This window comes from Flavobacterium sp. MFBS3-15, from assembly GCF_026107645.2.
Lineage (GTDB): Bacteria > Bacteroidota > Bacteroidia > Flavobacteriales > Flavobacteriaceae > Flavobacterium.
Window position 1 is genome coordinate 1 of the sequence record NZ_JAPCHV010000009.1, and the last position, 115,343, is coordinate 115,343.

120 protein-coding genes (1 of these 120 running past the window's edge) are annotated in these 115,343 nt (G+C 45.1%); 62 read left to right on the top strand and 58 right to left on the bottom strand.

What is annotated here, in order from left to right; translation table 11 throughout:
* Positions 1-235 precede the first annotated feature (235 nt).
* Positions 236-709, bottom strand: coding sequence for a hypothetical protein (locus tag OGH69_RS09160; protein WP_265174160.1), 474 nt, complete (start codon positions 707-709; stop codon positions 236-238).
* A gap of 139 nt (positions 710-848) precedes the next feature.
* Positions 849-1,037 (bottom strand): twin-arginine translocase TatA/TatE family subunit, encoded by a 189-nt coding sequence (gene tatA / locus OGH69_RS09165; protein WP_265174161.1) that lies wholly within the window; start codon positions 1,035-1,037, stop codon positions 849-851.
* Between the two features lie 187 nt (positions 1,038-1,224).
* On the opposite strand from tatA, the gene OGH69_RS09170 reads away from it, so the two are divergent.
* The 29 genes from OGH69_RS09170 to purD all read left to right on the top strand — a co-directional run bounded on the left by OGH69_RS09170 (position 1,225) and on the right by purD (position 33,017).
* On the top strand, positions 1,225-2,094 hold the full coding sequence (locus OGH69_RS09170) for a M23 family metallopeptidase (protein WP_265174162.1): 870 nt from the start codon (positions 1,225-1,227) through the stop codon (positions 2,092-2,094).
* A gap of 2 nt (positions 2,095-2,096) precedes the next feature.
* Complete coding sequence (locus tag OGH69_RS09175; RefSeq protein WP_265174163.1) at positions 2,097-2,453, top strand: SdpI family protein; 357 nt, start codon at positions 2,097-2,099, stop codon at positions 2,451-2,453.
* 52 nt (positions 2,454-2,505) lie between these two features.
* Entirely contained in the window at positions 2,506-3,990 is a 1,485-nt protein-coding gene (locus tag OGH69_RS09180; protein ID WP_265174164.1) for a GH3 family acyl-acid amido synthetase, read from the top strand.
* Between the two features lie 37 nt (positions 3,991-4,027).
* Complete coding sequence (locus tag OGH69_RS09185; RefSeq protein WP_265174165.1) at positions 4,028-5,224, top strand: DNA adenine methylase; 1,197 nt, start codon at positions 4,028-4,030, stop codon at positions 5,222-5,224.
* Positions 5,224-6,006 carry an HNH endonuclease gene (locus tag OGH69_RS09190; RefSeq protein ID WP_265174166.1) on the top strand — a complete coding sequence of 261 codons (783 nt, stop codon included), beginning with the start codon at positions 5,224-5,226 and terminating at the stop codon, positions 6,004-6,006. Before OGH69_RS09185 ends, OGH69_RS09190 begins: the two co-directional genes overlap by 1 nt.
* 26 nt (positions 6,007-6,032) lie before the next feature.
* Positions 6,033-7,721: a DUF6909 family protein gene (locus OGH69_RS09195; protein ID WP_265174167.1), complete on the top strand. Its 1,689-nt coding sequence runs from the start codon at positions 6,033-6,035 to the stop codon at positions 7,719-7,721.
* Between the two features lie 3 nt (positions 7,722-7,724).
* Positions 7,725-8,732 (top strand): hypothetical protein, encoded by a 1,008-nt coding sequence (locus OGH69_RS09200; protein WP_265174168.1) that lies wholly within the window; start codon positions 7,725-7,727, stop codon positions 8,730-8,732.
* A complete protein-coding gene (gene rfbB, locus OGH69_RS09205; RefSeq protein ID WP_265174169.1) occupies positions 8,729-9,742 on the top strand; it encodes a dTDP-glucose 4,6-dehydratase in 1,014 nt (337 codons plus the stop codon). The genes OGH69_RS09200 and rfbB overlap by 4 nt, the downstream gene beginning before the upstream one ends.
* 6 nt (positions 9,743-9,748) lie before the next feature.
* Entirely contained in the window at positions 9,749-10,609 is an 861-nt protein-coding gene (rfbA, locus tag OGH69_RS09210; RefSeq protein ID WP_265174170.1) for a glucose-1-phosphate thymidylyltransferase RfbA, read from the top strand.
* Between the two features lies 1 nt (position 10,610).
* On the top strand, positions 10,611-11,162 hold the full coding sequence (gene rfbC / locus OGH69_RS09215; protein WP_265174171.1) for a dTDP-4-dehydrorhamnose 3,5-epimerase: 552 nt from the start codon (positions 10,611-10,613) through the stop codon (positions 11,160-11,162).
* On the top strand, positions 11,156-12,007 hold the full coding sequence (gene rfbD, locus OGH69_RS09220) for a dTDP-4-dehydrorhamnose reductase (protein ID WP_265174172.1): 852 nt from the start codon (positions 11,156-11,158) through the stop codon (positions 12,005-12,007). Before rfbC ends, rfbD begins: the two co-directional genes overlap by 7 nt.
* Positions 12,004-13,065 carry an NAD-dependent epimerase/dehydratase family protein gene (locus OGH69_RS09225; RefSeq protein WP_265174173.1) on the top strand — a complete coding sequence of 354 codons (1,062 nt, stop codon included), beginning with the start codon at positions 12,004-12,006 and terminating at the stop codon, positions 13,063-13,065. The genes rfbD and OGH69_RS09225 overlap by 4 nt, the downstream gene beginning before the upstream one ends.
* Positions 13,066-13,071: 6 nt before the next feature.
* On the top strand, positions 13,072-15,000 hold the full coding sequence (locus OGH69_RS09230) for a hypothetical protein (protein WP_265174174.1): 1,929 nt from the start codon (positions 13,072-13,074) through the stop codon (positions 14,998-15,000).
* 10 nt (positions 15,001-15,010) lie between these two features.
* Positions 15,011-16,069: an NAD-dependent epimerase/dehydratase family protein gene (locus tag OGH69_RS09235; RefSeq protein WP_265174175.1), complete on the top strand. Its 1,059-nt coding sequence runs from the start codon at positions 15,011-15,013 to the stop codon at positions 16,067-16,069.
* Between the two features lie 25 nt (positions 16,070-16,094).
* Positions 16,095-16,829, top strand: coding sequence for a glycosyltransferase family 2 protein (locus OGH69_RS09240; protein WP_265174176.1), 735 nt, complete (start codon positions 16,095-16,097; stop codon positions 16,827-16,829).
* Between the two features lie 93 nt (positions 16,830-16,922).
* Entirely contained in the window at positions 16,923-17,684 is a 762-nt protein-coding gene (locus tag OGH69_RS09245; RefSeq protein WP_265174177.1) for a class I SAM-dependent methyltransferase, read from the top strand.
* The gene (locus OGH69_RS09250; protein ID WP_265174178.1) at positions 17,672-18,394 is read left to right on the top strand and encodes a glycosyltransferase; all 723 of its coding nucleotides are present in this window, start codon (positions 17,672-17,674) and stop codon (positions 18,392-18,394) included. Before OGH69_RS09245 ends, OGH69_RS09250 begins: the two co-directional genes overlap by 13 nt.
* Positions 18,381-20,861, top strand: a complete 2,481-nt coding sequence (locus OGH69_RS09255) for a DUF6311 domain-containing protein (protein ID WP_265174179.1) — start codon at positions 18,381-18,383, stop codon at positions 20,859-20,861. Before OGH69_RS09250 ends, OGH69_RS09255 begins: the two co-directional genes overlap by 14 nt.
* 68 nt (positions 20,862-20,929) lie before the next feature.
* Positions 20,930-21,463, top strand: a complete 534-nt coding sequence (locus tag OGH69_RS09260; RefSeq protein ID WP_265174180.1) for a hypothetical protein — start codon at positions 20,930-20,932, stop codon at positions 21,461-21,463.
* Positions 21,464-21,631: 168 nt separating this feature from the next.
* Positions 21,632-22,294, top strand: coding sequence for a class I SAM-dependent methyltransferase (locus OGH69_RS09265; protein ID WP_265174181.1), 663 nt, complete (start codon positions 21,632-21,634; stop codon positions 22,292-22,294).
* 22 nt (positions 22,295-22,316) lie between these two features.
* On the top strand, positions 22,317-23,582 hold the full coding sequence (locus OGH69_RS09270; protein WP_265174182.1) for a flippase: 1,266 nt from the start codon (positions 22,317-22,319) through the stop codon (positions 23,580-23,582).
* Positions 23,583-23,606: 24 nt separating this feature from the next.
* Entirely contained in the window at positions 23,607-24,410 is an 804-nt protein-coding gene (locus OGH69_RS09275; RefSeq protein ID WP_265174183.1) for a glycosyltransferase family 2 protein, read from the top strand.
* A gap of 3 nt (positions 24,411-24,413) precedes the next feature.
* Positions 24,414-25,664 carry an O-antigen ligase family protein gene (locus OGH69_RS09280; RefSeq protein ID WP_265174184.1) on the top strand — a complete coding sequence of 417 codons (1,251 nt, stop codon included), beginning with the start codon at positions 24,414-24,416 and terminating at the stop codon, positions 25,662-25,664.
* The gene (locus tag OGH69_RS09285) at positions 25,661-26,800 is read left to right on the top strand and encodes a glycosyltransferase family 4 protein (RefSeq protein ID WP_265174185.1); all 1,140 of its coding nucleotides are present in this window, start codon (positions 25,661-25,663) and stop codon (positions 26,798-26,800) included. The genes OGH69_RS09280 and OGH69_RS09285 overlap by 4 nt, the downstream gene beginning before the upstream one ends.
* Positions 26,801-26,904: 104 nt before the next feature.
* Positions 26,905-28,017: a DUF1972 domain-containing protein gene (locus tag OGH69_RS09290; protein ID WP_265174186.1), complete on the top strand. Its 1,113-nt coding sequence runs from the start codon at positions 26,905-26,907 to the stop codon at positions 28,015-28,017.
* Entirely contained in the window at positions 27,953-29,317 is a 1,365-nt protein-coding gene (locus OGH69_RS09295; protein ID WP_265174187.1) for an O-antigen ligase family protein, read from the top strand. The genes OGH69_RS09290 and OGH69_RS09295 overlap by 65 nt, the downstream gene beginning before the upstream one ends.
* The gene (locus tag OGH69_RS09300) at positions 29,262-30,245 is read left to right on the top strand and encodes a UDP-glucuronic acid decarboxylase family protein (protein ID WP_265174188.1); all 984 of its coding nucleotides are present in this window, start codon (positions 29,262-29,264) and stop codon (positions 30,243-30,245) included. The genes OGH69_RS09295 and OGH69_RS09300 overlap by 56 nt, the downstream gene beginning before the upstream one ends.
* Before the next feature lie 3 nt (positions 30,246-30,248).
* The gene (locus tag OGH69_RS09305; RefSeq protein ID WP_265174189.1) at positions 30,249-31,616 is read left to right on the top strand and encodes an undecaprenyl-phosphate glucose phosphotransferase; all 1,368 of its coding nucleotides are present in this window, start codon (positions 30,249-30,251) and stop codon (positions 31,614-31,616) included.
* Positions 31,617-31,745: 129 nt separating this feature from the next.
* Positions 31,746-33,017: a phosphoribosylamine--glycine ligase gene (gene purD, locus OGH69_RS09310; protein WP_265174190.1), complete on the top strand. Its 1,272-nt coding sequence runs from the start codon at positions 31,746-31,748 to the stop codon at positions 33,015-33,017.
* On the opposite strand, the gene OGH69_RS09315 is transcribed toward purD, so the two are convergent.
* The gene (locus tag OGH69_RS09315) at positions 33,012-33,242 is read right to left on the bottom strand and encodes a DUF6341 family protein (RefSeq protein WP_265174191.1); all 231 of its coding nucleotides are present in this window, start codon (positions 33,240-33,242) and stop codon (positions 33,012-33,014) included. The two genes, purD and OGH69_RS09315, sit on opposite strands and share 6 nt — an antisense overlap.
* Before the next feature lie 49 nt (positions 33,243-33,291).
* Between OGH69_RS09315 and OGH69_RS09320 the strand changes: the two genes are divergently transcribed.
* Positions 33,292-34,221 (top strand): DUF6427 family protein, encoded by a 930-nt coding sequence (locus OGH69_RS09320; protein ID WP_265174192.1) that lies wholly within the window; start codon positions 33,292-33,294, stop codon positions 34,219-34,221.
* 5 nt (positions 34,222-34,226) lie between these two features.
* On the opposite strand, the gene upp is transcribed toward OGH69_RS09320, so the two are convergent.
* Positions 34,227-34,880: a uracil phosphoribosyltransferase gene (gene upp, locus OGH69_RS09325; RefSeq protein WP_265174193.1), complete on the bottom strand. Its 654-nt coding sequence runs from the start codon at positions 34,878-34,880 to the stop codon at positions 34,227-34,229.
* Positions 34,881-34,945: 65 nt separating this feature from the next.
* Here upp and OGH69_RS09330 point away from each other — a divergent pair, with 65 nt between their 5' ends.
* On the top strand, positions 34,946-35,551 hold the full coding sequence (locus OGH69_RS09330; RefSeq protein WP_265174194.1) for a DUF4254 domain-containing protein: 606 nt from the start codon (positions 34,946-34,948) through the stop codon (positions 35,549-35,551).
* 5 nt (positions 35,552-35,556) lie between these two features.
* A complete protein-coding gene (locus tag OGH69_RS09335) occupies positions 35,557-36,600 on the top strand; it encodes a glycosyltransferase family 9 protein (protein WP_265174195.1) in 1,044 nt (347 codons plus the stop codon).
* A 109-nt stretch (positions 36,601-36,709) separates the two neighbouring features.
* Here the strand turns inward: OGH69_RS09335 and OGH69_RS09340 are convergent, their stop codons facing one another.
* The 18 genes from OGH69_RS09340 to OGH69_RS09425 all read right to left on the bottom strand — a co-directional run bounded on the left by OGH69_RS09340 (position 36,710) and on the right by OGH69_RS09425 (position 54,527).
* Positions 36,710-37,369 carry a 3-oxoacid CoA-transferase subunit B gene (locus tag OGH69_RS09340; protein ID WP_265174196.1) on the bottom strand — a complete coding sequence of 220 codons (660 nt, stop codon included), beginning with the start codon at positions 37,367-37,369 and terminating at the stop codon, positions 36,710-36,712.
* A gap of 103 nt (positions 37,370-37,472) precedes the next feature.
* Positions 37,473-37,820: a four helix bundle protein gene (locus OGH69_RS09345; protein WP_306354381.1), complete on the bottom strand. Its 348-nt coding sequence runs from the start codon at positions 37,818-37,820 to the stop codon at positions 37,473-37,475.
* Positions 37,821-37,864: 44 nt separating this feature from the next.
* Positions 37,865-38,563 carry a CoA transferase subunit A gene (locus tag OGH69_RS09350; protein WP_265174197.1) on the bottom strand — a complete coding sequence of 233 codons (699 nt, stop codon included), beginning with the start codon at positions 38,561-38,563 and terminating at the stop codon, positions 37,865-37,867.
* Positions 38,564-38,626: 63 nt separating this feature from the next.
* Positions 38,627-40,933 (bottom strand): penicillin-binding protein 1A, encoded by a 2,307-nt coding sequence (locus OGH69_RS09355; RefSeq protein ID WP_265174198.1) that lies wholly within the window; start codon positions 40,931-40,933, stop codon positions 38,627-38,629.
* 9 nt (positions 40,934-40,942) lie between these two features.
* Positions 40,943-41,443, bottom strand: coding sequence for a gliding motility lipoprotein GldH (locus tag OGH69_RS09360; protein WP_265174199.1), 501 nt, complete (start codon positions 41,441-41,443; stop codon positions 40,943-40,945).
* Entirely contained in the window at positions 41,415-42,839 is a 1,425-nt protein-coding gene (locus OGH69_RS09365; RefSeq protein ID WP_265174200.1) for a PSP1 domain-containing protein, read from the bottom strand. Before OGH69_RS09365 ends, OGH69_RS09360 begins: the two co-directional genes overlap by 29 nt.
* 205 nt (positions 42,840-43,044) lie before the next feature.
* A complete protein-coding gene (locus tag OGH69_RS09370) occupies positions 43,045-44,079 on the bottom strand; it encodes a radical SAM protein (protein ID WP_265174201.1) in 1,035 nt (344 codons plus the stop codon).
* Positions 44,080-44,087: 8 nt separating this feature from the next.
* A complete protein-coding gene (locus tag OGH69_RS09375) occupies positions 44,088-45,434 on the bottom strand; it encodes an oxygen-dependent tRNA uridine(34) hydroxylase TrhO (RefSeq protein ID WP_265174202.1) in 1,347 nt (448 codons plus the stop codon).
* Positions 45,435-45,596: 162 nt separating this feature from the next.
* Complete coding sequence (locus OGH69_RS09380; RefSeq protein WP_265174203.1) at positions 45,597-45,998, bottom strand: type II toxin-antitoxin system VapC family toxin; 402 nt, start codon at positions 45,996-45,998, stop codon at positions 45,597-45,599.
* Positions 45,995-46,237: a hypothetical protein gene (locus tag OGH69_RS09385; protein ID WP_265174204.1), complete on the bottom strand. Its 243-nt coding sequence runs from the start codon at positions 46,235-46,237 to the stop codon at positions 45,995-45,997. The genes OGH69_RS09380 and OGH69_RS09385 overlap by 4 nt, the downstream gene beginning before the upstream one ends.
* Before the next feature lie 131 nt (positions 46,238-46,368).
* Positions 46,369-46,779 carry a BrxA/BrxB family bacilliredoxin gene (locus OGH69_RS09390; protein ID WP_265174205.1) on the bottom strand — a complete coding sequence of 137 codons (411 nt, stop codon included), beginning with the start codon at positions 46,777-46,779 and terminating at the stop codon, positions 46,369-46,371.
* A 169-nt stretch (positions 46,780-46,948) separates the two neighbouring features.
* Positions 46,949-48,097, bottom strand: a complete 1,149-nt coding sequence (locus OGH69_RS09395; protein WP_265174206.1) for a lycopene cyclase family protein — start codon at positions 48,095-48,097, stop codon at positions 46,949-46,951.
* Positions 48,098-48,137: 40 nt separating this feature from the next.
* Positions 48,138-49,388 carry a murein hydrolase activator EnvC family protein gene (locus OGH69_RS09400; protein ID WP_265174207.1) on the bottom strand — a complete coding sequence of 417 codons (1,251 nt, stop codon included), beginning with the start codon at positions 49,386-49,388 and terminating at the stop codon, positions 48,138-48,140.
* Between the two features lie 10 nt (positions 49,389-49,398).
* Entirely contained in the window at positions 49,399-50,178 is a 780-nt protein-coding gene (locus OGH69_RS09405; RefSeq protein WP_265174208.1) for a lipoprotein insertase outer membrane protein LolB1, read from the bottom strand.
* Between the two features lie 3 nt (positions 50,179-50,181).
* Positions 50,182-51,480 (bottom strand): tetratricopeptide repeat protein, encoded by a 1,299-nt coding sequence (locus OGH69_RS09410; RefSeq protein WP_265174209.1) that lies wholly within the window; start codon positions 51,478-51,480, stop codon positions 50,182-50,184.
* Positions 51,481-51,573: 93 nt separating this feature from the next.
* Positions 51,574-52,584, bottom strand: coding sequence for a sugar phosphate nucleotidyltransferase (locus tag OGH69_RS09415; protein ID WP_265174210.1), 1,011 nt, complete (start codon positions 52,582-52,584; stop codon positions 51,574-51,576).
* 43 nt (positions 52,585-52,627) lie between these two features.
* Positions 52,628-53,068: a dUTP diphosphatase gene (gene dut, locus OGH69_RS09420; protein ID WP_265174211.1), complete on the bottom strand. Its 441-nt coding sequence runs from the start codon at positions 53,066-53,068 to the stop codon at positions 52,628-52,630.
* A gap of 1 nt (position 53,069) precedes the next feature.
* Positions 53,070-54,527: a lipopolysaccharide biosynthesis protein gene (locus OGH69_RS09425; protein ID WP_265174212.1), complete on the bottom strand. Its 1,458-nt coding sequence runs from the start codon at positions 54,525-54,527 to the stop codon at positions 53,070-53,072.
* Between the two features lie 595 nt (positions 54,528-55,122).
* Between OGH69_RS09425 and OGH69_RS09430 the strand changes: the two genes are divergently transcribed.
* Both OGH69_RS09430 and OGH69_RS09435 read left to right on the top strand, forming a co-directional pair.
* Positions 55,123-55,548 (top strand): endonuclease domain-containing protein, encoded by a 426-nt coding sequence (locus OGH69_RS09430; protein WP_265174213.1) that lies wholly within the window; start codon positions 55,123-55,125, stop codon positions 55,546-55,548.
* Positions 55,549-55,912: 364 nt separating this feature from the next.
* On the top strand, positions 55,913-58,006 hold the full coding sequence (locus OGH69_RS09435; RefSeq protein WP_265174214.1) for a prolyl oligopeptidase family serine peptidase: 2,094 nt from the start codon (positions 55,913-55,915) through the stop codon (positions 58,004-58,006).
* Positions 58,007-58,008: 2 nt separating this feature from the next.
* Here OGH69_RS09435 and OGH69_RS09440 read toward each other — a convergent pair whose 3' ends face one another.
* The 16 genes from OGH69_RS09440 to OGH69_RS09515 all read right to left on the bottom strand — a co-directional run bounded on the left by OGH69_RS09440 (position 58,009) and on the right by OGH69_RS09515 (position 71,607).
* Positions 58,009-58,449 carry a DUF6438 domain-containing protein gene (locus tag OGH69_RS09440; RefSeq protein ID WP_265174215.1) on the bottom strand — a complete coding sequence of 147 codons (441 nt, stop codon included), beginning with the start codon at positions 58,447-58,449 and terminating at the stop codon, positions 58,009-58,011.
* A 354-nt stretch (positions 58,450-58,803) separates the two neighbouring features.
* On the bottom strand, positions 58,804-59,667 hold the full coding sequence (atpG, locus tag OGH69_RS09445; RefSeq protein WP_265174216.1) for an ATP synthase F1 subunit gamma: 864 nt from the start codon (positions 59,665-59,667) through the stop codon (positions 58,804-58,806).
* Between the two features lie 138 nt (positions 59,668-59,805).
* The gene (gene atpA / locus OGH69_RS09450; protein ID WP_265174217.1) at positions 59,806-61,380 is read right to left on the bottom strand and encodes a F0F1 ATP synthase subunit alpha; all 1,575 of its coding nucleotides are present in this window, start codon (positions 61,378-61,380) and stop codon (positions 59,806-59,808) included.
* 35 nt (positions 61,381-61,415) lie between these two features.
* Entirely contained in the window at positions 61,416-61,838 is a 423-nt protein-coding gene (locus tag OGH69_RS09455; RefSeq protein WP_265174218.1) for a hypothetical protein, read from the bottom strand.
* Between the two features lie 4 nt (positions 61,839-61,842).
* Positions 61,843-62,376, bottom strand: coding sequence for an ATP synthase F1 subunit delta (atpH, locus tag OGH69_RS09460; protein WP_265174219.1), 534 nt, complete (start codon positions 62,374-62,376; stop codon positions 61,843-61,845).
* 9 nt (positions 62,377-62,385) lie between these two features.
* On the bottom strand, positions 62,386-62,877 hold the full coding sequence (locus OGH69_RS09465; RefSeq protein WP_265174220.1) for a F0F1 ATP synthase subunit B: 492 nt from the start codon (positions 62,875-62,877) through the stop codon (positions 62,386-62,388).
* Between the two features lie 73 nt (positions 62,878-62,950).
* Positions 62,951-63,151, bottom strand: coding sequence for an ATP synthase F0 subunit C (gene atpE, locus OGH69_RS09470; RefSeq protein ID WP_159801307.1), 201 nt, complete (start codon positions 63,149-63,151; stop codon positions 62,951-62,953).
* A gap of 41 nt (positions 63,152-63,192) precedes the next feature.
* Complete coding sequence (atpB, locus tag OGH69_RS09475; RefSeq protein ID WP_265174332.1) at positions 63,193-64,245, bottom strand: F0F1 ATP synthase subunit A; 1,053 nt, start codon at positions 64,243-64,245, stop codon at positions 63,193-63,195.
* Positions 64,246-64,476: 231 nt separating this feature from the next.
* Positions 64,477-64,848, bottom strand: coding sequence for a hypothetical protein (locus OGH69_RS09480; protein WP_265174221.1), 372 nt, complete (start codon positions 64,846-64,848; stop codon positions 64,477-64,479).
* 4 nt (positions 64,849-64,852) lie between these two features.
* The gene (locus OGH69_RS09485) at positions 64,853-65,080 is read right to left on the bottom strand and encodes an AtpZ/AtpI family protein (protein WP_265174222.1); all 228 of its coding nucleotides are present in this window, start codon (positions 65,078-65,080) and stop codon (positions 64,853-64,855) included.
* Positions 65,058-65,456: a bactofilin family protein gene (locus OGH69_RS09490; protein WP_265174223.1), complete on the bottom strand. Its 399-nt coding sequence runs from the start codon at positions 65,454-65,456 to the stop codon at positions 65,058-65,060. The genes OGH69_RS09485 and OGH69_RS09490 overlap by 23 nt, the downstream gene beginning before the upstream one ends.
* A 6-nt stretch (positions 65,457-65,462) precedes the next feature.
* Positions 65,463-68,177: a type IX secretion system periplasmic lipoprotein PorW/SprE gene (locus OGH69_RS09495; protein ID WP_265174224.1), complete on the bottom strand. Its 2,715-nt coding sequence runs from the start codon at positions 68,175-68,177 to the stop codon at positions 65,463-65,465.
* A gap of 131 nt (positions 68,178-68,308) precedes the next feature.
* Complete coding sequence (locus OGH69_RS09500; protein WP_265174225.1) at positions 68,309-69,004, bottom strand: ABC transporter ATP-binding protein; 696 nt, start codon at positions 69,002-69,004, stop codon at positions 68,309-68,311.
* A 12-nt stretch (positions 69,005-69,016) separates the two neighbouring features.
* Positions 69,017-70,486 (bottom strand): DUF5687 family protein, encoded by a 1,470-nt coding sequence (locus OGH69_RS09505; RefSeq protein ID WP_265174226.1) that lies wholly within the window; start codon positions 70,484-70,486, stop codon positions 69,017-69,019.
* Between the two features lie 60 nt (positions 70,487-70,546).
* Positions 70,547-71,263: a hypothetical protein gene (locus tag OGH69_RS09510; RefSeq protein ID WP_265174227.1), complete on the bottom strand. Its 717-nt coding sequence runs from the start codon at positions 71,261-71,263 to the stop codon at positions 70,547-70,549.
* Entirely contained in the window at positions 71,263-71,607 is a 345-nt protein-coding gene (locus OGH69_RS09515) for a PadR family transcriptional regulator (protein WP_265174228.1), read from the bottom strand. Before OGH69_RS09515 ends, OGH69_RS09510 begins: the two co-directional genes overlap by 1 nt.
* 122 nt (positions 71,608-71,729) lie before the next feature.
* On the opposite strand from OGH69_RS09515, the gene OGH69_RS09520 reads away from it, so the two are divergent.
* Entirely contained in the window at positions 71,730-72,782 is a 1,053-nt protein-coding gene (locus tag OGH69_RS09520) for a ferredoxin--NADP reductase (RefSeq protein ID WP_265174229.1), read from the top strand.
* A 145-nt stretch (positions 72,783-72,927) separates the two neighbouring features.
* Here the strand turns inward: OGH69_RS09520 and OGH69_RS09525 are convergent, their stop codons facing one another.
* The 4 genes from OGH69_RS09525 to recA all read right to left on the bottom strand — a co-directional run bounded on the left by OGH69_RS09525 (position 72,928) and on the right by recA (position 76,669).
* A complete protein-coding gene (locus OGH69_RS09525) occupies positions 72,928-74,586 on the bottom strand; it encodes a hypothetical protein (protein ID WP_265174230.1) in 1,659 nt (552 codons plus the stop codon).
* A complete protein-coding gene (locus tag OGH69_RS09530) occupies positions 74,583-75,125 on the bottom strand; it encodes an RNA polymerase sigma factor (RefSeq protein WP_265174231.1) in 543 nt (180 codons plus the stop codon). Before OGH69_RS09530 ends, OGH69_RS09525 begins: the two co-directional genes overlap by 4 nt.
* A 17-nt stretch (positions 75,126-75,142) precedes the next feature.
* Positions 75,143-75,511 (bottom strand): hypothetical protein, encoded by a 369-nt coding sequence (locus OGH69_RS09535; RefSeq protein WP_265174232.1) that lies wholly within the window; start codon positions 75,509-75,511, stop codon positions 75,143-75,145.
* Between the two features lie 156 nt (positions 75,512-75,667).
* Positions 75,668-76,669, bottom strand: coding sequence for a recombinase RecA (gene recA / locus OGH69_RS09540; RefSeq protein WP_265174233.1), 1,002 nt, complete (start codon positions 76,667-76,669; stop codon positions 75,668-75,670).
* A gap of 237 nt (positions 76,670-76,906) precedes the next feature.
* Here recA and OGH69_RS09545 point away from each other — a divergent pair, with 237 nt between their 5' ends.
* From OGH69_RS09545 to OGH69_RS09560, 4 genes are read left to right on the top strand one after another with little or no spacing between them, the layout of a single operon-like run.
* Entirely contained in the window at positions 76,907-77,641 is a 735-nt protein-coding gene (locus OGH69_RS09545) for a lysophospholipid acyltransferase family protein (RefSeq protein WP_265174234.1), read from the top strand.
* Positions 77,642-77,647: 6 nt separating this feature from the next.
* Positions 77,648-78,643, top strand: coding sequence for an acyl-ACP desaturase (locus OGH69_RS09550; protein WP_265174235.1), 996 nt, complete (start codon positions 77,648-77,650; stop codon positions 78,641-78,643).
* Positions 78,644-78,684: 41 nt separating this feature from the next.
* Complete coding sequence (locus OGH69_RS09555) at positions 78,685-79,125, top strand: hypothetical protein (RefSeq protein WP_265174236.1); 441 nt, start codon at positions 78,685-78,687, stop codon at positions 79,123-79,125.
* Positions 79,126-79,128: 3 nt separating this feature from the next.
* Complete coding sequence (locus OGH69_RS09560) at positions 79,129-79,776, top strand: HD domain-containing protein (protein WP_265174237.1); 648 nt, start codon at positions 79,129-79,131, stop codon at positions 79,774-79,776.
* 101 nt (positions 79,777-79,877) lie between these two features.
* Here the strand turns inward: OGH69_RS09560 and OGH69_RS09565 are convergent, their stop codons facing one another.
* The gene (locus OGH69_RS09565; RefSeq protein WP_265174238.1) at positions 79,878-81,365 is read right to left on the bottom strand and encodes a hypothetical protein; all 1,488 of its coding nucleotides are present in this window, start codon (positions 81,363-81,365) and stop codon (positions 79,878-79,880) included.
* Positions 81,366-81,536: 171 nt separating this feature from the next.
* Here OGH69_RS09565 and yiaA point away from each other — a divergent pair, with 171 nt between their 5' ends.
* Positions 81,537-81,974 (top strand): inner membrane protein YiaA, encoded by a 438-nt coding sequence (gene yiaA, locus OGH69_RS09570; protein WP_265174333.1) that lies wholly within the window; start codon positions 81,537-81,539, stop codon positions 81,972-81,974.
* A 129-nt stretch (positions 81,975-82,103) separates the two neighbouring features.
* Here yiaA and OGH69_RS09575 read toward each other — a convergent pair whose 3' ends face one another.
* The 6 genes from OGH69_RS09575 to OGH69_RS09600 all read right to left on the bottom strand — a co-directional run bounded on the left by OGH69_RS09575 (position 82,104) and on the right by OGH69_RS09600 (position 88,430).
* Positions 82,104-82,886, bottom strand: a complete 783-nt coding sequence (locus tag OGH69_RS09575) for an enoyl-CoA hydratase/isomerase family protein (RefSeq protein ID WP_265174239.1) — start codon at positions 82,884-82,886, stop codon at positions 82,104-82,106.
* A gap of 2 nt (positions 82,887-82,888) precedes the next feature.
* Positions 82,889-84,397: a sensor histidine kinase gene (locus OGH69_RS09580; RefSeq protein ID WP_265174240.1), complete on the bottom strand. Its 1,509-nt coding sequence runs from the start codon at positions 84,395-84,397 to the stop codon at positions 82,889-82,891.
* A complete protein-coding gene (locus OGH69_RS09585) occupies positions 84,397-84,942 on the bottom strand; it encodes a CopD family protein (RefSeq protein WP_265174241.1) in 546 nt (181 codons plus the stop codon). Before OGH69_RS09585 ends, OGH69_RS09580 begins: the two co-directional genes overlap by 1 nt.
* Complete coding sequence (locus OGH69_RS09590; protein WP_265174242.1) at positions 84,943-86,283, bottom strand: MATE family efflux transporter; 1,341 nt, start codon at positions 86,281-86,283, stop codon at positions 84,943-84,945.
* A complete protein-coding gene (hemH, locus tag OGH69_RS09595; protein ID WP_265174243.1) occupies positions 86,284-87,315 on the bottom strand; it encodes a ferrochelatase in 1,032 nt (343 codons plus the stop codon). It lies immediately after the preceding gene.
* 242 nt (positions 87,316-87,557) lie between these two features.
* Positions 87,558-88,430 carry a helix-turn-helix transcriptional regulator gene (locus OGH69_RS09600; RefSeq protein ID WP_265174244.1) on the bottom strand — a complete coding sequence of 291 codons (873 nt, stop codon included), beginning with the start codon at positions 88,428-88,430 and terminating at the stop codon, positions 87,558-87,560.
* Positions 88,431-88,665: 235 nt separating this feature from the next.
* Between OGH69_RS09600 and hemA the strand changes: the two genes are divergently transcribed.
* The 9 genes from hemA to OGH69_RS09645 all read left to right on the top strand — a co-directional run bounded on the left by hemA (position 88,666) and on the right by OGH69_RS09645 (position 96,199).
* A complete protein-coding gene (gene hemA / locus OGH69_RS09605; RefSeq protein ID WP_265174334.1) occupies positions 88,666-89,922 on the top strand; it encodes a glutamyl-tRNA reductase in 1,257 nt (418 codons plus the stop codon).
* On the top strand, positions 89,919-90,839 hold the full coding sequence (gene hemC / locus OGH69_RS09610; protein WP_265174245.1) for a hydroxymethylbilane synthase: 921 nt from the start codon (positions 89,919-89,921) through the stop codon (positions 90,837-90,839). Before hemA ends, hemC begins: the two co-directional genes overlap by 4 nt.
* Positions 90,839-91,507 carry a uroporphyrinogen-III synthase gene (locus OGH69_RS09615; protein WP_265174246.1) on the top strand — a complete coding sequence of 223 codons (669 nt, stop codon included), beginning with the start codon at positions 90,839-90,841 and terminating at the stop codon, positions 91,505-91,507. Before hemC ends, OGH69_RS09615 begins: the two co-directional genes overlap by 1 nt.
* Entirely contained in the window at positions 91,504-92,217 is a 714-nt protein-coding gene (locus OGH69_RS09620) for an SH3 domain-containing protein (RefSeq protein WP_265174247.1), read from the top strand. The genes OGH69_RS09615 and OGH69_RS09620 overlap by 4 nt, the downstream gene beginning before the upstream one ends.
* A gap of 15 nt (positions 92,218-92,232) precedes the next feature.
* The gene (gene hemE, locus OGH69_RS09625) at positions 92,233-93,258 is read left to right on the top strand and encodes a uroporphyrinogen decarboxylase (RefSeq protein WP_265174248.1); all 1,026 of its coding nucleotides are present in this window, start codon (positions 92,233-92,235) and stop codon (positions 93,256-93,258) included.
* 84 nt (positions 93,259-93,342) lie between these two features.
* On the top strand, positions 93,343-93,744 hold the full coding sequence (locus OGH69_RS09630; RefSeq protein WP_265174249.1) for a DUF1801 domain-containing protein: 402 nt from the start codon (positions 93,343-93,345) through the stop codon (positions 93,742-93,744).
* Between the two features lie 5 nt (positions 93,745-93,749).
* On the top strand, positions 93,750-94,673 hold the full coding sequence (gene hemF / locus OGH69_RS09635; RefSeq protein WP_265174250.1) for an oxygen-dependent coproporphyrinogen oxidase: 924 nt from the start codon (positions 93,750-93,752) through the stop codon (positions 94,671-94,673).
* 50 nt (positions 94,674-94,723) lie between these two features.
* Entirely contained in the window at positions 94,724-95,719 is a 996-nt protein-coding gene (hemB, locus tag OGH69_RS09640) for a porphobilinogen synthase (RefSeq protein WP_265174251.1), read from the top strand.
* Positions 95,720-95,734: 15 nt separating this feature from the next.
* Positions 95,735-96,199, top strand: a complete 465-nt coding sequence (locus tag OGH69_RS09645; protein WP_265174252.1) for a c-type cytochrome — start codon at positions 95,735-95,737, stop codon at positions 96,197-96,199.
* A 21-nt stretch (positions 96,200-96,220) separates the two neighbouring features.
* Here the strand turns inward: OGH69_RS09645 and OGH69_RS09650 are convergent, their stop codons facing one another.
* The 3 genes from OGH69_RS09650 to OGH69_RS09660 are packed head-to-tail and all read right to left on the bottom strand — an operon-like array spanning position 96,221 to position 98,998.
* On the bottom strand, positions 96,221-97,024 hold the full coding sequence (locus OGH69_RS09650; protein ID WP_265174253.1) for a M23 family metallopeptidase: 804 nt from the start codon (positions 97,022-97,024) through the stop codon (positions 96,221-96,223).
* A gap of 19 nt (positions 97,025-97,043) precedes the next feature.
* The gene (locus tag OGH69_RS09655; protein WP_265174254.1) at positions 97,044-97,724 is read right to left on the bottom strand and encodes a response regulator transcription factor; all 681 of its coding nucleotides are present in this window, start codon (positions 97,722-97,724) and stop codon (positions 97,044-97,046) included.
* Positions 97,721-98,998, bottom strand: a complete 1,278-nt coding sequence (locus OGH69_RS09660; RefSeq protein WP_265174255.1) for a sensor histidine kinase — start codon at positions 98,996-98,998, stop codon at positions 97,721-97,723. The genes OGH69_RS09655 and OGH69_RS09660 overlap by 4 nt, the downstream gene beginning before the upstream one ends.
* A gap of 190 nt (positions 98,999-99,188) precedes the next feature.
* Between OGH69_RS09660 and OGH69_RS09665 the strand changes: the two genes are divergently transcribed.
* The 7 genes from OGH69_RS09665 (at position 99,189) to OGH69_RS09695 (ending at position 104,835) form a co-directional block, all read left to right on the top strand.
* A complete protein-coding gene (locus OGH69_RS09665) occupies positions 99,189-99,716 on the top strand; it encodes a DUF1573 domain-containing protein (RefSeq protein WP_265174256.1) in 528 nt (175 codons plus the stop codon).
* Positions 99,717-99,843: 127 nt separating this feature from the next.
* Positions 99,844-100,320 (top strand): hypothetical protein, encoded by a 477-nt coding sequence (locus tag OGH69_RS09670; RefSeq protein ID WP_265174257.1) that lies wholly within the window; start codon positions 99,844-99,846, stop codon positions 100,318-100,320.
* Positions 100,310-100,510, top strand: a complete 201-nt coding sequence (locus OGH69_RS09675; RefSeq protein ID WP_265174258.1) for a helix-turn-helix transcriptional regulator — start codon at positions 100,310-100,312, stop codon at positions 100,508-100,510. The genes OGH69_RS09670 and OGH69_RS09675 overlap by 11 nt, the downstream gene beginning before the upstream one ends.
* Before the next feature lie 34 nt (positions 100,511-100,544).
* Entirely contained in the window at positions 100,545-101,018 is a 474-nt protein-coding gene (locus OGH69_RS09680) for a methylated-DNA--[protein]-cysteine S-methyltransferase (protein ID WP_265174259.1), read from the top strand.
* A gap of 102 nt (positions 101,019-101,120) precedes the next feature.
* A complete protein-coding gene (locus OGH69_RS09685; protein WP_265174260.1) occupies positions 101,121-102,341 on the top strand; it encodes a serine hydrolase domain-containing protein in 1,221 nt (406 codons plus the stop codon).
* A 19-nt stretch (positions 102,342-102,360) separates the two neighbouring features.
* Positions 102,361-103,074: a 3'-5' exonuclease gene (locus tag OGH69_RS09690; protein ID WP_265174261.1), complete on the top strand. Its 714-nt coding sequence runs from the start codon at positions 102,361-102,363 to the stop codon at positions 103,072-103,074.
* A 75-nt stretch (positions 103,075-103,149) separates the two neighbouring features.
* The gene (locus OGH69_RS09695) at positions 103,150-104,835 is read left to right on the top strand and encodes an ABC transporter ATP-binding protein (protein ID WP_265174262.1); all 1,686 of its coding nucleotides are present in this window, start codon (positions 103,150-103,152) and stop codon (positions 104,833-104,835) included.
* Between the two features lie 4 nt (positions 104,836-104,839).
* Here OGH69_RS09695 and OGH69_RS09700 read toward each other — a convergent pair whose 3' ends face one another.
* A complete protein-coding gene (locus OGH69_RS09700) occupies positions 104,840-105,580 on the bottom strand; it encodes a lysophospholipid acyltransferase family protein (RefSeq protein ID WP_265174263.1) in 741 nt (246 codons plus the stop codon).
* A 76-nt stretch (positions 105,581-105,656) separates the two neighbouring features.
* Between OGH69_RS09700 and trpS the strand changes: the two genes are divergently transcribed.
* Entirely contained in the window at positions 105,657-106,637 is a 981-nt protein-coding gene (gene trpS, locus OGH69_RS09705; RefSeq protein WP_265174264.1) for a tryptophan--tRNA ligase, read from the top strand.
* A 116-nt stretch (positions 106,638-106,753) separates the two neighbouring features.
* Here the strand turns inward: trpS and dprA are convergent, their stop codons facing one another.
* Positions 106,754-107,857, bottom strand: coding sequence for a DNA-processing protein DprA (dprA, locus tag OGH69_RS09710; protein WP_265174265.1), 1,104 nt, complete (start codon positions 107,855-107,857; stop codon positions 106,754-106,756).
* Positions 107,858-107,957: 100 nt separating this feature from the next.
* Here dprA and OGH69_RS09715 point away from each other — a divergent pair, with 100 nt between their 5' ends.
* From OGH69_RS09715 to OGH69_RS09730, 4 genes are all read left to right on the top strand, one after another.
* Positions 107,958-108,899: an HU domain-containing protein gene (locus OGH69_RS09715; protein ID WP_265174266.1), complete on the top strand. Its 942-nt coding sequence runs from the start codon at positions 107,958-107,960 to the stop codon at positions 108,897-108,899.
* Between the two features lie 108 nt (positions 108,900-109,007).
* Positions 109,008-109,520, top strand: coding sequence for an acyl-CoA thioesterase (locus tag OGH69_RS09720; protein ID WP_265174267.1), 513 nt, complete (start codon positions 109,008-109,010; stop codon positions 109,518-109,520).
* 88 nt (positions 109,521-109,608) lie between these two features.
* Positions 109,609-110,262, top strand: a complete 654-nt coding sequence (locus tag OGH69_RS09725) for a metal-dependent transcriptional regulator (protein WP_265174268.1) — start codon at positions 109,609-109,611, stop codon at positions 110,260-110,262.
* A gap of 3 nt (positions 110,263-110,265) precedes the next feature.
* Positions 110,266-111,096: a ZIP family metal transporter gene (locus OGH69_RS09730; RefSeq protein ID WP_265174269.1), complete on the top strand. Its 831-nt coding sequence runs from the start codon at positions 110,266-110,268 to the stop codon at positions 111,094-111,096.
* Positions 111,097-111,124: 28 nt separating this feature from the next.
* Here OGH69_RS09730 and OGH69_RS09735 read toward each other — a convergent pair whose 3' ends face one another.
* The 4 genes from OGH69_RS09735 to OGH69_RS09750 form a co-directional block, all read right to left on the bottom strand.
* On the bottom strand, positions 111,125-111,244 hold the full coding sequence (locus OGH69_RS09735; protein ID WP_265174270.1) for a FeoB-associated Cys-rich membrane protein: 120 nt from the start codon (positions 111,242-111,244) through the stop codon (positions 111,125-111,127).
* Entirely contained in the window at positions 111,244-113,349 is a 2,106-nt protein-coding gene (feoB, locus tag OGH69_RS09740) for a ferrous iron transport protein B (protein ID WP_265174271.1), read from the bottom strand. The genes OGH69_RS09735 and feoB overlap by 1 nt, the downstream gene beginning before the upstream one ends.
* Positions 113,350-113,592 carry a FeoA family protein gene (locus tag OGH69_RS09745; protein WP_265174272.1) on the bottom strand — a complete coding sequence of 81 codons (243 nt, stop codon included), beginning with the start codon at positions 113,590-113,592 and terminating at the stop codon, positions 113,350-113,352.
* 117 nt (positions 113,593-113,709) lie between these two features.
* Positions 113,710-114,402, bottom strand: coding sequence for an SCO family protein (locus tag OGH69_RS09750; protein ID WP_265174273.1), 693 nt, complete (start codon positions 114,400-114,402; stop codon positions 113,710-113,712).
* A 169-nt stretch (positions 114,403-114,571) separates the two neighbouring features.
* Between OGH69_RS09750 and OGH69_RS09755 the strand changes: the two genes are divergently transcribed.
* Positions 114,572-115,343, top strand: the 5' end (the start) of a protein-coding gene (locus tag OGH69_RS09755) for a M13 family metallopeptidase (RefSeq protein ID WP_265174274.1). 1,289 nt of this gene lie beyond the right edge of the window; the window shows 772 of its 2,061 coding nt (coding positions 1-772); its start codon is at positions 114,572-114,574; its stop codon lies off the right edge, out of view.

A 115,343-nucleotide genomic window follows, 5' to 3' on the forward strand; every position in this document is an offset into this window, starting at 1 on the left:
GACAACAGCTCGTTTAAAGGCTTCACTGTACCTAATACTCGGGGATAAACCTGTCCCCTTAGAATCCTGCTTTTTCATAATATTGACATTTATTAGTCAACTTTTTTCAGGACGAGACACATACATAAAAAATCCCTCTATGAATTGGACATAGAGGGATTTTGTTTATAAAAACCTTTCGGTAATTACAGTTTATTTTCTTCCTGCGTTGCAGATGCTTTTTGATCCGGTGTCGCTATTTTACCTTCATCGTTACTTCGTTAGACCAAATGATATTCTTTTTGGAACGGAACATTTCACGGTTAAACTTTTCTTTTGCAGAATAGGGTACAATATTTAATCCTGTCCTGAATTTGATTCTCCCTGTCAAAACGGGTTTTTCCAATCGTAGTATCACAGTAGTGCTTTTTCCGGGCGCTACTTTTTCCGGAACATAGATATTGCTTTCACAGGGAACCTGCTCTATTTTCAGGAGTTCATTATCTATAACATAAAAGTCCTGCCATGAGCAGGACATTGTATAATAAGCCAGGGTATCTTTAGAAGTATTAGTAAGGGTAACGGGAATCGCTAAAAATTTTTTCCCGTCTTCTTCAATTTCTTTGCCTTTTTTAGATGTAAGTATGTAATTTTCGTTAGATGCCGGCCTGTATACAGGTGTAATATAGAAAATTGCAGAAATCATCAAAAACAGTATCTTCTGATTCATTATTAAAGATATAAAGCTTGGTATATAGCATTACGCAGAAAAATCCGGATTATTGTTTTGAGGGGATATAATTTACGGATAACAAAAAACCCCTTCGAAGATCTTTCAGAGGGGTTCTTTTATAAAAACCTTTCGGTAATTACAGTTTATTTTCTTCCTGCGTAGGCTTTTTAGATGCCGCAGGCTGGTCTCCGTCTTTAGCAGCGTTCTTGAATTCTTTGATACCGGTACCCAATCCTTTCATAAGCTCAGGGATCTTTTTACCCCCAAACAGCAACACCACGATTACCAATATGACAAGAATCTCTGTTAAACCAAATTTTCCCATGACAACAAGTTTTAATTATCCTGCAAAGTTATGTATAAATGCATTACAAAAACTATTTACGTCAAATTTTTGATAATGGTTTGCACTAAATAAAATATTTTTAGCCGTCATATCAAAAAGGCAATTGTTAGCCTTATAAAAGGCATTATGCCGCAGGATTAGTATATTTGTCAATTAAACGGTTGTTATGTCGGCAAAAAGGCTTAAAAGGCAATTGATCAAAAAAAAGCTGTTCACCAAGAACCGCCTCGTGATACTTAATGAAGACTCGTTTGAAGAGCTGTTTTCATTGAGGCTCAACCTTATGAATGTATTCGTGGCCATCACTTCCATAAGCATTGTTATGATTGCCCTTACGACTTATATCATAGCCTTCACTCCACTTCGCGAATATATTCCCGGTTATGCGTCAACCAAATTGAAACGCGAAGCTACAGCGAATGCACTGCGATCCGACTCCCTGCAAAAAGTCATTAATGAAAACAGCGCCTACCTCGCCTCGATAAAACGAGTGCTCACAGGCGACCTCGACCATACTAAACTAAGCCGCGACTCTATAGTTCCGGGCGATCAGCCGGCCCTTACCGATGAGGAGATGCAACCCTCCAAAGCCGACCTGAAATTGCGTGAACAAGTAGCAAAGGAAGACAAGTATAATTTGTTTGAAACCGCTAAGCCAAAAGTGAGCCTGGTGCTTTTTGCACCGGTAAAAGGCCATATTACCGAAAATTATAATGCTAAGGCAAAACACTATGCGGTAGATATTGCCCTGGCAAAAGACACGCCAATAAAATCCATTGCCGCAGGAACAGTGATCCTGGCCGACTGGACACCAACCAACGGAAACGTGATCGTGCTGAGGCACAATGACGGCATAATTTCGGTATATAAGCATGCGGCATCGCTTACTAAGGAGCAGGGCGATATCGTAAAGTCAGGCGAAGTAATTGCGTTGGCAGGATCTACAGGCTCCCAGTCTACCGGGGTACACCTGCACTTCGAACTTTGGAAGGACGGCTACCCTATAAACCCAACACAATTCATTGATTTTGAATAGTTATGGAGGAATTTGTAGATAATATATTTTTTGTTTCGCTGATGTGCGGGGTTGTATTCCTTGTAGCATCTGCGATTATGCATTTCTTTCCTCCCAAAGAGATAAATTACCTGTACGGCTATCGTACGCCGGCATCGATGAAAACGCAGGAGCGATGGGATTTTGCACAGCACTATTCTACAAAGCAAATGTTCAAAGCAGCCATGGGCCTGATAGCGCTTTCGTTTACAGGCTATTTTTTTGACCTGCCCACCACAGTAAACGTTAGTATAGGCTTGGCGCTGATAGTGCTGTCGGCGTTTTATATGTTCATCACAACCGAAAAAGCCATCAAAAGCAAATTCAACGAAATGCCTTAGCGAACAGGAGTAAAGCAACCCGAAACCCTGAACCCAAAACCCGAAACCAACCATGTCCATTAAATCCTTAGCAGCAAAGATCTTCGCAGGCATCATCCACAATAAGACCCAAAAATGGGCCGCTAATCCTGTGGAGGCTCAGCAGAAGGTTTTCCGTGAGCTTATCGGAAAGGCATCGAATACTGCTTTTGGTAAAGACCATGATTTTGGCAACATCAATTCTTTCACAGATTTTGCGGCTAAAGTCCCCGTACGCGATTATGAGGCCCTGAAAAACTATGTGGATCGTGTTGTGAAAGGGGGGGAGGGGATTCTGTGGCCCGGTAAGCCATTATATTTTGCGAAGACATCGGGCACTACATCGGGGGCGAAATATATTCCGCTGACGAAAGAGTCGATGCCATTCCACATCCGGGCAGCACGCAATGCTATACTCGCTTATATCCATGAAACAGGGAAGTCCGATTTTGTAGACGGTAAAATGATTTTCCTGCAAGGCAGCCCTGAATTGGACGAGAAAAACGGCATTAAGCTGGGCCGTCTTTCGGGTATTGTGGCGCACTATGTTCCGGCCTATCTGCAAAAGAACCGCATGCCAGGCTGGGAGACCAATACCATCGAAAATTGGGAAACAAAGGTGGATGCCATTGTAGAGGAAACCTATAATGAAGACATGCAGGTAATATCGGGCATACCGTCCTGGGTGCAAATGTACTTTGAAAAACTACAGCAGAAGGAAGGAAAAAAGGTGGGTGATATCTTTAAGAACTTCAACCTTTTTATATATGGAGGCGTGAACTATGAACCCTACCGGGCGAAATTTGAGAACCTCATAGGCCGCAAGGTGGACAGCATTGAGCTGTTTCCGGCTTCTGAAGGTTTTTTTGCCTATCAGGATTCGCAAAAGGAAAAGGGTATGCTGTTGCTGCTTAACGCAGGGATATTCTATGAGTTCATAAAAGCCGATGAGTTCTATACCGGAAACCCGAAGCGTTACACCATAGGCGAAGTGGAACTGGACATAAATTATGTTTTGATCATTTCTACTAATGCAGGCTTGTGGGCCTACAATATTGGCGATACCGTTGCGTTCACTTCACTGGGCCCGTACCGCGTAATTGTTACCGGCAGGATAAAGCATTACATCTCGGCGTTTGGCGAGCACGTGATAGGCAAAGAGGTGGAAAGCGCCCTGAACGAAGCCATGGAAGGGACCGATGTGAGTGTGAACGAGTTTACCGTTGCCCCGCAGATAACGCCTTCGGAAGGATTGCCCTACCACGAATGGTTCATAGAGTTTGAAAAAGCTCCAACAGACATAGATGCCTTTGCCCTGAAGATAGACGCGGCCATGCGGAAGCAGAATGTATACTACGACGACCTGATAGTAGGGAAGGTGCTGCGTACGCTTGTCATTACCCCGGTAGGGAAGGACGGTTTTAAGGAGTACATGAAATCCATAGGTAAACTGGGCGGGCAAAATAAGCTCCCAAGGCTGAGCAATGACAGGAAGATTGCGGATGCGTTAAATAAATAACAAGAAAAGCCTATTTTAGCATATAATTTATTTCTCAATGAAAAATACTCTTCAGGAACCGGTTGCAACATATTCACAACTTGGCCTAGGGATAAATAATTATACCCAAGCAAGAAAGCTTTACCCTATACTTAAATGGGCAGGCGGTAAGGAGCAGGAACTTAAATATATAATTCCTAATTTACCCGAAAAGTTTGAGAATTACTATGAACCTTTTGTCGGTGGCGGAGCTGTTTACACTTCGTTAGAGGCAAATACTTATTATATAAATGATAAATCTGAAGAACTAATATCTTTATATAAAAGCTTGACAAACAATAATAGAAAAACATTTTTTCATATTACCAATGAAATTATCCATAATTGGGATTTACTTACTATTGTAACTCAAAATAACAGGGATTTTTTCATAACAACTTATAAGAGGTTTTCTGAAAATGAAATATCAGAAACTAAATTAAAAGATATATTATTTGAATTCATACTAAGAAATGCGGAACAATTTAATGGAATGTTCTCTACTATTTTCAATTTTAATATTGAAAATTTTATAAAGGAAATAAAGGTAAATCTTATCCGAAAGATAAAGAGAATGAAAGAATTAGAGCAATTAAAATCGAAATTGCCAAACAATGACATTCTTGATAATATTGAAACGGCGTTAAAAAGTGCGTTTTACATGCACTTTAGGCATATTTATAATAATACAACGAAGTATAATATCCAACCTGCATTCCAGTCAGCAATTTTCTTGTTTATAAGGAATTTTGCTTATAGTGGAATGTTTAGATATAATTCCAAGGGCGAATTTAATGTCCCGTATGGGGGCATTGCTTATAACCGAAAAAATTATAGTAAGAAGATTGAGTATTTACAGTCCGAAGAATTGAAGTCTTTGTTAGACAATACTACTATTGAAAATTTAGACTTTGAAGATTTCTTTAATCTACATCAACCTACGGAAAATGATTTTATCTTTTTAGACCCACCATACGATAGCGAGTTTAGTACATATGCTCAAAATGAGTTTACCCGAACAGATCAGGAAAGATTGGCAAACTGCCTCTATAATAGTCCTGCAAAATGGATGATGATAATTAAAAATACTGACTTTATACTTAGCCTATATTCCAATAGAAATTTAAATATTCAATCATTTGATAAAAAATACTTAGTCAGTTTTATGAACAGAAATGACAAAGATGTTGAACACCTATTAATAAAAAATTACTAATGAACGAAAGAATATTTGAAGAAGATTTAAGGCTTCCAGCATTATACCTTATTAGTATGAATAATGGTAAACTCAATACAACACAGTTATCCAATTTACTACGAACAATTCTCAAGCCATCGGGGGAAGACTTGGAGTTATTAGCCAATAGAAATGACGATTACTTCTCACAAATAGTAAGAAATTTAACGGCTAAAACTAGATCATTTGTAAAAAATGGATTTATTCAACGAGAATCCAAATCTGGCAGTCCTTTTTTTATTACTGATAAAGGCAAAATATATCTGGAACAAAATAAGCCCGGATTAAAATATTTATTATCGAACGATTTCGACTATGTTGATATAAAAGAAAATTTAAAGTCAATTGAAAAAGGTAAAAAAATTGAAACTTTTGATGAAAATATAATTATCTCGGAAGGGCTAAAAATTTATACTGAAAGGTCGGTATATGAGCGATCAAAAAAGCTACGTGGCTATGCGATTGACTATTTTTCTCAGGATGGACGTATAAGTTGTAATTGTTGTTCCTTTAATTTTGAAGATTTTTACGGCATTGACTGTGGTAAAGGATTTATAGAGATTCATCATACTAAACCAATTTTTAAATACGAAGAGCAAGATATCAATACTACAATCGAACAAGCAATGAAAAATTTAATTCCAGTTTGTTCAAATTGTCATAGAATGATACATCGAAATTGGGCTAAGCCAATAGAAATCCAAGTTTTGATTAATACTATTCAGCAAAATGGAATTATAAATGGGCATAAAATAATATAACTTACATTTGCCACAAAACAAACAAAATGCAATCGATTAAAAACATAACACGCTCCAGGGCACAGGAATCTTCCGCGGCCATTGAGCGCCTGTACATAACCATGCGCCACCTGTTTAACAGGGGTTTTTATAAACCGATGGGCATATCGGGTGATACTTTAAGGGAAGCATTGCTGTCCCTGCGCCCGGAAATATACGGCTCCATAGCCGAGGAAAAAGCCGAACTGAACGGGCTGCTGTATGTTATAGAGCGCCTTCCGGTGGGTATTGAGGAATGCCGCTTTATCAATCTTACTTCGGATGAGGGTTATTCCAAATCGCACTTTAAAGCCATCGTTCCGCCAAAAAGGAGGCGCAATTGCTATCGCATAGACGAGGAGCAGATGAACGTGGAAATAACCCGTGGGCGATCAGATATTTATGACATCATGACGCACCTTACCTTTATCTTCATCGAATCGCATAAGATAAAGGACAGGGTACTTATAGATGATAACGGCGAAATAGCCCGCGACTGGGTAAAGCTGGAGCAGGCCATAAGCCAGGAAAAGAAACTGACGCTGGAAGAGCGTGAAAAAGCCATATCGCACGTGTCGAATGTACTGGGCAGGACCTTTGCCGAGATCATCGACATTTATGATGCCTTTGCTACACCAACATCGCCGGACAGGTTCCTTCACGTGATCTACCATCTTGGCAGGCTTGCCATTGAGGAAGCTATGGGCGGGCCTAAGCGCACCATTACCTTTAGCCCGATACTGCGCGAAAGGCTGGGCCACCACATACACGGGGAGATATGGGCGAACAACATCAAGAACATACTCAAGCAGAACGGATTGCTGGAAAGGCCGATACACATCATCAGCGCCAACATGCACAGCGTAATGAATTCACTGTTTGCCGTGCCGATGTTCAAAAACAAATTCAAGGATAAGGATGAGTATTTCATTTACGAAGAACTGAGCAAATCGGGAAATGGCGCGATGAGGTCAAAAATTGAGGAACTGGCCCTGAAGCACGGCATGATCGCCATGCCGGACACCTCAGGCACCAACATTGACGTACAGATATTTGATACCGCCAAAATAGATTTTGCCAAAACAGCTTTTCCAGGCGCCAAACTGGCCAAAGACATGCCTGTTATTGTGGTTATGGACTATGCCTTTGGAGAACAGGCCTACGAAACTATTGATGAGTTGCTCAAACCGTTCCGCGAGGGCGACCTTCGCACACTGGTAAATGTGGAGTCGGTTTCGATCATGGGTAAAGCAGGGATATTAGAAGGGAATAAGGGTGACATCATGATACCTTCAGCCCATATTAATGAAGGTACAGGCGACAACTATCCGTTTGAGAACGAGCTTACCGCTGTTATGTTTGAAGGCGAGGGCATACCGGTATACAGCGGCCCGATGGTTACTGTACTGGGTACATCATTGCAAAACAAGGACCTTCTCAAGTTTTTCAACCAGTCTACCTGGGGCGTTATAGGCCTCGAGATGGAAGGCGCATACTACCAGAAGGCGATACAGTCGGCATCAAAAATTCGAAAAAGCATTAACCCTGATGTTAAGGTACGCTATGCTTACTACGCATCGGATAACCCGCTGGAAACGGGCAGTACGCTGGCTTCGGGAGGGCTTGGCACAACAGGAGTGAAGCCTACTTACCTCATTACTATCAAGATTTTGGAACAAATATTCAACATAAAATAAATTATGGCAAACCAAATCCATAACGACCCGAACAGCGAAATTGACCTGGGGCAGGTATCAGCAAAAGTTAAGGGTTATTTTACGCGTGTAAATGACTCATTTTTTGACTGGATAATATTTGTAAAGCGGAATATCATAGTCATTGCGATTATAGTGATTATTGGCTCAGCGCTTGGCTTTTACATGGACAGCGGCCCAAAACTGTATTCACAAAAGGTCATTGTACATCCCAATTTTGAGAGTGTAGACTACTTGTACGAAGCTGTTGATGAGATTGAAGTGAAAATAAAGCAGCATGATACGGTGTTCCTGAAAAGCATTGGAATTGCCCATCCGAAACAGATCGCCAAAATAGAAATCGAGCCTGTGGTTGATATTTATAACTTCATGAACAAAACGGAAGGCGAGCAGAAAGAAGACAGGGACAGGAAACTGGCCATTTTCGAGCTTATTGCCGAAAACGGCAGTATGAAAGATGTCCTTACCGATCCGATAACCAGTAAGAACTATGAAAATCACCTTATTACGATTACCTCCAAAGACAAGGCGAAGCAATCGCAAATTGTTGAGCCGGTTATGGCCTATCTGAATTCGAACCCTTACTTTAAACAAAAACAGGCCGAATACATCAATAACGTAAATCTTAAATTGGTATCTAACGATTCGTCAATAAAACAGGTGGACAGGGTTATTGACTATCTTACCGACGCAGGCAGGAAGCCTTCAGGAAGCTCGGTTTACTACAATGAGACTACTGATGTGGCCGCCATGATGCATTTTAAAAATATGCTTGTAATGGAACAGGGGAAATTACGCCTTAGTAAGACCGATTATACTGATATAATTAAGGAACGTGGCGTGATGCTGAATGAAAAAAGCAAAAATGCGGTTGCGGGAAGGATGAAGTTCATAATTCCTGTACTGTTCTTTATAATATTTGTTATTTTCGCTATGCTGAGGTCTTATTACAGAAGCCAGACTGAAAAAAGAAAAATTGTTATTACCGAATGAAAAAATCACTTTTGATAACCGGAGGCGCAGGCTTTATCGGGTCGAACTTTATTGTACATTTCCTGGCTAACAACCCGGAATACTTTGTTGTGAACCTGGACAAACTGACTTATGCAGGAACACTGGACAACCTTACGGAAATTGAGGGTGCTGAAAATTATAAATTCGTGGAAGGTGATATTTGCGACAGGGAGTTCATCAACAGGCTGTTTACCGAATACGATTTCAGGGGCGTGATCCACTTTGCGGCAGAGTCGCACGTGGACAACTCCATATCGGGACCGGAAGCCTTTGTACGCACAAATGTATTGGGTACCTTCAACCTTCTGGATGCTGCACGGAACCACTGGATGAGCGCTCCTCAACAATACCGTGGCGGTTATGAAGATTGCCGTTTCCATCACATCTCTACCGATGAGGTATATGGCACGCTTGGCGCAGAGGGGCTTTTTACCGAAGAAACGCCCTATGCCCCCAATAGCCCGTACAGTGCCAGCAAGGCATCGAGCGATATGATAGTGAGGAGTTACTACCATACTTATGGCATGAATGTAGTGACTACTAACTGCTCTAACAACTACGGCCCAAAACAGCATATTGAAAAATTGATCCCGACGATTATCCGCAAGGCGCTGGCAGGCGAAAACATCCCTATTTACGGTAAAGGTGAGAACGTGCGTGACTGGCTGTATGTGCTGGATCACTGCACCGGCATTGAGCTGGTATACAAAAAGGGCAAGGCAGGGGAAACCTATAACATAGGAGGCAGGAACGAGCGCAACAACCTGTATATTGCCCACACTATATGCGGATTTATGGACAAGATGAAGCCAAAGGCCGAAGGGAGCTACAGCGACCAGATAGCGTTTGTAAAAGACAGGCCCGGCCACGATTTGCGCTATGCAATAGACGCGACAAAAATTGAAAGCGATTTGGGTTGGAAAGCCAACGAAAACTTTGAGACCGGCATAGTGAAGACCATTGAATGGTATTTGGACAAATTAAGCTAAAGAGCAATGAAAGGAATCATACTCGCAGGAGGATCGGGCACGAGGCTGCACCCGCTAACGCTGGCGGTAAGCAAGCAGCTGATGCCCATATATGACAAACCAATGATATATTACCCATTGTCTACCCTGTTATGGAGTGGGATAAGGGAAATCCTGATAATATCTACACCGCATGACCTGCCACTGTTCCGGCAATTGCTGGGGGATGGGAGCAGGCTGGGATGCCGCTTTGAATATGCCGTTCAGGAACACCCAAATGGGTTGGCCGAGGCATTCATCATTGGCAAAGAGTTTATAGGGAGTGATAAAGTTGCCCTGATACTGGGAGATAACATTTTTTACGGCACCGGCCTTTCTGCGCTGCTACAGTCGAACAACGACCCTGAAGGAGGCATCATATATGCCTACCACGTGCATGACCCTGAGCGCTATGGCGTGGTTGATTTTGACCCGGACGGCAAAGTGCTTTCTATTGAAGAAAAGCCGGAACACCCGAAATCGAACTATGCGGTGCCGGGCATTTATTTTTACGACAACGACGTGGTTGAGATTGCTGCCAACATAAAGCCAAGCCATCGCGGTGAGCTGGAGATAACCGATGTGAACCGCGAATACCTGGAGCGCGGAAGGCTGAAAGTGAGCATACTGGACCGAGGCACGGCATGGCTGGATACCGGTACTTTTAACTCCCTCATGCAGGCCGGGCAATTTGTACAGGTAATAGAAGAGCGCCAGGGCCTTAAGATTGGCGCCATAGAAGAGGCTGCCTACAATATGGGCTTTATTACCGCTGAAGAATTAAAGAACCTTGCCCAACCTTTGCTGAAAAGCGGTTACGGCAAGCATTTACTAAGCTTAATATCATAAGATGACCTTTACACCCACCAAGCTGGCTGGCTGCTTTATAATTGACCCGACCATTATTAATGATGGCAGGGGCTATTTTATGGAAAGCTTCAATGAGAACAAGTTTGAGGCCGGCACCGGTAAACGCGTGCATTTTGTGCAGGATAACCAGTCTTTTTCTGCCAAAGGCGTATTGCGCGGGCTGCATTACCAAACCGGTGAGCATGCGCAGGCCAAGCTGGTGCGTGTGCTGAAAGGTGAGGTGCTGGATGTGGCGGTCGATATAAGGCCGGGATCGAAAACATACGGCCAGCACGTTGCTGTAGTGCTTTCTGGTGAAAACCAAAGGCAGCTGTATGTACCTCGTGGGTTTGCACACGGGTTTTTAGTACTGAGTGAAACAGCGGTTTTCTTCTACAAGTGCGACAACTTTTATAATAAAGAGTCGGAAGGCGGCATCATATACAACGACACTGCTATAGGCATCGATTGGGGCATGGGTGAGGAGGATTTCATCATCTCTGAAAAGGATACCGTATTGCCAAACCTCCAAAACAGCAGGGCGGCATGGTAGTCTTGGTAACAGGCGGAAACGGACAGCTGGGGCAGGCACTGCAGGCCCTTGTGCCAAAGCATGAAAAAAACCTGAAGTTTTATTTTGCAGGCTCACAGGAGGCAGACATTACCAATAAGGAAAGCCTGAATGCAATTTTTAAAAAGATAAAACCTGACTTTTGCATCAATGCTGCGGCTTATACCGCAGTAGATAAGGCCGAAAGCGAGCCTGAAAAAGCACACAGCATTAATGCTGAAGGTGCTACAAACCTTGCGGAAGTTTGTAAAGAATATAGAACTACACTACTGCACATCTCTACCGATTTTGTGTTTGAAGGGCAAAAGAAGTCACCGTATACAGAAAAGGACGAAACCAATCCACAAGGAGTATATGGGCTGACCAAGCTTCAGGGCGAACTGGAAATTCAGAATATATTGCCGGAGCATTTTATTATCAGGACATCGTGGCTGTATTCGGAGTATGGCAACAATTTTATGAAAACCATGATACGCCTGGCCGGCGAGCGCGACTCGATAAGTGTAGTAGACGACCAGAAGGGTACGCCCACCAATGCGAATGACCTTGCTGCTGCGCTGGTACAGATGATATCGAGCGGAATTGAGGAATACGGCATATATCACTATAGCAATGAAGGCGAGGGTACCTGGTATGATTTTGCAAAAAAAATATTTGAGGTAAACAATATTACCATAGATTTACGCCGGATTCCTACAAGCGCTTACCCTACGCCGGCTAAAAGGCCGGAGTACAGCGTGATGGATAAGAGCAAAATTAAAAAAGCCTTTGGCATTGAAATACCTGACTGGCAGCAGTCATTAGCCGACAACACAGCAAGACAATGAAAATACTTATAACCGGTGGCGCAGGATTTGTAGGGTCTTCTTTAGGCATCAGCCTAAAGAAGAAATACCCGTCTTACAGCATCATCGCTTTTGATAACCTGAAAAGGCGCGGGTCGGAACTTAACCTTTCCGATTTGCGCGATGCAGGAATAGAGTTCGTACACGGCGACATTCGCAATCCTGAAGACATTGCATCTGTAGGTGTATTTGATGTGCTTGTAGAGGCATCGGCAGAACCATCCGTAATGGCAGGGCTGGACTCTGACCCGACATATGTTATAAACAATAACCTTTTTGGGTCAATACATTGCTTTAATGCCTGCCTGAAACACAAGGCAAAACTGATTTTTCTATCTACGAGCAGGGTATACCCGATTGAAACGATCGAAAAAGCCGCTTTTACAGAAGAGGCTACACGTTTTTCATTTGCCGCAGGGCAAAACGAACCGGGACTGTCTGAAAAAGGGATATCGGAAAAACTGAACCTTGACGGCGCACGATCTTTCTATGGTACTACCAAATTATCCTCTGAGCTGTTCATTCAGGAGTATGCGGCGTTTTACGGACTTAAGGCAGCCATAACACGCTTTGGTGTTATAGCGGGGCCGCGACAGATGGGAAAGACGGACCAGGGTGTCGTAACTTTATGGATGGCCAAGCATTACTGGGGACAGTCACTAAAATACATAGGTTATGGCGGCACGGGCAAGCAGGTAAGGGATATACTGCATGTAGATGACCTTATTGACCTTATCGACCTACAGATACATGATATTGAAAGGTTTGAAGGAACTACATTTAATGCCGGCGGAGGTTTGGAAAACAGTGCTTCGCTGCTTGAAATGACAGCGATATGCGAAAAGATAACGGGCAACACGATAGCCATTGCCTCTGAAAAGGAGACACGGCCGGCTGACCTGCGGATGTATATTACCGATAATGCTGCCATTACCGCTGCTACGGGGTGGGCCCCGAAAAGAACAGTTGAAACGGTATTCACCGATATTTACAACTGGATAAAAGAAAACGAAAAGCAACTGGAAACCATCCTGAAATAATACAATATGAGCGCCCTAAAAAATTTCTTTTCGGACAGGACTAACTTAATTGGATTAGTATTGGCGCTTGTTGGCGCTTTCATGCTTTTGTCACCGATATTCCAAATCCCATTGGGACCTCTTCCTGCTGAGGAATATATGTTTAGTTCCGTTGATGCTTCATGGGTAATAGCACTTAACCATGCAAAGAACATTGGTGTAACCTGGGGAGAGGATTTTAACTTTACTTATGGCCCACTGTTTTATCTTGCCACACGGTTTGGCTGGGGCTGTAGCAAATATGCCTTCATAGCCTACGACATTTTTTACTTCCTTAACCTCTTTGCGGTATTTTTCATTACATACAAAAAATCGCCAGACAAGTTGCTTGCTGCTTTTATAATAGTAGCGGTAGTATTGATTACCCCTGCACGTATTGGAGGTGTTAATGCGTTGGTATGGAGTTTGCTCCTTATTTTCTGGCTTCGGCAAAATATGGAAAAGCCAAACTGGGTATATTACCTGCTCCAATCTTTGATTTTATGCATGCTTTTCTTAATTAAGCTGAATACAGGGCTTACATCCTTTGTCTTCTACTATGCTTCGTTATCTTATATTTTCTTTTTCAGGAAAGACAATCGCATCCGGGTTATTCTTTATGCTCTGCTACCGGTTGTCCTGTCTGTCATTTTAGCACAGGTATTAAATATTTCATTGAAAGGCTATTTGGTTTCGGCTGTAAATATGGTTTCCGGGCATAACGAGATCATGTACCTTGAAGATCCATTGATTGGGCAAATGACATTATTGGCAGTATTTTTCATGCTATTGCTTACCGGTGCAGTGGCCTACAGGCTTCTATGGAAAAAAGGCATATTTTCCCATTGGGATGAATTATACAAAGGACTGGTTATACTTTTCCTGTGTTCGGCGGGTCTGTTCGTTATCTACAAGCAGGGATTTGTAAGAGCCGACCTTGGCCATATGCTTGAATTCTTCAAATGCGCTACCTTGATGATTTTATGCATTTGCGTTTTCCAGGGAGGAGAAAGGAAAAAATGGGGTTTGCCGGTTGCACTATTGCTTTTTGTACCGGTTGCGTATGCCGGGGTGAAGTTGGGGCAGGGTAATTTTTTTGCATTTGAGAACAAATGGAATAAATCGGGCTACTTTAAAGGAATGGCTGATTTTACTCCTGAATCAGGCCTTCTGATACATCCAAATAACAATCAAATACCGTCTACGGTGAAGAGTAAAATAGGTAACAGTACCGTAGACATGTACCCATGGAACGCATATATGCTTTTGGAAAACAAGCTGAATTACAGCCCGAGGCCGGTAATGCAAACCTATGTTTCTTATACTAAATATTTGGAGGACCTTAATTTTGCACATTACAATTCAGACAAGGCACCGGAGTTTGTACTATATGCTTATCCTGAGCTGAATGTAGATGACAGGTACTTGCTTTTTGATGAGCCTAAAATACATTTGGCCTTTTTGAAAAATTACATACAGGTAGATGCTTTTGATTTGCACGGCACACGTTTTTTGGTGCTGCAGAAAAAGAAGGATGCAAAACCGGTACAGCTAGAATTGGTTAAGGAATATGCCATGCTGCTTGATTCCCCCATAGTACCTAAGGAAGGGGTGTATTATGAAGTTGAGCTTTACAAAAACCTTGGCGCAAAAATAGAAGGCATACTCACGCATGCACCTGCTGTTAAGCTCGAAATACGCGATATGACCAATGGCAAGAAAGATTACAAAACATCAGTACCGCTGCTTCAAACCGGCATTTTTTGCACAAGGCACATTCAAAGTACACAGGATTTTGAAGGACTTATGAAGAAGGATACAGTAGATAAAATAAAGCAGGTGAAGTATTACAAGATCAGGCCTACGGGTGATGATTTTAAAGACAAGATAAGGGTTAGGGAATACACAATAAAATAATGCAGTAATAATGCAGATATGTATAGTTACGGGCTCATCAGGGCTCATCGGAAGCGAATCAGTAATGTTTTTCGCTTCAAAATTTGATAAGGTAATAGGCATAGACAACAACATGCGCCAGGTCTTCTTTGGGGAGAATGCCTCTACGGAATGGAATACCAAAAGGCTGGTGGACTCTGTCCCCAACTTTGAACACCATGCCATTGACATTCGTGATAATGAAGCGCTTCAAAAGTTGTTCGCGCAGTATGGTACTAACATAAAGCTCGTGGTGCACACCGCAGCACAGCCAAGCCACGACTGGGCCGCTAATGACCCAATAATGGATTTTACCGTTAACGCCAATGGCACACTCAACCTATTGGAGATGAACAGGAAGCATTGCCCTGAGGCGGTTTTCATATTCACATCAACAAATAAAGTCTATGGTGATACGCCTAATTACCTGCCGCTGGTTGAAAAGGAAAAACGATGGGAAATAGATGAGGGCCATCCGTACTATAAAGAAGGGATTGATGAGCATATGAGCATCGACCAGACGAAGCACTCGCTCTTTGGTGCATCCAAGGTGGCTGCTGATGTGTTGGTACAGGAGTATGGCCAGTACTTCGGGATGAAAACGGGAGTATTCCGCGGAGGATGCCTTACTGGTCCCAACCACTCCGGCACACAGTTGCACGGTTTTCTCTCCTACCTCATGAAATGTGCCATTACGGGCGATAAATATACTATATTCGGCTACCGTGGAAAGCAGGTGAGGGACAACATACACAGCTGGGACCTGGTGAACATGTTTTGGCATTTTTATCAAAACCCTCGTGCCGGCGAGGTATATAATGCCGGTGGCGGAAGGCACAGCAACTGCTCTATGGCCGAAGCGATTGAGATGTGTGAGGCCATTACCGGAAAGCCTATGAATTACGAATATTCTGAAACCAATCGCATAGGCGACCATATCTGGTGGATAAGCGATGTTTCTAAATTCAAGGCGCATTATCCGGAGTGGACCTGGAAATATAACATTAACGACATATTGGTGCAGATACACGAAAACATGTCTAAACGATAGGCGGATTATCTTTGAGGGATAGCGAATGAAATTAAGCATAGTAATACCGGCATATAACGAGGAAGAATCGATTACGGAGACCATCGAAGGCATCGAGGCCGCTTTTGAAAAGGTGAATATAGAGCACGAAATATTTGTGGTTAACGATAACTCGAAAGACAACACTTTGCAGGTGCTGGAAAGCCTTTCGCAGCGTTTTCCTTCGGTTACGTATGCGACCAACCTTGGGCCGAACGGCTTTGGGTATGCCGTTCGCTATGGACTGGAACGCTTTTCGGGCGATTGCGTGGCGGTAATGATGGCTGACCTTTCGGACTCGCCGTATGACCTGATCCGGTTTTATACCACTATGCTTGAAGGCAATTATGACTGTGTTTTCGGGAGCCGGTTTATGAAAGGGGGCAAGCTGGTGGATTATCCTTTTGTGAAAAAGGTAATTAACAGGATGGCCAACTTTATCATAAGGATGGTGATGGGCATCAAATATAACGATACGACCAACGCATTCAAACTGTATAAAAAGGAAGTGATAGAAGGCGTAAAGCCTATACTGGCACCACATTTTAACCTTACAATTGAATTGCCGCTGAAGGCCATCATACGGGGCTACACCTATACTGTGGTGCCCAACTCGTGGACCAACAGGAAGTATGGCGTATCAAAGCTTAAGATAAAAGAAATGGGCAGCCGCTACTTTTTTATCCTGATGTACTGTTTTGTGGAAAAGTATTTTTCGAGAGGTGATTTTAAGCAAAAATAGAAAAGGCCGGAGGAACGTTTTTTAAATATATTTTCGGGCAAATAATAATGTATAGTTTTACGCACATTAGTAAGCCCTGAACAAATTACAGGTATGGATATATCGGAATTTTCCCGATTAAGGGATAAAGCATCATATTTAAGGCATCCTTGGGAAACCTCAAGGGTAAATGTCCTGAAAACTTTTTTACGAAGTTCAGGCATCAGTTTTCCGGTTGACCGGGTAGTGGACATTGGCGGTGGAGATGCGTTTGTGATCAATTCACTTATGGGAGAAAATCTTGCACGTGAGTATTTTGCCATTGATACAGCCTACACTCAGGAGGTGATAGGCCAGCTGAAGGAAAACTACAATGATAGCGGTGTGCAGTATGTACATGATCTTGAAGAATACAACAGGCAGCATGATGCCGGGCTAAAAACACTGTTTTTATGTATGGATGTGCTGGAACACCTCGAAGACGAAAGCATAATACTGGACCATCTTGACCCGCGGAATACCAATTGCCATTACTTTTTCTCGGTACCGGCATTCCAGTCGGTTTTTTCGTCGCATGATGTGCTTTTGGGCCATTACAGGCGCTACACGTTAAGCCAGTTTGAAAAGATGCTTAAAAACAAAGGCTTTACAATAAAAAATAGGGGATATTATTTTACCTCCCTGCTTGCATTGCGATGGGTGGAAAAGCTCTTTAAAAAGAAAAAAGACGAATCTATTGATAACTGGGAAGGCGGAAAAACGAAGACCAAACTGATAAACAGTGTTTTGGATATTGATTTCAGGATAAGCCTGCTGCTTAAAAAGGCGGGTATCATCATCCCGGGGCTTTCATGCTACTGCCTATGCAAAAAATAGCGATAATCATTCCGTGCTACAATGAGGAGAAAAGGATCCGGGAGGAATTCCTGAACCGGCTGCTTGATTGGCCGGGGGCTGACTTGTATCTGGCAAACGATGGCAGCAGGGATGGTACACCCGAGCTTATATCCTCAATAGCAGCAAAGTCCGGGGGGCGCATTTTTGTGCTGGACTATAAAAAGAACTCCGGCAAGGCAAACACCATATTCAAGTCGGTAAATGATATTTTGGCAAAAGGTGAATATACGCATATAGGTTATTTTGATGCTGACTTTTCCACTCCTCCGCACGAAATACTAAGGATGTTGGATGAGGTTGCCAAATACCCTGAAAAATTCATATTGGGATCCAGGATAGTGCTGCTCAATTCAAAAATAGAGCGCAAGCCCTACCGGCACTACATCGGGAGGATAATTGTTACGATTATAAATTTTAAATTTACGCTGGGTGTATATGATACACAGTGCGGGGCCAAACTGTTCCCTGTTGCGATAGCGGGCAAAGCTTTTGACAGGCCGTTCCTTACATCCTGGCTTTTTGATGTAGAGGTTTTCCTGAGGCTCAAAAAAGCCGGGCTGATGGAGCGTGGTAAGGAAATGCCTCTTAATGAATGGAGAGATGTTGAAGGGTCAAAACTTAACTGGAAGGATGGTTTCAAGATTTTTAAGGAATTGCTAATATTGTTTAGGAATTATGCAAAAACATAAATTATATTATGCACTCACGGTAGTGCTGGGGTTGGTCATTTTCTACCTGAGCTACGGGTTTGAAATAGTAAATCCTGCAAACACCGGCTGGTTGATGGATGCCCGCCATGACTGGGGAACACATTATCTAGGCTGGGCCTTTTACAGAGGTGAAGGCTGGACGTTCCCGTTGGGAAATATTGAGTCCTACTGTTACCCTGCGGGTACCAATGTTGGCTTTACAGATTCCATACCGCTGCTGGCAGTATTTTTCAAACTGTTCTCATTTGCACTGCCCGAAAACTTCCAGTATTTTGGAATGTGGTTGCTGTTTTGTCATTTAGCGGCAGCACATTACACACTAAAAATATTCAGCTTGTACAAGTTGAAGGGTATATATGGCATTATAGCGGTTTTGTTCATTGCCTACAATCCCATCATCTATTATCGCATGCTGCATCCGGCGCTTTGCGCCCATTGGCTCATAATAGCATCTTTTTATTATTACCTTAGGCCTGCCAATGCGGACAATGTATATAGCATCAATAAGGGACAGATAAGTATAATACTCCTCAGTTCGCTTATAAACCCTTATATGTGGCTCATGGTGCTTGGATTTGGCATCATCTTGCCATTAAAGCACTGGAAATTTGACAGGCTCATTCCGCTTAAAAAGTTCATCAGCTACGCAGCAGTTTCTGTCCTTGGATCTTTGGTGCTGTGGTTTATCATTGGCATGATAGGATTTAACGGTGAGACAAATCTTGCAGTAAAAAACGGCTACGGGCTATATGCCTTTAACCTCAACTGCTTTTTCAATGGTGGCGGCTTTTCGAGGTTCCTGCCGGAGCTGCCGTGGGTAAGCCCCATGCAGTATGAAGGATATTTATATCTTGGTATGGGCCTTATTATACTCATTGTGTTGGTGGCAATTTATCTCATTGCTACCCGCAGGCTAATGACGGTGCTCAGGAGGAAGGATCTCCTGCCGCTATACCTTTTGGTAGCGGCGGTAACACTGTTTGCCATAACTAATAAGGTAACCTATGGCGACAAGGTGCTGTTTGAGGTGCCATTGCCGGACTTTTTGTTGAAATTAGGCGGAACCTTCAGGGCATCCGGGAGGTTTATATGGATACTATACTACTTCATTTTTATTTCGGCGCTTGTGCTTTTTATGAGGAGTAAATTCCCTGATTGGGCAAAAGCTTCGGTATTGACAGCATTGGTGGCCCTGCAGTTTTATGACACCAAGGCAATTTACGTTATGCGTGATCCGAAACCCGGCACCTATGACATACCGCTTGATGAAGCAAAGTGGAATGCCATTATCCCGGCGTTTGACAGGATGGTTACCTATCCGCCGTTCAATAATCATTTGTTGAATCAAATGGACTATCAGGATCTATCATATCTGGCAATGGAAAACCGCAAGGCCATAAGCCTTGGATATTCGGCAAGAGAACCTTATAAACTTTATAAAGCCTACACCGACTCGCTTACAGCCGCAATAGATAGTGACGCTTTGAGTGATAATGAAATCTATATTACCACACCACAGTACATCGGCTCTTTTGGCGCAATACTGCGCAATAAGAATTTTGAAATTGACTATATAGACGGTTATTACCTGCTGTATGCTAAGAGCAGGCTCAAGGCCGGGGCTACACATAAATCTGCCGATGCTGTAAAGAAGATTGACTCACTGCAAAATATTTACAATCGTTCCAATTTTATAAAAGTAATTGAAAAGCCTGCTATATTGGACAATAAGATAAAGATGAATATTGAGGAAATCGTCGTGAAAGAAAGAAATTTCAGGATAAAAGGATGGGCATTTTTGAATGGAAAGTCAAACAATAAGGGAGATTCGATTTTTGTAACCGTAACCTCTGGAAATAAGACTCATATAGCTCGTACTGGTCAGGTGAAAAGACCCGACATTATTCAGGCATTCAGTAAGGAAAATCTTGAAAGTTCAGGATTTAATGCTTCAGTATTTACAGAGGGGCTGGAAAACAGTGATTATGTCATAGGTCTTGCCATAAAGGATGCTTCAGGCAACTGGACGTTTGCAGGATTGGGTGGCATGGGCGAGGTTAAAAAGAAAGTAACACCAGTCCCGTTGGCAAAGCTGCCGCCAATGAACGGGCAGATGGGGAATATTGATGGCTTTGATGTATCAGATACGGAAGTTACCCTAGGCGGTTGGACTGCTTTTAAAGATGCACATTCTGACGATAATGAAATAAAAGTGGTAATTATGCTGAAAGAGCATAAATTTGCAATAGAAACCAAAATAGTTTTGAGACCCGATGTAACTGCAGCTTATAATAATAAGTTCAGGTACGATATGGCAGGTTTCAACGTGAAACTTGATAAATCAGTTCTTGAAAAAGGGGATTATAAGGTTGGTGTGCTCCTGCGCAATTTGAAAACCGGAAGGGAATCGTTTATGGAGACCGACAAGACATTTACAATAAAATAAAAACTACAGGCATTACATCGCCTGGTGGAGTAGTAATAAATTTAAAACAAGTAGTTAACACAGAAAACATGAAAAACGTTAGGAATTTTATTGCCGTATTTATAGTGTTATCGGCAATGGTAAGCTGCAAAAATGAAAAATCGATAGACGAGCTTCCGGTTGAGAAGCAAGCTGTAGCAGAGTCGCCGGTACAGATTGTTGTGAATATGACGGTAAAGAAGGATGATATTCTTGAAATATTTTATACCGAAGACGGATCGCTCGATTTTGGCCCTAAAAGCGTAAGGGTAGATGTACCCGGCAAAAGCGAAAGCCAGCAGGTAGTGTTTGATATGCCCGACGATGCAAAGCTTACCAGCCTGAGGTTTGATGTGGGACAAAATCCTGACCAGGAAGAGATGACCGTTAACAATATGATAATTAAACAAAACGATAAGGAATTCGAAATTTCGGGTGCAGACTTCTTTAAATATTTTAATACTACAGATTATGTGAAACCAACACAGGGAGGATCTTTCAAAACCCAAAAAGTAAATGGTGTATATGATCCTTTCGTGCATAATAAAGGTGAACTTATCATGGCCCTGAAAGGCCTTCAATAGTAAGCCAACCATAAAAAAAGGCCGGTTTGTCAGCCGGCCTTTTAAACACCAATCCAAAAATTAAAACACTGCCTAACCTCTTTAGCGTTAGTCAGTACGTTCTTCATTTTTTAAGAGCTTACTTTTATGTTCAGGATAATGGAGCTAACTACCAAAATAGATTTATAAATGAATTACAGCGATAAATCATCAAGTTATTATGCCAATGTGAGGCATGACCTCATTAATCTTATAGAATCCAGTAAAAAAGGACTTAAGGTGATGGAAATTGGCGCAGCATATGGCGAGACGCTGTATTTTTTGAAACAGGGAGGTATTGCCGCCGAAGCAGTGGGTGTCGATATTTTTCAAGACACAAATAACCCCGGAAATTACAAGTCACTTGACAGGTTTATCTTTGGTAATATCGAAGACATAGATTTCCCTGAGTATTATGGCTATTTTGACCTGATACTGCTACCTGACGTTTTGGAACACCTTGTCGAACCAAAAAAGGTGCTTAAAAAGGTACATAAATATCTTGCGCCTGAAGGGGAATTGCTGGTTAGTATGCCTAATGTTCGCCACTACCTAGCGTTTAAAAAAATTTTCCTGAAAGGTGATTTTGAGTATGAAGAAAGCGGCCTGTTTGACTACACACATATGCGTTTTTACTGCAGGAAGAATATGGTAAGGCTACTTGCCGGTTCGGCGTTTAAAATACTTTATCAGGAAAGTTCAATAAAAAACTACAAAGGCCGCTCTCTGGCCAAAATTGTTAATATTGTAACATTTGGAATTTTTGAGGAGTTCTTCTCGGTACAATATTTTCTGAAAGCAAAAAAAACATAATATCCAGTTCTTTGCCTAACCCATGAATTCTGATTTCAAAAAAATAATATCTACATCAGGCATCAATTTTCTTTTCAGGATTTTCGGGCTTACCATGTCTTTCGTGACAAGTATTATGATCGTAAGGCTGTTTGGTCTTGACGTTTCAGGCAGATATTCGATAGTATTTACTATTTCGCAAGCTGCTGCAATGCTTCTGGCGTTAGGCATACCTAACGCAATGGTTATGATAGTAGGCAACAACAGACTGGATATGGGACAAGCCAAAAAGCTTTTAATCCAAGGTCTTAGGGTTACTCTTTTGTTTGCGGCATTGCCCTCATTGTTTTTTTTCTTTGGGTCAGATTTTATAGCGGTAAAGCTATATGATGATAAGGAACTCATCAATTATTTTTTGATGCTAATCATATCATTACCGCTTTTTATATTCCATGAGCTTTTTTTATATTTTTTCATTGCCACAAAAAAATTTATAAAATACGGCTTGCTGATGTTTGTTTTGCCAAATGTTTTGCTGGCGGTTTTTCTATACCTGTTTTACAAGTTAGGTTACAGAGGGCATTTCAGCTTCTTGGCATTCGCTTTGTCTATTGGATTAGTGGTCCTTATAGAAGCATTTTTGGTTTTTGATCTAAAGCCTTCTAAAAAAGAAAATATACTGTCTACAAATGAGTTAATTAAAACAGCATCTCCTATGATGTTTAGCGGGCTTTTTTTGTTTTTGCTAAACTGGACAGATGTGCTCATTTTGGGAACGATGGTTGACAAAACTCAAGTAGGAATATATTATAACGCTTTCAGGGCAGGCAGTGTTGGATCACTGGTCATTATTTCGGTTAACCTTATTATCATGCCAAAAATGGCCGAGCTGTACGGTAAAGGGAACTTGTCCGATTTTAAAAAACTGGTAAATAATACAACACGAATCGTTGCAGGACTTTCTGTACCTGTAACTGCAGGGCTGATACTGATGGCACCCTTTATATTGTCATTTTTTGATGAGCAGGCCGTTGAGGGTGCCGAAACAATGATTATTATTGCAGTTGGGGTATTTGTTAGTGCGGCATTGGGGAATGTTGACCAGATACTCAATATGTCCGGTAACGCAAGAATTTTCAGGAATATTTCTCTTGCCTGCTTTTTTGTGAATATTGTGCTGAATTATTATCTGATACCTCTGTATGGCATAAACGGTTCTGCTTGGGCTAGCCTTATTACCAATGTATTGCTCAATGTAGTATGCGTTTTATACATAAAAAAGAAACTGGGGTTTTATACATTTGCCTGAGACCAGTAAAATAATGAATTGCTTATGGAGCTGTCGGTAATCATAGTGAATTACAATGGGATGAAATACCTCAAGGGGTGTTTCGATTCTTTATACGATAAACTCTCCGGGATCAATTTTGAAATCATTGTGCTGGACAATATGTCGGCAGACGGCAGCTGTGAATACATAAAGCAACACTACCCTGAAGTTCGGCTTATAGAAAGTAGCCAGAACCTTGGCTTTGGGCGGGGTAACAACACTGCGGTGGAAGTTGCGAAGGGCGAATACCTCCTGCTCATTAATAATGACACGATAGTACAGGATCACCTTGCACCCGCATTGGATTTTGTACAAAAAGATAACACCATTGGCGCTTTGGGCATACGGATGCTCGACGGTAATGGCAATTACCTGATTTCGGCAGCCAACTTCCCCAACCCATTCAATATGGTACGCCTGAAAAATATGTTTCTTATGGGACCTGAGTTCAGGAGCGGCAATTTCACAAAGGCGTTTTATGATGTAGACTGGCTGGGGGGCTCATTCCTGCTGATGCCAAAAAAAATATACGACAATGTTGGAGGCTTCGACCAGGATTATTTTATGTATGGGGAAGATGTAGACCTTTGCAAAAAAGTGGCTGATGCCGGTTATAGAAGGGTTTTCATGCCGGGTCTCAGCTATATTCATTTTGTAGGATATAACAACTCACGGGACAACCTCGTGGTAAAAGGCCATGAAATGTACATTGAGAAGCATAAGTCTGGCATCGACAAGATGCTTACTACGGCAGCATTGAGCATCAATAAGATGATAAAGAAAGTAAAAAAAGTAATAGGCCTGTAAAGCATGGTTACAAAGATTGAAAAGAAAACGGTTTACACGGCGCTGTTTATTCTGATAGCGTTATGCCAGTTGTATGTTGAATCCTTCCGGATCAACATTTTTTTGCAATTAGGCATACTGGGATTCTGTGCCCTGCTCGAACCGATACGTTTTTCGAACAGGCTGTACCAGCACCTTGCTAGTATTGTAATGGTGCTGCTTATCGGCTTGATAGGTATGGCAATTCACAGGTACGGTCCCTCAACGATTTTTAAAGACCTGTTTCATTTTATCAAACCTATATTGGGACTTTTGCTTGGCTATACGTTTTTCAAACGCATAGGCGATTTCAGGATGTTTGCAAAAACAGTTGTAATAGCGTCTGTAGTTACCGCTTTGATCCACTTTGGCATAATTGTACTCTTTACCGATTTTATGTCGGGTTCTATAGAGCAAATACGGCTTTATACACGGGATAATTTCCTGGAGATATTCGGTTTGTTCCTTTTAGTTTACTTTCCAAAGTTTGAAGGAAGCGAAATTTTTGAAAAGCATTATTACAAATGGATTTGCATGGTGGTATTATCGGTTTCGGCTTTTTTGTATTTCTCAAGGACCATGATAGTTATTGCTGCGGTACTTTGGCTTGCTATGAAGGGTTACACCAGGATAACCCAACAGGGACTCAAAGCCATTAGCATTGTGATTTTATTGATTGGCCTGTTTTATGTTTATTTATATAACGCCAATATAAAAAGGGGAGCTACAGGACTCGAAGGCTTTCTTTACAAGGTAAAGATTGTACCCGAAGAGCTGTTTACCTTCAATATAGACAGAGAAGACCATGCCGATCTTTGGGACCACTGGCGCGGATATGAGGCAAAGAGGGCATTGGAATTGATGAATGACCATCCGTCATCCTACCTATTTGGCACAGGTCACGGTTCACTAGTGGATTTGAAATTTTATGCCCCACTCACTGGAGACAAAAAAGGAATCCGCTTTATTTCAGAGCTTCATAATGGGTATATTTATCTCCTGTATAAAACAGGCATTTTGGGGTTGCTTATTTACATTTTTGTGCTTTTACGCTGGTATGCCTACATTTATAAATCGAGAAACCTCGCCAATGTACTTATTTCAGCCGCAGGTATTATCTTCTTAATGACTACCGTAATGATAACGGGCATGTATAACAGCAAAGACATTATTATTTTTATTGTTGGCGGTATGTTCTGGCATTTGCATTTAAAAGAAAGGAAACGTTTGTCATGAAAAATATCCTGGTTATACATCAATCCGCTGAGCTGTATGGGTCTGACAAAATGCTGCTTACACTGCTTTCCCGGATTGACCGCGCAGTTTTTAACCCGATAGTCATATTACCGGGAGAAGGCCCGTTGAAAGAAGAGTTTGAAAAGCTGGGCATCAGGGTATTTATAGCGCCTGTACTAAAGCTGTATAGGGATATGTTTACACCGGCAAAACTGCTGAATTTTGTTAAAGGCTACAGGCAAACCATGAAGATACTTGGCAAATTGCATAACGAATATAAATTTGACCTGGTGTACTCCAATACGCTGGCGGTATTGTCGGGAATGCTGTTTGCGCGGAAGAAAAGGCTGAAGCATGTATGGCATGTCCACGAAATAATTGAGCACCCTAAAATGATTGCCAATGGGTTTGCATGGCTTTTAAACAGGTATGCCAACACGGTAATTTGCATATCGTATGCCTGCAAAGACAATCTTACCAAAAGACAGGCAGGACTTGAAAAAAAATGTGTGATTATACATAACGGTCTCCAAACCGAAGGTGAAGGAATGGCCCTAACCAATCAAAAAGAAATTTTTGGCTTTGCACCTAATGATATAGTGGTAACCCTTGTAGGCAGGATTAGCCGCTTTAAGGGCCATAAATGGCTTATGAGTTCCTACATAGGCTATCTCAGGGATACAGGCATAAAGTTGTTTATAGTTGGATCTACCGTGCCGGGACAGGAATTTTATCTTCATGAGCTTGAGGAGATGATAAAAGATCACCAACTTGAAAATAAAGTTATCCTGTTACCTTTTACAAAAAATATGAAAGCGGTTTGGGCTGCGACAGATATCGGCGTTGTGCCTTCTACCGAACCGGAACCCTTTGGGCTTGTCGCATTGGAGGCGATGCTCGCACAAAAACCTGTAGTAGCGTCCAACCACGGAGGACTTACAGAAATTGTCGTTGATAATGAAACAGGCTATCTGGTACACCCTGGCAATGAGGAATTGCTTGCAAATGCCATTAAAAAATTGGCTTATGATGAAGTTTTACGCGCAAAACTTGGCAATAACGGACAGGAAAGAGCATTTTCTCATTTTTCTGTAACTAACTATGTGGCGCAGATAAGCAAAATACTTGATGCATAATCCAGGAGGCATCAGCTTAGGCAATAATTTCTATGCTAATTTTTTAATACTCCATATTCTATTTATGTGTATTTTTGGCGCGCAGTGAAAGGAATCCGGATTAAATGAAAGTAGCTATACTCGGTACAAGGGGCATCCCGAACCATTACGGTGGTTTTGAACAGTTTGCAGAATATTTCTCGGTATACCTTGCAGAGAGGGGGCATGAGGTATATGTGTACAACTCGCACAACCATCCATACCAGGAAAAAATGTTTCACGGCGTACACATACTCCACCAGTACGACCCCGAGTATAAAGTAGGCACGTTCGGCCAGTTCATTTATGACCTTAACTGCATACGCGACATCCGGAAGCGCAACTTCGACATCATACTACAGCTTGGTTATACCAGCAGCTCCATTTGGCATTTCCTTTTGCCTAAAAGCGCCATAGTGATTACAAATATGGACGGACTTGAATGGAAGCGGTCCAAATATTCAGCCCCGGTGCGAAAGTTTCTTAAATATGCCGAAAAGCTGGCTGCCAACCACAGCGATTACCTCGTGGCCGACTCACTGGGAATACAGTCGTTCCTGAAAGAAGAATATAAAAAGGACTCTGCCTACATAGCCTACGGGGCACACCCGTTTTATTCGCCCGATGAAAGCATTCCGGATTTGTATAATGTACAAAAGGGCAATTTCAACATGATCATGGCGCGCTTTGAGCCGGAGAACAACCTGGACATGGTGCTTAGCGGCGTGGTTTTGGGCAACGACACAACGCCAATACTCGTGGTGGGTAAGCACGAAACAAAGTATGGCGCTTACCTAAAAGAAAAATTTAAAAACTATCCGAATATCAGGTTTACGGGAGGCATATACAATATACAGCACCTGGACAGCCTGCGCTATTATTCAAAAATATATTTCCATGGGCACTCGGTTGGCGGCACCAACCCGTCGTTGCTCGAGGCCATGGCATCGCACGCACTTATCGCGGCACACAATAATAATTTTAACAAAGGCGTTCTACAGGACAATGCTTATTATTTTGCCAACCCGCAGGAGGTTGCGGCGCTGCTTGCAACATTGTCAAAAAGCAGTAATTTGCAAAAGATTGAGAACAACTTTAAAGCTATAGAGAAAGATTTTAACTGGGAGAAGATTAATGGGGAATATCTACAACTTTTCGAGCGATGCCTTGCTAAAAAGAATCGGGCTTTCCCCGGGTAAAAAGCTATTGGTTTTTTTCGTATCGGCGGTGTTGGTTACGCTGCCTCTGGGGTATGCCTATAACAGCATCACCATTGTGCTGTTCGTTTTATATTCAGTGCTGTCGGCAAAACGGGATGGTATCTATTACAACAGAGCATTATTGCTGCCCATGCTCATGTACCTGTTCATGGCACTTTCCCTGCTATGGTCTGTAGACTGCAACAGCACTTTCAGGGCACTCTCCAAAGAAGCCTCATTGCTCTTCATCCCATTGGCATTTTGCTTCAATAACAGGTTCATCAGGATGGGACGAAAAGATATCCTGAAAAATTTCAGCATTGCTATGGTGCTTGCCGCCCTCTTTTTTGTGGGCAGGGCTGTAGTCAGGTATACCCAAACCGGAAACCCCGAAGTGTTTTTTTACCATGAGCTGTCTACATTCTCTGTCAACGCCATCTACCTTTCGGCATTGTTCTCGGTGCCATTGTTTTACTTCCTTACGGTAAAAAACAAGACATGGTGGGCTTATGCCTGCTTCATATTCCTTTTTGTTGTGATAACCCTGCTGTCATCAAAAACAGTCATATTCATAGATGTCCTGCTTACGGCTACCTACATGCTTTTTTATTCGCGGATGCCTAAAAAAGCCAGGGTTACGGTATTTGTTGCATTTATGGCATCTGCTGTGGCACTGGGCTATTATGGCAAGATAAAAGAAAGGCTTGTGGAAGAATTCACCACTCAGGCAACCCTTGCAGATGGCGTAAACAACCTTACCGTAAAGGATGCGTGGACAAAGGAAAAATTTTCGCACAACGATTACTTTAACGGTGTTGCCTTCAGGGTATACCAGGGGAGGGTATTTACAGAGCTGGCCGCCGAAGACCCTGCCATGATGCTTACCGGATACGGGCTCAATGCATCATCGCACAAAGTAAATGAAAAAGGGACAAGCCTGAACGTACACCCGGGAAGCGGTGACGGAATAAACTATGGGTACAGCCTTCAGAATTTCCATAACCAGTATATAGAAACTTTTGCCGACCTTGGCATTTTCGGGTTTTTACTATTGCTTGTACTATTAGGCATTAACCTAAAAAAAGCGCTTCAGGGCAAAGATTTTGTGCATATTGCTTTTGCAATTCTTATGATAGCCTTACTTTTGACGGAATCATTTTTATGGAGGCAGCGCGGAGTGGTGTTTTTCACTGTTTTGTATTGCCTGTTTAATGGCCTGGCGCCAAAAGGTTTTGGAAAAAGATATGAAAAGAATCCTGATAACGGGAGCGGCAGGCTTCCTGGGGTCACACCTATGTGACAGGTTTATAAAAGAAGGTTATTTTGTGATAGGGATGGACAATCTCATCACAGGCGACCTTAAAAATATTGAGCACCTTTTTAAACTCGAAAACTTCGAATTCTACCATCACGATGTTACCAAGTTTGTAAACATTCCGGGACATCTTGACTATATATTGCACTTCGCATCGCCTGCAAGCCCTATCGATTACCTTAAGATACCTATCCAGACGCTGAAGGTAGGATCATTAGGCACGCACAACCTGCTTGGGCTTGCCAGGGTTAAGAAAGCAAGGATACTTATTGCTTCTACCTCCGAGGTATATGGTGACCCTTTGGTACACCCGCAAACCGAAGATTATTATGGCAACGTAAACACCATAGGCCCGCGCGGGGTGTATGACGAAGCTAAGCGCTTTCAGGAATCCATTACCATGGCCTACCATACGTTTCATGAGGTAGAAACACGCATTGTAAGGATTTTCAATACTTATGGGCCACGCATGAGGCTCAACGACGGCCGTGTTATCCCTGCCTTTATAGGCCAGGCTCTAAGAGGCGAGGATCTTACCATATTTGGCGACGGCATGCAAACACGCTCTTTCTGCTATGTGGATGATCAGGTAGAAGGTATTTTCAGGCTCCTGCATTCCGACTATGTTTACCCGGTAAACATTGGCAACCCCGATGAAATTACCATTAAAGACTTTGCCGAAGAGATCATAAAGCTTACGGGTACCGACCAAAAGGTAACCTACCACCCATTGCCGGTAAATGACCCGCTGCAGCGGCAGCCCGACATCACCCTGGCTAAAAGGCTATTGGGTTGGGAACCAAAAGTGGGCCGCGCCGAAGGGATGAAAATAACCTATGATTACTTCAGGTCGCTTTCGACCGAAGAACTGCAAAAGGAAGAGCATAAAGATTTTTCAGGATTTATACATTAACCGATGATCTTATCCGGGAAAGGAAGGTATTCTAGATATTTAAGGCCTGTTACCATACTGTTCGATGTATTGGTGATAACCGTGCTGTTCCGGTTCTTTTTCCGCGAGCATGGCCTAAATTACCTCCATTTCGGCGCGTACCAAATAGCTTGCTGGGGCATCATTTCCTATTTTTCGGGGTTTTATGCCGTATACCGCTATACTACGCCCATAAAAATCATCACCAAACTCATGGGGCAGGGCATACTGTTCCTGCTATGCGTTATCGCATTTTTCCCCTTTGCCAAGGATACCATTTTCAGCGGCCAGGCCATTGCAGAGTACCTGCTGGCAGCCTTTGCAGCCATAACGCTGTGTAAATTCCTTACTTTTTATTACCTCAAGCGCTATAGGGTAGCCACAGGCAGCAACTACCGTAAGGCCGTCATCATCGGCTATACCCAGCAGGCTATCCGCCTAAAGGAGGTTTTCGAAACACGTCCGGATTACGGATACCGCTTCGAGGGCTTTTTTTCGGATAAAAAAACAAACCCTGATGTGAAAGGGAAAATTGCTGACATAGAAGCCTATGTACAGGAAAACAGTATCGATGAAATATACTGCTCGCTCAACGAGATAAGCAACACGCAGCTGAAAGAACTGGTAGAGTTTGCCGACATCAATAAAAAGACAATAAAGTTCATCCCTGACACCGATGGCATATTTGCCAAGAACCTGAGGATGGATTATTATGAAATGTTCCCGGTGCTCTCGCTGAAAAAGACAGCACTGCATGACCCGTTTGCACAAATGGTAAAACGGGCTTTCGACATCATTTTTTCATTGCTTGTCATTACCCTGCTGCTTTCATGGCTTACCCCTTTGCTTGCCCTGCTGATAAAGCTTGAGTCACGCGGGCCGGTGTTCTTTAAGCAAAGCCGTCCGGGAATCAACGAGAAAGAATTTTTCTGCTACAAATTCCGCTCCATGCAGATCAATGAGCGCACAGAGCAGTCGGTGGTTAAAAATGACCCGAGGATAACCCGTATAGGCAAATTCATCCGCAAGACCAGCCTGGACGAAATGCCGCAGTTCTTCAATGTGATTAAGGGCGATATGTCGGTGGTAGGCCCGCGCCCGCACCTTTGGTCGCAAAATAACCTGTATAGCCACCGCATCAAAAAATACATGGTGCGCCTGTATGTAAGACCCGGAATTACAGGGCTTGCGCAGGTAAGGGGATCTAGGGGCGAGATAAGCAGCAATGAAGATATGGTGTTCCGGATCAAGTACGATGTGTTTTATATCGAGAACTGGTCGCTCCTGCTCGATATCAAGATAATAATACAAACAGTTGTAAACATATTCGCCGGCGACGAGAAGGCCTACTGATGCCTGCAGTGTGAATTTTTATCCGTATTGAAAACATTGGGAAAACTTATACCCTGTTCCTATGCGGTTACGTTTGTCTTCTTTATTTTTGCAGAGGCTAACCGCAATAACAACTAACAACAACACAACATGAAAATTTTACTACTTGGTTCCGGCGGAAGGGAACATGCACTGGCATGGAAAATGCTGCAAAGCCCCCTGTGCGAAGCGCTGTTTGTAGCACCGGGAAATGCAGGCACCGCAGCCATTGCTACAAATATCAACATCAGTCCGGTAGATTTTAGCGCAGTAAAAGATACAGTCCTTACCCACGGCATCGATATGGTGGTGGTAGGCCCCGAAGACCCGCTGGTAAAAGGCATTTCCGATTTTTTTAAAAAAGACAGTGAGCTTGCCGCAATCCCGGTAATAGGCCCGTCACAATATGGCGCACAGCTGGAAGGCAGCAAGGAGTTTGCCAAGCAGTTCCTTATAAAAAATAACATACCCACCGCGGCTTACGACAGCTTTACCAAAGACACCGTAGAGCAGGGCTGCGAGTTCCTTACCACATTACAGCCACCGTATGTATTGAAGGCAGACGGACTTGCCGCAGGCAAAGGCGTGCTTATCATCAGCGACCTGGCCGAAGCGCAGCAGGAACTGAGGAATATGCTGGTGGATGCCAAATTTGGCGAAGCGAGCGCTAAAGTCGTGATAGAAGAATTCCTGGACGGCATAGAGCTGAGCTGCTTTGTGCTCACTGATGGCAAAAGCTACAAGCTGCTGCCGGCCGCAAAAGATTATAAAAGGATAGGAGAGGGCGACACCGGACTGAACACAGGCGGTATGGGTGCCGTATCGCCGGTGCCGTTTGCAGATGCGGAGTTCATGGAGAAAATTGAAACACGCATTGTAAAGCCAACCGTAGAAGGGCTGAAGAATGACAATATCGACTATAAGGGGTTTGTATTCATAGGCCTTATAAAAGTGGGGAACGACCCATTTGTTATTGAATACAACGTGCGCATGGGCGATCCTGAAACCGAGGTGGTAATACCAAGGCTAAAGTCGGACCTGGTAGAGCTGTTTGTGGCGGTGGCCAATGAAAAGCTGGGTGAGGCAGAACTTGTTATTGATGAGCGAAGCGCTGCTACCGTAATGGTGGTGGCAGGCGGCTACCCCGAGGCGTATGGAAAAGGCGATGTTATATCGGGGCTTGAAAAAGTGGAAGGCTCCATAGCGTTCCATGCCGGGACAAAGCCGGATAACGGGCAGGTAGTAACCAATGGCGGCCGTGTTATTGCGGTAACATCCTACGGTGATACCTTTATGGAGGCCATAAAAAAATCTTACCAAAACATAGCAGGGCTACATTTTGATAAGATGTATTTTAGAAAGGATATCGGGCTCGACTTATGATAAGAAAGAGTGAGCCGTAGTGTCCTGGTCGTCGTCGTTATTTTGCTTGAAGATGGTAAGCTGCTTCAGCCAGTACCATGTAGCTGCACAGCAGATGATGATGAATATCCAGGTGATGATGTTGGCGATCCACCAGTTTTCCAGCTCAAGCGCACGGAAAAAGTTCATCGGTAAAAAAAGGATATCGGTAAAAAGATAGCCAAGGCCTTCGAAAAATGCTTTCATCTTTAGATCAAGTATTATATTTACAGTCACAAAAGTATAAAATAATCGCATGTTTGCAAGTGTTTTTAATAAATCCAGGCCTATAAATTATGCCCTCATTGGCGGTGGGCTGGTTTTATTCTATTTTTTATACCTTTTTAAGGACGACAGCTGGACCGGCAACTACCTGCTCATACTCGAAAAGGCAGGATTGCTGCTCTTGCTGGCAGGGTCGCTTTTCCTTACTAATTTTGTAACCCGCAGGAATACCCTGAGCAGGGCCAACACCTATGCCATGTTCCTGTTTTTTGTTTTCCTGGTGCTTTTTCCTACCACACTGGTCAATACCAGGATCATCATAGCCAACTTTTTCCTGCTGCTGGCACTGCGCAGGCTGGTGTCGCTCCAGTCGCTAATTACCCCAAAGGAAAAGATATTTGATGCTTCCTTTTGGATATTTGCGGCGGCCGCATTCCATTTTTGGTGCATTATCTATATAGGTCTTGTGTTCATCTCCATAATTTTCCACGTATACCGTGACTACCGCAACTGGATCATTCCATTCATCGCTTTTTTTGCCATAGCGGTAATATATGCCATGGCCGGTTTTATAACGGGGCAGGATTTTTTAGACCGTGTTTTGGACGAAACCCACATCAGTTTTGATTTCACCTATTTTGAAAATATCTACCAAAACATAGCGCTGGCGGTTTTTTCATCAGTAGCGGTGCTGTTTGCCATACCCTACGGATTTTCAATCAGCAGCAAGCCGCTTAACCTCCAGTCGTCTCACAAAAAGATATTGTATTCGTTCCTGATAGGCGTAGGCATCTATGCGCTTTCTAACCATAAAAACAACAGCTTCCTGGCCTTTACCTTTGCGCCGCTGGCCATTATGGGGGCCAATTACCTCGAAAGCCAGGAAAACGCATGGTTCAGGGAAATTGCGCTTGCGGTTATCGTATTGATTGCCGTGGGGTTGTTTATGGTGCAGTTATAAGCGGCTTATAGCTTTACCCCATACGCCAGATCCCCCGCATCGCCCAGTCCCGGTACAATGTATTTCTTTTCGTTGAGGTGGCTGTCCAGAGATGCAACCCAAAGGTGGCAGTTATCGGGCAACGCTTCTTTTAAGAGCTCAATGCCTTCGGGGGCGGCAATTACTACCGCAATGTGCAGCGATACAGGTATTTCGCCGGGAAGTATCTTTTTCAGCACTTCTGCCAACGACATCCCTGTTGCCAGCATGGGGTCGAGTACAATCAGGTTCTTCCCGGTAAAAGAAGGAGCAGCTTTATATTCTACAAGAATTTCAAAATAGTCATCATTGTTCGGGTGGTGCCTGCAGGCCGATATGAAGCCGTTTTCGGCATCGTCAAATACATTCAGGAAACCGTCATGCAGCGCCAGCCCTGCCCGCAGGATGGAGCATAGCACCACACCGTCTTTTAGTGCTGTAGTATTCTTAGTCCCCAGCGGCGTAGTTACCTCAATGTCCGCATATTCCAGCGCCTTGCTGATTTCGTAGCCCATGATTTCCCCTATGCGTGTTATGTTCCTGCGGAAACGCATGCGGTCCTGCTGCACATTTACGTCACGCAACTGGGCAAGGAAGTGGTTGAGGATGCTGTTATCCCGGGAAAGGTAGTGTATCTGCATTGAGGAAAAATTTGTTTTAGCAGGTTAAAAGTATTAAAACTATATTTGCAAAAAAAATAAACCCGATGTTTTCAAAATTAGCCTTCCCCATATTCGAGCAGAGCATTGTTGATTACCACAAATTTGACAGTGTAGACCAGCCTGTTGAAAATCCGTATGCAAAAGACCAGATCGAACATTTGCTGTATGCAAAAAACTGGGTAGATACGGTACAATGGCATTATGAAGACATCATCCGCAACCCTGAGATCGATCCGGCAGAAGCCCTTGTGCTGAAAAGGAAAATTGACGCCTCCAACCAGGTAAGGACCGACATGGTGGAATACATCGACAGTTATTTTTTACAAAAATACAGCGGCGTGCAGCCAAAAGCCGGTGCTAAGATCAATTCGGAGAGCCCGGCATGGGCTATTGACAGGCTTTCTATCCTGGCGCTCAAAATATACCACATGCACGAGGAGGCTACACGCCCGGATGCTTCACCTGAACACAGGCAGAAATGCCAGGAGAAGCTCGATGTGCTGCTGGAACAGAAGAAGGACCTTTCTACAGCTATCGATGACTTGCTTACTGATATAGAGAATGGCGATAAGTTCATGAAAGTGTACAAGCAGATGAAAATGTACAACGACGAAGAGCTGAATCCGGTACTTTACCAGAATAAAAAGTAACTCCCATGGGGAGAAAAACCAAGCACATCCTTGTCATCAGGCTTTCTGCCATGGGCGATGTCGCAATGACGGTGCCGGTGGTGCGCAGCCTTGTAGCACAGCATAAGGTAAAAGTGACTGTGGTATCAAGAGCATCCTACAGGCCATTTTTTGAAGACATTCCCAAAGTAAACTTTTTTGAAGCGCATACCGAAGGCCGGCATAAAGGGTTTTTCGGGCTGCTTCGGTTGTACAGAGACCTGAAAAAGCTCCATGTTTATGCCGTAGCCGACCTGCATAATGTGTTGCGATCGAAGATTATAACAAAGCTGTTTTCGCTTAGGGGGAAAAAGACGGCGACTGTTGATAAAGCAAGGAAAGAAAAAGCCGCGCTAACCAGCCATGACCCTGCTAAAAAAATATTTGAGCCTCTACTGCCTACAACAGAGCGCTATGCCAAGGTTTTTGAAGCCATTGGGTTTCCCGTTGACCTGCACTCGCACACTTTTCCGGAGAAGAAATCCCTCAGCGTAGATATACTTGAACTTACCGGCCCTAAAAACGGTACCTGGATAGGCATTGCTCCGTTTGCGCAGCACAGCGGCAAGATATACCCGAGAAAAGAGATGCAGAAGGTTATTGAAGCCCTTGCAGCCCAGCCGGATTACACGCTGATGCTCTTTGGCGGCGGGAGGCACGAAGTGAGCCAGCTTAAAAAATATGCCCGGGAACGTAATAATATAGTGGTGGTAGCCGGAAAACTGAACCTGAAACAGGAACTGAAGCTGATTCCCCATCTCGACCTCATGCTGAGCATGGACAGCAGCAATGCCCACATAGCGGCAATGCTGGGCGTAAAGGTAATCACACTTTGGGGCGCCACGCATCCCTATACCGGTTTTGCACCTTTTGGACAGCCCGTAGATTATGCCATAACTGCCGACAGGGAAAAATACCCACTGCTGCCTACATCGGTATATGGTAACAAAAAAGTAAAAGGCTATGAAGACGCCATGGCAACCATAGCGCCGGCAACAATAGTCAATAAAATAAAAGAAGTTTTAGAATAAGAAAAGCACAGCTGATAATTACAAACCCCAAAGATTTTCAGAAATCTTTGGGGTTTGTACATTTTACCACTGAATGAGTGTAGCTGTTCCCCTTCGGGGGTTAGTGGTCTTATTCTATCACCATTTCCGGTATCTCGCCTTCTATGATGAGGTTGCCTTCCGTAGCATTTTTAATGTCCTCAACGGTTACGCCGGGTGCGCGCTCCAGTAATTTAAAGCCTTCAGGCACTATTTCCAGCACCGCCAGTTCGGTCACTACTTTCTTCACGCAGCCCACGCCTGTAAGCGGCAGGCTGCAGCGCTTCAGCAGTTTCGATTCGCCGGCCTTGTTCACGTGCATCATCGCCACGATGATGTTCTCTGCCGAAGCCACTAGGTCCATCGCGCCGCCCATACCTTTTACCATCTTGCCCGGGATCTTCCAGTTGGCAATGTCGCCATTCTCGGCCACTTCCATGGCACCAAGTATGGTCAGGTCTACCTTTTGCGCACGGATCATCCCAAAGCTGGTGGCCGAATCAAAAAATGAGGCTCCCGGCAGCGTGGTGATGGTTTGCTTCCCCGCATTGATCACATCCGGGTCTTCCTCACCTTCAAACGGGAACGGGCCCATGCCCAGCACGCCGTTCTCACTCTGGAATTCTACCGATATGTCATGCCTTACGTAATTGGCAACCAATGTCGGGATGCCAATGCCAAGGTTTACAAAGTAACCGTCCTTAACTTCTTTTGCAATTCGTTTCGCTATCTGTTCTTTACCTAATGCCATAATAATGTATCAATTTTTTAATGTAGCAATGTACCAATTGCCACTGTTGCTTTACTAATGGAACAATTACTTAATGTAGCAATGCACAAATTGCAACTATAACTTACCTGTTAGCTTTACTTGTACTAAGAATTTTGAAAACGATCAGGCCTAATTCATTAACTTTAAATTTCAATTTTTCATCGAAGGGATATGATGTAGCCTTTTCGCAAAGTAAAAGCCAATATTTTGTTTCTTCCAGTTCTTTCGCTGCAATCTTTATTTTGTGGATAAAGTCTGCCCTGCTCTCCGCATTTTGTGCCTCATGGATATTTGCGCAAATACTTGTACCCGACTTTAATAATTGATTGGCGATTACAAACTTCCTTTGACTTTCCAGCACTTCGCAAAAAGCGATTATATCTAACGCGAAATCTATTGACCTGGAAACAACAATATTTTCTCTATCCACACCGATAATTGTTACATTAGTCAATTGCTACATTGATTAATTTATCAACGTTGTCTTACGGTACGTTGCTCAATTCGCTTCTCATATTTTTCGCCCTGGAAGATACGCTGTACATAGATGCCCGGGGTATGGATAAAGTTCGGGTCAAGCTCGCCAACGGGCACCAGTTCCTCAACTTCGGCTACGGTAATTTTTGCAGCACCAGCCATACAGGCGTTGAAGTTGCGTGCCGTACCTTTGAATATGAGGTTGCCCGCCTCGTCGCCTTTCCATGCTTTTACGATAGCAAAGTCGGCTTTAAAGGCTTCTTCCATAATGTGCATTTTGCCATTGAATTCCCGTGCTTCCTTGCCTTCGGCTACTTCGGTGCCATATCCCGCAGGCGTATAAAAAGCCGGTATGCCCGCCTGTGCGGCACGGCATTTTTCGGCCAGTGTGCCTTGTGGGGTAAGTTCTACCTCAAGTTCGCCGCTAAGCATCTGCCTTTCAAATTCGGCATTTTCGCCCACATACGATGATATCATTTTTTTGATCTGGCGCTTTTGCAGCAGCAGGCCAAGACCGAAATCGTCCACACCTGCGTTGTTGGAAATGCAGGTAAGGCCGGTGGTGCCTTTCCGCACCAGCTCGCCAATGCTGTTTTCCGGAAGCCCGCTAAGGCCAAAGCCGCCCAGCATAAGGGTCATGCCATCCTGCACATCCCTGAGGGCTTCTTCAACATTTTGAACTTTTTTATTAATCATACAACAAAGTTTAGTTTTGGTGGATAAATATATAAAAAAGCGCCTTATAAAAAGGCGCTTTTGTTAGAATTCTGAAAACTCGTCTATAGGGAGTTTTGTGCTGTCGCTTTCGGTTGTATCCTTCACAGGCGGCTTCCAGCAGTCCACTTTAATGGACAGGTTGGACGGACGCTCAAACGGCTTTTCCGATATTTTGTACTCGAGGGTGTCATCGGCATAACATTTTTTCATGTAAAGGCCCCATATAGGCAGCGCCATGGTAGCGCCCTGACCGTAGGTAAGGCTCCTAAAGTGTGCCGATCGGTCTTCGTTGCCTACCCAAACGCCTGTAGCAAGGTTCGGCACCATGCCCACAAACCAACCGTCCGACTGGTTTTGGGTTGTACCCGTTTTACCGGCAATAGGGTTAATGATCGCATACGGGTAGCCCGTCATGCGGTCGTAGCCGTTGCCGCCGCCGCCGCCCCATTTGAGCCTTGCGCCCGATCCGCTCTCGGTAACCCCTTCAAGCAGCTTGATAATGGCGTAGGCAATGTCTTTATTCACAACTTCGTGGGTTTCTACCTTAGGCTGGAAAAGCACCACGCCGTTCTTGTCTTCTATTTTAGTAATAATGATCGGCTTTACATACATACCCTGGTTGGCAAAGGTACTGTAGGCCGCCACCATGTCGCTTACCGTAATTTCTACCGCGCCGAGTGCAATCGCCGGCTGCTCCGGTATTTCCGTTTCAACACCCAGTTTGTGGGTCATGTCTACCACCGCCTTAGGGCCTACACGGTCGATCAGCTTGGCCGATACGGTGTTGATGGACATGGCCAGCGCTTTTTTCAGGGTAACGGTTCCCATATATTTACCGTTCGAGTTTTGCGGATGCCAGGCTTTATCAATGCCATATTTGCCCTGCGGCATGCTGAAGGGCTCATCGCGTATGGAGTCGCACGGAGAATAATGCAGCTGCTCGATGGCGGTAGCATAAACGAAAGGCTTGAAGGTAGAGCCTACCTGCCTTGCGCCCTGCGCCACGTGATCGTACTGGAAGTGCTTGTAGTTGATGCCGCCCACCCACGCCTTAACATGGCCGGTTTGCGGTTCCATCGACATCATGCCGCTTTGCAGGAAGTGCTTGTAGTAGCGGATGGAATCCAGCGGGGTCATGATGGTATCTTTTTCACCTTTCCAGGTAAATACCGTCATCCGGGTTTTCTTTTTGAACGATGCCCTTATGTCGGCTTCAGCAATTTTCTTTTCGTTCATGATCCTCCAGCGTTCGGAGTTCTTCATGGCACGGTCCAGTATCTTTTGCGTCTCGGCATCGCTGAGCTTTATGAATGGCGCATTCTTATTGTTCTTCTGGTCAATGTAAAATTGCTGCTGGAGGTTGGCCAAATGCTCATCTACCGCTTCCTCGGCATACTGCTGCATTTTGGAATCGATGGTCGTGTATATTTTAAGACCGTCGGTATACAGGTCATATTCCGTACCGTCTTCCTTCTTGTTCTCTTTTAGCCATTCCTGCATGTATCCTCTCAGGTATTCCCTAAAGTAGGTGGCAATACCCTCTTTGTGGCTTTGCGGTGAGTAGCGCAGTATAAGCTCCTTTTTCTGGTAGGATTCTTTTTGCTCTTTGGTAAGGAAGCCCGAGCGTTCCATTTGTGCCAAAACAGTGTTCCTCCTGGCCTTTGACTCTTTCGGGAATGTTTTTGGGTTCAGGTAGTACGGGTTTTTAAGCATCCCTACAAAAACGGCAGCCTCTTCAACAGTGAGGTCTTTTGGCTCTTTGCCAAAGTAGGTCTTGGATGCCGAACGGATACCCACGGCATTGTTTACAAAATCTACAGTGTTAAGGTACATGGCAATGATTTCCTCTTTGGTGTATTGCCTTTCAAGGCGCGTGGCGATGATCCATTCCTTTGCTTTTTGGATAACCCTTAGAATGGACGACTGTGGCCTCTTGTGGAAAAGGTTCTTGGCCAGCTGCTGCGTGATGGTACTTGCACCACCGCTTCCGCCCAGGGTAGCTACGGCACGCAGTGTCCCTTTCGAATCGATTCCCGAGTGCTCATAAAAGCGTTCATCTTCGGTAGCGATCAGGGCTTCCACAAGGTGCTTTGGCAGCTCGGCATATTTTACGGGAGTCCTGTTTTCGATATAGAACTTACCGAGTGTTTGACCGTCGGACGAAATGATTTCGGTAGCCACGTTCGAATCCGGGTTTTCCAACTGGTCAAACGAAGGCATGGCCCCGAATACGCCCCATGATGCTAAAAGGAAGAAGAGGATTACAGAGGCGAATCCTATCACGAATATCTTCCAAAATTTTCTTACATACTTCGAATAATCTTCTGTATTGCTGCTTGTCTTTGCCATACTACTATTTTATTCTGTTGACTCAATCCTAAATCCTACTTCCATAATGCCTTCCAGTTCCTGAACGCCCGGCACATCGCCGCCTTTGCGCACGGCTTGCTGTATGTTTACAGTATATTTTCCGGGTTTCGGAAACACAACGTTCGGCTTATACCACAGCTTGCTTTCTTTTACATCACTAAAGCCTTCTCCCAAAAGCGTACCGTCGGTGTTGGCCATCTGGTATTCCAGCGTGTCTACTTTTACTGCTGCCGATCCGGGTTCCTGCATCTGCACGATCAGGAAAAGGTTACTGTAGGGGTAGCTGTCGTTGTTCCTTATGTTTACAAACATATTGTATTTAGACACCGTATCCTTCTGCTCAAAGCTAAAGGAGACAATGCTGTCTTTGTTCCATTTGCCGTCCATGGCCTTGTACTCGTCGAACACGCGGTTCTTGTCGCATGAGCCAAAGAGCAATGCCATGCCCAGCAGCGAAAGGCTAATTTTTAGGGTCTGCGTTACCTGCATTGTTATTATTATCCCTTGGCGGGCGGTTACGGTTTTTATTCCTGTTTCGATTTTTGTCCTTGTTACGGTTGGCGTTAGGGTTTTGCCCTGCATTCGGGTTTTGCCCTGCTGTGCCTTCCGGTTTCGGCCCTTGCTGGCGATCGGTGTTTTGGGGTTTCGCACCCTGGCCCTGCTCGCGGTTGGGCTTGTTGTTATTCCTTATCCTGTCCTGCGGTTTTTTGTCCCTCGGGCCATCAGCAGGCGCAGTGGCCTTTTCTTTACCTTTATTGCCTCCGCCGGGCTTTTTCCTGTTTTTTCTCTTAGGCGCGTCAAAACGGGTAAGGCTGTCCTGGCCCATGGCATTCTGGAAGGTTTTTTCCGGCTCAATGGCAGCAATTTCCTCTGCATAATCTTCAAGCGAAGTTGCGCGCTCTTTCTGCTTATTGATGGCCATTATTTCCTTTACGCTTTCGGCATTTATCACATGCCAGTGCGCCATGTTATCTGTATAGGCAAACCACATCAGCCCTTTGAAGATGTCTACCTTCTGGCAGATGGCGTCGCCTTTTTCCGTATATAGTTTGGTATCCATGTCCGGGAGGCCTTTCAGCGCGTCCAGGTAGGTGTCAAGTTCGTAGTTAAGGCAGCATTTCAGCTTGCCGCACTGGCCAGCCAGCTTTTGCGGGTTGAGCGAAAGCTGCTGGTAGCGTGCTGCCGAGGTGTTTACGCTGCGGAAATCGGTAAGCCAGGTAGAGCAGCACAGCTCGCGGCCGCAGGAGCCGATACCCCCCAGGCGCGATGCCTCCTGGCGGAAGCCCACCTGCTTCATCTCGATCCTGATGCTGAATACCCTTGCGTAATCTTTAATAAGTTGCCGGAAATCCACACGGTCATTGGCCGTATAGTAAAACGTGGCTTTTGAGCCGTCGCCCTGGAACTCGATATCGGAGATCTTCATTTCCAGCTTCAGCTTTATGGCCAGCTCACGGGCTATAACTTTCATCGGTTCCTCCTTATCGCGGGCTGCACTCCAAATGTCAATGTCCTTTTGGCTGGCTTTGCGGTATATCTTGGGGAGGTCACCGTACGGCTTTTCGTTCTTTTTCTTCATCTGGACCTTTACCAGTTCCCCGGTAAGGGTAACGATGCCAATATCGTGCCCGGGCGATGCCTCGGTGGCCACGATGTCGCCAATGCTAAGCGTAAGTTTTTCAGTATTGCGGTAAAATTCCTTCCTTCCGTTCTTGAAGCGCACTTCAACAGCGTCAAAAGGTTCCTGCCCGCCCGGCAGGCTCATGTTGGAAAGCCAGTCGAAAACCGTCAGTTTGTTGCAGCTGTCGGTTCCGCAAGTTCCATTATTTTTACATCCTCTCGGGGTTCCGTCTTTGGTCCCGGTGGAACAGTTTGTACATGCCATAAGTGTGTATATATAGATCGCGGCGTGCCGCTACGGTTCGTATTGGTTAGTTTTAAAACGTTTTGTGGGTAAAGATAGTATTTTTTTATGAACAGGAATGGTAATACCTGTTCAGGAGATTTGAAGTCAAAGGCATTCAGCCACTAATCCCACCAATTTCTTAGCTATAAATACACTGGCTACAGGATGATTTGCAGCAAAAAATTTAATTGATATCCACCGAGTAGTTGAGCATGTTGCGGTTTACCTGCTCAAGGCCCTTACGGGAGCGGAAGGCATTGCGCAGCAGCTCCAGGTTCCACCCGGAACGTTTCTGCCAGGCGGCAAACGTTTCGGTGCGCCAGTCGTAGTCGTCCTTCCACGAATATTTCGGGGAAATGTAGAAGTAGGTATAGGGCTTGAGGTACGAGCTGTCGTTGCCCGATTGTACCTTGAGCGATTCTTCCTCGTTTCGGATGACCGAATGCGGCGCCAGCAGCGTGATGTGCCTTTTGGCCGACTCTTCCTTCATCACTTTCAGGATGCCGGGGAAGTCGTTCTCGATGCTTTTCAGGCTGAAGTCATTATAGGTGGTCTCGCCTATCTTGTCGATAGGGCGCAACTGGATGATGTCGATGGCATAGTCGCCGTATACTTCAAAGAAGTCGGCCAGCTCATGGAAATTATCTTTATTGAAGGTGTAGTTGATGCGCAGCCTGAAGTTAGGGTTAGTCTTTTTCTGCTCCGTGACGGCAGCGAGTATGGCATGGAACTTTTCGTAGTTGCCCTTGTCCATCAGGTCTTCGTACGATGCTTTATGAACGCCGTGCAGCGACATGATGATCTCGTTAAGGCCTGCATTGGCAAAAGCGGCAACATCTTCAGCGCTGAGGAGGTTGCCGTTTGTCACCATGCTTATGTAGGGAACTTTGTGCCTTTTGGCCAGTTCGATCAGTTGCGTGTTGTGCTTAAATAGCGTCGGCTCGGCGCCACAGCCTATCTGCAGCTTGAGCGCATTCTTAAATGTCGCGTTGGCTATGGGTTCCAAATCATCCTGTTTGAACATGCCCTTCATGTTTTTCCGCACAAATTCATCGTCGGTAAAGTAGCACATCTTGCAGCGCAGGTTGCACGCCAGCACCGGGTCCATCTGTATGGACAAATACCGCTTGTTGAGCACCGACAGCAGCCAAAGCCCAAGGAACTTGACCCTGTGGCTCTTTATTGCCTGGTTGAACTTCAATAGCCTGTAATTATCCATATAGCCTGTTATTGCGGCAATTTAAACAATTTGTCCGAAAGGCGTATCCTGAATGGCAGGTTTAACGTTACCCTGTCTCCGGCAGCTGCGGTATCCGCCTCTTTGCCGTTCACGAACATCTTGTCCACCACCAGCTTATGGTCGCCTGTGGTCGGGCCCGAGATGAGCACGGTATCGCCCAGTTTCAGTTCGCCTTCGATGGAGAATTGCCCCACGCCGGCCTTAGGGTAGTAGTGCTCGCCCTTGCCTACCAGTACTTTTTTAATGCGCTGCCTGGGCGACGGCTTAACTTTTGGCGCTATGGCGATTTCGGCAGCTTCTTCTTTCGCTTTCAGGGAAATTTTTTCGGAACGGCCTTTCTTGAATATCATGTTTCCGTTCATGATGCCGCGGCGACGGCGTACCTGCTCGTCCAGCGGGAGCTGTATATAGTCAAGGCAATCTACCGAGCAGGTGTTGTGCATAATCTCTTTGCACTCATCGCACTGTATGAACAGCAGGTGGCAGGCCTCGTTGGCGCAGTTGGTGTGGTTGTCGCACGGCTTGCCGCACTGGTGGCAATGGGCTACGATATCATCGGTGATGCGCTCGCCCAGGCGGTGGTCGAACACGAAGTTCTTGCCTATGAATTTGCTTTCCAGCCCCTCAGCCTTTACCTGGCGGGTATATTCTATGATGCCGCCCTCCAGCTGGTATACATTCTTAAAGCCTTTATGCTTAAAGAAGGCCGATGCCTTTTCGCAGCGAATGCCTCCGGTGCAGTACATCAGCAGGTTCTTGCCCTCCTTATGTTCGGCAATCTGGTTTTCAATGATCGGCAGCGACTCGCGGAAGGTGTCCACATCGGGGGTGAGGGCTCCCACAAAATGCCCCACTTCGCTCTCATAGTGGTTACGGAAGTCCACCACAATGGTGTTCGGGTCTTCCAGCATGGCGTTAAAGTCCTTCGCGCCAAGGTGTATGCCCTTGTTGGTCACGTCGAAAGTAGCGTCGTTAAGGCCGTCGGCAACGATCTTGTTGCGTACCTTGATGGTCAGCTTCAGGAACGAGTGGTCGTCCTGCTCCACGGCTACGTTCAGGCGGATGCCGTTGAGGAAGGGTATGGTATCTAAATGGTCCTTGAATGCGTAAAAGTTATCCGCGGGCAGCGACAGCTGGGCGTTGATGCCTTCGGTGGCTACGTAGATGCGTCCGAGAACCTCAAGCGGGTCCCAGGCCAGGAATAAAGAATCGCGAAATTGTTTTGGGTCTTCGATGTGTGCGTAAGCGTAGAAAGACAGCGTAAGGCGCTGCTTGCCGGACTGGTCTATCAGTTCGGCCCTTTCCTCCGCGCTTAAAGTGTTGAACAGTTGCATGCTATACAATTTTAAGTGAGAAAGTTATGTGATGGTTTCAATTGGTGAAACCGGGGCAAAGGTAAGATTTTTTTGGAAAGAAGAAAATAGTGGAATAAATTACTGATCTTGATCTGCGTTCTTGGGGAATTAAAATTTTTGTGGTAGAGCGGTAGATAAATTTTAAACTAAAATCCAGTCTTCAGTCTGAATATTGGTTATTTGCTTAAAATGTTTTGTGTTATTAGTAACCATTATAAGATCATGAGTAACAGAAGTAACACCGATAAGTAAATCAAAATCATCAATTGGGGTTCCTGCTTTCTGAAGCCTTGCTTTCTCTGAAGCATATAAGTCAAGGGAATGGAAAATAGGCAATACCTGTACACCTTCTAAAAAATTATCCAAAGCTTTTTTGTTCTTTTCGGGCTTTTCACTTTTCGCTATACCAAATTTAAGTTCAGCTAAAGTAATTTCAGAAATGTAGCAATCTTCGGTTGAAAGTTTATCGAATTTCTTATCAAGCTCAAATTTGCCTTTCATGTAGAAAATAGCAATATTGGTATCAATCAGGTATTTTTTCAAAACTCTTCAATCTGCCTTGTTGATACTCTCGAGCCTCGGATCTCTTCAATAATTTCTTCAGCAGATTTATTAGATTCAAATGCTCCAAAAGCTTTTTTAAAAGCTGTTTTTTTCTGTTTTTTTGTTGTTAAAGAGTTTTTCAGTTTTGAAATAAGATCAAGTTTATCCTTTGGACTTAAAGAGTCCAAAAGCCCAAAATAGCCATCGATAATACTTGTATTTATTTCTACAGATTTCATATTGTAAAGTTATAAATTATATTCAAAGATTCATAGGTGTTTATAAAAAACGCAAGTAAAGAATTTTATATTATCCAAAACCAAAAAACCCACGCCTTTCAGCATGGGTTTTCGTTATTCTTAAAAGCGGCTTAACAAAACTCGTCGTAAGCGTCTTTCAGGTTCTCTGCAATCATTTCGGCAGGGCGACCTTCAATGTGGTGGCGCTCCAGCATGTGCACCAGCTCACCGTTTTTGAACAATGCCATGCTTGGCGATGACGGCGGGAAAGGGAACATCTGTGTCCTTGCTTCGTCTACGGCTTCCTTGTCCACACCGGCAAAAACCGTGATCAGCTGGTCCGGCTTTTTAGCGCCGTCAAGGCTCATTTTGGCACCCGGGCGGGCATTGCGCGCCGCGCAGCCGCAAACCGAGTTCACTACCACAAGGGTGGTGCCTTCTTTAGACAATGCATTCTTTACATCGTCGGCAGTATATAGTTCTTCGAAGCCCGCGTCAGCAAGTTCTGCACGCATTGGCCTTACTAATTCTTCAGGATACATAATTTTATATTAATTAATTAGGCTACAAAGATACGGAAAATTCAGCCGGTTTGTAATTGCAATTATTTTTATTACAGATGTGTTGGCAGGAACGCGGATGCCGCCGCCTGTCGCGGGACAAGCTACGGATCGGGCGGATTTTCGCAGGTCTTTTTTTGGCATTATATAGTCAGAACCTGAAAACCCTATAAAAAAGCGCTTTCAGGAACAACCCCTTTGGGCATTGCAGGATCACTTTCAGGTCGCCGGCCGGCCCCGTTTCCTCATCTAAAAATTGGAATACGGGCGCGGCCTTGCCGCTTTTGAACATGGCCGAAAAAATAGCCGCGCCCTCGTGGTTCTTTTCCGCCAGTATGTCCAGCAGCAAAAGGTCGTAGAACCAAAACCGTTTCTTTTTGTGGAAACGCGTCATGTCAGGGTTTTTCGAAAGCAAAAAATCTACCAGCCGGGCAGAGAGCTTATCGGCATTCCGAAAGGTATAGCCCGTACTCGCCTTGGTCCACCCACCGGCCGAACCGATATGCAGGATGTTTTTGGAATTGTGTTCCCAAAACGGATAGCACGTCATGGGGATGCTGCCTTTTTCTTCGGCAACCACACTATAGCCTGATGCGCCAAGGTCTTTGAGGTAACGTTCAATCGCATCTTCATATTCCTCCTGCGGTAACAGGTCTTTGGAGAAAAGCGTATATTCCACAATGGCCTCGGTATCGGAAAAGGGGAGTACGTACATGAACCGCGTGTTGCCCTTTTGCGGCACGGAGAAATCCATGAACGTAGGCTTTCCCGGGTCGAAAACGGCTTTATTGGCCTGTATGTGCCAGCCTATGAAATGCTGCTGCAGTACGGGGTATTGGGTTTGCGATGCGGGCAATGCCGGATCGTAAATGGTATTGAAAAGGATGTTACAGGTAAAAGTTGATGCTTCGGTTGTTACGGTGACGCTACCGCCGGAATCAGAAACATCAACAACTTTTTGATTTATGAATTCAATGTTGGGATGCTTACGGAGCTCTTCAAAAACAAAATTGTAAAAATCGATGCCCCGCAGCATGGTATAGCTGTAGTCTCCAAAATCGAGGGTGTTGCGCCTTTGCGCGTTGGCAAAAAGCGCTGTGTGCCACCTGCGGCAGGCGATGGCATCCCAGCTGGTGCTGCCTTTGTGCCAGAAACACCAGGTACGGTCATTGTCTTTTTTGGAATCGGGGTCAATGAGCAGGATGGAGGCATGGGCAAACCTGCCGCTCACGGCCATTTTATAGGCCGTCATCAGCGCGGCCAGGCCGGCGCCCGCAAAAATGTAGTGGTAATGCTTCATATCATGCAATGGTCCGGCAGCTGCCCTTTATTTATGGCTCTTAATGCGCTATCCAGGACGACGGGTTAAGCGGCGTGGTGTTTAGCATTAACCAAAATTTAAGCACGGTCTTTCCGGAAGGGCTGGTAGCCACAGTACCGATGTTTTGGTTGGCGCTTACCTTATCCCCGGAGTTTACGCTTACCGATGCCAGGTTATAGTATACCGTGATATAGTTACCATGGTGTACATATACGATTTTGTTCCGTGTACCCTCAATCAGCTGTATCTGGCCTACCTCACCATTGAATACCGACCGTACTGCCGAACCCTGGTTGGTGGTTATGTCGATACCGCTGTTCTTTATCCTTAATTTGCTGTCCATCGGGTGGGGCTGGTCGCCGTAGCCTAAGGATATGTAGCCTTCTTTAACCGGCCATGGCAGCCTGCCCTGGTTCGCCTTAAAGCTGTCTGCGGTCAGTTTCCCTTCCTTGGTCAGCACGATCTTGTTGGGATCTGCTTTTGCGGCGGCGGCAATTTCCTTTTTCTCTGCCGCGGTGGTTGCCTTGGCTGCGGCCTTGCGGTTGGCTTCGGCAATGGCGTCCTTGATCATCTTATCGATCTTGCGGTCTATTTCTTTCGCTTCGGCCTGCATCTTCTTGATCTCCGAAGCATATTTTTTCTTGTCTTTTTGTATGGCTTTTACCAGCTTTTCCTGCTCTTCCTTATCCTTTTTCAGCTTGTCGCGTTCCTGCTCGCTTTCCACCAGCAGTTTTTCTTTCGACTTCTTCTGGCCCGTCAGCGTCCTGTCCAACTCTTCCAGCTGGAGCATTTTGTTGCGTATCTCGTCACCCTGAATCTTACGGAAGCTGGCATACTGCTTCATGTACTGCATGCGCTTATAGGCCTGCAGGAAACTGTCAGACGACAGGATAAACATGATGCGGCTCTGCTGCGATCGGCTCTTATAGGCTTTCACCACCATATTGGCATAGTCTTCCTTGAGCACTTTCAGTTCCCTGTTCAGCTTGTTGATCTTTAGCTGGTTGAGGTAAATATCGTCAGTAAGCAGCCTGGTCTGCTTCTGCGTGGTACTGATGAGCTTTTCGCTTAGCTTTATCTTGGCATTGTTCTCGGTGATCCTGCCTACCACGTCTTTTTCCTTTTTCGTCTCGTCTTTAACCAGGCTTTGCAGCGCCTTCATTTCTTTGAGAATCTGCGCCTTGCGCTGCTCGAGCTTTTTCTGCTCGGTTTGCGCATGGCCCAATGTTGTAAAGGCGATGAGGAATATAGTAAGGAAAAATCTGGTCATTGTGTTCTGGTTAATCTATAAATATTTGTTCGTAGCCCTCAGGAACCTCATACGGGAACGTAAGTTTTTCGTCGAAAGTTACAACCTTATATTCAATTTTTATGTTTACCCGGTCCTTTTGCTCGGCTTCGATCTTAATTTCTTTCGGCAGCAGCGCATTAGCATACTGGTTGTGTGCCGGATATTGGATTTCGAGGCTGCGCGGCTCCTGGCCCCCTTGTGCCACCACCTGTTTTTTCAGCAGGTAATTGGCGCCTTCAAAAAAGAACGATTTGCTTATCCCCCTCGGCGCACTGCCCTGCAGCTTGTATTTGCCGTCTTCCACAGAGAATTGGTAGTTGCCTTTTTCAAGGTCGTCAAGCGCCTCGCCCAGCAGCATGTTCTGCACTTTCTTAAAGTCAAGCTCCGTGCCCAGCCAGCGGCTCAGCACAGCATAGTTGCCTTCAAAATACTGGCCGTTTATCTTTTCATAATAGCTCACGCTTTTGGGCGTAATGAGCGCCTTTGCCATGGTAATGCCCAATACGCGCACGCTTACGAGTATCGTCTCATCCTTCTTGATACGTATTTCCACCGATACGTTCTGCGACTGCTTGCTGTCCTTGTAGCTCGCATCGCCCTTAATGTACAGCGTTTTGAAATCTTTCGGAATGGCGTTGTGCCCGGCTATGACCTCTTTGGCCGATTTAGCCTCACCGGCCAGGACCACCTCTTCCGAAACTACGGCCTGCTTGGGCTTGCACGATGCAAAGGCCAGTGCTATGATGAGTATGCTTACGCTTTTTTTCATTTGTTATTTGGTTTTGGCCATGCCATTTTTGGCCGTAGCCAATTCTTTTTTAAAACCTGCCTCGAGGTCCTTATCGTCTACAACATAGTCAACGCCCTCCTCGAGCCATTTTTTTGCCTTTGCAAATTGCCCCTGCCCGTTGGCCCCGACACCCGCAAAATAGTACAGGCGCGCGTGGGTAGGGTAGAGGTCCAGGTAGCCCGCAGCCTTAGTGGCCAGCTTGTCAAACTGCTTAGCGTCGGCATAGGAGTACAGCAGCAGCTCTATGGCCTCAATGTCGTCCGGCTTGCTTTCCAGGCTTTTCTCGAAGTACTGTGCCGCGTCGGCAAATTTCTTTTTATTGTACAGGAACTTGCCCACTTCCTTGGCGACATTCACATTCCTGTCGTCTTCAAAATAGCCCACCGCCTTATCCAGCTGCGGGGCATATTTAGGGTTGGCCACGGCAAATATCAGGAACTCGTTGAGTACCCTGTGCTTTATCTTGCTGTCAATCTTTTTGCTGCCCAGCACCCTGAACATTGATTCAGACGCTTTATCGCCGTCATTGTTACCGATATGGAACTTAAAAAGGCTTACCTGTGCCCAGTCAGATCCCGGGATTTCCTTTTCCAGCTGCTTTGCTACGGCTTCTGCCTTGGCTTCCTCATTGCTTTCAGAGTAATAATAGATCAGCTCAAGATAAGTCGCCTCCACTTTCGGGTTTTTCTTAATGGCTTCCTCGAGTGCTTCCTTCTGCGGTTTTTTGTAGCGGCTGTCGCTCAGTATCTGTGCCTTGTACATCTCCCGCTTTTCAGACATCCCCACGGTCGATTCCATCTCGTTGATCAGGACGAGTGCCTTGTCATACTGCTGGGTGTACATATACAGCGAAACCAGATCCTCCTGGTAATAATCCTTTTTCCATTCCATCAGCTTAAGCACTGCAGGTATGGCTTTGTTGTAGTTCTTGGTCTCGTAGTATACGTCATACAACCCCTGCCAGTACCAGCGGTTTTTCGGGTCAAGCTGGGTAGCCTTCAGGTAGGCGCGCTCCGCCTCGGCAAAATTCCTCAGGCTGAAGTAATTCTTCCCCAATTCGTTATACAGCACCGGGTTGTCGGGCTCTTTGCCGATGCATTTCTGCAACGACTGTATGGCCTTGTCGTAATTTTCGATCCCTTTTTGCTTCAATGCCTCATAAAAATCCTCCTGGAATTCATTTTTTGCCAGTGACAGCGAGTCAGGCTCTACCTGCGCATGGAGGATTGCCGGGGATAATGTTCCCGAAAGCAAGAGTGTGTAAAAAAGGATTTTTTTCATATTAAATTAATGTCCGGCCTTCCGTTACGCAATGCAGGAAAGATTGCTTCATCGTTCCTCCTCGCAATGACAGCGACGGAAGGCCGGGCTATGTTATTCCAAAACTGAATAGTCGCCGATGCTGATGGCGGTAAACTTACCGTCGAATTTGGCATGGTTGCCTATCATGGCGTTATCCAGGTCTGCATTTAGTATTACTGAGTTGGTTTGCACCAAACTGTTCTTGATCGTTGAATTTTCTACCCTTGTGTTCTTGCCGAGCGATACGTTCGGGCCTACGGTAGCGTTTTTCAATACCACCCCTTCGGCGATGCAGCACGGCGGTATGATGGTGCTGTTCTCTATCGTTGCCGCGTCGGATACCATGTTCTCGCCATCGGCATGCAAAAAGCCCAGCATGCGGGTGTTGGTTTCTACCGTTACGGGCTTGTTGCCGCAGTCCATCCATTCGTCTACCTTGCCCGGTACAAATTTCATGCCCTTTTGCTTCATGTTCTCCAGCCCGTCGGTCAGCTGGTACTCGCCACCCTTTACTACGTTGTTGTCCAGCAGGTACTGCAACTCGTCGCGAAGCGCTTCGCCGCTTTTGAAATAATAGATCCCGATGATGGCCAGGTCCGAAACGAATTCCTTTGGCTTCTCTACAAAATCCACGATCTCGTTCTTATCATTCAATTGCACTACGCCAAATGCCGAGGGGTCGTCTACCTGCTTTACCCAGATGACGCTGTCGGCTGTAGTATCTAACGTAAAATCAGCGCGGAATAGTGTATCGGCATAGGCCACCACTATCGGCCCGCTCATGGATTCCTTTGCGCTCATGATGGCGTGCGCGGTGCCCAGCGGCTGGTCCTGGTAGTAAATGCTGCCTTTGGCGCCCAGCTTTTCGGCAATGGCGATAAGGTCTTTTTCTACCTGCGTGCCAAAGTCTTTATGGATGATGAAGGCGATTTCCTCAATTTCCTGGTTGATTACCCCGGCAATATCCTCTACAAGACGGTGCACAATCGGCTTGCCTGCAATGGGGATAAGCGGTTTCGGGATGGTAAGGGTATGTGGGCGCAGGCGTGAGCCCCTTCCGGCCATAGGTACGATAATTTTCATTGGTTGTTTGGAGGTTTTTTGGATATGTTTTATTGTTTCTGTTTTATTTTACGCCGGTGCTGCCAAAGCCGCCTTCGCCGCGCACAGTTTCGCTCAGGGTTTCGGCTTCCACCCACTCGGCACGCTCATGCTTTGCAATGACCAGCTGTGCAATGCGCTCCCCGTTTTCTACGGTAAACGCTTCATTGGATAAATTTACTAAAATTACGCCAATCTCGCCACGGTAATCGGCATCAACCGTTCCGGGGCTGTTCAGCACCGTGATGCCCTTTTTGGCAGCCAGCCCGCTACGGGGGCGTACCTGCGCTTCGTAGCCTATCGGCAATTCGATGAACAATCCTGTTTTTATGATGGCCCTGCCCAGCGGCGACAGCGTTACCGGTTCGTCCAGGTTGGCCCGGAGGTCCATCCCTGCCGAGGCGATGCTTTCATAATTAGGCAATGCGTGCGATGACTTGTTGATGACTTTAATGGTAACAGACATTTTATTTCTTTATGAATTTTAAAAGTGTTTCTTTTTCGAGTTTGAAGATAAGGAAAAGATAGCCGGCAAAGGCCAGTATCCCGAAAACATAGGTTTCGCGCAGCGGCTTTATGTAGAACGACATGCAACCCAGCACTATGGCAAGGAGCGGGAAAAACACCAGTTTCCTGATGTTGTAGGGTATCGGGTAATGTTTGGCGCCCAGCCTGTACGACACCAGCATCATGGTACCATAGGCGGCCACAGTGCCCACAGCCGAACCCATATAGCTCCACACCGGTATGAGTGCAATATTAAATATAAGCGTTACCGCCGCTCCGGCAAGCGAGATGTAGGCACCCATTTTGGTTTGGTCGCTCAGCTTATACCATACCGACAGGTTAGTATAAATGCCGAGGAAGAACGCGCCGAGGGTTACAAACGGCACGATGTCCATACCCACCCAATAGGCCTCGTCGCGAAGGAGTATCCATTTGAAGATATCGGCAAAAACGAGCACCCCCAGATAGATGACCGACCCGAGGATGACAAAGTATTCCATCACCTTCGCATAGGTCTGCGGTGCATTGCTGCTCCCGGCCTGGCTGAAGAAGAACGGCTCGATGCCCAGGCGGTACGCGGTGGTAAACAGCGTCATGAACAGGGCCAGCCGGTAGCAGGCCGAATAGATACCGATATCGGATTCCGATACGTTCATGTATTCCATCAGCGGGCGCGAAAACGCTTCGTTGATGGCATAGGCAATGCCCGCCACCATTACGGGGAGCGAGTAGCGCATCATCCTTTTCCACAGTTCGGGGTCAAAATGCCACGACAGCCGCAGGTAATGGGGCAGCAGTACTACAACGGCAACAAGGCTGGAAAGTACATTGGCCACAAACACATAGCCCACTTCAAAGCCGGGGGTATAGAGTGTGGCAAGGAAGCCTTCGGGATCAGACTGCGCTATCTTTGGCAGCCAAATTAAAAAGAAAATGTTGAGCAGCAGGTTGAAGGCCACGGTGCCCACCTTCACGATCGCGTAAAAAATGGGCCTGCCCTCGGCACGCAGGCGGCTAAAGGGTATGATGGCCAGCGCATCGAGCACCAGCACCCAAATGGTAAGGGTAATGTATTCGGTATCGATGCCAAGCGCTTTGGCCATGTATTCCCGGCCGAGCAGCGCCAGTACCAAAAAGATCAGCGACGACCATACCAGCGATATGGTGGTGGTGCTCATCACGCTCTTTTTGTTGTCGGTATGGTAAAAGCGGAAAAAAGCCGTCTCCATGCCATAGGCGAGCACCACGTTGAAAAATATGATCCATGCAAAAATGATGGAAACCTTTCCGTACTGGTCCGTCTCCATAACGCCTGAGCTGGTGTACAGCGGCGTCAGGAAAAAGCTGAACATGCGCGGTACAACAGTGGCAATGCCGTATATGGCGGTCTGCTGGAAAAGTTTTTTAGAGAGGCTCAAGCGGTTCGTTTAGTTCTTAAACAAAAGTAGCAATTTTCGGGGGAATAGGAAATTAGGTTTTTGTAAAAGGTGTGTTGTTCGAACCATCTTTAAATATTCTCGTTTCCCCTTCCCCTCCGGAGGAGAGGTGGCTAATTTCAAATGATCGATGATTATAAGCACTACAAAACCACCCCGCCCTGCGGGCACCCCTCCAGGGGAGGGGAAGCGGTGCGTAACACTCTTGCTCAATTATTCTTAGAATATAAGAAATTTATTATTAGTAAGAAACGACTGGAAAAATCGCTAATTTTAAATTCTCTCTCCGGCCTTCCCCTCCTCTGGAGGGGTGCCCGCCGCGGCGGGCGGGGTGGTTTAAAATTACATATGAATAATTTTATGTTTCATAGATGTTATGAGATTAACCACCCCGCCCTCCGGGCACCCCTCCAGGGGAGGGGAAGTAGAGCGTAACACTCTTGCTCGATAACTCCTAACAGGATAAAGTAGTACCTGTTGGAAAAAATGCTAATTTTAAATACTCTCGTTGATCTTCCCCTCCCTCGGAGGGGTGCCCGCCGCGCCGCGGCGGGGCGGGGTGGGGTGGTTAGAATTTATGGAACAAGAAATAATTACATATATAAACGGGAATGCCATTTATGGGAATCCAAAAAATTTCCTCCCTTATAATGCTGCTTTAAAGTCACGGTCTAAAAAGCTACGCAAAGCCGGAGTTATGTCGGAAGTAGTATTCTGGCGGCAGGTAAGGGCGGGGAGTTTTCATGGAATTGATTTCGACAGGCAGCGAATCATCGGCAATTATATTGTTGACTTTTATGTGAAGAAGCTTAGCCTTGTCATTGAAATCGATGGTTCCAGCCATAATGACAAAGATGACTATGATGCGCGCAGGGAAACTTTCCTTAACTCTTTGGGTTTAAAAATTTATAGGATAGGCGAACCCGCTGTTATGAATGATCTGGAAAATGCAATGATAGCTTTGGAAAATTATATTGTTTCTGAATTTGGCGGGCCGGTTTAATTCCATAATCAAAACCACTTGTTTTAAGTTTAAATATTCTCGTTTCCCTTCCCCTCCTCTGGAGGGGTGCCCGCCGCGGCGGGCGGGGTGGTTTAAAATTACGTATGAATAATTTTATGTTTTATATATTATGAGATTAATCACTCCGCCCTTCGGCCCCCCCTCCGGGAGGGGAAGCGGTGCGTAACACTCTTGCTTGATAATTTCGGTGAAGATGCGTTCAAACGATAGTTGATAAACTGGTGGCTGAAAGCCGGGCAGTTAACATAGCAAATGCTTAGTTTCAAAAATCACATAATCATAAAACCCGCCGTTTCCTTTTTAGCACTAAGCAGTCTATATTTGCGCAATCTTATTATTTGCCATGAAATACCTTCTGCTTACAGTTTTGCTGTGTACCCCGTTTATTGCCAAAGCACAAAATTACCCTCCGGCCAATAGAACCCCAAATACCCTGAACACGCATGGCCTGGAGTATCATGATGATTACGCATGGCTCGAACAAATGGCTGCCCCGGAAGTGCAGGCCTGGGTCGATGCCCAAAACCGCCTGCTGCAATCGCACCTCGGGAAGATATCGTCTGAAGTGTACCCTTTGCCTACACTCAGGAAGTACGATGATAAGACAAATTACAGGCTGCCGCAAAAGAAAGGCGCCTATTACTATTCGCTTGTACGCTATGCTAATGAGGAGAAACAAACGCCAACGCTTACCTATAAAAAGACGCTTACCGGTGCAAGCATCGCATTGGTCAACCCCAATTTCTTTTACAATAACAAGACAGTCAATGTCGTAGACTATAGCCCGTCGCAGCAATCGGAAATCCTGGCCTATAAGCTGATGATCGACGGCAGCGACCAGCACGAGGTGCGCTTTGTTACTATACAAAACGGCAAAAAGCACAAGGAAGTCCTGAAAAATGTAAAATTCACTTCGCTTGCCTGGAAAGGTGACGAGGGAATTTTTTATAATAAGAACAGCAACGCGTCACAGTTTGCGGCCGACTCCACTTATCAGGTATACTATCACAAGGTGGGCGATGACATTAAAAACGACCGCCTCATATTCGATGCCACCGAAATGAAGGGACAGCTGCATTATTTCACATCGCATGAAGGCGACAAGTTTTTTCTTGTAGTGTCTGATCGCGATGAAAAGCATACCGACATGTATCATGCCGACCTGAATGCGGAAAATTTCGAGTTGAAAAAGCTGGAGGCAAGGAAAGCGGGTTATAAGTTATTAGGCTATCATTCCGGCAAAATGTTTGTTTCAACTAAGGATTCCAACTGGGGCGATGTGCGGTATTTTGAACTGGAAGACCCTGCTACGAATAAAATTATAATTCCGCAATACCAGAACCAGCTGCTCGTAGACGTGAATTTTTACGAAAACCGGATCGTATGCAAGTACAAAAATACTGATGGCAGCTATTTCATGGTGTTTGACTATGATGGGAAGTTCATTGGGAAGGTTCAGGGACCCAAAGGCATGGATGTGTCGTTGCTGGGTGAGGACTATCATGCGAAGGAAACATTGTTTTCGGTTTCATCCTATACCGTACCGCACATATTGTTCAACCTGGTGCTGGAAACAGCGAAATTTGACCGCTACGTCAACAACACCTTTACCAAAACCACAGCGCCCTTCCCGATAGATCATTTCACCACAGTGAAGACAACGTACACTGCCCGCGATGGCGTACAGGTACCCATAACCATCGTTTACAAAAAGGACATGGCGCTCAACGGAAATAACCCCACGTTGCTCGAGGCTTATGGCGGATTCGGATCGATAAGTTCGCCCCATTATGACAATGCGCTGGTCTACTTCATGAATAGCGGCGGGGTGTATGCCTATGCCGAAATACGAGGAGGCGGCGACAAAGGGTTCAAATGGCACAAGGACGGTACTAAACTGAAAAAGATAAATACCATTAACGATTTTATCGATGCAGCAGAATACCTGATAAAGCAAAACTACACCTCGGCCAACAGGTTGGCCATAACGGGAGGCTCGCAGGGCGGATTGCTTGTAGGCGCCGCTATGGTAAAACGCCCGGAACTTTTCAAAGTTGCCATTCCGGATGTTGGTGTATACGACATGGCGCGTTTCCATGATTATACCGTGGGGCGTTTCCATTATGATGAATACGGCGACCCTGAAGTGAAAGAAGAGTTCCAGGCTATGATGGCGTATTCCCCATACCACAACATAAAGGAGGATGTAAACTACCCAACCACCCTGATCATGACTTCCGACAACGATGACCGGGTACCGCCGATACATTCATACAAATTTGCCGCAAGGCTGCAGGACAGGCCGGCGCAAACCAATCCTGTATACCTGAAAACGAGGCGCAACGCAGGCCACTACGGCATCACAACCAATCACGACGACAAGCTGGAGGAGAAGTCGGAGTTTTACAGCTTTTTGCTGTATCATTTGAAGAAGTGATGTTATTTCACCGTTGTATCAAATTTGTAAACAATCCGGTATAATTCAGGCAGCGGGGCATCGCCTTTCAGGCCGTAATCTTTAATGGTGAAGACCTCTCCGGATGAGGTATGGATTTTGATGGTGGAAGAGGGTTGGTCGCTGATGGTCACGGTGTACTCTTTTTTGAGCTTCTTAAGGTCAGCCTTTTCTAATAGTAGGAGTACCTTCGCGATCTCGTCTTTGGTTAGCTTGTATTGGAATGGCTTGTAGTCCGGGTGGTAATATGATACTTTGCACCGGGATGTATTTTCTTTGAAGTCGACAGCCACATCGATGTTGGGCCAACGGTCGGATTCCACTCCAAATGCACTCAGGTGCATTTCTACTTTAGTGATGGTTTGGGCAGTACAGCTTACCGCTATGACAAGCAGTGCGGCTGATAGTATGGATTTGAATGGCATAAGCAGTTTTTTAAAAGATGGGTAATTGGGGAAAGTGTATACATGGTACCTTCACATTGATATATAAAACAAAATACCTTCATTTTTGTTTCATAATTGCACGGATTATTTTTTGAGCAAAATCCACTCCGGAACCTGTACCCAAAAAAGGCATTTCCCGAAAAAAATTGATTAGAAGCATTATCATACCTTTATATCCTCTCAGGAATACCCTAAAATCATCATCCACATACCTGTAAATTACCCGGGGCATCGTCAAAAATCATCTGGAAATCATCCAAAATACCCTGGGCAGCTCAAAAAAAAGGCTCCCTTTTTCAAGGAAGCCTTCTCGCTTATGTTTGTTTGTCAATATTAATTGTTCAATGCCTCGGCACCGCCCACAATCTCAAGGATTTCGCCGGTAATGGCAGCCTGGCGGGCTTTGTTGTAGGTCAGCTTCAGCTGGTTCCTAAGGTCGGTAGCGTTATCCGTCGCTTTGTGCATGGCCGTCATACGGGCACCGTGCTCAGACGCAAAAGAATCGCGGATGGCCTTATATAGTTGGGTTTTCAGCGAAAGCGGCACAAGGCTGCGAACGATTTCCTCTTTAGATGGCTCAAAGATGTAATCGGTTGCCTGTGTGGCAGTTTCGGTTGTTTCAGCCGGCGCCAGCGGAAGGAACTGCTCAGTAAGCACGATTTGTGTCGCAGCGTTCTTAAAGTGGTTGTACACGATTTCGATCCTGTCATACTCACCTGCCGCGAACTTATCCATAAGGTCCTGTGCAATGGCAGCTACATTTTCAAATGTAAGCATGTCAAACACACTGCTCTGGTTATCAACGATATTGCAGGTTTTCTTAAGGCCGTCGTTACCTTTTTTACCGATGGCCATAACGTCCACTTTCTTGCCGGCATATACTTCCTGAAGCGCCTTTATCTGCTTGATTACGTTGGCATTGAAAGCGCCGCACAACCCCCTGTTAGAGGTGATCGCTACGATAAGCACTTTGTTTACCGCACGCTGTTCTGCAAATACACCGCCGTTGTCGCCCTCAAGCGTTGCGCTGAGGTTTTGCAGCAATTCGGTAAGCTTTTCAGAATATGGCCTCATGGCAGTGATGGCATCCTGTGCTTTTTTAAGCTTGGCTGCCGACACCATTTTCATCGCGCTGGTAATCTGCATGGTCGATGAAACGGAAGCGATCCTGTTACGTATTTCCTTTAAGTTTGCCATTTTTATTTAGTATTGAGTAGTGAGAATTTAGTATTGAGCCTTAGCCCATAACACCCCTCTTTATAGTATTAAGTATTGAGATGTGATAATTAAGATGTCTCAATCTCACTTCTCAATACTAAAATCTAATATCTAAAATTAATATTTCGCAGAGATCTCGGCAGCGGCTTTCTCAAGCACATCAGTGATCTCGTCTGTAAATTTACCTGCTTTAAGCGCGTCAAGGGTATCCCTGTGCGTAGCTTTCAGGTACTCGATATAGTCTTTTTCGAACTCTTTTACCTTGTTAACCGGTACATTCCTAAGAAGGTTTTTAGAACCTGCATAGATTATTGCCACCTGGTCTTCCACTGTAAAAGGATCGTTAACCGCCTGCTTAAGGATTTCCACGTTCCTGCGGCCTTTCTCGATTACGTTTAGTGTCGCCGCATCAAGGTCAGAACCAAACTTCGCGAATGCCTCAAGCTCACGGAACTGAGCCTGGTCAAGCTTAAGCGTACCGGCAACTTTCTTCATCGACTTGATCTGTGCGTTACCGCCTACACGTGATACCGAGATACCTACGTTGATGGCAGGACGAACACCTGAGTTGAACAGGTCAGACTCAAGGAAAATCTGTCCGTCAGTGATCGAAATCACGTTGGTTGGGATATAAGCAGAAACGTCACCAGCCTGCGTCTCGATGATTGGGAGCGCAGTAAGCGATCCGCCACCTTTAACGATTGGCTTCAACGAATCCGGAAGGTCGTTCATGTTTTTTGCAATGCTGTCGTCAGCGATAACTTTCGCCGCACGCTCAAGAAGCCTTGAGTGAAGGAAGAATACGTCACCTGGGTAAGCCTCACGTCCCGGCGGCCTCCTTAGTAGAAGGGAAACCTCGCGGTAAGCAACCGCTTGTTTTGACAGATCATCATAGATGATAAGGGCAGGACGGCCCGTATCACGGAAATACTCACCTATCGCAGCACCTGCAAATGGAGCATATACCTGCATCGGCGCAGGGTCTGAAGCGTTAGCCGCAACAATAACAGTATATGCCATTGCGCCTTTTTCTTCAAGGGTTTTTGCGATACCTGCAACAGTTGAAGCCTTTTGGCCTACCGCTACATATATACAATATACAGGCTTGCCTGCATCGTAAAATTCTTTTTGGTTCAGGATGGTGTCGATACAAACAGTAGTTTTACCAGTCTGGCGGTCGCCAATTACAAGCTCACGCTGTCCGCGACCTACCGGGATCATTGCGTCAATCGCCTTGATACCTGTCTGCATCGGCTCAGTTACCGGCTGGCGGAAGATAACGCCCGGAGCCTTACGCTCAAGCGGCATTTCATACAGCTGGCCACCAATTGGGCCCTTACCGTCAATAGGCTGGCCAAGGGTGTTTACTACACGGCCTACCATTTCCTCACCCACTTTAAGCGATGCGATGCGGTCAAGCCTTTTTACCGTAGAACCTTCCCTGATGCCTGTAGACGGACCAAGCAATACTACGCCCACATTGTCCTCTTCAAGGTTCAATACAATAGCCTCTAACCCATTTTCGAACTGTACCAGCTCACCATACTGAGCGTTGGATAGTCCGTAAACACGGGCAATACCATCACCTACATTCAGAACTGTTCCCACTTCTTCCAAAGTAGCACCCGATTCAAAACCGGACAATTGTTTCTTTAATATTGCTGAAATTTCAGCAGGTTTAATTTCTGCCATCTTTATAATTAAGTTTAATTACCTTATTTAAATTATTATCTGCCTGAAAACTCGGTGCCGTATTTTTGAACAAGAATGTCTACATTTTCTTCGACAAGCACCCCATTGACAACAACATTAGACTTATATAGTATTTGTACTATTTTTTTATCTGTTTCTGCCAATTCAATTTTTTTATCAAGCCCTAAAAAAGATATTTGCGTATACACAAGTTTTCCCTGGGGATTACTTGGTGTGCGCGATGTACCTCCCTCTACTATTATTGTTTTCATGAATATGATCTCTTTTCCTTCGAGATTCATAAAGCTACAAGTCCCGTCAAATGTACCACATCCTTCATACTTAAGCCAAACGATATTATCTACGAGTACTTCACCCTTTTTAAATTTTACCTTTTGGGCAAAACCAGAAAAGCAAATCAAAAATAGTGCTGCGAGTAAAAAATGTAACTTCTTCATGTGCTTAATTACTTAATTCTCTTTTTAATGTATTCAGGCTGTTGGCAACAGAAGCATTGAACTGCTTATCGCCCACCCTTAGTATGAACCCGCCGATGATGGCCGGGTTAACAATATTCTTAAGGGTTATTTTTTTGTCCGAAAATTCCTTTATCTTGTCCAGTACTTTGGCTTCAAGTTCGGGAGTGATTGGGAAGGCTGTGGTAACCGTAGCTACCTGTTCGCCGTTGATGATATCAAACTGTACTTTGTACTGTTCCGCAATGGCCGGCAAAATCCCAAACCTCTTGTTTTCAAGCAGCAGCCTGAAAAGTCCCTGTGTTATGTTGTTGCTATTGGCAAATATCTCTTTAAGGGCCGCCTCCTTTATCTCTGCTTTCACTGTAGGATTGCCAAGGAAATCCTGTAGCTCTTTGCTCTCCTTAACAGAAGCTGAGATCTGTGCCATATCTTCGCTCACCTGCTGTGCAGCGCCCGAAGCCTGTGCCATTTCAAGTATCGCCTTTGCGTATCGTATTGCAGCTCTTGAACCTGTCATAACGATGGATTAGTTTAGTTTTACGTCACCTAACATTTTCTCAACCAATGCAGTTTGAGCTTCTTTGTTAGAAAGTTCGTTCTTAAGTAGTTTTTCGGCGATGTCAAGCGACAGGCTTGCTACCTGGCCTTTGATTTCTGCCATGGCTGCATTCTTTTCGCCTTCGATAACAGCTTTCGCCTGCGCTACCATTTTTTGGCCCTGAGCTTCGGCTTCGGCTTTAGCATCAGCAATCATTTTTTCCTTGATTTCACGCGCTTCCTTCATCATTGCATCCCTTTCGGCCCTTGCTTCCTGAAGGATCCTTTGGTTGTCTGCCTGAAGGTTATGCATTTCCCTGCGCGCATCTTCTGCAGACTGGAGGGCTTTATTAATAGAATCTTCCCTGCCTTTTACAGCGCCAAGGATAGGCTTCCAGGCAAACTTCCTCAACAGTACGAAGAACACTAAGAATATTATTGTTGTCCAAAAAACTAAACTTTCCGGTGCGGTAAAATTCATATATCTTGTTTTTAATTGTTTTTTTTGTAAAAAAGCTTCCCGCGGCCAACCGCGGCGGGAAGCCTGTAATTAATTACTTTGCAATCAACGCAACTACTACTGCGAAAAGAGCAACACCTTCGATAAGTGCAGCAGCAATAATCATTGCAGTTTGGATCTTGTTTGCAACTTCAGGCTGACGAGCCATTGCATCCATGGCAGAACCACCGATTTTTCCAATACCAATACCTGCTCCGATTACAGCCAGTCCGGCACCAATTCCAGCTAATACCATAATAGTAAATTTATATAGTTAATAATTAAAAAAACTCAATTTTAGTGATGATCGTGATGATCATGTTCCTCTACCGCCTGACCAATGAACAATGCACTCAACAATGTAAATACATACGCCTGCAGAGCAGCAACCAAAAGTTCCAGCACACTCATGAACAATACGAATGCTCCTGATACCGGTGCAATGGCAACCGTCTTGAATATATAGATAAGCGATATAAGGCTAAGGATGATGATGTGGCCCGCGGTGATGTTCGCAAAAAGACGTATCATCAATGCAAATGGCTTGGTCAACGTACCGATGATCTCAACCGGGATCATGATAGGGTACAGCAATACCGGTACCGGCGGCATGAAAATATGTTTCCAGTAATCCTTGCTGCCGCTTGCCGTTGTAACGATGTAGGTAATAAATGCAAGCACAAACGTGAAGCAGATGTTACCCGTAAGGTTAGAGCTGAACGGGAAGAAAGGTATAAGGCCGATAAGGTTGTTGATCCAGATGAAGAAGAAAATGGTAAGAAGGTACGGCATATACCTGGCGTACTTTTTTTCACCGATGTTCGGGATAGCAATATCGTCCCTGACAAACACTACCAACGGTTCTAAGAAGCCAGCAAGTCCCTTGGGCGCCATGCTGTTCTTTTTGTACGATTTTGCAACTGCGCTGAAGAGAAGGAACAGCACGATGGCTGATATCAGTAGTGAAAATACCAGTTTTGTTATAGAGAAGTCCAACGGCCTGGCCTCAAAGTTGAAAGCAGACTTGTCGTCTTCAGAAAGTGTTTCGAATTTGTCGGCGTAGTAGATTACCTCATTGTGGCGGACAAACTTTTGCCCGTCAGCCTCTACTACATGGTGGCCGGTGTTATCGTGGTGGAATTTCTCAGAAGAGAAAATCACAAGGCCGTTGTCGGTCCAAAGGATAACCGGAAGGTTAAAGGATACCGGGTGGCCGTCCCAGTCAAAAATGTGAAAATCGTGCGAGTCGCCAATGTGCGAATTGATAAGGTCAGAAGCGTTGAATTCCTTGTCTTCACCGTGTGCACCATGTGCTTCGTGAGTGGCGTGAGCCTCATCATGCGCTACCAAAGTGGTGTCGATTTGGGTTTCAGCGTAAGTATTTACTGAAAAACCTATCAATAAAGCAGTTATGAAAGATTGAAGTGGTTTAATTGAAATCACTATAATTTAATTTTAAATGGCTAAAACGATGTCCCAAAAATTTTTGCAAAGGTACATATTTAATTCACATTTAAAAATATCCAAATATTATTTTTGGAAACATATCCTATTTTAAAGAATATCTAATAAATCAGCTATTTAACTGGCGTTAATGAAACGCACTGCCGAAACTGCTTCAAAAGTGAGAAACAGGAAGTACGGAATGAAGAAACTGATAACGTCTGGTTCAGGAGCGGCCACATCGGCCTGTATAAGGGGAATGAAAAAAACCACCGATGCCATTACCTTCAGGAGGCACAATCCCATAAATGCAAAACCCGTTTTGTCCGGCAGCGATTTATGAACCAGCTTCAGCAATAGCAACACTATAAAAGTGCCTGAAAATAAAAAAGCATATATATGCCAAACCTCGTAATAAAACTTTCCGGGGAAATAAGTTTCGGCTACATAGTAATGCGCACCGAAAAGGGCAAGTGCAAATACAACAAAATACAGAAGGGTTTTATACATAGGATCATTTAGGGCCTTCACCAAGGTTTTTGACCTGGCGGATGACATTATACAACGCGATGAATACTGATAGTAGTGAGAATATTATGGTATACAATGAATTCGTATTGGCTGTTTTTTTATCAAGCCAAAGCCCAAAAAACACACCTGCGCAAATAATAACCCCCATCTGGAATGGGATATTGATGAGTGCAATCCATTTTTTATTCTTATCCTGCCTGTTGTTTCTCATTTGCTTTAGGCAAAGGTTTTACGGTATTCTTCATCACACAGGTGGCGCTAAATTCGGCGCCGGGCTCTACAGACAGTTTGCTTACAATCACTTCGCCCACAATATGTGCCTTTGATTTTACATTAAGTTGTTCATCAACTTCTATTTTGCCGTTAAAGCGCCCTTCAATATCTGCGTTCTTACATCGGATATCGCCGGTTACGGTACCTGAAGGCCCTATTACAATTTTCCCTTTCGAAGAAAAATTACCAACGAGTTCTCCGTCAAGTCTTATGTCGGCCTGTGAAATGATATCTCCCTTAATACTTGTACCTTCCACGATCCTGTTGGTCTTGCCCAACAGGTCGGTATATTGTTTTTGGGGCTTTTCAAACATGGTAGTTTATTTTATGGCCAAAAATCCGGCGATATTTTTTTTGATCTGTACCACTTTATAATCTTCGCTCGAGATCACAATAGGGGTTTCGGCGATCTTATATTCTTTATATTCTTTTAATACGGATGCAGCTTCTTCAGCAGCCAGCTTACTATTGAATCCATGCACTACAAGAAAATCTTCAGTCATGGTATATACGTCCTGTGTTATGGTAATCCTGTTGTTGAGGCCTTCTTTGATAAACTTCTCAATTTTAGACTTAAGGGCCTCAATTTTAGGATCGGCTGGGTTGTCAAATTTAAATATAATTTTCCAGCTTGCGGAAGCCTTGCCGAAAGCATTCTTCTCTAACGACGGGATGTCCGTCTTCAGTAATCCCTCTGCCAGCTTGCCTTCGGTTCTGTTAGGGTAGGTAAGTGCCACATAATTAAGCGACCTTTTGTATTCCTCAAGTCCTTTGAGCCTGCCGGTAACGCGGGCCTTAAGCAATTCAAATTTAGAAACGATTTCCTCAGCAGTATAGGTCTCTATATGTTTTTCAAGTTGGGCATATACCTCTCTCGGTTTCCCTTCCTCATACTGCTTATATACTGCGGCATATACAGCCTCAGGGCTTTCGTTATTAACACTTTCCAGTGTCGGGTTCTTAATGATCTCAGCATACCTGCTGTCAGGATATTCGGCAAGTACCTGCTGCTTATAGTTTTCTGCTTTGGCAGGATCTATGATCTGGTAAATTTTATACAGGTTGTATTTGGCCGGCAGCACAAGGCGCTCTTCGGGATTGCTCACCAGCAGCTTTTCGAGCTTGTCGGCAGCACGTTTATACTCCTTAAATTTTTCCTTATATATAAGGCCCAGTTGGTAGTAGGCAAAATTTCGGTCAGTAGCAAGTGTATCCAGCGTTCCCTGGCGTGTAGGCAACTGTTTGATATAGAAATCTGTTGTATAACGTTCATCTATCTTATTTTCATCCTTACTGCCACCGGAAAGGCTATCGGTGTTGGCGACTGCTGTCTCTTCAGTGCTTTTTGTCCTGTTTCGCAGTTCCGAAGCCCAACGCCAATTATCGGCCAGTGGCCTTTCACCCCATCGTTTTTTAAATTCAAGCTTGCCATATGACACTGTAGAAGGTGTATAAAAATAAAATTTGCTGCCACCACCTGTAGTACTGCCAGGCATGCCTGCAGGAGCACCACTACCCGGATTAGTTCCGGTATTGCCTTTAGCAACTGTTTCCCCTTTGCCTGCTACATTTGCGCTAAAATCTGTTCCGGCACTTCTTCTGCTATTGCTTGTCTGCATACCCCCTGCAGACCCCATGGCATCATCACCGCTAATGTTCGCCGAGGCCGCGGCTATGTTCGCCTGTCTTTGGGCTTCTGCTTCAAGCCTTTTTCTTTCCCGCTCTTCCTGCTCTTTCAAGCGCTTGATATAGTCTTCAAAAAAAGCCACCCTGCCTGCCTCCGAAAGCGATACTATGTGCAGTATGCTATCGTTGTTTTGGGCAATGGTTTCATATTTTATTACGTCTTCAAGGTTATCCCTTTTCTTTTTGATTGCTTTAAATTCTCTTCCGCGGACATCAAGGTATACGAGTGTGCTGTCATAATACTTTCCGGCCATCGGATATTTGGCATTGTTAAAGTGTATCTCTCCAATGTTCCTGTAGTTAGAAGCCATAAGGTATTTATCGGTCGACTTAGTGCGGAGGGATTTATTGTAATGCTTTATGGCTTTTGGCTTATTGCCCTGCTTGTCAAAATATAACGCAACCTGATGATGGATGATATCCAGGTATGGCCTGTTTTCGCGGTCTTCAAGCAGGTCCCTCATGTTTTTCATGAAAGCTAGTGTATCACCGTTTTCATAGTCAAAAAGCCCTGCCTGCATTGCGTGTGCCTGTATTACATAACGCCTTGGCGACTTCCTGTTCATTTCGATTACCGACTGGTAGTAGGCGTAGGCACTGTCAGATTGTTTCATTTTTCCATATAGCTGGCCAAGAATGAAACGATAACGGGCTTCTTTTTCGCGATCTTTGGTAAAAGCGACGGCTCTTTTCAATACAAAAACGGCACTATCGTTCATAGTGGAATTAATGTAAGCCTGGGCTAACATGGCATTCGCATCAGAGTAGATCTGCTCATCCATCTGGCCTTCTTTTTCTTTCAGCAACTGGTTTAGGTTCTTTATGGCGGTACCTTCATTCTCCAGGCGTATGTTCGTCTTCTCCCTCCATACCTTTACTTCATCAATACGGCTGCTTCCTTTGTGCTTATACAAAACGTAGTTAAATGCTTCAAGCGCAGGAATAAAGCGGTTGTCATAATAGCGCGCCTTGCCAAGCAATAGGTGGGCTTCATCCATTTGCGGATTCCTTTCGGTGCCACCCAGGTTCATCGAGTGTTTTTGTATTGCTTTAGTTGCTTTGGTCTCCGCCCTTTCAAAGTTGGCGTTGCGCTTGTCGGTAGGCTCCATCTCCTCCTTGTTGGGCTGCATCTTTTCTACAGGAAGAATGTCCCAATAGTTATCTGCATAGGTGGTTTTAAGGTCGTTGATCCCTGCCTGCAATGCAAGCTCACCGTTATACAATACGTTATACTCGGTGGTAACCGCATGATAATTGCGGTTTATAAAGTTGTCCTTTTTAGTAGAGCAGGCGATTATGAAACCTGCCGCACCGCAAAGAAGAATATATTTACAGGTACTGGTTTTCAATGTAAAAGGTTTTTATCCTTAACTTTTAAAATCTCTTTTTAGTATAGAGAGGGGTAAAAATACGCTTCTTTTTGGTACGAGAAACTTTTTTGGCAAAAAAAATCCCTCGCTTTGCGGGGGATCGAATTTTATTACACTGCAAAGAACTCTTCCAGTTCCTTCAGGGTTTCCTGCGAAGTACGGATGTCTTTTACGATCTGTCCTTTTTCCAAAGCCACAATACGGTCGCTCACCTCGGTGGTGTGCATTAGGTCGTGGCTCGATACCAATACTGTTACGTTTTTATTGTCTGCCAGCTCGCGGATGATTTTCTTGAGCCTGAACTGCGTGGTAGGGTCCAGGTTGGCAAATGGCTCATCGAGTACGATTAGTTCCGGATTGCCAATCAGGGTCGCAATGATCCCCACCTTCTTCTGGTTACCTTTAGACAGGTCGCGCAGGTATTTCTTCTTGTTTAAGATCTCTCCATTAAAAAAGTCTTCGTACTTTTTCAGGAGCGCATCCACATCAGCTTTGTTTTGTCCGCGCAATTCGCCTATGAAGTAAAAATATTCTTCAGGCGTAAGATAGCCAATCAGGAACGATTCATCCAGAAACGCTGCCGTTACGGGTTTCCAGGCTTCACTTTGGTTCACTAGTATGCCTTTTATCTTCACTTCGCCGTTAGACGGTTCTATCAAATCGAGCAGCAGGCTAAAGAAGGTTGTCTTGCCAGCGCCATTATTGCCTACCAGGCCAAGGCTTTCGCCCTGACGAATGTGCAGGTGCTCTATGTTCAGTACGGTTACACCACCGTAGGTTTTCCTTAAATTTTGTGCCTGTATCATAGTTGTATTGTTTTATGATTTTTGTTTGTAAGCGTCAAGGGTTTTGTATTTTTCCAGTTTATAAATCTTCTCAACCTGTCCGAACATGAAATTCCTGAATGCAAATCCAAGTATCCCCGATCCTGCCAGTACCGCATAACCTACCGTTGGGCCGCCTATGGCATCGCCAATGATATAAAAAGCAATAGGCAACAGCAATTTTGGAATGGTAAGCAGCATAGTTTTCATATTAAATGCTTTTTTGTCACCAAAGGCCTGCTTGCTGCTTGCAAGGTCGATGGGTGTTTTAATGAAGGCGCCGCCAAATAATACCAAATATGAGTTAATGCCGATATTGTATACCGCACCGGCCACAATAATAAGGTAGGTATCGACACCAAAGTACAGGTAAAAGGATGCCAGCACTGTACTCACCAGGGTAGCTATCACAATAAGCCACCATTTGGAGGCGATATAGTCTTTATAGGTAATGTTCTGGCTCATCATCAGGGGATAATAGGCGCTATCCCAGCTGGGTACAAATTGCCCAAACGTAAACAGGAAACCTCCTGAAACAAATATTCCCGCAAATACTTTCCAAAAATCATTATCATAAGCTTCAATGGCGCCTGTCATGAACAGCAGCCCGTAGAACAGGAACAGAAAGCTCATGATTACGGTAGTCTTTGAACGCTTGTTACGGCGTATCAGCTTGATGTCGTTCTTCAGGAATGTCCCCATTGTGCCAAATCTGTTGAGCCAGGTGTAATCCTGCGTTTCAGCGATATCGTGCTTGCCCTTAAGGCCGGTATCGAGGTACAATGCATTGCGAAAATACCTGAATGTTGCGACCCAAAGCCCAGCCAACACAGCAACCGGAATTAGGAACATATAGTATGTGGCATAAAAGCCGTGGTAAAATATGGAGGTTACAATGGTAATGTCAAAAACCTGGTAGTACTGAAGACCCGCTATTCCGGCAAAAACACCAAGTATCACCATAAATACCCAGTCTTTATTATTAGCCAGGATATTGAGGAAATTATTGCAGTAGATAAGCGCGGTTACGCCTAACCACCAGAACAGTACATTTAATGTATCATATCCTTCGGCTACAAGCCTTACAGCGAAAGGGACAAACAGGAAATAATGAAGAAAGTTAAAAAATGACAGAACTGTCTTTCCTATAGCAAAGTGAACTATGGTGCTTCTTTTAATTGGTAAGGTAAGCAACGGGCGAATGTTCATCACAGGAATCTTCTGCAGGAATATGCGTAGCAGAAGGTCCATCAGCATATAATAAATCATGAATTTGCTTATGATGACCAACGGATCCTGTCCGGTTTCCTCAATAATATCAAAGCCAAAAAAGCCAAGCGATAAAAATATGATTGTAAAATAAATGGCAGCAATAATCATAAATATCTTCATGACGACATTTGAAGTGAATGAAGATGCCCTGGTGAATGCTTTCCATTCCAGGCTGATGAATTTTGTAAACATAGATTGGTTTTAAAGTTGGTGAATAATCAGTCAGGAATTACACCATAACGTTACACTTTTTTATGCTAAATTTTCGAGTCCGTATTCCGGATACACTTTTTGCAGGTAGGTTTTTGCTTTCGACGGCATCCTGAAAAGGACTACGTAATCATAAATGAACATCAGTGACAGTACAATAGACATTACTGTCGCGAGCAGAGGGCTTATCTCGCCATCCAAAACAAAATGGGAAAACTGCATTGGCACCGTCATCATGACACCAAACCCGCCGCAGCTGAATATGATTTCCTCGAAAAGCCATTTATGCCCCGTATCTTTCAGTTTTTTGCGGTATTGTTTTTTCAGGCGGTGCAATTTCCATGAGGAAGTGACTAAAAATGCCAGCATGAATAAAGCGTAGCTATGATGATAGGCCATGAGTGAATGGTACATTCCCCAAGTTGCCAACACAGCAATTAAAAGCACAGGGAAGGTTAATACCGACCTGAATTCCCGCCATACCAATCTGTAATACCTTTTAAATAGCGCATTGTGCCGTTCGGCCACAATATCGCTAAAGCCAAAGATGCCAAACTTTTTGAACTCCGCCTGCAATGCCTCCTCAAACGATAGCAAGGGCTCCTCCTCCCAACGCTGCTCAATGGCATGGGCCAGATGGTCGGCCAGCTCGCATTGCAGATCGTGGTAATCTACGTAGTGTTTTCGGGTAAAGTCAAACAGCTCCCTAAGCTGTTCCGCATTTATTTTTTTAGACTTTTCGTTAATTGTCTTTTCCATCAGTATTCCGGTTTAAGCACAGCTCCTCCTACCAGGCTCTGCATGTTCTTAATGAATTCTTCCAGCTCTGCAAGCCGGTTCACAGTTTCGGTTTTTCCGCTTTTGGTAAGCCTGTAGTACTTGCGCAGGCGGTTATCTACCTTTTCCACCTCTACCTCCAGGTGGCCATCGCCTTCCAGCCGGTGGAGTGCGGGATAGAGGGCGCCTTCGGTGATATTTAGCCCGCCACCGGTTATTAGCTTTACCCTTTGTGTAATCTCATAACCATACATCCTGCCGTTTTCCTCCAGCAGCTTCATTATAATTGTAGTAAGGCTGCCTTTGTACAGTTGCGAATTTTTCATCAGTTGCTATTTACTGAACAAAAATACATAATAATCTTATGCATAATAATTTTAGGTATATTAAAAATTTGTATTATTTCATTTCCGCAAAAGGAATGCTTATTTTTGCAGAAATATTCAACATGTCAACATTTCATTCACTTGTCATAAAAGATATCAGGCGCGAAACACCACAAGCCGTTTCGATTGCCTTTGAAATACCCGAAAAACTTAAGGGTGATTATAATTTTACCGCTGGCCAGTATATAAACATTAAAACGCAGTTTGAAGGGCAGGAAATACGAAAGGCCTATTCCATCTGCTCTGCACCCGGAAGCAACGAGCTCAGGGTAGCCATCAAAGCTGTAAAAAATGGAGGCTTCTCTGTTTTTGCCAATGAAAAGCTTGCACCGGGCGACACCATGGAGGTGGGTACCCCCGAAGGCAAGTTCACTTTTGAACCTAAGGCCGACAGGCAGCGCAATTATGCAGCCTTTGCTGCAGGTAGTGGTATAACACCGGTATTGGCAATATTACAATCTGTACTACAGGGAGAACCCGAAAGCACATTTGTTTTGGTATATGGGAACCGTACGCCACAGGAAACCATTTTCCACGATTTTTTACATGAGCTCCAGCAGAAGTATGTAGGTCGTTTCTTTGTGCATTTTGTGTACAGCCAGGCACGTGCCGAAGACTCACTTTTCGGAAGGATTGAACGTTCCACAGTAAACTTTGTGCTGAAGAATAAACATAAGGAAAAGGATTTTGAAAAATTCTATCTGTGTGGTCCTGAAGACATGATCCTTACGGTTAATGATGTTTTAAAGGAAAACAATATCCCTGAAAAGAACATTAAGTTTGAATTGTTCTCAACCCCGATTGCTGAGAAAAAAATTCAGGAAAACCTGGACGGGCAAACCAAAATCACAGTATTGGTTGACGATGAAGAGGTAACCTTTATGATGTCACAGCAAATGACAATACTGGATGCCGCTCTTAAGCAAGGCATAGATGCTCCATATTCCTGCCAGGGTGGAATTTGCAGTAGTTGTATGGCCCGTTTGTCAGGAGGAAAGGCCGAGATGAAAAAGAACGCCATCCTTACTGATAGCGAAATCGCCGAGGGGCTCATTCTTACGTGTCAGGCGCACCCTACAACATCGGAGATTTATGTGGATTTTGATGATGTTTAAGTAGTCAGATTAAATATTAAAAGCCTCGGTATTTTCAAAACCTGGGGCTTTTAATATCTTATAGATATAGGTTTTAAATTAAAAAGCGCCCCAACCGGAGCGCTTTGAGAAACTACCTAAAAAATCATTAAGCCAACCAACAGGCTTAAAAACTAAAACTTATGCCGGAGTAAAGGCCTATAAAGTAAGGCTTAAAATTGCCCGCATCCCTGCTATAGGTATTTACCTGATATTTAAATGTGGGCTCAAAATTTGCCTGGAACGATTTCCAGAAACGGTACTTGAAACCAAGGCCGATGTTGGTACTGAAGTGTACACTGTTTAGATTTTGTGCCTCGCCAACTTCAGCGCTGTATCCCTGTGTAGATATAACACTCACATTATTTTCATTAAGAAAAAGTGTACTCATCCCGCCTATTACATCTATGCCAAACTTACGGTTTACAAGTGCATAGGACATTTCAACCGGCACTTCAATATAACCGGTAGACTGTATCATTGAACCGGTAAAGGTTTGCTCATTAGTAGAAAGGCTGCTGAAACTATTTGGTATAAGTTCCACGCCAGAGCCTCCGGCTATATGGTTGACGCTTTGTACCACAATGTTGGCTTTTCTTGCGTTTGATGAGACATTACTGGTTTGTCCGGTAAGTGAAGGGCGGAATTGTACGTCATTGGTAGCATAACTCATGTTTACCGTGTTAATTCCGGAACGTATGGAAAGCCTGTCTGTTACCGCATAATTTATACCCACGCCATAGCTCAGGTCATTGTCAAAGTTTTTACTGTTCCCTGCAAACTGGCCGTCTATTGGCGAACCTTCAGACATTGAGTTAAAAAATAGCGGGGCCACCTGGGGCTTAACGTTCCACTTGCCTTTATTGCTTTCTTCAGCAACTGCTTTTTCGCCGTCTGTTTTCCCTTCTGTTTTTTCCTTCCACAGTTTCTCCAACTCATTTTCCGGCTTCAGGACAGATGATGTATCAACAGTTGTTTCAGCTACCGCCTGTTCCATAGGCATGTCTCTTTCGATGATCCCTTGTTCTTCCACCATAGTCTTTAAAGGATCCTGCGAAAGATCTCCGCGTTGGTCCTTTTCATTGCCTGTAGCAAAGGCATCATCAGTTTTGATTTTATCCCGGACACCTTGCTTGCCTGCCTTTTGTGATTTTACGTTAGATCCATTGTTGCTTGTGGAGCTATTATCCGGGCCATTACTGTAGGCTAAAGCACCATTACCCTGAACATGATTTTGCTGAATACGTTTCCTTTTCTCGCCGTTAAAATTTCGGTGGCCTTTAGTATTGCTGCGCCCGGAATTGCCTTCATGTGCAACCGCTTCTCCTTTGGCATTAAAACGAACACCGCGTTTAACTGGGATGTCCGATTTTCTTGTTGGACCTTCAACTCCTTCCGAAGGATGGCGTTTATCGTTGTTTGCGTCGCTTCCTTCTTCCGATGCTACCGCTGAATTCTGGCTGTTTATTATAGTACTGTCAACTATGATAATTCCATTGTTTGGGATAGGGTTGTCTGTTGGTATAATGCGTTTTGTCCCTTCTTTTTCAATAACAACCGGATTTTTGTTGGTATCGATACCGTTAAAATAAGGCATCGTAAGCACCGAGCCGATAATCAGCACGGCAGCAACACCCGAAAGTTTTATCCACAGTGGAATAACCCTTCGTTTTTTCTTTTCCCGGAGTTTCTCCTCGATGTTTTCCCAAACAAACTCAGGAGGCGTTATTTCAAAGTCCTTAAACTTTTCCTGAAATAACCTGTCTATGTTTTTTTTGTCATTCATTTTGCTGTAGGTATGCTTGTTCCCTGCTGCGCTTCAATCTTTTCTTTCAATATCATCCTTGCCCTTGCCAGGTTGGATTTAGAGGTGCCATCGGTAATTCCCAGCATCTCGGCAATTTCCTTGTGTGAATAACCATCGATGACATACAGGTTAAATACCATTCTGTACCTGTCCGGCAATGCCTGGATTATCGAAACCAGGAAATCCATGCTGATGTCATCTGCTTCAAGTTCCACTTCTGCCTCTTCAGGCAGGTTTTCACTTACTATTTCAAATATCCCTTCGGTGCGGTAGCGCTGCAATACATTATTTACCATCACCCTTTTGGCCCAGCCTTCAAAGGAACCTTTGAACTGGTACTGTGCTATTTTTCTAAATATTAGCAGGAAGCCGTCCTGCAGGTTATCTTGTGCGTCCTCATAATTGCGCGAGTACTTGAGGCATACCGAAAACAACTTTGGGGCCAGTAGCCTGTACAATTGTTCCTGAGCCTTTATGCTGTCCCGCTGGCAATCTTTTATGATTTCGTCTAACCCCAATGGCTTTCATTCATTTTTTATTGTTGAACCGGTATCTCCACCTCCATGAATTCCTGGTCTCCGTTTGTATTCTCTCCTTTGTAAAACTTAAAGTGATACGAGCTTTCGGTATACAACGGCGAACACGTAACCTGGAATGTTCCTTCTTCCGGAACCAAAGTATCAATAGCCTTGCAGTCGGCATCGCGTATTACGAGTGCCTGTACCGCAACAATATGCGCATTGCCATCAGGCTCATAGTAAAAACCGTCAAAATAATAGCAATCAGTAGGCCTGTTGTATTTAATTTTAAAATCATACGTTTGTCCCGGCTGCATATATTCAGGCACTTCAACTGCCACAGCAGGCAGGAATGCAATGTCAAATTTTACCCTGTCTTCTTCCATTGAACAAGATGATATAAGACAAATTACGCCGAGCAACAACAAAATCTTTTTCATAAATCGTTTCTAAAATAAATTCACTTATTCCAATAGATGCACAAACTCAGGAAAGGTTGCGTATTTCAATAAAAAAACCCGAACAATCGGGTTTTAAATGTACTACATATTTTCTTTGATGATCTCCTTTATTTTGATTTCCAGTTCATCAGCGAGTTCCGGGTTGTCTTTGATGAGTGCCTTAACAGCGTCGCGGCCCTGCCCCAGTTTTGTATCGCCATAGCTGAACCAGGATCCCGATTTCTTGATAATCTCAAATTCTACAGCCAAATCAAGTATTTCCCCCGTCTTGGAAACCCCTTCGCCATACATGATGTCAAATTCGGCAGTCTTGAACGGCGGTGCCACCTTGTTTTTCACGATTTTCACCTTAGTACGGTTGCCAATTACATTCTCACCGTCTTTTATCTGGGAGGCGCGACGGATGTCGATGCGTACAGAGGCATAAAATTTCAGTGCATTACCACCGGTGGTAGTCTCAGGATTACCAAACATTACACCGATCTTCTCTCGAAGCTGATTGATGAAGAATACCGTACAGTTGGTTTTGCTTATGGTGGCCGTAAGCTTTCTTAGTGCCTGGCTCATGAGGCGTGCATGGAGCCCCATTTTAGAATCGCCCATTTCCCCTTCTATCTCGCTCTTTGGCGTTAATGCAGCCACCGAGTCAATAACCACAATGTCGATTGCGCCTGAACGGATTAGGTTTTCGGCAATTTCAAGCGCTTGTTCACCATTATCCGGCTGCGAAATGATAAGATTCTCTACATCCACATTGAGTTTTTCGGCATAGCTGCGGTCAAAAGCATGCTCAGCATCGATGAATGCGGCAATGCCACCTGCTTTTTGTGCTTCGGCAATGGCATGAAGCGTAAGGGTTGTTTTACCCGACGATTCCGGACCGTAAATTTCTATTATCCTGCCGCGCGGGTAGCCGTTTACACCAAGGGCAAGGTCTACACCAAGAGATCCCGAGGGTATCGATTCTACTTCTTCAACAGCCTGGTCACCCAGCTTCATTACGGTGCCTTTACCATAGGCTTTGTCCAGTTTATCTAATGTTAGCTGTAATGCTTTTAGTTTTGCTTCTTTATCTCCGTTCATTGTTATAGATATATGATGTAAAAGTAATTCTTTTTTTGATGGCGTAAATATAAGAATATTTTCAAACAAAGTAATGCTTTAGTAGATTTTTTTACATCTTTTTTTAATTCTTTCAAACTACCTTCCTTTTTGGATATAAAAAATGTGATCTTCATCACTCCGCTATGCCTGCATACTAAAACTTTTTCGTATTCCACAAAAAGGGATTACTTTTACGGGAATTTTTTAAAACCATAAATGGAAAAGATATTATCCTATCCGTTATCCATAATTTTCTATTTGGCATTTTTAATAATGCTGCTCATTTTCCATCCTGTACAATGGGTATGCCTGAACGTATTTGGTTACCAGGCACACAAAAAAAGTGTCGACCTTCTTAACGGCTGCCTCGTGCGAACCACACATATATTGGGCACTACATATAACATACAGCATTTGGAACGCCTTCCGCAGGGAGTGCCGCTCATCATAGTGGCCAACCACCAAAGCATGTATGACATACCGCCAATAATATGGTTCATGCGCAAGGTTCACCCAAAATTCATCAGTAAAAAAGAGTTAGGCAAGGGCATTCCAAGTGTGTCATACAACCTTCGCCATGGCGGAAGCGTTTTGATAGACCGCAAAGACCCCAAGCAGGCCTTACCTGCCATTAAACAGATGGGCGAATACATTCAGAAACACAACCGTTCGGCAGTTATTTTCCCTGAAGGGACAAGGAGCAAGACAGGAGTGCCGAAGCGCTTTTCCGAAAACGGTCTTAAAATACTTTGTAAATACGCCCCTTCTGCGTATATTGTACCGGTTAGCATCAACAACTCATGGAAGTTGGTGCGTTTCGGGCAGTTCCCGTTAGGATTGGGGAACCGGCTGACTTTCACGGTACAGGAACCTTTTGCTATTAAAGATATTCCGTTTGCTGAAGTGATGGAGCGGACAGAGAATGCAGTAATAAAAGGAATAAAAAATTAAGATACTATGTCTACACACAATGTAAGGCTTGAGGTGATGCAATTGCTCGAAAAGGACATCAACACTTTTGTTGATGAATACCTCATTCCGGTAGAAAAGATATGGCAGCCCAGCGACCTGCTGCCCGACCCGCAAAGCGAAAGCTTTCATGAAGACCTGAAGGAACTGCAGGAAATTGCAAAAGACCTTCCATACGACTTTTGGGTGGTAATGGTGGGCGACACCATAACCGAAGAAGCCCTGCCTACCTACGAATCGTGGCTGATGACCGTAGAAGGCATTAACCAGGTAGACGAAGGCGGCAACGGATGGTCTAAATGGGTACGGAGCTGGACAGGTGAAGAAAACCGCCATGGCGATGTGCTCAACAAATACCTGTATCTTTCGGGCCGTGTGAACATGCGCGAGGTGGAAATGACTACGCAGCATCTTATCAACGACGGTTTCGATATTGGTACCGACCGTGACCCGTACAAAAATTTTGTATATACCAGCTTTCAGGAACTTGCCACCTATATATCGCACAACCGTGTATCACAACTGGCGAAGAAATACGGCGACAACAAGTTATCTAAAACCTGCAGACTCATTGCGGGCGACGAGATGCGCCACCACATGGCTTACAGCGAATTCATCAACCGTATTTTCCAGGTAGATCCAAGCGAAATGATGCTGGCCTTCCAGTACATGATGAAGCAGAAGATCGTTATGCCGGCACACTTCCTAAGGGAATCAGGCCAAAAAATTGGGGAAGCTTTTGAGCAATTCTCGGATTCGGCACAGCGCATTGGGGTATATACTGCAATGGATTATGTAGATATCCTGCGTAAGCTTATTGAAAAATGGCAGATCGACAAGATCGATGGGCTTACCGCCGAGGCCGAAAAAGCCCGCGACTTCCTGATGAAGCTCCCTGACCGTATGGCACGGATATCCGAAAGGCTTGTAATCCCTGAAGAATCGCATATATTCAAGTGGGTAACACCTGCGTTGGTAAAATAATAATGAAGCTGCTTTAGGGCAGCTTTTTTTACCTAACGAAAATGAAAAAAATTCTAATCGTTTTAATCGTAATCTTTATTGCCGGCTGCAGTAACATTCACACCAGTCATGGAGATGAAGCCGAAGATATAGCAGGGTTTATAAATCTTAAAGACTATAAGCCTAAGCGGGTTGAATATGAATTAACAAAGATTGGTGATGACAGATTAGGGCCTGCGGATTATACATTGCAGGCAGTTGCTTACTTTGATCCCGGAACTTTTGAAAAACTAAAGTCTGATTGCCAAAGCGATGAAAACTTAAACCAATTTTTTAACAGCAATACGTTTATGTTTGAATGGCTGCCACAAGAGATAAAAGAAGAGTTAGTTACGAATAAACAAAATGTGAAGTCTTACACAAATACTAAAATAAGCGCCAATCCAAATTGCGAAGTATGCTTTTTGGATAATAAGATTTTAATTTACTACTTTACAAATTAGCCCATGACCAACCTTGTAGACATCACGATAGCCTTTGTAAAAGCACAGCTTGCACACGCAGAGGGCGGCCATGACTGGTTCCACATTGAGCGGGTGTATAACAACGCTATGAACATTGCCAAAGGTGAGGACTGCGATCTGTTGGTTGTCCAGCTGGGTGCGCTGCTTCACGACATTGCAGACAGCAAGTTCCACGATGGGGATGAAACCGTGGGGCCAACGCTGGCCTGGCGGTTCCTTTCGGCGCAGGGCTTGGCTGAGGAAACGATCATCCATGTGGTAAATATCATTGAGAACATCTCATTCAAGGGTGGCAACTTCGAGAAGAAATTCGATTCCATTGAGCTGAATATCGTTCAGGATGCCGACAGGCTCGACGCATTGGGAGCCATAGGGATTGCAAGGGCTTTCAACTACGGCGGGTTTAAAAACCGGGCGTTGTACGACCCTGCCATTGCACCTAACCTCCACATGGATAAAGAGGAATATAAAAAAACCACTGCGCCTACCATCAACCATTTTTACGAAAAACTGTTACTGCTCAAAGACCGCATGAATACCCCAACCGGAAAACAGATAGCAGAAAGCCGCCATAATTACATGGAAGGCTTTTTAGAACAGTTTTACGGGGAATGGAAGGGGGAACGATAATTACAATTTGCAATTATTCAGTTTCGCTCTGTTCCATTTTGACCAGCGGGAGAAATCCCGATGATAAAGGGATTTCTCCCGCTGGTCAAAATGGAAAGGCGTTATCCTATCATTCCTAACATCACCTCATACACCTGCTTTTTATCCGCCTTTGCTATGAGCCACGCCATAAAGCTGAGCACAAAAATATCTTCCTTACCATCATCTGTCCTCAGGCTGTATATCCCTTTAATAAAATCCGGGTGTGTAAGGATCTCAGGCCTCATTAGGTAACGCTCCACCAATTGCGCATAGGCAAAAACCCGTTCTTCTTTGATGTCAAGCAAGTACTTTTTATAGCGCCGCTTAAAGCTTTTCAGGAGGGACAGGGCCACCTCGGTGTTATCAAATTGCGCATGGGCCAATATTTCTGCAAGTGCCTTTTTTATCGTCCAGTCCATCCCCATTTTCTTTTCGTACCACGCATTGGTATGGGCAAAGAGTTTGAGGTGCCTCAGTGCGGCTCTGTCATGCTGCTGCACGCAAATGATCGCCGCACACATCCGAAGGTCGTTTACATCTACAGGATCCGACTTGGCCGTTACACCTTTCAGGGCTTTTTCGGTTATGTGCAGTGCATCTTGCCATGCGCCGGAGTAATTCTCATTCAGTGCCAGTAATAACGAATGCCGCAATGTAAAACGGCCATGGTATTTGGCCGACTGTTTTTGCATCTGGCCGTACATCTTGTCAAGGTACTCCTTTGATTCGGCAAACCTGTGGTTCCGGAAATGCATGTTTGCCAGCAGGTACAATATGTAAATGTGGTAGTACAGCTGACCTTCGGTCCTGTCCTCCTTTGCAGCTATGAAGGCATAGCTCTTTTCAGTGAAAGGCTCGACAAGGCTGAAGTCGCTGTTCATGGAGGCATATTCATTGGAGATAAAAAGTATCTGGTACAGCGATTTGAAGGAAAGTATATCGTCCAGCGAAATGCCCTGTGCCTGCATTACACCTTTTACTAACGACCGGAAATCAACTACTTTGCCCCTGTGGTATATTTCCGCCAGTTCCCTGCGGAGCAGCGCATAGACCATATTGAGATTTTCCTCCATTTCCATACGGCTGCGGTTAATTTTATATTTTTCAATTACCTCTTGTATAGACAGCGCTGCACTAAAGTGGGCATATTGCGCCTGCAACTGGTAAACTTCATTTAGCAGGCTGAAGTGATCCAGATTAAGGGCTTTTGCTTCGGCTTTTGCCAGGCATTTAAAGGCGGCTTTGTAGAGCTTGTGCTCAAAAAACAGGCGACTTACCACAATTAGGCGCAATACCTCATGGGTCTCGGAGGTGCCTTTCTCAAACGCGCGGTTGGCCATAAAATCGACCAGCGTATCGTACAGCCTTTTGCGCAGGGCATGGTAGGCATCGCGGTTGGCTTTCCCTGCAACAAATTTTCCTTCAATGTTTATATCATCAGTTTCAATCATTTTGAACAGGCGGACATTTTGTACATCACCACGCTTGTTCCGGCTACGTAAATGTGCTTTGAATGATTGTTTTTCTTCTGATGTCATTAATGACACGATATCATTGAGGCTGTTCATGGCATTTTATAAAAGATGTAAAGATATCTAAATTCATAATTTATATCATCAGTTTTATAATGAAATTGATTTTCAGGGCTTTTTGTTTTAACGGAGATTTGCCCTCATAATTTTTAACCAAGATAAATTATGGAACCGCTAAAACCACAGGAAGCAACAACTTCCGAAACCATGAAAAAAGAAACTATTGCCAATGGGATAATGACCCTCAAGCCAAGCCCTGCCTTTGTGGGTGCCTCCTGGATGGCGCTGCTCATCGGGATGACGGCCTTCTGCATCGGCCTGTTCAATGCCGAAATGGAGCTGAACGAGAAAGGGTACTATTTTACCATCCTGCTTTTCGGGCTGTTCTCGGTAATCTCGGTGCAAAAAAGCGTACGCGACCGGATGGAGGGCATACCGGTAACCGACCTATACTATGGCATCAGCTGGTTTACCACCATCGCCGCCGTGGTATTGCTAATCGTAGGCCTTTGGAATGCCGACCTGTTCCTGAGCGAAAAAGGCTTCTTCGGGATGGCCTTCACACTGAGCCTTTTTGCCGCGATAGCCGTACAGAAAAACACCCGCGACCTTAAACAGGCCGAAGCCCAAATACATAACGCTTAGCGGTGCCCCATGCTTTCCCGCCACGGCGGGGAGGTGAGGGGTTTTCATCCTCTAAAAATTAATTGCCTTAAATAATAAAAGCCGGGACTTAGCAAAGTCCCGGCTTTATAGTTATTCTTCCCATGAAGATTAAGCCCCCGGGAATTCTGCTTTCCTTTTTTCCAAAAACGCTGTAGTTCCTTCTTTAAAATCGGCAGTACCGAAAGATTCGCCAAAAGCGCGTATCTCGGTGTTGTAGCCATTCGTGCCATCTTCATAATTGGCATTGATAGCCTTTATCGCATTGGCAATAGCTACCGATGAGTTCTTCATTATTTTACCTCCAATGCCTTTACAAAAGTCTAAAAGTTCGGCTTGGGGCACTACGTGGTTTACCAATCCATAAGCTTTCGCATCTTCGGCATTTACCATTCCGGCAGTCATGATCATTTCCATCGCACGGCCTTTGCCCACCAGCTGCGGGAGGCGCTGCGTACCGCCATAGCCCGGTATTACACCCAGCGATACTTCCGGAAGTCCCATCTTGGCATTGTCGCTTGCTATGCGGAAGTGTGCTGCCATGGCCAGTTCGAGTCCGCCTCCCAGGGCAAAACCATTTACTGCAGCAATAACGGGCGTGCCAAGGTTCTGCACAAGGTCAAAAAGCAATTCCTGCCCAAGGGCGGCCAGCTTTTCGCCTTCTTCCACGTTGAAGTCGGCAAACTCGGCAATGTCGGCGCCGGCCACAAAAGCCTTCTCGCCGCTGCCGGTCACAATGATCACTTTCACTTCTTTGTCGGCATCAAGTGCCTTGAAAGCTTCGTGCAGGTCAACAATAGTTGCTTTGTTCAGCGCATTGAGCTTAGCAGGCCTGTTGATGGTTATTACGCCTATGCCGTTTTCTTTTTCGGCCAGTATGTTTTCGTAATTCATGGTTATATCGTTTTGTCGTTTGTTTCCATTTCGTTTCCTTCGGGACGGGTAATGGGCAACTGTACCAAAAAGGTTGTTCCCTGTCCCTGCTCACTCTCAAAAGTTATGGTGCCGTGGTAATTTTCCACAATATTCTTTATGATTCCGAGCCCAAGCCCCATGCCGCTGGTTTTGGTGGTGAACTTCGGCTCAAAAATACGGTTTTTGTTTTCTATCGTAATCCCTTTGCCATTATCTTTTACGCTGATCATTGCTTTGTCGCAATCGCGGTACACGCGTACGCCGACCATCGGGTTGGGTTCGTTTTCTTCAATGGCCTGTGTCGCGTTCTTAACCAGGTTGGTGATAATTCGGATAAGCTGCGTGCGGTCCATGCGGGTTATGATATAGGGCTCATCGCTGTGGAATGTTATGTAGGGCTCATTAAATATTTCCAAAGCCAACTGCACGATCTTTACTACGTTTAGGGTTTCGTTCTGCTGTGCAGGCATGGAGGCAAAACTCGAGAATGCCGATGCCACCGCGCTCATGGTATCGATCTGCTGGATGAGCGTTTTGGAATATTCGTCCAGCTTCTGCCTGATGTTGGGGGCTTCCGGATCAAACTTGCGCTGAAAGCTCTGCACGGTAAGGCGCATGGGCGTAAGCGGGTTCTTGATTTCGTGGGCAACCTGTTTCGCCATTTCGCGCCAAGCCTGTTCGCGTTCGCTTTGTGCGAGCTTGGTCGCGCTTTCGTCGAGGTCATCTACAAGGTTATTGTAGGCGTCTACCAGCAAGCTTATTTCCTGGGGGGAGTCGCCCATGTCAATTTTCGCATTCTCCTCATTCAGGCGGGTCTCCTTAATGCGCTCGCTGATTTCCTTAATCGACTTGGTAATGTAGCTCGAAAGGAAGTAGGCAATGATTATCGAAATGAAAAGCATGAATGAATATACCTGCACAAAGCGCCACATGAAGTTGTTGGTCTCTTTTTTATAGTAACCGTCATCTTCAATGTATGGCAGGTTCAGGATGCCGAGCGGCTTAAACTTGTTATCCTTAATGTAGCTGTAGGCAGACCGGTATGTTTTCCCTCCATACGATTTATGGTCCACATAGCGTTTTTCGGCAGTTGAGCGCAGGACCTTCAGTATCGTTGGTGAAATGGTATTGTTGATAGTGTCGACAGAAAAGGCGGCTTTGGATGATTTTAGCAGATGGCCGTTGAGGTCATAAATATTGATCTCCATGCCGTGGATGTTGGCCAGCTCGTGGATGCGTTCCCGGAAGATGAGCGGGAGGTTTTCGGCCGTCATGGGATAAGTTGTGGTCGACAGCACGTAGTTCATGTGCTCAGTAATGGCAATCTCTTTTCGTTCCAACCGCTCCTGGTGGTAATCTCTCGCTTCTTTTTTAAACTGGTAAATGGCCACTATGGCAATCAGGAACGATGCAATGAGCGTAACAAGGATCATCGACATAAATATCCTTGTACGGAGTGACCATCGTTTTATTTTAAAGCGTTCCTTCATCAGGAGTTGTTCTTTTCGCGAATGCGTTTGTAAAATTTATAGCCCAACATCAGCAAAATGCTGAAAAGGATAATACCTACCACACCAAATATCCAGTTGACAGCATTTTTCAATATCACTAAAAACACTACAGCAAACAGTATGATGGTCGCACCTTCGTTCCAAAGCCTCATAAAGCCTGTGGTATGGCGTACCTCGCCGCGCTGCAATTGCTTAAAGATTTGGTGGCATTTCAAATGGTACAGGAACAACAGCAATACGAATGCCAGTTTTACGTGCATCCACGATTCATTGAGCCAACCCGGCATCATAACAAGCAGCGTTACGGCAAAAACAGTCGCCAAAATTGCCGACGGCCATGTGATGATGTACCACAGGCGGTAGCTCATCAGCTGGTATTGCTTTGTGAGGATTTCTTTTTCCGGCGAGGGCTTATCGTTCGCCTCAATATGGTATACGAACAGCCGCACAATGTAAAATAGCCCGGCAAACCAGGTGATCACAAAAATGAGGTGCAGGGATTTTATGTAGTTGTAGTATTCCATTTAATTTGATTTGAGTTCTGTTTGCATCTCCTTCTTAAGGAACACTCCTGTCACGATCGTGGAAAGCACATCGGCAATGGGGAACGCCGCCCATACCCCGAAGATACCAAAAAAATGCGGTAAGATGAGTACAAGTGGAATCAGGAAGAAACCCTGCTTGCTCAGCGTAAGCAGCAATGCCTTGGTGGCCTTGCCCGCCGCCTGGAAATAAGCCGCACCTATCAGCTGCACCGCAATAATGGGCGATGCCGCAAACACCCACCGCAATGCCCCCGGCGTATCGCGTATCACTTCCGGGTCGGTAGTGAAAACTGATGTTATAGGCTTGGCAAAAACAAGTATTACGACAAATATCAATATCGCCAGCCCGCCGGCGTATTTTATGGAGGTGAAGATGGTTTCGCGCACACGGCCATAATTGCCTGCACCGTAGTTGTAGCCCGCGATAGGAAGGAAGCCCTGCGTGATACCCAGTACGGGAAAAAGCGCAAACATCAGCATACGGCTGATAATGCCATATACCGTAACGGCATGCTCCCCTCCAAAGGAAAAGAGCGTGTGGTTAAGCAACACCGCCAGCACACTGATGACACCCTGCCGCGCAAAGGTGACAAAACTAAGGGAAGTGATCTCTCCTGCGATTTTTTTATGCCAAGCAAAGTTTTTCCAAATAAGTCGCAATTCACTTTTAAAAGCGAAGAACCATGCAATATACAGGAAGCACGCAAAGAAGGACAACGCGGTAGCCAGTGCCGCCCCGAAGATGCCCATGTCGAGGATATTGATGAAAAGGATATCAAAAAGGATATTGGCTACTGCCGAAACAATCATTGATACCATGGAATGCCGCGATTTGTCTTCTGCGCGAATTACTGTATTGCCCATCATGCACAGGGCCTGGAACGGTACTGCCAGCAATATGGGCAGGAAAAATGCTGTAGCGGGCTCTTTTATATCGCCATTTGCCCCGAAGGCATACAATATTTCATCGCCAAAAAACAACCCTAAAATAACAAACAGCGATGACAGCCCAAAGGTCATCATGATCTGGTGGGCAAAAGTATTCAGTGCTTTTTCTTTATCGCCTCCACCTAACGCCCGGGAGAGTACCGAACTACCACCGGTGCCTACAGCCAAACCGATTGCAGAAATAAAGAAAGTGATTGGCATTACCACAGATAGTGCGGCAATGGCCAAAGAACCAATCCAACGGCCCACAAAAACAGCGTCGATAAGCACGTTCACAGTCATGAACAAAATGCCTATCGACGCGGGTACGGATTGTTTTATGAGTAATCCGCGTATATCTTTTTTTGCAAGCTCCTGATTGGATAATTCCATTTAGCTTACCGGTATTTCCGCATTAGCCCATTCGTTTATCCAGTTGGCTACTACATTTACCCATTCATCATTGTCATTCAGGCACGGTATGGCATGGAAGCTCTTGCCACCATGTTCTTCAAACTCCTCTTTGGCGCGCATTGCGATCTCTTCGAGTGTTTCAAGGCAATCAGCCACAAAGGCGGGTGTTACCACAGCGAGGTTTTTAATGCCTTGCTCCGGCATCTTGTTGATTTCAACATCGGTATAAGGCTCAAGCCACTTGTCACCCGCAAGGCGCGACTGGAAAGTGAGTGAGTATTTATCTTCAGGAAGGCCAAGCTCTTTTACTACAAGCCTTGTCGTTTCATAACACTGGTGGCGGTAGCAGAACTTATGCGCTGCCGACGGCGTTACACAGCAAGTGCCATCGATCTTACAGTGCGATTTGGTTACATCTGTTTTGCGAATGTGGCGCTCAGGGATGCCGTGGTAAGAGAACAGCAGGTGGTCATACTCAAATCCTTCCAATGACTGCTTTATCGAATCCGCGAGTACCTTTATATAATCAGGCTTATCATAAAACGCAGGGACATCTGTAAAGGTCATCTGCGGGAATTTCTTCTTCCTTATCTCCTCTGCCAAAACAAGTATGGTCAGGGTCGATGCCATGGCATACTGCGGGTAGAGTGGGAACAGCAGCACTTCGGTCACGCCTTTGTCGGCAAGTTCCTGAAGTCCTGTTTCAATAGAAGGTTTGCCGTAACGCATGGATAATACCACCGGCAATTCGGTTTTCTGCTTTACTTTTTTGTGCATCCTTTGAGAAAGCACGATAAGTGGGGAGCCCTCTTCCCACCATATTTTTTTATAGGCTTCCGCCGATGCCTCAGGCCTTTTGCGCAGTATGATACCGCGTACCAGCAACGCCCTTAAGAGGAATGGTACATCAATCACATACTTATCCATCAGGAACTGGTCCAGATAGGGTTTTACATCTTTTGGCTCCGGACTGTCCGGTGAGCCGAGATTTACTAATAGTACTCCTTTCATTTGTTTGTTTATTTGTTTTGCCTGGCAAGGTGTATCAAAAACCGTGCGGTTTATTCAGGTTATATAAGCTTACTCATGCTCAGGTCCTCACCCCGGCCCTCTCAGGTTGCTTCGTCATTCTTCCTCGCAATGACAAGAGGTGACGGAACGTCCTGACTCGAGCGGCTTATGGGATTGAGTAAGCACGTGCCCCCCGTTGTTGCTCCCCTCTCCTTTGGAGAGGGGTCGGGGGAGAGGACTAACTACACCCTCTCGTTAATACTCATCAAATACTTCTTCGGCGTAGTGCCAAATTTCTTCCGGAAGGCCGCTATAAAGTGGCTTGCCGTGCTGTAGCCTATCTTCAGGCCCACTTCGTTCACATTATACGACCCGCTGTCGAGCAGTTTCCTTGCATAGTCCATTTTATAGTCGAACAGGAAGCTGTACACACTGTCGCCGTAGATTTGGCGGAAGCCCATTTTTAACTTCTTCAGGTTGATGCCCACCTGGTCGGCCAGTTCCTGCAGCCCGGGCGGTTCGGCCATATTGGCGATTACGATGTCCTTGGCCTTGCGTATCTTCATCACGTTCTCTTCATCTACCAGGAACGGGCAGGCCTCGGTGTTGGCATCTTCGGCACGGTTGAAATAGAGGCTAAGCAGTTCGTAGACCTTACCCTTAAAATACAATTTCTTTATGGACGGGTGCAGGTTAAAATGGAACAGTTGGCTCAGCACGACCGACATTGCCGGATTGGTCTTTTCGTCCTTATAATATTTTTTGTCGATGTTCTCGGGGCTAAGGAACGGGATATGGTCGGCCTGGTCGGAAAAAAATCCGTGGAACTTTTTAATGGAAATAAGCACCGAAACCACCCAGCTGTGCGGCGCGATCTCAAGGTGTACCGGCAGCTCCTTCTGGGGGTTGAACAGGAATAACGACAGTTCTTCCCGAAGGTCGAGCGCATAACGGCCCTGGTTGAATATGAATTTGGCCCTGCCCTTAAGCCCGAAGTGGAACTGTATCATGTCTACATCCACTTCCCTTTCAAAATGGGTAGCCTCATCACGGTTGTTCTCAAACCGCAGCACATAAAAACCATCTTCTATCATTACTTCCTCATGGGAACCCATAGCGATATTTTTTTAGACGCTATTGCAAAAACACGACACCGCTTTATTTAGAATTGTTCTAAACTAAATTTTCGCAAAGCATTGATTTCACCACAAATTTAGCGTTTTTAGCCATAAAAAAACGTTTTGAGGGCGAAATATCCCTGAGCGACATAAAAAGGACTTTGAGCGTTACTTTTTAAAAAACGTTCAAATTACTTTTGTGAAACTTTTAAGAAAGTGTGAAGAACAGAATATGGAGAACAACAACACGTCAAAGCACCAGTACTTCTATGCGGTGGGATTGAGCTACAGGAAAGCTGATGCTGAGACACGGGGTAAGTTCAGCCTGGATGCTAATGCAAAGGCAGCATTGCTGCAACAGGCAAAGGATGAGGGCATCGGGAACCTTATCGTGACCTCTACATGCAACCGTACCGAGATATACGGTTTTGCACAGCACCCCTTTCAACTGATAAAACTGCTTTGCGACAACAGCCGCGGCTCCGTTGAGGAGTTTCAGCGTGCCGCATTTGTATACAAGAATAACGAGGCCATTTCACACATCTTTCGCGTAGGCACCGGCCTTGACAGCCAGATACTGGGAGACTTCGAAATCATCAGCCAAATAAAAACCGGGTTCATCGAGTCGAAAGCAGCGGGATTGGCAAATGCCTTTTTGGAAAGACTGGTGAACTGCGTAATCCAGGCCAGCAAGCGCATCAAAAATGAAACAGAGCTGAGCTCGGGCGCGACATCGGTATCATTCGCATCGGTACAATACATCATGAACAACGTGGCCGATATAAGCCATAAAAACATACTGCTTTTTGGCACGGGCAAAATAGGCCGCAACACCTGCGAGAACCTGGTGAAGCATACCAAGAACGACCATATCGTACTGGTAAACCGTACTCGCGAGAAGGCTGAGAAGGTAGCCGGAAAGTTTAACCTCATCGTAAAAGACCACGACCTGCTTCCTCTGGAAATACCCAAAGCCGATGTACTAATCGTGGCTACCGGCGCACAGGAACCAACCATCGACAAAGACATTCTTGTACTGGAAAAGCCATTGCTTATCCTGGACCTTTCGATACCTAAAAATGTACACGATAATGTAAAGGAGCTACCGGGAGTTACCGTAGTACACCTGGACGACCTTTCATCAATTACCGATGCGACTTTGGAAAATCGAAGGCTGCACATCCCGGCTGCTGAGGCGATCATTGAAGAAGTGATGGCCGAATTCAATGATTGGACAAATGCCCGCAAATTTGCACCTACAATAAATGCGCTAAAGGAAAAGCTGAACTCGATAAAAGACAGTGAGCTCGACTTCCAGCGTAAAAAGATCAGTAATTTTGATGAAGAGCAGGCCGAGATCATCAGCCGGCGTATCATCCATAAAATTACAACGCACTTTGCCAATCACCTGAAAGACCGCGATACCCTGGTAGATGAAAGCATCGAATGGATCGAGAAGGTTTTCAGGATCGAAACTCCCGTAAAATGAAAAAAACCATACGGATAGGCACCCGCGACAGTGAACTCGCCCTTTGGCAGGCACACACCGTAGAGCGCCAACTCAACCATCTTGGCTATGCAACCGAAATCGTAGCGGTAAAATCTACAGGCGACCTAATTTTAGATGTGCCACTGTACGAACTGGGCATTACCGGAATTTTTACCAAAACGCTCGACGTTGCGATGATTAGGGGCGAGGTGGACATAGCAGTGCATTCGATGAAAGACGTGCCTACCGCCCTGCCGAAAGGCATTGTTCAGGCTGCTGTTTTGGAGCGGGCCAATGTACACGACATACTCGTACACAAAGGCAGTGCTGACTTTTTTGCCAACCCCGCCACCATAGCAACAGGAAGCCTTCGCCGCCAGGCACAATGGCTCAACCGCTACCCGCACCATAACGTAACCGACCTGAGGGGCAACGTGAACACCCGCCTGCAAAAACTGAAAGACAACGACTGGCAGGGGGCAATTTTCGCTGCCGCCGGACTGGAGCGCATCAACCTGCTTCCGGAAAACCATACTATGCTCGACTGGATGATACCCGCACCCGCACAGGGAGCCATGGTAGTGGTTGCCATGGAAAATGATGCGTATTGCAAGGAGGCACTTGCACGCCTGAACCATAAGCCTACCGAAATTGCCACGCACATTGAACGCCAGTTCCTGAAAAAGCTGGAGGGCGGCTGTACGGCACCCATTGGCGCATTGGCTACGTATATTGATGACGAGATACGCTTTGAGGGTGTATTGCTCTCGATAGACGGCATAGAGAAGCTCCATATTGAAAAAGTGCTCGCTGCTGATATTGACTATGCCAACTTCGGCAACGAATGCGCTGAGGAAATCCTGACAAATGGTGGTACGCAACTGATGGAGCAAATCCGCAACCAACTGAAGAAATAATGAAGGCGCGGGTGCTGTCAACAAAAAAACTGCTGCCCAACCACAGGCAATTACTGCTCAACGCAGACCTGGCAGTGCTGGAAGCCGACTTCATCACAGTATACTACAAGCCTTTCGTGATCACCACTATAAATCAAAACCTTATCTTTACGAGCCAGAACGCCGTGAAAAGCTTTTTGAAGCATGAAAAAGCAGGGGATTACTTAGCGTATCCTGTTTTCTGCGTAGGCGGCAAGACAAAGGAAGCGATTGAGAGAGCCGGATTTAAAGTCACCGCTTTTGCGGAATATGCGGAAGAATTGGCAGAGATAATTAAAAGGGACCATTCGGGTGAAAGCTTTACGTTCTTTTCGGGGAACATGAGGCGCGACACACTGCCGGATGCTTTGGCGAATGCCGGTATAGCTTTTAATGAGATTGAAGTGTATGAAACGGTATTGTCGCCTGTAAACATAAACGCAACACCGGATGCGGTGCTATTTTTCAGCCCGTCGGGGGTGGAGAGTTATTTAAAGGAGAACGTGATTGGCGATGCTGTCTGCTTTTGCATAGGTAAGACCACGGCGTCGGCTTTAGAAGGAATTAATGAAAAGATTGTCATTGCCAATAAGCCCACTGTAGAGAATGTGATAGTACAGTGTGTAAATTATTATAAGAATCAGAATTGAATATACAAAAAAGCATACTGATCATAACGACCCTGCTAAGTAGCCTGACGATGTGCTATGCCCAAAATGAAGTTGGGGAATTTGCTGTTGTTCGGGATGCTGATAAGTTTGTTTATGTAAGATCCAAACCTGACGCAAAAAGTCCCATCGTCGACACGCTGCAAAATGGATTCGTATTTTTTTGCCACCAAAAACAAGGCAACTGGATGAGTGTAGAGCATATAGAGAATGACAATTTTGTCCAGGGATATATCTATAAAGACCGTATGAAATTGTTGTCTTCATTCAAACCTGTTAAAAATATCGCGACTTCTGAAAACACAGCTTCATTTTCTGATTCTGTTATTAAAATAGACATTGCCCAAACTGACTTTATAAAGTCAGATCATAAGTTCACTTATTCTAAACAAAATCCGGGTATGGTAGATGCCGTCGACGGCAAAGAAATGTGGGGAACCGATGGCAATTTTCCAAAAAAGGAATACAAGTCGGTTACGATAAAAATCGGCAATGAAACGGTCCGGTTACCCAAACAGGCACTTGAAAATCTATATGAACCAACCCTTGACTACACTTCGGCATATTATGACCCGGCTTACGATACCCTGTACATCAGGGCATTTAACAGCGATGGCGCGGGAGCTTACGGACTAGTGTGGATAATAGAAAACAAAAAATACAAAACACGGGCGCTTGCCTATCCTTTTTAAAATACATAAAAGAAAATGACCTTAAAAAACGAACTCTTTTTAAAAGCATTACGCAACGAGCCTGTAGAAAGGCCACCGGTATGGATGATGCGCCAGGCAGGCAGGTATTTGCCTGAATTCCGTGCACTGCGCGACAAGTACGATTTCTTTACCCGTTGCCAGACGCCAGAGCTTGCCGCCGAAATAACCGTGCAGCCCATACGTATTGTAAAGCCGGATGCTGCCATATTGTTCTCCGACATCCTTGTGGTGCCGCAGGCCATGGGTATTGAGGTTTTGATGAAGGAAAGCGTAGGACCATTCCTGCCGAACCCGATACGTACCCCGCAGGATGTGGAGAAGGTGATTGTGCCGGACATCCACGAAACGTTGGGCTATGTAATGGATGCCATAAAGCTGACCAAAGAGATGCTGAATGATGAGGTGCCGCTTATAGGCTTTGCCGGTTCGCCTTGGACCATTTTCTGCTATGCAGTGGAAGGCAAGGGCAGCAAAAGCTTTGATACAGCCAAAGGCTTCTGTTTTTCACAACCCGAGGCCGCGCACGTGTTGCTGCAAAAAATAACCGATACCACCATTGCCTACTTAAAAGAGAAAGTGAAAGCGGGCGTGAATGCCGTACAAATATTCGACAGCTGGGGCGGGATGCTCTCGCCTGTGGATTACCAGGAATTCTCGTGGAAATACATCAACCAGATCGTGGAGGCGCTGGCACCGGAAACGCACGTAATTGTGTTTGGCAAAGGCTGCTGGTTCGCACTGGGCGACATGGCACAGAGCAAAGCATCGGCACTGGGCGTAGACTGGACGTGCTCTGCCCGCAATGCCCGTTACCTTTCGGGCGGCAGGATAACACTGCAGGGTAATTTCGACCCGAGCAGGCTGCTTTCGCCGATACCGACGATTAAGAAAATGGTACACCAAATGATCGACGAGTTCGGCAAGGACAACTATATCGTGAACCTTGGCCACGGCATACTACCAAACATCCCGGTAGACCACGCCAAGGCGTTTATTGATGCGGTGAAGGAATATAAATAAGAGCCTAACTACTCTCCAAAGGAGAGGGGAACTCATACCCGCTCAATCATTCATTCCGATGTAATATCACTAAACGGATTTCAAATGATACAGTATTCGGCAGAAATTCAGGGCTACAACAACAACCTTGGCGACAGCGATAAGGCCATTGCCAACCTCTTGGCTCAAGCCATAACCGAAAACCTGCCCGGTGCGGAGCATAAGATATGGCACGCGCACCCCGTTTGGTTCTTGGAGGGTAACCCTATCGTAGGCTACAGCAAACTGAAAGATAATGTTAAGCTGATGTTCTTGAGCGGGCAATCGTTTGATGAGGCGGGGCTGAACCTGCATGTTGCGAAGTTTAAGGATGCTTCCATCGGCTATAATGATGTAAGCGAAATTAACTTGGACAATCTGAAGCGCTGGCTGCTGAAGTCGGCCGATATCCAGTGGGATTATAAGAATATTGTAAAAAGGAAAGGTGTTTTGGAGCGCCTGAAATAATACTGATGAAAGAACGATTTTACCAATATATACAACAACTACAGGACGCCATCACCTCTGAACTGGAGGAAGTGGACGGAATGGCCAAATTCCGAGAAGACCTTTGGGAACGCCCTGAAGGTGGCGGAGGACGCACGCGTGTAATAGAGAACGGCAATGTGTTTGAAAAAGGCGGGGTGAACATCTCTGCCGTGCATGGGGAGTTGCCCAAAGCAATGCAGTCTTACTTCAATGTGGGCGATGTAGACTTTTTTGCCTGCGGGCTGAGCCTGGTCATCCACCCCAAGAACCCGTTCGTACCCACTGTGCATGCCAACTGGCGCTATTTTGAGATGTACGATAAGCAGGGCAATGTGGTTGATAGCTGGTTTGGCGGTGGGCAGGACCTTACTCCTTATTATTTGTTTGATGACGATGCCGTGCATTTCCACCAAGCGTGCAAAACGGCCTGCGACAGGCACAACTCTGAGTTTTACCCTAAATTCAAAAAACAGTGCGATGCTTACTTTTGGAACGCGCACCGCGATGAGAGCAGGGGGATAGGCGGGCTGTTCTTCGACCATTGCAAGGCCTCGGAAGGATTTGGAATGGAAGACTGGTACAATTTTGTAACCGAAGTGGGCAACAGTTTCCTTTCAGCGTACGTGCCTATTGTAGAACGCCGAAAAGACATTGCGTGGACCGATAGCCACCGTACCTGGCAGGAAATACGCCGCGGTCGCTATGTGGAGTTTAACCTGGTGCATGATAAGGGTACGCTTTTCGGCCTAAAGACCAATGGCCGTATCGAAAGCATATTGATGAGCCTTCCTCCCCATGTGCAGTGGGTGTACGACCACCATCCAGAAGCGGGAAGTGAGGAGGAAAAGCTTATTAGTGTATTAGCGAACCCCATTGATTGGTTAGATACCGCGAAACAATTTGATTAACGAATAATATTCTTGTCTCCGGAACTTTAAACTTTAAACCTGAAACATTTATGTATCCATTACACAGAAATAGAAGATTACGAACAAATGACTCCATCCGTTCGCTTGTTCGCGAAACCATAGTGACCCCAAATGATTTTATGTTCCCGATGTTCATAGCGGAGGGGACAAATGTGGAAATCCCCATCCCTTCAATGCCTGGTATATACCGCCGTTCGCTGGACCTTACCGTGAAGGAAGTAAAAGAGCTTTGGAGCCTTGGCATCAAAGCGGTGAACATTTACGTGAAGGTTGACGACATTCTGAAAGACAACACCGGGAAAGAAGCCTGGAACGGTGACGGGCTGATGCAACGCGCCATAAAAGCGATAAAGGATGCTGTGCCGGGAATGATCGTGATGCCCGATGTGGCGCTTGACCCCTACTCGGTTTACGGACACGACGGCATCATAAAAAATGGAGACGTGGCTAATGATGAGACCGTAGACGCACTGGTACGCATGGCAGTATCGCATGCCGAAGCCGGAGCTGATTTTGCCGCGCCCAGCGACATGATGGACGGCAGGGTACTGCGCCTGCGCGAAGGGCTGGACAGCGCCGGTTTCCAAAATGTGGGCATTATGAGTTATAGTGCCAAGTATGCATCGGCGTTCTACGGGCCTTTCCGCGATGCGCTGGACAGTGCGCCGAAGGAAGCGGAAATTGAGTTGCCAAAAGACAAAAAAACCTACCAGATGGATTATGCCAACCGCATTGAAGCCATTAAGGAAGCGGTGCAGGACGTTGAAGAAGGTGCCGACATTGTTATGGTAAAACCGGGCATTGCCTATCTTGATATTGTACGCGAAGTTAAGAACGCCGTGAATGTCCCGGTATCGGTGTTCCACGTGTCGGGGGAATACGCTATGATCAAGGCGGCATCTGAAAGGGGCTGGCTGGACCACGACAGGGTAATGATAGAGCAGTTGTACTGCATGAAGCGTGCAGGTGCCGACCTCATCTCGACGTATTTCGCTAAAGAGGCTGCTATACTTTTGAATAAATAATTTGACTACTACATTATGAAAGGTATCTTATTCTTATTAATTACTTTCAGTGTTTTTTCATGTAAAAGAGATTCGGACTACAATACGGATCAAAATTCAGGTGGCTCTTCAGAAGAAGGAAAATTCATACCTGAAGAAAAAACGGACTATATTTATACAACTACAAATGTCTCTGAAGGCGAAGTCACTAACCTTACTCCTCAGCAAAAATTGGGGCAGGAAATTTTTGACGGCAAGGGCAACTGCTTTACCTGCCACAAGCCCGAACAAAAAGCCATAGGGCCAAGCATTCAGGAAATCGCGAAGATATATAAAGACCAGAAAGGCGACATGGCAGCCTTCCTCTTGGGAGAAGGTGATCCTATTGTTGACCCATCACAATATGAAGTGATGAAAACCAACTTCTACATTACCAAAACGTTTACGGATGGGGAGCTGAAAGCGGTGGAGGCTTATATATATAGTTTCACAGCTCTATAACCATCCCTTTTACCTTGGGCATTAGTACGATTTTTTGTATGTTGATTTTTCCTTAAGGTATTCTGTAGTTTTGCCATCGCCGGTCCGGAATTTGGTTTTCAGGGAACGTTTTTTATCAATCCCGGCCAAATAAACTGTCAGGTGCAAATGGGGTCCGTCGGACCATCCGACATTGCCGCTATAGGCAATTAGCTGGCCTTTTTCAATCGCATCGCCCGGTTCCGCTACGGCTCCGTCCTTCTTTATATGCAGGTATTCAGCATACGATCCGTCCGCATGGAGTACTACTATATAATTATTATATTGGGCACAATCTTTAAAAGGGCAGTTTTTACTGTTTGACTCTACCACCTTTACCACGATTCCCTCCCGTGCAGCGTGTACTGCTGTACCTTCAGGCATTGAAAAATCGAGCATATTTTCATTTTGGTGCGAAAAGGTACCATTGTAACCTTGCCATACCTGATATTCGGCACCTTTGGCAAATGGCAGGTCATATATGTAATCGTCTGCCTTTTGAATTGTAATATCTCCAAAGTTATATTTTGTCTTATAACCACCTTTTGATTGTTTCTTAGGATCCGTTCTCGTACATTCAGTCACTTTGAATTTGGTAGCTTTTGCCGGTACTACAAAAACTGTTTGGGCGGTAGCGGGCTTCATATTTACTAATCCCCATTCAAATTTTACCGATACCGGACACAGTTCAGCATTATCAGCATAAACAATAAATCCGTTTTCTGTACTTTCACTATAAGTTTTAAAATCCTGTGCGTTGGCTATCCCTGACAAAATAAAAATGACCGAGAACAATATCGATTTCATAAGTGTTTGGTTTTAGTTATTAAGGTGCTACTAATTTAAACCCTATCCTTGGGATATTTTCGATGCGGATGGTTTCGTCATCCTTGAATATTTTGCGGAGGCGGGAAATGAATACGTCCATGCTACGGCCCATGAAATAATCATCGGTACCCCAGAGTGCGGTAAGTATCTTTTCCCTCTTCAATATCGTGTTCTTGTTGTCGATGAACAACTTCAATAGTGCTGACTCCCTTTCGGTAAGCGTTATTCTTTCACTGCCCCTTGTGATAACATAATTTTCGGGGTCAAAAACGAATGAGCCAATCGTACATGTTGCATTTTTAACAGGAGCCTGCTTTTGGCTGCGTTGCAGGAAGACTTGTATCTTTAATATGAGTTCCTCAATGCTGTAGGGCTTTACCAGATAATCGTCGGCGCCTAATTTCAGGCCCTTGATGCGGTCTTCTTTCAACGTTTTTGCCGAAAGGAAAATAATTGGCACTTCAACATTTTGCTGTCTTATGGCCTCTGCCAGCTCGAAACCATCCATTTCCGGTAACATCACGTCGAGTATGCAAAGGTCGAAATCCTGCTTGCGGAAAGCTTCCCAGGCTTCCTTTCCGTTAGAAAAATGTGTAACCTCATAGTGTTGCTCCAGGTTATCGGCTGTAAGGAACGCCAGGGTATTATCGTCTTCTACATAAAGTATTTTTTTCCTCATGCCATGCTTTTTTTCGGGATGTACAGGGTTACCGTCATACCCTGTCCGGCATTATTTTTTATAGATGCCTTCCAGCCGTGAAGTTCACAAATCTTTTTCACATAAAAAAGTCCAATGCCAAACCCCTCAACTTCCTTCTTATTCTCTCTGGGCACACGGTAAAAGCGGTCGAACACATATTCGATGTGCTCCTGTGGTATGCCGGGGCCGTTATCGTTAAATTGCAGTTGGATGCCATTGCTTTCTTTTATGCTGATTGTCACTTCCGGATGGGCATTACCGTATTTCACCGCATTCTCAATAATGTTATAGGCGATGTTGTAAAAATGGAACTCATCGGCTTTAACTAAATATTCCGGCTTTCCTGTAACCAATCGTATTGATGTGTGCTCAAACTTCAGCAAAGCGTTCTCCTTTACAAGTTCCAGGGATTCAACAATATTAAACGGTTTCTTCTCAAGGTTAATAATGTTCGATTCGGTTTTCGCTACTGATAATATGCGTTCCACATGCTGGTTCAGCTTGTTGCTCTGCTCAATAATTATCTTCAGGTATTTGCTAAGCTTTGGATTGGTCTCAATGGCTTCCTGCTTTACGGCATAGTTAGAGGCAATCAATATTGACGACAGCGGTGTTTTGAATTCGTGTGTCATATTGTTAATGAAGTCCTTTTGCAATTCGGTATATTTTTTCTGTTTCAAAAGCAACAGAACCGAATACACATAGATGACCAATACCAACAAAAGTACACCGGTATAGATCCAGTATTGCTGTAGGGAATTGACATAGCTATGGGTAAGTTTAGGGAACCGCACCGCAAAGTAATAGACCAGCCCGGCACGTTTGGTAAAGCAATTCTCGCATTGCAGCTTGTCGGTTGAAACTTCTTTACCGTTCATGGTTACATATTCGCCGTACACCATTTCGTCTGAAGAGCAGTCATACATGGCATACTCATAATCCATGTCTAGCTTTACCTTTTGAAACTCAGTCTTGAGGTAGTATTCCAGCACTTCGGCATCAAAGACATCCTGCACATCTACTACATAATAATCTTCAGACACTTTTTTAATAGGGCTGGCAGCAGGCAATTCGCTGTCGTTATCGCGGTATATTTTGTTTACTACATCCTGAAGTGCGAAATGTATCTTTTCGCCCAGTTCCTTTTTTTCAAAGGCATAGGCCTGCCCGAGCATGACCAGTTGCATGGTAAGCACCCCGATAATGGCAATGAGTCCAATAAAGACAATTATATTTAACTTGTTGAATTTCAATTTTGGAATGCTGTTTGCTATTACAGGGATAAAATTATAACAGGTAACAATATAAATAGCGTTAATGTACAAGGCGTTAACATGTTATTAACAAGACTTTGAAACGGATTAACAACTTTGTAGCAATTAGTAAATATATTTGTATCGTTATCAAACCAAAAAAGTATTAATTCATAAAATTAGTAAGACTATGAAAACCCTTAAACTTTCTATGTTCGCAGTAGCCGGAGCTCTTTTGCTTTCTTTCTCTGCCAACGCACAACAAACATCTGTAGCTAAAAAAGGTACTGCAAAAGCGAATCCTGCAAAGATCGAGGCCAAGCCTGCTGTAAAAGCTGCTGCAACAAATGAAGCCCCAAAAAACATGACCCCATCAGGAATTACCTGGAAAGAGGATTCATTCACTTTTGGCGACATTGAAAAAGGCAAGCCGGTATCGCACGAGTTTACCTTTAAGAACACTACAAAACAAACTGTACTTATCACAAACGTAAAAGCACAGTGTGGCTGTACAGCTACCAACTACACTAAAACCCCAATCAAACCGGGAGAAACAGGTGTGGTAACAGCTACATATAACGCCGCCAACCCGGGAGCTTTCTCTAAAACAGTTACTGTAACTACAAACGACAGCGATGTGAACAAGATCCTTACCATCAAGGGTAAAGTAATTGCTCCTGAAAACGAAGCTGCACCTGCACCCGCTACGCACCAATAATTAGATTTATATATAGTAGGAAAGAGCCATCATAACCTGATGGCTTTTTTGTTTTACAAAATGTAAAGTTTATTTGTCATATTGGAAATTATATTTTACATTTGATTTGAATTTTAAATTAATTATCATGAAAACGAATTTTTTATTTCCTTACAAGTGGAAAGTTGTCAGCGGTATCCTGTTTACCCTGAGCTTTGCCTGTCTGTGCCTCTTATTCTTTTTCGACAAGGCTGATTTTGAATTTAGAGCTAATGTATTTGCCATCATTGGACAAAAAGATCTGGGTAACAACATTTTCTTTAGTGTTATTGAAGACAGCATCACTGACGAAATCCTTATGCTGTTCTTAATTCCTTCCGGAATTATTTTCGCATTTTCAAAGGAAAAGCAGGAGGACGAAATGGTCGCCTCCATACGCCTGCATAGCCTGGCTTGGGCTACCATTGCTAACTACGGCATACTGCTGTTCTGCTACATGTTCATTTTTGGGCTGCCATTTTTAAATGTGCTCATGGGTGCCATGTTCTCGCAGCTTATTATCTTTATCATCCTTTTCCGTTACAAGATGTACCACTTCAATACTTCCAGGCAAGATGAAGAATAACATAAAAGTGCAGCGCGCCATATTCAACCTTACACAGCAGGACCTGGCCGAAAAAATAGGTGTGAGCCGGCAGACCATCAATGCGCTGGAGGCTGGGAAGTACGTGCCATCAACGGTTTTGGCCTTAAAGCTCTCACGGCTTTTTGATAAAAGCGTAAATGAAATTTTTGACCTTGAAGAAGGAGATTAGCATTTGAAATCATTGCAATGCTTATCTTTGATACATGCAACAAGTCACCATACATACGCCCGTCGGACATTGCCTAATAGAGGGCGATGGGGCGGGCGTATCTAAAATATGGGTGCTCGATGAACCTCAGCAACTATCAGCGAAAATCCCCGAAGAACTTGGGGAAGCCGTTTCCCAATTGCAGGGTTACTTTGCCGGCAGCCGACAATCATTCACCTTTAAACTGAACCCGGCCGGCACTGATTTCCAGAAAAAGGTATGGAATGCCCTGCTGGAAATTCCTTTTGGTAAAACAGTTTCCTACCACGAGCTTTCTGTAAAGTTGGGTGATGTAAAGGCGATTCGTGCAGTAGCCTCCGCCAATGGCAAAAACCCACTGTGGATAGTTGTTCCCTGCCACCGCGTCATCGGCAGCGATGGTTCGCTTACCGGCTACGCAGGCGGATTGTGGCGCAAAAAATGGCTGCTGGAACACGAAACACCGCCGGTACAGCAAAGTTTGTTTTAAAGTTTATTTCTCAAAAATACTTTCAATTTACAATCTGTACATTAGGTGTTATCCGTATTGCAAATTTCTTTAAATTCGTAGCAATCCATTAATCAATCGCTCATGAACTTCCTTCGAAAATTCCTGCTTGGGTTCGCCATCATCATTTCCTTCATCATCATACTGGCTTATCTTTTTGATGTCGATTACCTCTTCAAGGCGGTGCGGGTGGTATACCTCAATGGCAAGACCACTGCCTACCTGGATGATTACACCTATTTTGAGAACCGCCAGATTAAAAAAGGGATAGCAAAGCCGTGGGCCATGCACAAAGACTATAATAAAGTGAAAGCCACAAATCGGCTTGAGGAAGTACACAAGGAGCTCGGTAGCGTGGCCTATCTCATCATAAAGAATGACAGCATCTGGCACGAAAGCTATTATGACGGCTATGGCAAGGATTCAAAATCCAACTCCTTTTCCATGGCGAAAACCGTAGTCACAGCATCCATGTTTAAGGCGATAATGGAGGGTAAGATAAAAGGCCTGGACCAGCCGGTATCAGACTATTTTCCGGAATATAAAGAAGGTTTGGCCGCAAAACTTACGGTGGGTGACCTATCGTCCATGTCAACCGGGATGGATTGGGGCGAGCAGTATAGCAGTGCATTTTCTGTAACCACACGCGCCTACTTTGGCGATGAGCTGGAAAAAACGGTACTGAATGTGCCTATCGTCCGGGAGCCGGGCACTGAGTTCGAATATGTGAGCGGCGCTACACAGCTGCTCGCTATGGTCATTGTAAAGGCAACGGGTGAGCATCTGTCCGATTATGTGTCCAAACACTTTTGGCAGCCAATGGGTGCGGAAAATGACGCGCTTTGGCAGATCGACCATGAGGGCGGTATCGAAAAAGCATACTGCTGCATCGGCAGCAATGCCCGCGACTTTGCACGCTTTGGCAAACTGTTCGAGCATATGGGCAACTGGAACGGCAACCAGATACTGGACAGTGCTGCTGTAGCAAAAATGACCGCGCCAAAGTTTGAAGAATCGCCACAATATGGATATGGTGTTTGGCTAAATGACTATCTCGGCAAAAAAATGTACTACATGCGTGGCCATTTGGGGCAGTTTGTGATTGTGATTCCCGAGGATAATATCATTATCGTGAGGCTGGGGCATATTAAAGGACTGCAGACGACCACCGATGCACACAGTAATGATTTTTATGTATATGTGGATGAGGCCTATAAAATGATGGGTAAAATGAAACCCAACGAAGGTAAGGGTAACGCATTGCCCATGACGATAGAAGAGGCTGAAGTAAAGAATATGAAGTAACCTTGCAGGAAGCGAAACGATGATCGAAAAAGTACGACTGGAAAATATTCTTTTCCTCGACATAGAAACCGTATCGGAACAAAAGCACTTCGGGCTGCTGGATGAGGAAACGCAGGAGCTCTTCGCCATGAAAACCAGTTACCAGCGCAAGGACGAATTTACACCTGAGGAATTTTATGACCGGGCAGGAATTTGGGCCGAGTTCGGGAAGATCGTGTGCCTCTCCGCCGGGTATTTCACTTTCAGGGGAGACATCCGGCATTTTCGCGTAACCTCATTTTGCGGGGAAGAAGCAAAGATACTCCATGATTTCTCCAACCTCCTCAACAACCACTTCAGTCAGCCACAGCATATCATGTGCGGGCATAACGCCAAGGAATTCGACTTCCCGTTCATTGCCCGCCGTATGATTATTAATAACATCGCCATCCCGCCCAAGCTAAACCTATTCGGCAAAAAGCCATGGGAAGTGCCGCACCTCGACACCATGGAACTTTGGAAATTCGGCGACTATAAAAGTTTTACCTCGTTAAAGCTGCTGACCAAAATACTCGGCATCCCCTCCCCAAAAGGCGACATCGACGGTAGCCAGGTGGGCGTTGTATACCACATAGAAAAAGATATCGACCGTATCGTTACCTACTGCGAAAAGGATGTGATAGCCGTAGCACAGGTACTGCTGCGCTTCCGCCGCGAAGATTTGCTGGTGGAAAATGAGATAATACATGTGTAGTTTTCAGCCACAGTTACAGATCACTCTTACTGAAAACTGTGACTGAGACTGATGACTTTTTAGTATTTTTACTCCATGAACAACCCCTTGCTCCATCTTGATAACGTTACCATTTCTGCCAAAAAGGACGGGCAGTGGGCGTCAATTGTAAAAAATGCTTCTTTTTCATTGGGGCAAAACGAGATATTGGGCATCGTAGGCGAATCGGGGTCAGGCAAGTCTGTCACCTCCCTGGCCGTGATGGGGCTGCTGCCTAAGGGCATATTGGCAATTACCGAAGGAACAATTGAATTTGACGGCAGGGACATTTCGGCCCTAAGCCAAAAAGAACTGCGCAACCTGAGGGGCAACGACATTGCGATGATTTTCCAGGAGCCTATGAGTTCGCTCAACCCGTCGCTGAAATGCGGATACCAGGTGGAGGAAATATTATCAGAGCATACCAATTTATCAAAAAAAGAAATAAAGGAGTGGGTGATTTCACTGTTTGAAAAGGTGAAGCTTCCTAATCCTGAAAAAATATACAATCGCTACCCACACGAAATATCGGGCGGGCAAAAGCAGCGCGTAATGATTGCGATGGCAATTGCCTGCAAGCCCAAAATACTGATTGCCGACGAACCCACTACGGCGCTCGACGTTACGGTACAAAAGGAAATCATCCTGCTCCTGAAAGAGCTGCAACAGGAAACGGGCATGAGTATCCTGTTCATATCGCACGACCTTTCGCTGGTATCGGAAATTGCCAACCGGGTTCTGGTAATGTACCGTGGCGACATTGTGGAACAGGGCGATTCGCAAAAAATATTTACCAACCCGCAGCATACCTACACGAAGGCGCTCATTAGCTCAAGGCCATCATTGGATGTGCGGCTGAAAAGGCTGCCTACCATACAGGATTACCTCAATGATGCCGTAAATCCTGAAGAGATAACACCCGCACAACGAAGCGAAGATCATAAACAACTGTACGGAAAACAGCCATTACTGGAAGTTATCAATGTTGAAAAGGAGTACGTTTCCAATGCCGGGCTGTTTGGCAAGGACATAAAATTCCCTGCGGTAGATGATGTGAGCTTTAAGATTTATGAAGGAGAGACTCTGGGCCTTGTAGGCGAATCGGGTTGCGGGAAGTCAACACTGGGTAATGCTATATTGCAGCTCGACAAAGCCACTGCCGGCAAGATTTTATATAAAGGCAAAGACCTCACAAAATTGTCTCATAAAGAAGTCCGGTCGTTACGCAAAGAGATACAAATCATTTTCCAGGATCCCTATTCTTCGCTTAACCCTCGCATTACTGTGGGAAAAGCTATCATGGAGCCAATGCAGGTGCACAAGCTCTACAAAAACGATAAAGAGCGAAGGGCTAAAACCATAGAGATATTGAACCGCGTTGGCTTGGGAGAAGATCACTTCAACCGCTATCCGCACGAGTTTTCAGGAGGGCAAAGGCAACGTATTGGGATAGCGCGTACCATTGCCCTGCAGCCAAAACTGATTGTATGTGATGAGTCCGTTTCTGCGCTCGACATTTCGGTACAGGCGCAGGTGCTCAACCTGCTAAACGAATTGAAGGAGAACTTCGGGTTTACTTACATCTTCATTTCGCACGACCTTGCCGTGGTAAAATACATGAGCGATCAGGTACTGGTGATGAACAAAGGGAAAATTGAGGAAATGAATGAAGCCGATGCTCTATATGCCCATCCGCAAAAGGAATATACGAAGAAGCTCATTGCGGCCATACCTTCGCACTAAGCGTTTACTTTTGGTCTTTCAGCAATTCCTTGTAAATAATCTGCCGCACCCTGTCCTTCAGGTCTTTTTTATCGTCCAGCCTAAGACCTTCTGTTCCTACAAACTCATGCACTTTGGCACGCATCAGCCCGGGAGATCCGCTGAAGAATTTAAACGAGAACCGCTTTTTGTTATCGTAAAAGGTCATGGGCACAATGGGTATCTGGTGCTCGATGGCCAGGCGGAATGCTCCATCCTTGAACTCGTCCAAAATTACATTTTCATCGTCGGGCACGCCACCCTCGGGAAATATACAGATGCTCAGCCCCTGGTTGAGCCGTGCCTGCGCACGTTTAAAAACCTCAAAACGGCTCTTGGAGCTGCTGCGGTCTACCAAAATGCAGGTGCGCTTATAAAAGAAGCCGAAGATGGGGATCTTTACCAGCTCTTTTTTACCTACAAAAACGAATGGATTTTTTGAGATGACAAGCATCAGCATGATGTCGGTCATCGAGGTGTGGTTGGCCACCAGCATATAGCTTTTGCCTTGTTCAAGCTGCTGTTCGCGCACTATTCGGTACGGCAGGCCCATCCCCCAAAGAATGATTTTTGCCCAAAGCCTTGCCAGGATAAAAAACTGCGGGTATGTTTTCTCGGAAAGGATGGAGAGTATGAGCAAGGGCGAAAGCACGATAATGGGCACACCCATGAGGATGTAAAACCATATGCGCCACAATGTCCATAAAATATACTGCACTATTTTCATACCTGCCAAATGTAAGAATTCAATCCTTTATTTTTACCCAAAACCGTTACCTTTGTGAAAATTTAGATTACCGATAATGGCAAAGATACTTACCGGCATACAAAGCACCGGCACCCCGCATTTAGGCAACCTTTTGGGCGCAATACTGCCCGCCATAGAAATGGCCAACGACCCGAAGAACGAATCGTACCTTTTCATTGCCGACCTCCACTCGGCTACGCAGATCAAGGATGGCAAAACACTTCGCGAGAATACCTACAGCGTTGCGGCAACGTGGCTGGCATGCGGGCTTGACATTAACAAGGTAGTTTTTTACCGCCAGAGTGATGTGCCCCAAACCGCAGAGCTTTCGTGGTACCTGAGCTGCTTTTTTCCTTACCAAAGATTAACTTTGGCACATTCGTTTAAGGACAAGGCCGACAGGCTGGAAGATGTAAATGCGGGACTATTTACCTATCCGATGCTTATGGCTGCCGACATACTATTGTATGATGCCAATTTCGTCCCGGTAGGGAAGGACCAGCTGCAGCACATCGAAATAACCCGCGATGTGGCTTCGCGCTTCAACCACCAGATGGGAGAAACCTTTGTACTGCCTGAGCCGATTACCAGCGAAGAAACCAAAATAGTGCCCGGGCTTGACGGAGAGAAAATGAGCAAGTCGCGCAACAATACCATCAATATTTTTCTTGATGACAAGGCATTGCGCAAAGTAGTGATGAGTATCCAGACGGACAGCACGCCACTGGAAGACCCTAAAAATCCGGACACCGATAATGTATTTGCCATCTACAAACTGCTCGCCACCCCGGAACAAATTGAAGCCATGAAGGCTAATTACCTTGCCGGCAACTATGGCTACGGCCATGCCAAGCAGGCGCTGTATGAACTTATCGTAGAGAAATTCAAAGACGTAAGGGAAAAGTACCACTACTACATGAATAACCTTGACGAAGTAGACACAGCCCTGAAGGCAGGCGCAGATAAAGCTTCGGCGGTGGCCAATGGCGTACTTGGCAGAGTGAGGGAGAAGATGGGATACCAGGCCCCAATGTAGTTTTCAGTCGCAGTCACAGTTTTCACAATATATAACAGCCCAAAAGTTTCAAAACCTTTGGGCTACCTTCTTTTAGTGTAGTCTTGCTGAAAACTGCGACTGCGACTGAAAACTGACTATATCGCCTCAAACAATTTCCCCGGCAACGGCCGTATGACCCCTTTCAGCTCCATCGTCAATAACAAAGAAGAAAGCCTGAAAACCGGCATTTCGCATTCCAGGGCAATAATGTCCATGAGCTCTTTTCCTTTCTTTTGGAGGAAGTCGTACACCTTTTGCTCGTCGGGTTCCAGCATTACAAAAAGCTGCTTTTGCACCGGCTTGGCTTTCTTCTCCTCCAGTTCCCAATTGAGCATGTAAATAAGGTCGGCGGCATCGGTAAGCAGGTTGGCACGCTGGCTTTTTATCAGGTTGTTGCAGCCCATGCTGTATTTATCGGTCACGCGGCCCGGCACGGCAAAAACGTCGCGGTTATAGTCGTTGGCAATATTGGCGGTAATGAGCGACCCGCCCTTATCGGCGCTTTCGATGATGATCGTAGCTTCCGATAACCCGGCTACAATGCGGTTGCGGCGTACAAAATTCTCTTTATCGGGATTGGACGTACTCCAGAATTCGGTTAAGAAACCGCCGTTCTCCTCCATCTTTGATACATATTTTTTATGCGGCTTGGGGTACACCTGGTTAAGGCCATGCGCTACCACGCCAATGGTTTGGAGGTTTTGCTCCATGGCAATGCTGTGCGCGTGTATGTCCACACCATAGGCAAACCCGCTGATAATGACGGGCTCCAGCGGCGCAAGGTCTTCGATGAGCTTACGGCAGAAGTCTGCCCCATAAGATGTCATTTGCCTGGTGCCGACAATGCTGATGGTTTTTTTGGATTGCAGGTTGATATTGCCCGACGAAAACAGCAGCACAGGCCCATCGATACAGTGGCGCAGCCTTTCGGGATAATCGGATTCTAAATAATACAGAGGCCTGATGCCTGAATTTTTTATGAATTTCAGCTCGGCTTCCGCCAATGCGAAAATGGCAGTATTTTTAAGGTTGTTGTAAAGGATCTCGCCGATGCCTTCAATGGCAGTGATTTGTGATTTTTTAGCTTTAAAAACAGCTTCGGCAGAACCGAGGTGGTTGATGAGGCGCTTGGCCACGATATCGCCCACGCCCTCTACACGGAGAAGGGTAAGGGTAGTAAGTAATTCATTGTCAGTCATCAAAAAGTGTTTACAGGCGGTTAAATAATCATTTTGGCATTGTTAATAAAATTTGTGGATAAAATTTTTGTTTCACCCACGAATGGTTAATTTTGTTTCTATGATGATAGAAAAACACATATCGGCTTTATTATATCGCTACCAGTGCGTTACCGTTCCGGGCTTTGGCGCTTTCCTTACAGAGATCCGCACGGCACAGTTGGATACAGCGGCCAATACGTTCTATCCTCCCAAAAAACTAATTTCCTTCAATGCGAATTTAAAAAATAATGACGGGCTTTTGGCCAACCATATCGCATTGCAGGAAAAAATTTCTTACGACCGGGCAGTTAGCAACATTGAGCAGGCGGTAGCCTTATGGCAGGACAAGCTGGGCCGCAGGGAAATATTGGGCATAAAAAACCTCGGCACCATGGTGTACAATATAGAGGGCAGCCTTGTTTTTACTCCCGATACGCCTATCAATTACCTTGCAGATGCCTTTGGGCTCAGCACTGTAGTTTCGCCTTCCATAAAACGCGAAGAATACAAACAGCAGGCCGAAGCCATAGAGGAACTGGCGCCTGTTGCCTTCACTCCTGAAAGAAGAAGGAGTTATTCTTACCTGAAATATGCCGCGGCAGTGGTGCTTATGGCAGGCGTTGGCGGTGCAGGCTTTATCGCCTGGCGCAACAACCAGATAGAAATGCAAACGCTTGTGGTGGAAAATGCCGTACAGGAAAAAGTACAGCAGAAAATACAGCAGTCTACTTTTTTAATACACAACCCGTTACCGGCGGTTACCCTTCCGGTTAAGGAAGAATATATCGTAATGCCCTACCATGTGGTGGGAGGCGCTTTTAGCAGCGAGGCCAACGCACAAAGAGCGGCCGCCCGGCTTGTTGAAAAAGGCTTTAAGGCACGTGTGATCGGGAAGAACAAATTTGGGTTGTACCCGGTAATTTACGGCAGCTATGCCACCCGTGAAGAAGCCCACGAAAAAATGAAGGAAATACGCCGGACAGAAAACAGCGAAGCCTGGCTGCTGTTGAAAGAATTATAATTGAAGTCCTCCGCAAGGGGGATTTTTTATTGGATTTCATTTCAAAAAGGATTAGCCATCCAATCGAATTTTTCTGTTATCTGCCCTATCTTTGCTAAAAAAAAACCGATGCAGCCAAAATATCCTTCCGATTCCGCTTGTATAATGACCGACCTGGTGCTACCCGGCGAAACCAATCCGCTCAACAACCTGTTCGGGGGTGAGCTCCTTGCCCGCATGGACCGTGCTGCCAGCATTGCCGCACGCAGGCATTCGCGCCGCATTACGGTAACGGCATCGGTTAATCACGTCGCTTTTAACCGCGCCATCCCGTTGGGAAGTGTGGTGACCGTTGAGGCTAAGGTATCGCGTACCTTTAAGTCGTCGATGGAAATTTTCATTGATGTATGGACGGAAGACCGTGAGTCGGGGACAAGGGCTAAGGCCAATGAGGCCATTTATACCTTTGTTGCTGTGGATGAAACCGGCCGACCTGTTGAGGTGCCGCCTATCGAACCGCAAACCGAACTCGAAAAACAGCGCTTTGATGCTGCCCTTCGCAGGAAACAGCTGAGCCTTGTGCTTGCCGGCAAAATGAGTCCGCACGACGCCACCGAGCTGAAAGCGCTGTTCCTGGAATAGTATTCTTAACAACATTAGCACAATTTTATAATTCAAATATTTAGGCTAACCTAAAAATTATTTTATATTTGTTTATAATTTGGTGTTAATGACTTATTCTGAAGAAAACTATCTCAAGGTAATTTACCATCTTTCGCAAAATGCCGACAAGGGCGTTACTACCAATGCCATTGCTAATGTGATGGAAAGTAAGCCGTCGTCGGTAACGGACATGATGCAGAAGCTGGCAGATAAGGATTTGGTCAACTACAAAAAATACCAAGGCGTAGAACTGACCGATAAAGGTAAGTTTACCGCCCTGATGATTGTGCGAAAGCACCGCCTGTGGGAAGTTTTTCTCGTTGAAAAGCTTAATTTCTCGTGGGATGAGGTACACGATGTGGCTGAGCAGCTGGAGCACATAAAAAGCGAAAAACTGACTGACAAGCTCGACGAGTTCCTCGATTTCCCAACCGAGGACCCGCATGGTGATCCAATACCTGACCGCAATGGCAAGATTGCCAAGATGGATAAAAAACTTTTATCTGAAATTGGCGTAGGCAGAAAGGTAATTTGTGTTGGTGTAAAAGACAGTTCTCCGCCCTTCCTGCAATACCTCGATAAGCAGCAGATTGCCCTCGGATCCGCCATAGAGATTATCAGCAAGGAGGATTTCGACATGTCGCTTACCGTGCGCCTTGAAAATAAGGATGTTACCGTTTCCAATAAAATTGCCGCCAACCTGTTTGTAAAACCTGTTTAATGTATGTTTGATAGCATAGTGCAGTATTTCGAAAGCATCCCGCCCGTACTCGCGGCGTTGTATGCCACACTGTTTACCTGGTTCCTGACAGCATTGGGGGCATCACTTGTTTTCTTTTTTAAGTCGATGAACCGGACCATGCTTGATGGCATGCTGGGTTTTACAGGCGGGGTCATGGTGGCAGCGAGCTACTGGAGCCTTTTGGCTCCGGCCATAGAGATGAGTGATGGGGAAGGTTTTGTAAAAGTAATTCCTTCAGCAGTAGGTTTCGTACTCGGCGCAATATTTCTCTTTAGCCTCGACAAAGCGTTGCCTCACCTACATATCAATTTTAAGGAAACCGAAGCTGAAGGAATAAAGACCAAAACACCCTGGCAGCGCACAACTCTTTTAGTGCTCGCGATTACCTTGCATAATATACCTGAAGGTCTTGCTGTAGGTGTGCTTTTTGGAGGTGTGGCTGCAGGAATCCCCGAGGCTTCCATCGCCGGGGCATTAACGCTGGCCATAGGCATAGGCATACAGAATTTTCCCGAGGGCATTGCTGTTTCCATGCCGTTGAGGCGTATGGGCATGAGCCGTAGAAAAAGCTTTATGTATGGGCAATCTTCCGCATTGGTGGAACCTGTTGCGGGCGTGCTGGGCGCTGTGGCTGTAACATTTTTTACTCCTTTATTGCCTTATGCGCTGGCTTTTGCAGCTGGGGCCATGATATTTGTAGTTGTAGAGGAAGTTATTCCGGAAACACAGCAGGACAAAAATACTGATATTGCTACACTGGGCTTCATCGGCGGTTTTGTCGTGATGATGATGCTGGATGTGGCGTTGGGGTAGACTTAAAGGATTGTCGCTGGAATAGGATTCAACCACAACCGCAATCCCCGCAATCCTTCTTCTTTTTCTTTTTAAAAAAGAATTTCTTTACCAGGAACACTGCCGCCCCGGCGACAAGAATGTACGCTATGATGCTTTGTATATCCATTACTTAAGTAGTTGGTAAGCAATCAATGAAACTATATAAGCAAAAGTACTCATTCCGAATAACTGGATAAGGGGCCACTTCCAGGAATTGGTTTCCTTTTTGGTGATGGCCAGTGTACTGATGCACTGCATTGCAAACGCATAAAACAGCAGCAATGATATGCCAGTGGCAAAATTGAATACTTTTTTCCCTGTTAAAGGATCAATTTCAGCAGCCATGCGCTGCCGTATCGTAACATCATCTTCCTTTTCTCCGCTACTGCCAATATTGTAGATGGTAGCCAGCGTACCCACAAATACCTCACGCGCAGCGAACGATGAAACAATGGCAACGCCTATCTTCCAGTCATATCCCAATGGACGAATGGCTGGTTCAATGGCTTTGCCCATGATTCCGATATATGAATGCTCGAGTTGATAGGCGGCCACAGCATCGTCAGGTTCTCCTGGAGTAAGCAATTTATACTCCTGTCCCTCAACGATTTTTTCCACATTGTCAAAATCATCACCCGGGCCGTGTGTGCCGAGAAACCAAATAATTATGGAAAGCGCCAATATTATCTTTCCTGCGCCGTATACGAATGCTTTCGTCTTCTCGAGTACGTTAAGGCTGACATTCTTTAGTAACGGTAGTTTATAATTGGGCATTTCGGCTACAAAAAAACTTTTGTGTTTGGTGTCCAGAATCTTATTGAGTATCCAGGCAGCCATGATTGCTCCGAGGAAGCCCAGTAAATACAGCGCCATCAGTGTAAGTCCCTGAAGGTTAAAGATGCCCGCAATTGTATTTTCGGGAATGATGAGCGATATCAGTATGATATACACCGGTAGCCTTGCCGAGCAGGTGGTAAACGGTGTGACCAGTATGGTAATGAGCCTTTCGCGCCAGTTCTCAATATTCCTTGCCGCCATAATTGCCGGAATGGCGCAGGCTGTGCCCGATATGAGCGGCACCACACTTTTCCCGCTAAGGCCAAAAGGCTTCATAATGCGGTCCATAAGGAATACAACGCGACTCATGTAGCCGCTTTCCTCGAGTAAGGATATGAAAAGGAATAAAAAAGCTATTTGCGGGATGAAGATGACAACCCCGCCAATCCCTGCAATGACACCATTGGCCAGAAGGTCAGATAATTTGCCCGGGGCCATATTTTCGACCACAAAGTTGGAGAGCCAGGCCGTGCCATCCTCGATAAGCCCCATTGGTAGCTCTGACCACGAGAAAATGGATTGGAATATCAGCATCAAAATGCCAAGAAAAATGACATAACCGAATACTTTATGCGTCAGCACCCTGTCAAGGCGTGCCCGTAGGTCTTTGGCTTTGGAATTGTCGATCACCTGGCCTACCTTCAATACATCGTTGATGAACTGGTAACGCTTTATAGTCTCCTTTTGCTGAAGCCTTTTTAGGTCTGCTCGTGTTTTGGTAAACGACGTGCCCATTAGCTCGTTTTTGTGAGAGAGCCCAAAATTAGCATCCTGGGTTATGAGAAGCCATAGCTTGTAGAGCAATTCATTAGGGAATGCTTTACGCAGCCTCCCGAAATACTCAGTGTCAATAGACGAGGCATGCAGGCATGGCTCTGTAGAAAGGTTTGTATAATTTACAATAAGCTCCTTCAGGTTTGCAATCCCCGTACCTTTACGCGAGCTTATCAGGGCTATTTTTGTATTAAGGCGGCTTTCAAGATAGGGAATGTCGAGGCTAATGCCCTTCTTATCCATCCTGTCAGCCATATTGATTGCGAGGATTGTGGGTATCTCCAAATCCTTTATTTGTGTAAACAGAAGCAGGTTGCGCTTCAGGTTCTCAACATCAGTCACTACCACGGCAACGTCAGGATAATCTTTATCAGTCTTGTTGAGCAGCAGTTCAATCACCACATTCTCATCAATGGAACTGGCGTTGAGGCTGTAGGTGCCGGGCAGGTCGATAATGTTGCCCTTAACATTCCCGGGCAGTTTACAGCTTCCGGTTTTGCGCTCTACAGTTATGCCGGGGTAGTTGCCCACCTGTTGGTTGAGGCCGGTAAGGTGATTGAATACAGAGGTTTTCCCTGTATTTGGGTTGCCGATAAGTGCTATTTTTAGGGATTCGGCCATTTAAAGCAAAGATTCTTGCAGGAGTTCCACATCAATTTCAATGGCGGTTTCCCTGCGGATGGCCACGTGGCTGTCATTTACAGTTATATATATTGGGTCACCCAGCGGAGCTACCTGTAATAATTCAACAATATTGCCGGGAAGGCAGCCCATTTCGAGCAGCTTCAGCGGAATAGCATCGATATTGAAATCGGTAATCGTTGCTTTCTGCCCTTTTTTGAGACTGGCTAGAGTGGTTTTCAATACTTTTATTTAGAATAAATTCAGATTGCAAAGCTACGAAATATTGTTCAGTTTACAGTTTAAGTCACAGTTTTCAATCCGGTATTGCAGAAACTGAGGCGTAGGCTGTGAATTAAGCTATTCGTTTTCCCTTAACCACTTTATATCTTCCAGCAACTGCTTCACATTCTTTTCGCCTTTAGGGGCTTCTTCGTCAAGTAGCGTCCCATTATAAAATCCCCGGATACGCCCTTTTTTATCAACAAGCACAAAATTTTCGGTGTGCACCATGTCATATAATTCGGCAGAAGTGTTCGTCTTAGCCGCCAGATACGATTGGCGCGCTATGTAATAAATGTTCTTTTCGTTTCCGGTGACGAGGTTCCACTTGCTGTCGATAACGCCTTTCTTTTCGGCGTAGGCCTTTAGTACCGGTACGCTGTCAATTTTTGGCATCACGGTATGCGAGAGCAACATTACGTCGGGCATGCTTTTAACCTGTTCCTGCAGCCATGCCATGTTATTTCCCATTGGCACGCAAATGCTGGGGCAGGTGGTGAAGAAGAAGTCGGCCACATATATCTTGCCTTCGTAGTCTTTTTGGGTTATGGTTTTGCCATTCTGGTTGGTAAAGGCAAAGTCGGCAATATGGTGGTTACGGTTGATGTATTGCACCATGGAGTCGACCATCTCAGGGTTTACATCTGCCGGGTTGTACACTTTGAGGACTTTCCTAGGCTTGAGGGCTGTATAGAAAAGCGCCAATATCACAGCGGATAGCAATGCAAGTACGATGAAAAAGATTTTATAGCGTTTGAAGAAGGCAAGCATGGGTGAAAATTTCTGCAAAATTACGAACAACGCAGAACATATAAGGCATTTTTGACATTATACAGATATAAAGGTGATAGGGTAAAACCACATTTAACACTTTTCGGAAAGGTATTTGATGGTTACGCTATATTTTTGTGAAACAAGCAAAACAACGAAAACATAAACAATGAAATTTTACCTGAACACAGCGCTGGCAGTTACTGCTGTTTTAGCTGCAACTGCAACAAGCGCACAAACCAAGGAAAATAAGCAGGAAAAGCCGGGCATCAACCTGTCCTACATGGATAAAAAGGTAAGGCCTGCCGACGATTTTTTCCGCTATGTAAATGGCACATGGGTTGACCAGACTGAAATTCCGGGCGACAAAACCCGCTGGGGCAGTTTTGACCAGTTGAGGGAAAATACAAACAACGATGCCCTTGCCATATTGAAAGAGGCCGCCGCCAACAAAAAGCTTGCACCAAATACTGATCAGGGCAAAGCGGCCAACCTTTACAAAACTATTATGGATACCGTAGCGCGGAATAAAGCCGGCATCAAGCCATTGCAGCCGTATCTTGCAAAAATTGATGCGGTTAAGGACATAAAAAGCCTTCAGGCACTGCTTATGGAAATGGAACCGGAAGGAGGAATAGGCTTTTTTGGTGTGTACATAGGCACCGATGCGAAGGACAGTAACCGCAATGTAGTGTCGGTAAGCCCCGGAAGCCTGGGGTTGCCGGACAGGGATTACTATGTGTCTGATGATGCCGACTCTAAAGAAAAACGCGAACTGTATGTAGCCCATGTGGCTCGCATGCTGAAGTATATTGGCTATAAAGAAAAGGATGCCGCAATTGCTGCAAAACAGATACTTGAACTTGAAACTGCAATGGCTCAGCCACGCCTGGACAGGGTAGAGCGCCGCGACCGAAGAAAAAGCTACAATCCCATGACGG

Excerpts from the sequence above, each read along its gene's own strand:
- OGH69_RS09515 (WP_265174228.1), bottom strand. The coding sequence starts at position 71,607 with ATGAAAAATTCGCAACTGTACAAAGGCAGCCTTACTACAATTATAATG.
- OGH69_RS09655 (WP_265174254.1), bottom strand. The coding sequence starts at position 97,724 with ATGAGGAAAAAAATACTTTATGTAGAAGACGATAATACCCTGGCGTTC.
- OGH69_RS09370 (WP_265174201.1), bottom strand. The coding sequence starts at position 44,079 with ATGGATAATTACAGGCTATTGAAGTTCAACCAGGCAATAAAGAGCCAC.
- OGH69_RS09175 (WP_265174163.1), top strand. The coding sequence starts at position 2,097 with ATGGAGGAATTTGTAGATAATATATTTTTTGTTTCGCTGATGTGCGGG.
- OGH69_RS09295 (WP_265174187.1), top strand. The coding sequence starts at position 27,953 with ATGGGGAATATCTACAACTTTTCGAGCGATGCCTTGCTAAAAAGAATC.
- OGH69_RS09510 (WP_265174227.1), bottom strand. The coding sequence starts at position 71,263 with ATGGAAAAGACAATTAACGAAAAGTCTAAAAAAATAAATGCGGAACAG.
- OGH69_RS09525 (WP_265174230.1), bottom strand. The coding sequence starts at position 74,586 with ATGAATGACAAAAAAAACATAGACAGGTTATTTCAGGAAAAGTTTAAG.
- OGH69_RS09315 (WP_265174191.1), bottom strand. The coding sequence starts at position 33,242 with ATGAAAGCATTTTTCGAAGGCCTTGGCTATCTTTTTACCGATATCCTT.
- OGH69_RS09645 (WP_265174252.1), top strand. The coding sequence starts at position 95,735 with ATGAAAGGTATCTTATTCTTATTAATTACTTTCAGTGTTTTTTCATGT.
- OGH69_RS09600 (WP_265174244.1), bottom strand. The coding sequence starts at position 88,430 with ATGGGTTCCCATGAGGAAGTAATGATAGAAGATGGTTTTTATGTGCTG.
- dut (WP_265174211.1), bottom strand. The coding sequence starts at position 53,068 with ATGTCTGTTACCATTAAAGTCATCAACAAGTCATCGCACGCATTGCCT.
- OGH69_RS09190 (WP_265174166.1), top strand. The coding sequence starts at position 5,224 with ATGAACGAAAGAATATTTGAAGAAGATTTAAGGCTTCCAGCATTATAC.
- dprA (WP_265174265.1), bottom strand. The coding sequence starts at position 107,857 with ATGACTGACAATGAATTACTTACTACCCTTACCCTTCTCCGTGTAGAG.
- rfbA (WP_265174170.1), top strand. The coding sequence starts at position 9,749 with ATGAAAGGAATCATACTCGCAGGAGGATCGGGCACGAGGCTGCACCCG.
- OGH69_RS09405 (WP_265174208.1), bottom strand. The coding sequence starts at position 50,178 with ATGAAAAAAAGCGTAAGCATACTCATCATAGCACTGGCCTTTGCATCG.
- OGH69_RS09430 (WP_265174213.1), top strand. The coding sequence starts at position 55,123 with ATGGAACAAGAAATAATTACATATATAAACGGGAATGCCATTTATGGG.
- OGH69_RS09720 (WP_265174267.1), top strand. The coding sequence starts at position 109,008 with ATGCAGCCAAAATATCCTTCCGATTCCGCTTGTATAATGACCGACCTG.
- hemF (WP_265174250.1), top strand. The coding sequence starts at position 93,750 with ATGAAAGAACGATTTTACCAATATATACAACAACTACAGGACGCCATC.
- OGH69_RS09230 (WP_265174174.1), top strand. The coding sequence starts at position 13,072 with ATGAGCGCCCTAAAAAATTTCTTTTCGGACAGGACTAACTTAATTGGA.
- OGH69_RS09685 (WP_265174260.1), top strand. The coding sequence starts at position 101,121 with ATGAACTTCCTTCGAAAATTCCTGCTTGGGTTCGCCATCATCATTTCC.
- OGH69_RS09715 (WP_265174266.1), top strand. The coding sequence starts at position 107,958 with ATGATGATAGAAAAACACATATCGGCTTTATTATATCGCTACCAGTGC.
- OGH69_RS09180 (WP_265174164.1), top strand. The coding sequence starts at position 2,506 with ATGTCCATTAAATCCTTAGCAGCAAAGATCTTCGCAGGCATCATCCAC.
- OGH69_RS09575 (WP_265174239.1), bottom strand. The coding sequence starts at position 82,886 with ATGAATTACGAAAACATACTGGCCGAAAAAGAAAACGGCATAGGCGTA.
- OGH69_RS09440 (WP_265174215.1), bottom strand. The coding sequence starts at position 58,449 with ATGCCATTCAAATCCATACTATCAGCCGCACTGCTTGTCATAGCGGTA.
- rfbB (WP_265174169.1), top strand. The coding sequence starts at position 8,729 with ATGAAAAAATCACTTTTGATAACCGGAGGCGCAGGCTTTATCGGGTCG.
- OGH69_RS09415 (WP_265174210.1), bottom strand. The coding sequence starts at position 52,584 with ATGAAAATTATCGTACCTATGGCCGGAAGGGGCTCACGCCTGCGCCCA.
- OGH69_RS09270 (WP_265174182.1), top strand. The coding sequence starts at position 22,317 with ATGAATTCTGATTTCAAAAAAATAATATCTACATCAGGCATCAATTTT.
- OGH69_RS09700 (WP_265174263.1), bottom strand. The coding sequence starts at position 105,580 with ATGAAAATAGTGCAGTATATTTTATGGACATTGTGGCGCATATGGTTT.
- OGH69_RS09535 (WP_265174232.1), bottom strand. The coding sequence starts at position 75,511 with ATGGAAGAAGACAGGGTAAAATTTGACATTGCATTCCTGCCTGCTGTG.
- OGH69_RS09550 (WP_265174235.1), top strand. The coding sequence starts at position 77,648 with ATGTCTACACACAATGTAAGGCTTGAGGTGATGCAATTGCTCGAAAAG.
- yiaA (WP_265174333.1), top strand. The coding sequence starts at position 81,537 with ATGAAAAAAGAAACTATTGCCAATGGGATAATGACCCTCAAGCCAAGC.
- OGH69_RS09395 (WP_265174206.1), bottom strand. The coding sequence starts at position 48,097 with ATGAAGCATTACCACTACATTTTTGCGGGCGCCGGCCTGGCCGCGCTG.
- OGH69_RS09320 (WP_265174192.1), top strand. The coding sequence starts at position 33,292 with ATGTTTGCAAGTGTTTTTAATAAATCCAGGCCTATAAATTATGCCCTC.
- rfbD (WP_265174172.1), top strand. The coding sequence starts at position 11,156 with ATGGTAGTCTTGGTAACAGGCGGAAACGGACAGCTGGGGCAGGCACTG.
- OGH69_RS09330 (WP_265174194.1), top strand. The coding sequence starts at position 34,946 with ATGTTTTCAAAATTAGCCTTCCCCATATTCGAGCAGAGCATTGTTGAT.
- OGH69_RS09735 (WP_265174270.1), bottom strand. The coding sequence starts at position 111,244 with ATGGATATACAAAGCATCATAGCGTACATTCTTGTCGCCGGGGCGGCA.
- OGH69_RS09265 (WP_265174181.1), top strand. The coding sequence starts at position 21,632 with ATGAATTACAGCGATAAATCATCAAGTTATTATGCCAATGTGAGGCAT.
- hemE (WP_265174248.1), top strand. The coding sequence starts at position 92,233 with ATGACCTTAAAAAACGAACTCTTTTTAAAAGCATTACGCAACGAGCCT.
- OGH69_RS09545 (WP_265174234.1), top strand. The coding sequence starts at position 76,907 with ATGGAAAAGATATTATCCTATCCGTTATCCATAATTTTCTATTTGGCA.
- OGH69_RS09750 (WP_265174273.1), bottom strand. The coding sequence starts at position 114,402 with ATGCTTGCCTTCTTCAAACGCTATAAAATCTTTTTCATCGTACTTGCA.
- atpA (WP_265174217.1), bottom strand. The coding sequence starts at position 61,380 with ATGGCAGAAATTAAACCTGCTGAAATTTCAGCAATATTAAAGAAACAA.
- OGH69_RS09725 (WP_265174268.1), top strand. The coding sequence starts at position 109,609 with ATGACTTATTCTGAAGAAAACTATCTCAAGGTAATTTACCATCTTTCG.
- OGH69_RS09260 (WP_265174180.1), top strand. The coding sequence starts at position 20,930 with ATGAAAAACGTTAGGAATTTTATTGCCGTATTTATAGTGTTATCGGCA.
- OGH69_RS09245 (WP_265174177.1), top strand. The coding sequence starts at position 16,923 with ATGGATATATCGGAATTTTCCCGATTAAGGGATAAAGCATCATATTTA.
- OGH69_RS09435 (WP_265174214.1), top strand. The coding sequence starts at position 55,913 with ATGAAATACCTTCTGCTTACAGTTTTGCTGTGTACCCCGTTTATTGCC.
- OGH69_RS09490 (WP_265174223.1), bottom strand. The coding sequence starts at position 65,456 with ATGTTTGAAAAGCCCCAAAAACAATATACCGACCTGTTGGGCAAGACC.
- OGH69_RS09560 (WP_265174237.1), top strand. The coding sequence starts at position 79,129 with ATGACCAACCTTGTAGACATCACGATAGCCTTTGTAAAAGCACAGCTT.
- hemA (WP_265174334.1), top strand. The coding sequence starts at position 88,666 with ATGGAGAACAACAACACGTCAAAGCACCAGTACTTCTATGCGGTGGGA.
- tatA (WP_265174161.1), bottom strand. The coding sequence starts at position 1,037 with ATGGGAAAATTTGGTTTAACAGAGATTCTTGTCATATTGGTAATCGTG.
- OGH69_RS09300 (WP_265174188.1), top strand. The coding sequence starts at position 29,262 with ATGAAAAGAATCCTGATAACGGGAGCGGCAGGCTTCCTGGGGTCACAC.
- OGH69_RS09305 (WP_265174189.1), top strand. The coding sequence starts at position 30,249 with ATGATCTTATCCGGGAAAGGAAGGTATTCTAGATATTTAAGGCCTGTT.
- OGH69_RS09580 (WP_265174240.1), bottom strand. The coding sequence starts at position 84,397 with ATGAAGGAACGCTTTAAAATAAAACGATGGTCACTCCGTACAAGGATA.
- OGH69_RS09285 (WP_265174185.1), top strand. The coding sequence starts at position 25,661 with ATGAAAAATATCCTGGTTATACATCAATCCGCTGAGCTGTATGGGTCT.
- OGH69_RS09360 (WP_265174199.1), bottom strand. The coding sequence starts at position 41,443 with ATGCAGGTAACGCAGACCCTAAAAATTAGCCTTTCGCTGCTGGGCATG.
- OGH69_RS09185 (WP_265174165.1), top strand. The coding sequence starts at position 4,028 with ATGAAAAATACTCTTCAGGAACCGGTTGCAACATATTCACAACTTGGC.
- OGH69_RS09340 (WP_265174196.1), bottom strand. The coding sequence starts at position 37,369 with ATGGCATTAGGTAAAGAACAGATAGCGAAACGAATTGCAAAAGAAGTT.
- OGH69_RS09400 (WP_265174207.1), bottom strand. The coding sequence starts at position 49,388 with ATGACCAGATTTTTCCTTACTATATTCCTCATCGCCTTTACAACATTG.
- atpG (WP_265174216.1), bottom strand. The coding sequence starts at position 59,667 with ATGGCAAACTTAAAGGAAATACGTAACAGGATCGCTTCCGTTTCATCG.
- OGH69_RS09385 (WP_265174204.1), bottom strand. The coding sequence starts at position 46,237 with ATGAAATCTGTAGAAATAAATACAAGTATTATCGATGGCTATTTTGGG.
- OGH69_RS09485 (WP_265174222.1), bottom strand. The coding sequence starts at position 65,080 with ATGAGAAACAACAGGCAGGATAAGAATAAAAAATGGATTGCACTCATC.
- OGH69_RS09160 (WP_265174160.1), bottom strand. The coding sequence starts at position 709 with ATGAATCAGAAGATACTGTTTTTGATGATTTCTGCAATTTTCTATATT.
- OGH69_RS09505 (WP_265174226.1), bottom strand. The coding sequence starts at position 70,486 with ATGTTTACAAAATTCATCAGCCTGGAATGGAAAGCATTCACCAGGGCA.
- OGH69_RS09585 (WP_265174241.1), bottom strand. The coding sequence starts at position 84,942 with ATGGAATACTACAACTACATAAAATCCCTGCACCTCATTTTTGTGATC.
- OGH69_RS09350 (WP_265174197.1), bottom strand. The coding sequence starts at position 38,563 with ATGATTAATAAAAAAGTTCAAAATGTTGAAGAAGCCCTCAGGGATGTG.
- atpH (WP_265174219.1), bottom strand. The coding sequence starts at position 62,376 with ATGACAGGTTCAAGAGCTGCAATACGATACGCAAAGGCGATACTTGAA.
- OGH69_RS09630 (WP_265174249.1), top strand. The coding sequence starts at position 93,343 with ATGATACAGTATTCGGCAGAAATTCAGGGCTACAACAACAACCTTGGC.
- trpS (WP_265174264.1), top strand. The coding sequence starts at position 105,657 with ATGGCAAAGATACTTACCGGCATACAAAGCACCGGCACCCCGCATTTA.
- OGH69_RS09730 (WP_265174269.1), top strand. The coding sequence starts at position 110,266 with ATGTTTGATAGCATAGTGCAGTATTTCGAAAGCATCCCGCCCGTACTC.
- OGH69_RS09690 (WP_265174261.1), top strand. The coding sequence starts at position 102,361 with ATGATCGAAAAAGTACGACTGGAAAATATTCTTTTCCTCGACATAGAA.
- feoB (WP_265174271.1), bottom strand. The coding sequence starts at position 113,349 with ATGGCCGAATCCCTAAAAATAGCACTTATCGGCAACCCAAATACAGGG.
- OGH69_RS09680 (WP_265174259.1), top strand. The coding sequence starts at position 100,545 with ATGCAACAAGTCACCATACATACGCCCGTCGGACATTGCCTAATAGAG.
- OGH69_RS09390 (WP_265174205.1), bottom strand. The coding sequence starts at position 46,779 with ATGTATCCTGAAGAATTAGTAAGGCCAATGCGTGCAGAACTTGCTGAC.
- OGH69_RS09290 (WP_265174186.1), top strand. The coding sequence starts at position 26,905 with ATGAAAGTAGCTATACTCGGTACAAGGGGCATCCCGAACCATTACGGT.
- upp (WP_265174193.1), bottom strand. The coding sequence starts at position 34,880 with ATGCAGATACACTACCTTTCCCGGGATAACAGCATCCTCAACCACTTC.
- OGH69_RS09410 (WP_265174209.1), bottom strand. The coding sequence starts at position 51,480 with ATGAAAAAAATCCTTTTTTACACACTCTTGCTTTCGGGAACATTATCC.
- OGH69_RS09280 (WP_265174184.1), top strand. The coding sequence starts at position 24,414 with ATGGTTACAAAGATTGAAAAGAAAACGGTTTACACGGCGCTGTTTATT.
- OGH69_RS09670 (WP_265174257.1), top strand. The coding sequence starts at position 99,844 with ATGAAAACGAATTTTTTATTTCCTTACAAGTGGAAAGTTGTCAGCGGT.
- OGH69_RS09275 (WP_265174183.1), top strand. The coding sequence starts at position 23,607 with ATGGAGCTGTCGGTAATCATAGTGAATTACAATGGGATGAAATACCTC.
- atpE (WP_159801307.1), bottom strand. The coding sequence starts at position 63,151 with ATGGTATTAGCTGGAATTGGTGCCGGACTGGCTGTAATCGGAGCAGGT.
- hemH (WP_265174243.1), bottom strand. The coding sequence starts at position 87,315 with ATGAAAGGAGTACTATTAGTAAATCTCGGCTCACCGGACAGTCCGGAG.
- OGH69_RS09615 (WP_265174246.1), top strand. The coding sequence starts at position 90,839 with ATGAAGGCGCGGGTGCTGTCAACAAAAAAACTGCTGCCCAACCACAGG.
- purD (WP_265174190.1), top strand. The coding sequence starts at position 31,746 with ATGAAAATTTTACTACTTGGTTCCGGCGGAAGGGAACATGCACTGGCA.
- OGH69_RS09355 (WP_265174198.1), bottom strand. The coding sequence starts at position 40,933 with ATGGCAAAGACAAGCAGCAATACAGAAGATTATTCGAAGTATGTAAGA.
- OGH69_RS09555 (WP_265174236.1), top strand. The coding sequence starts at position 78,685 with ATGAAAAAAATTCTAATCGTTTTAATCGTAATCTTTATTGCCGGCTGC.
- OGH69_RS09675 (WP_265174258.1), top strand. The coding sequence starts at position 100,310 with ATGAAGAATAACATAAAAGTGCAGCGCGCCATATTCAACCTTACACAG.
- OGH69_RS09480 (WP_265174221.1), bottom strand. The coding sequence starts at position 64,848 with ATGTATAAAACCCTTCTGTATTTTGTTGTATTTGCACTTGCCCTTTTC.
- recA (WP_265174233.1), bottom strand. The coding sequence starts at position 76,669 with ATGAACGGAGATAAAGAAGCAAAACTAAAAGCATTACAGCTAACATTA.
- OGH69_RS09590 (WP_265174242.1), bottom strand. The coding sequence starts at position 86,283 with ATGGAATTATCCAATCAGGAGCTTGCAAAAAAAGATATACGCGGATTA.
- OGH69_RS09500 (WP_265174225.1), bottom strand. The coding sequence starts at position 69,004 with ATGATACAGGCACAAAATTTAAGGAAAACCTACGGTGGTGTAACCGTA.
- OGH69_RS09665 (WP_265174256.1), top strand. The coding sequence starts at position 99,189 with ATGAAAACCCTTAAACTTTCTATGTTCGCAGTAGCCGGAGCTCTTTTG.
- OGH69_RS09170 (WP_265174162.1), top strand. The coding sequence starts at position 1,225 with ATGTCGGCAAAAAGGCTTAAAAGGCAATTGATCAAAAAAAAGCTGTTC.
- OGH69_RS09255 (WP_265174179.1), top strand. The coding sequence starts at position 18,381 with ATGCAAAAACATAAATTATATTATGCACTCACGGTAGTGCTGGGGTTG.
- OGH69_RS09565 (WP_265174238.1), bottom strand. The coding sequence starts at position 81,365 with ATGAACAGCCTCAATGATATCGTGTCATTAATGACATCAGAAGAAAAA.
- OGH69_RS09250 (WP_265174178.1), top strand. The coding sequence starts at position 17,672 with ATGCAAAAAATAGCGATAATCATTCCGTGCTACAATGAGGAGAAAAGG.
- hemC (WP_265174245.1), top strand. The coding sequence starts at position 89,919 with ATGAAAAAAACCATACGGATAGGCACCCGCGACAGTGAACTCGCCCTT.
- OGH69_RS09335 (WP_265174195.1), top strand. The coding sequence starts at position 35,557 with ATGGGGAGAAAAACCAAGCACATCCTTGTCATCAGGCTTTCTGCCATG.
- OGH69_RS09650 (WP_265174253.1), bottom strand. The coding sequence starts at position 97,024 with ATGAAATCGATATTGTTCTCGGTCATTTTTATTTTGTCAGGGATAGCC.
- OGH69_RS09200 (WP_265174168.1), top strand. The coding sequence starts at position 7,725 with ATGGCAAACCAAATCCATAACGACCCGAACAGCGAAATTGACCTGGGG.
- OGH69_RS09195 (WP_265174167.1), top strand. The coding sequence starts at position 6,033 with ATGCAATCGATTAAAAACATAACACGCTCCAGGGCACAGGAATCTTCC.
- OGH69_RS09520 (WP_265174229.1), top strand. The coding sequence starts at position 71,730 with ATGTCAACATTTCATTCACTTGTCATAAAAGATATCAGGCGCGAAACA.
- OGH69_RS09375 (WP_265174202.1), bottom strand. The coding sequence starts at position 45,434 with ATGCAACTGTTCAACACTTTAAGCGCGGAGGAAAGGGCCGAACTGATA.
- OGH69_RS09240 (WP_265174176.1), top strand. The coding sequence starts at position 16,095 with ATGAAATTAAGCATAGTAATACCGGCATATAACGAGGAAGAATCGATT.
- OGH69_RS09465 (WP_265174220.1), bottom strand. The coding sequence starts at position 62,877 with ATGAATTTTACCGCACCGGAAAGTTTAGTTTTTTGGACAACAATAATA.
- OGH69_RS09365 (WP_265174200.1), bottom strand. The coding sequence starts at position 42,839 with ATGGCATGTACAAACTGTTCCACCGGGACCAAAGACGGAACCCCGAGA.
- OGH69_RS09695 (WP_265174262.1), top strand. The coding sequence starts at position 103,150 with ATGAACAACCCCTTGCTCCATCTTGATAACGTTACCATTTCTGCCAAA.
- OGH69_RS09235 (WP_265174175.1), top strand. The coding sequence starts at position 15,011 with ATGCAGATATGTATAGTTACGGGCTCATCAGGGCTCATCGGAAGCGAA.
- hemB (WP_265174251.1), top strand. The coding sequence starts at position 94,724 with ATGTATCCATTACACAGAAATAGAAGATTACGAACAAATGACTCCATC.
- OGH69_RS09455 (WP_265174218.1), bottom strand. The coding sequence starts at position 61,838 with ATGAAGAAGTTACATTTTTTACTCGCAGCACTATTTTTGATTTGCTTT.
- OGH69_RS09225 (WP_265174173.1), top strand. The coding sequence starts at position 12,004 with ATGAAAATACTTATAACCGGTGGCGCAGGATTTGTAGGGTCTTCTTTA.
- rfbC (WP_265174171.1), top strand. The coding sequence starts at position 10,611 with ATGACCTTTACACCCACCAAGCTGGCTGGCTGCTTTATAATTGACCCG.